The following is a 111,884-nucleotide window of genomic DNA, read 5'->3' as shown; positions in this document are numbered from 1 at the left end:
GAGAGCCGACGGGGCCTCGACCCCGACTACGAGATCGCGGTCTCCCTGCCGGCCGCCGCCGAGGGAGTGGTGTCGGTCGGGGCACTGGCCCAGGGTGACCAGGGTCTGGCCATCGCCCCGTTCTCCAACACCTTCCCGCAGATCAGCGCGCCGGGTGTGGGAATCCTGTCCGCCCGCAACGGCGGCGGACTCGTCAGCTTGAACGGCACCAGTATGGCCTGCCCGCACGTGGCGGGCGCGGCGGCGCTGTGGTGGGAGCGGGTCCTGGCCGAACCCGTGCCGCACACGGCCGCGACCGTGACCGCGCGGCTGATCGCCCACGCCGACACCGGCTCCATCGCCCCGGGCGTGGAGACCGCCGACCGGGGCGTGGGCGTGGTCCGCGCTCCCTGACCGTCCCCCGGCACGAGGGCCCGGGAGCGCGTACTACCGCCCCCCGGGCCCGGGCCGATGACCACCGACCGGGACCGCGGCCCACTGTCCGGGCGCCGGGCCCACAGGCCCTACAGGATCGAACCGGGAGAGTAGGCGGCGGCCTGCGGGCGCAGGGCCGTGATCGCGTCGATCCGCGACACCACCGCCCCGACCTGGTCCGCGGCCGCGCCCGTGAACGTGATCCGGTCGGCCAGCAGGGCGTCCAGCTCGGCCCGGTCCAGGGGGAAGCGCTCGTCCTCGGCCAGCCGGTCGAGCAGCCGGTTGCCCGTGCCCTCCTGGCGCATGGCCAGGGCCGAGCCCACCGCGTGCTCCTTGATCAGTTCGTGCGCGGTCTCGCGGCCCACACCCGCCCGCACGGCCGCCATCAGCATCTTCGTGGTGGCCAGGAACGGCAGGTAGCGGTCCAGCTCGGCCGAGACCACCGCGGGGAAGGCGCCGAACTCGTCCAGCACCGTCAGCATCGTCTCCACGAGGCCGTCGAAGGCGAAGAACGCGTCGGGCAGTGCCACCCGGCGCACCACCGAGCACGACACGTCGCCCTCGTTCCACTGGTCGCCCGCCAGCTCACCGGCCATGGAGGCGTACCCGCGCAGGATCACGGTCAGCCCGTTCACCCGCTCGCACGAGCGCGTGTTCATCTTGTGCGGCATCGCCGACGACCCGACCTGGCCCTCGGCGAAGCCCTCGGTCACCAGCTCGTGACCGGCCATCAGGCGAATGGTCTTGGCCAGCGACGACGGACCCGCGGCCAGTTGCACGAGCGCGGTGAGCACCTCGAAGTCCAACGAGCGCGGGTAGACCTGGCCCACGCTGGTGAACCGGTGCTCGAACCCGAGGTGCGCGGCGACCTCGTCCTCCAGCGACGCCAGCGCGGCGCGGTCGCCGCCCAGCAGGTCCAGCATGTCCTGGGCGGTGCCCACCGGGCCCTTGATCCCGCGCAGCGGGTACCGGGCGATGAGCTCCTCCAGCCGGCCGTGGGCGACCAGCACCTCGTCGGCGATCGAGGCGAACCGCTTGCCGAGCGTGGTGGCCTGAGCCGCCACGTTGTGCGAGCGCCCGGCCATGACCGTCTCGCCGTACTCGGCGGAGAGCCGGCCCAGGCGCGCCAGCAGCGCGGTCACGCGGTCGCGCACCAGCAGCAGACTGTCGCGCACCTGGAGCTGTTCGACGTTCTCCGTCAGGTCGCGCGAGGTCATGCCCTTGTGGACGTGCTCGTGCCCGGCGAGGGCGTTGAACTCCTCGATGCGGGCCTTGACGTCGTGGCGGGTGACCTTCTCGCGCTCGGCGATGGAGGCCAGGTCCACCTGGTCCAGGACCTTCTCGTAGTCCTCCACCACACCGGCGGGCACGTCCACGCCCAGACGCGCTTGGGCGCGCAGTACGGCCAGCCACAGCCGCCGCTCGGCGACCACCTTGTACTCGGGGGACCACAGGCGGGTCAGCTCCGCGGACGCGTAGCGGGCTGCCAGGACATCGGGGATCAGCGGTTTCGCACTCACGTCGCACCACCCTATAGCGCTGAACAGGCACGTCCGCGCGCGGACCCGGCGAGTACGGCGCGCGCGGACCCGGCGAGCCCGGAGCCGGTCGGCCGGTGCCCCGGGCCCGCACCGCCCCGTGGTAGGCCCCGCCCTACCACCGATCCTCGGGTACGGCCGATTTCGGGCGCCCGCCGAGCTGTCTAGCTTGGGAGCATGACCACCACCGACGCCGCTCCAGTACGGCCACGGACCCTCGCCCAGGCCCTGGCCCGACCACGCTTCCTCCTCACCGCCTGGCCCTGGAAGGCTCTGTTCCACTCCGGGCTCACCGCCGTCATCGGCCTCGCCGCCATCGTGGTGGCCGCGCCCGTGTACGTGCCCTGGGCGCTGGTCCTGGGCAAGATGGCCAGTGCCCCGTGGGACACGATGGAGATCGGAGCCCCGGCCACCGCCGGCTTCCTCGTCGGCCTGGTCATGATCGCCGGCCTCTCCCCGCTGATCGCCCTGCCCCTGGCCGCACTGGAACGCCGCCGCCTTCCGTTCGTGTCCAGCGGATCGGTCACGAGCGGCCACCGGACACCGCCGCCCGGCCTGTGGGGGTGGGTCCGCACGCGCTACACCGAGAGCGCCACCTGGCGCGAGGTCGCCTACCTGTTCCTGGTGATGCCGATCGGCGTGCTCGTGCTGAACGTCCTGGCCTGGACCGCCCTCCTGGGAGCGGTGATGGCGCTGGCGCCTCTGCTGGTCGAGGAGCGCCCGGGCACGGTCCTCTCCTTCGGGCCCTACACCGCCGCCACGGCGGACCAGGCCCTTCCTCTGACGCTCCTCAGCCCCCTGGCCCTGGCCGTGCTGCTGTACGCCGCCGGGATCCTGTCCCAGGGGCACGCGCTGGTCGCCCGGGCCCTGCTGGTCGGCCCGCCGAGGGAGGAGCTGCGCGCCGAGCTCAGCGAGGTGACCGAGTCCCGGTCCCGCCTGGTCAACGCCTTCGAGTACGAGCGCAGCCGCATCGAACGCGACCTGCACGACGGCGCGCAGCAGCGGCTGGTCGCGCTGTCCATGGACCTGGGCCTCGCCCGCCTGGACCTGGAGGAGTCCTCCGAGGCCCACGGCCACGTGGCCGCCGCCCAGGCCAAGGTCAACGAACTCATCGAGGAGCTGCGCCACCTGGTCCGCGGTATCCATCCCCGCGTTCTCACCGACCGGGGACTGCCCGCCGCGCTCGCCGAACTCGCCGACCACTGTCCGGTGCCCACCCGGGTGGACACGGAGGTCCCCGGCCGGTTGCCCGCCCATGTGGAGGGCACGGCCTACTTCGTGGTCGCCGAGGCGCTCACGAACGTCTACAAGCACACCGAGGCCAACGCCGCGACCGTGCACGCCAGTACGGTGCGGGGCGAGGAGGGGGAGACCCTCCAGGTGGAGGTCACCGACTTCGGTTCGGGCGGAGCCGACCCCGCCAAGGGGTCCGGTCTCACCGGTCTCAAGGACAGGGTCGCCGTCATGGGCGGCACAATGGAGCTGTCCAGCCCCGAAGGCGGGCCGACCCGAATCCGAGTGGAGCTGCCGTGCGGACCCCTTCCGCCGATCCCGGGGGCCTGACCCCCGTGCCGACCGTGCTCGCCGAGGACGGTGTGCTGCTCCGCGAGGGTCTGGTCGGAGTGCTGGAGCGGTTCGGCTTCCCCGTCGTCGCCTCCGTCGGCGACGGCGAGGCACTGGTCGAGGCGGTCGCCGAGCACGAGCCCGGGCTGGTCGTCACCGACATCCGGATGCCCCCCGGCTTCACCGACGAGGGGCTGCGCGCCGCCGTGCGGCTGCGGCGGGACCGTCCCGGCCTGGCCGTGGTGGCCCTCAGCCAGTACGTGGAGCTGAGCTACGCCTCCGACCTCCTCGACACCGGGCACGGGCGCGGAGTGGGCTACCTGCTCAAGCAGCGGGTCGGCGACGTGCGCGAGTTCGCCTCCACGCTGCGCCAAGTGGTGGAGGGCGCCACGATCGTGGACCCGGAGGTGGTCCGCCAGCTGCTGCGCCGCAGCGCCGACCCGCTGGAGCGGCTCACCCCGCGCGAGCACGAGGTGCTCGGGCTCATGGCCGAGGGCCACTCCAACGGGGCGATCGCGCGGCTGCTGGTGGTCGGCGACGCCGCCGTGGGCAAGCACGTGGGCAACATCCTCGCCAAGCTGGACCTGCCTCCCGACGACGGCGTACACCGCCGGGTCCGGGCGGTGCTCGCCTACCTGCGGGGGAGCCAGGCCCGCTGAGGTCGGGGCCGGGTGTCCTGTGCGTCGTACACGTCATGCACGGCGTCAAGGCCGGTCGTCGGCGACGATCCGCGCGCGATCACTCCCGCCCTCGGACAGGAACAGGGCCAGCCGCTCTGCCTGTTCGATGACCTGCGACCGCTCGGGCGCGGTCAGGGTCCCCAGCGGCGTGACGGCCACGGCGCCGTCCTCGGACCGCCAGGTCGCGCGGACGCGCCCGTCCACCAGCACCACGCGTGCGCCCGCCACCGACAGGCCCCGGTGTTCGCCGTCGATGATCCGGTTCCGGTCGTGGTAGCCGAGGACCGCGTTGTCGAACGCGGGCAGGAACCGCACCGGGGCCGGGGTGCCGGGGTCCGGGCGCGGTGCCTCGGGCAGGTCCAGCAGCTCCCGGCCCCGTTGGTCGCGGAAGGAGACCAGCTCCTCGCGGGCGGCGGCCACCGCGGCCGGCAGCCCGGCCAGCCCGCACCAGGAGCGCAGGTCGGTGGAGGTCGCGGGGCCGTACGCGGCGAGGTAGCGCCGGACCAGGGCCCGGCCCACCGGGTCGGTGCCCTCCGGGGCGGGCGGGTCGACCTCCCGGCCCAGCCAGGAGGAGAGCAGGACGTTGCGCACGCCGCCCCCGGCCCGCCACAGCCCGCGCGGGGGGACCTGCGCGACGGGGAGCAGCGCCGAGACCAGCATCTCGCCCAGGGGCCGTCTGCCCGCTTGCGGCCACCGGTGGGAGAGCGCCGCCACGAGTTCGGCCATGGTGCGGGGCTCTCCGTCGGCCATCACCGCACGGCCCGTTTCGGCGAGCTCGTCCAGGTCCACCTCCTGGAGATCGCCGCGGTACACGCCCATGACCTTCCGGCGCAGCATGGCGTCGAACCGGGACCGCCAGGCGAGGGCGTCCTCGGCGGTGACCAGGTGCACGGTGCGCCGCATGAGGTGGATGCGTACCACGCGGCGTGAGGTCAGCAGCTCGGACAGCTCCGCGGGATCGAAGGAGCGCAGGCGTGACCACAGTCCTACGAACGGTTCCTGGGGTTCCTGCGCCTGAAGGCCGCCGAGGAGGGACACGGTGTCCAGTACCGATCGGCCGGTCGGGGCGAGCAGTGCCTGCCGGGCCAGGGTGGCGCGGTTGAGCGCGCGGTCGTCCAGCACGGGCACGGTGTTCGTGGGCATCTTCTGTCCCTCTGCTTCCTCGTCGTTCCGAGGAACCCTCGCAGAGGTGGAGGCCGACCAGTGTCCTCCACTGCTCACGTCGGTCGACCGTTCCGGTGCGTCACGTGGGGCGGCGGTCGGGGCCTACGTCGTGGGATACAGGGTCACCTGGGTGATGGTGCGCCCGTTGGCCTGGTCGACCCTGGCCCTCCAGGAGTCCAGCTCCACCTCCTCTCCCGGCCCTTGGGGGATGTGGCCCAGGACGGCGATGACCAGCCCGGCGACGGTGACGTAGTCGCCCTCCGGAACGTCGTTCAGATGGACGTCGACGTCGGTCAGGTCGTGCACGGGGTAGGTCCCGGGCAGCGTGAGGGATCCGTCGTCGTTGCGGTCCACGGTGCGGATGTCGGAGTCCGTCTCGTCGTAGATCTCTCCGACGATCTCCTCCAACAGGTCCTCCAGGCTCACGATGCCGTCGACACCGCCCATCTCGTTGATGACCACGCCCAGCTGCTGGTGCTCGGCGATCATGCGGCGCAGGGCCAGCGAGACGACCAGGGAATCGGGGAGGAGGAGTGGTTCGCGGGCGAGCTCTCCCGTGGTTCCCCCTCCCCGGACCAGGTCGGACCAGTGCACGACACCGAGCACGTCATCGATGTCGTCCTCGTCGACCACCGGTGCCCTGGAGTGCCCGTGCTCGGCGAGCAGGTGAGCCGCCTGGTCCGCTGGTGTGTGCGAGGGAATGGTGAACACCTCACCGCGGGGGACGACGACCTGGCGCAGGCGCCGGTCGTCGATCTCGAAGGCTCCGGAGATGATGGTGCGCTGCTCCCGGGTCATGTGCCGCTGGGCGGCGAGCATGTCGCGCAGTTCCTCCTCACTGATCTCCTCCTTGGCCGCGGAGGGGTCGCCGCCCGTCAGGCGCACCACCAGGTCGGTGGAGGCGCTCAGCAGCCACACCACGGGGCGGGCGAGCACCGCGAGCAGGTCCAGGGGCCGGGCGACCATCACCGCCCATGCCTCGGACCGCTGCATGGCGATGCGCTTGGGAGCCAGTTCGCCGAAGACCAGTGTGACGAAGGTCAGCAGCACGGTGACCAGGACGATCGATACGGGACCCGCGGCGGAACCGAGGAAGCCGAGGGGTTCGATCAGCGGTTGGGCCAGGGAGACGGCGGCGGTGGCCGAGGCGAGGAAACCCGCGAGGGTGATCCCGACCTGGATGGTGGCCAGGAAGCGGTTGGGGTCCTGTGCCAGACGGGCCACCGCCCGACCGCCCGGACCGCGTTCCGCCAGCTGTTTGATCTGTCCTTCTCTGAGTGTGATCAGGGCGATCTCGCTGCCCGCGAACAGGGCGTTGACGAGAACGAGGACCAGGACGAGGCCGAGTTGAACCCCGTAGCTCTCCATAGCTTGTGCCGTCTTTCGATGCTGGAGTGGTGTTGGGCGGCCACCGTGCGGGCCGTGACACCAGAGCCTCCCACAACCCGGTCAGCGGACACGCTTCCGGGCGCCGGCCGGATGCGGGCGGCCCCGCAGACGTTCGAGATCCGCGTCACTGAGCCAGGAGGCCGGCGCGCAGGCGGCCGAAGCGCTCGTGACCGCGACCATCGGACCGGTGCCGCGGTTCCAGGGCGGTCACTGCCGGAGAGTCCCTCGCGGAAGAAGGACAGAGCGATGACGATGGTCGGGAACGGGAGACAGGACGATCATCGCCCCGGGGATGCCCGTCCGGATCCGCTGACCCTGCGGTTCACACCGCCGGAACCCGCGGCCCGCCTACGGCATCGGACCCGGGGACGCAGCCGGAGGGGAGACGCGGTGGCGGATTCGGTCGGTGACGGGCACAGGCGGCGCCGGTGGGCGGTGGCGGCGGTCGCGGGAGAGGCGACAACGTTCGCGCCTGCCTGGAAGCCGTCGAGGTGGCCGCCATGGACGGCCACACGCGCACCGTCCTCGACTTCTCCCACGGGAGTGAGGAGGCCGGAGCCTTCGCCCCCGTGTTTTCGGAGCCGCTGTGGTCGATCACCCGGCCGCGGTTCGGTCCCGGCACCTCCCGGACCTTCGGGGAGCTGGCCTTCGCCGCTCCGCCGGATGGGGCGACCGGCCTGCTCCTGGACGCGGGGGCGTTCGGCGCGCTGCCGGTGGAGCCGCGGGAATGACCCGGCGCGCCGGGTGCCCGGAACGACCGGTTCGCCGGGACACGAACCCGGGCGCGGTGCGAGCGCAGCCATCGACCGAACGAACAGGCCCCCCGAACGCGCACGGCGTCGGAGGTCTGTCGCTCGGTCGCGCCCGCGGCGCGGTCCTACTCCCCGACACCCCAGTCGAGGATGACGCAGGGCTCGTCGCCGACCACCCAGGCGTCGTGCCCGGGAGGGATGAACGCGGTCTGCCCGGCCGTGGCCTCCAGCTCGGAACCGTCGGACATGCGGCAGCAGATCGTCCCGGAGACGATGTAGGCCCGGTGGGTCTTCATGCACGTGTCGGTGCCCTGGATCGGCTGGGCGTGCTCGGACCAGCGCCAGCCGGGCTGCAGGGTCATGCGGGCGACCGCGCGGCCGCCGATCTGTACCAGGTCGGCGTGCCCCTTCTCGTAGTCGTCGGTGTCGTCGGGCATCCCGAAGTCACCGACCTGCATGGCACGTCCGGCGTCGTCGTCCCAGGCCTGGATGGTGGACTGGTGCCTGATGCGCCCGTCGCTCAGGTCGAGCATCGTCATGCTCATGACCCTGGTGTCGTCGGGGTAGGTACAGCGCTCGGTGTAGGCCACGTGCTGGCCGTCGGAGATGACGTTGACGACCTCGTGGGTCATCTCGCGAGCGGAGATGTCGCGCACCACCGGGGCGATCGCGTCCCGGCCGTGCAGGACGGTCGGGTGGCTCGGCGGGGTGCGGCGGTCGATCATCTCGAAGTCGGCGTCGTCGGCGAACATCGAGACCATGGTGTCGGCGTCCTTGTTCTCCACGGCACGGGTGTAGCGCGTCAGGTCGAACGGGCCTGAGCTCTCGGAACGGGTCGTCATGGTGGCGCTCCTTCCAGTGGCAGACCGCCCCACGGCCGGGCGGCCTCCTTCCCAGGGTGCTCCCGCCGCGGGCCAGGGTTCGGCCAAGAAAGGGTTATGACTTGGGCCGACACCACCACTGGCACCCCAAGGCAGGGCAGGCGCGGGCGGTCGTATCGTGGGAAACGGAGTCCCCTCGTCCGCGCGTGCCCGCGCCACCCAGGATGGAGACCGGATGCAGCCGACCGTCGCCGACCCGGAGAGCGTCACCTGGAAGATCCACCTGGACCGGTCGATGTGGGTCGCCGGAGTGCGGGCCCTCATGCTCCAGGCCCTGCACCCCGTCGCGATGCGGGGCGTGTGGCAGCTGTCGGACTTTCGCACCGATCCCACGGGCCGCCTGCTGCGCACCGCCCATTTCGTGGCCGTGACCACCTACGGCAGCCCCGCCGAGGCCGACGCTCTGGGCGAGCGGGTGCGGCGCGTGCACCGGGCGCTGTCCTTCACCGACCCGGCCACCGGCCGCCGACACCGCGTCGACGAGCGGGACCTGCTGGTGTGGGTGCACTGCGCGGAGGTCTCCTCCTACCTGGAGACCACCTATCGGGCGGGTGTACCGCTCACCTCCCGTGAGCGGGACCGCTACGTCGAGGAACAGGCGCGCACCGCCGGCTACGTCGGACTCGACGCCACCGACGTTCCGCGCAGCGTGCCCGACCTGCGCCGCTACCTGACCCGGATGCGCCCGCGGCTGCGCGTCACCCCGGAGGCGCGCCAGGCCGTGCGCTTCCTGCTGTGGCCCAAGGTGCCCGACCGCCTCGCCTGGCTGGCGCCGTTCAAACCGCTGTGGTTCCCGGTCGGCGCACTGTCCTACGCCACCCTGCCGGGGTGGGCACGCCGGGCCTACGGCGTGCTGCCGGAGGCGCCCGGCGGCGACGCGGCCGCCACCGCGTCGCTGCGCGCCCTGCGGTCGACCCTGAACCGGGTCCCGGAGCGCTACTACAACCTGCTCTTCGACGAGGCCACCGTCCGCAGCGCCGACGAGGCCAGGGAGCGCCTGCTGGCCGCCGGCTACGAGGTCGCAGGCGGGTTCCGCGCCCTGCGCGCCCGCACGGTGTTCCGCCCGCCGCGTGTGCGGCAAGACTCCTCGCCGGGCGTTCCACCGCCCCGCGCTCCCGTCGAGGCGTGAGCCGCTCGGGTGTGAGACCGACCTCTCCCGCGCCACCGCCGCCGACCTCCGCGCGCCGGACATAGGATGCCGGGCGACGAAGTGACCGGGCGGCACGGAAGAGGGCGGCACAGTGGCACACACCGGCGCCGAAGGGGCCGAGGCGACAGGGGCCGCACGCGCGGATGAGATCCGCGTGCTGCGGGTGCACCACGACGATCCCCGGGTCCAGGGCCTGCTCGACGGGCTGCTGGCGGAGTACACCGAGCGCTACGGCGCCGAGGGCGCGGCGAACGAGCTGGCGATGTATCCGGTGTCGGAGTTCGCCGCTCCGCACGGCCGGGTGGTGCTGGCCGAGCTCGATGGGCGCATCGTGGCCGGCGGTGCCGTGCGCCCCTACCGGCAGGGCCGCACGGCCATGGCCGAGACCGCGGAGTTCAAGCGCGTGTGGACCAGCGCGGACCACCGGCGGCGCGGGTTGGCGCGCCGGGTGATGGCGTCCCTGGAGGAGGCCGCCCGCGACCTGGGGTACAGGCGCGCGCTGTTGTTCACCGGCCCGGCCCAGCCGGAGGCGGTGGCCCTGTACGAGCGGATCGGCTACACCGCCCTCGACCCGGCCGAACTCGAGGAGCTGCCGCACCGCTCGTCCCTGCCGTTCGCCCGCGACCTGCGGCGCTGACCCGGGGGGTGCCGCCCGCCCGCCGGGCCCGACCCGGGCCGCGCTCTGGGCCGCGCTCTGGGCCCGGGGCATGGTCCGGGCCCATCACCCGTCGCCGGGCGGGGTCCCGCCCCCGCCGGGCGCACCGCCTCCACCACCGCTGGTGGCGGACTCCTCCGGGGTGATGCCCACGGTCACCGACAGGGTGTAGCCGTTCTCGGGCGTGCCCTCGGTGACCGGGACGGGGGAGACGACCATGCTGTCGGGGTCCCCCTCGGTCCGCTGCGCCTCCCGGTACACCTGGTCCTCCTCGACCGGCGTCAGTTCCAGCACGTGCTCGGAGTAGGGCTCGCGCTCGGCGATCTCGGCACAGAAGGCGTCGGCGAACAGCAGCTGGCCGGTGTGTACCGTGGTGCCGCCCTCGTAGGTGGTGTCGGCCTCGCCCCCGGTGTGCACCTTCAGGTGGATGTGCGTCACCCGCGGGCCGTACCAGCCCGGGACGACGGTGCTGAAGCGGGCCGTGCCGTCGGCGTCCACCATCCGGATGCCGCGGAGGAAGGACATCTCGTCGCCCTCGCCGTCCTCGTCGGGGACCTGCCCGCCGGGGCGGGCGTCGGTGTGGCCGGAGTAGTACCCCCAGGCGTCGCAGTGCCAGATCTCCACCGCCACCGCGTCCTCGGTCATCGGCGTGCACCCGTTGGAGTAGTCGACCACCGTGATCGCCATCGCCAGGGGGAAGCCCTGCTTTCCCTCGGTGATGTCCTCGCGCATGAGTTGTCCGTCGAGGTAGTAGGGCCCCTCGGTCACCTCAGGGGAGAGCACGCACACGCCCTCGCCGCCGTCGGCGGCCGGGCCCGACTCCGTGCCGCTCGCCCCGTTCCCGGCGCCGGAGGCCGAACAACCCGCCAGGGCCGTCCCCGCCACCAGGGCTCCGCCGCCCGCGAGGGCGTGCCGCCGGGTGACCGGTGCGCCCTGGAACCTCGTGTCCGTCATGAGTCCCGCCTGTCCGTGCTCGCTCTGCCGTCGGCCGGTGAGCCGACCATGGACTCCACTGTGCCTAACGCGGGTCAATGACATGTTGGAATCGGACGAGAGCCGCGTGTGAGCCGGCGCGCTGGGCCGGGCGCCGCTGTCCGGTCCCGGCGGGAGGGGGCGACCGGGACGGGGGTTATGGGGGCCGCTATGCCCGCGCCGAGGCCATGGGCGCCGCTGTTTCCGTACGATGGTGGCACCGGCCGTGACCAGCGGTCATCCATGATCGACCCGATGAGGAGTGTGCCCAGGTGAGCGAGCAGCAGCGCCCGGAGGCAGAGACGGACGCGCCCGTGTTCAGTCCACGCAAGAACGGGCAGGCGCAGTCGGTCTCCGACGAGCTCGCCGCGTGGATGCGTACCGGGTGGGCCGACACCGAGCGGCGCGACCTGGAACCGATCGAGCAGGCCGAGCACACCGCGCGGCGCCGGGCCCGTCTCAGCGCCGCCTTCCCCGGCGAGCGCCTGGTCGTGCCCGCCGGACAGCTGCTCACGCGCTCCAACGACACCGAGTACCCCTTCCGAGCGGCGACGGACTACGCCTACCTCACCGGTGACACCTCCGACGGCGGCTGCCTGGTCTTCACGCCCGACGCCGACGGCGGCCACGACGTCGTGCTCTACCTCAAGCCCCGCTCCAACCGCGACAACGGCGAGTTCTGGCTGGGCGGCTACGGCGAGCTGTGGACCGGCCGCCGCAACAGCCTCTCCGAGGCAGCCGAGCTGCTGGGCGTGGCCACCGCCGACGTGCGCACCCTGCCCGGCGCGCTGCGCTCGGGGGACACGGCGGTGCGCATCGTGCGCGGCCACGACGCCGAGCTCGACGCCATCGTCGACGAGCTGCGCGGGGACGCCGACGAGGAGTCGCGCGCCAAGTCCGCCCAGCTGGACACCGACCTGGGCGTGACCCTGGCCGACCACCGGCTGGTCAAGGACGCCTGGGAGGTCGCCCAGCTGCAGCTGGCGGTCGACGCCACCGTGCGCGGCTTCAACGACGTCGTCACCGCACTGCCGCAGGCCAAGGACACCTCCGAGCGGTTCATCGAGGGCACGTTCTTCCTGCGCGCCCGTGTGGAGGGCAACGACGTCGGCTACGGCACCATCGCCGCCTCCGGCCCCAACGCCACCACCCTGCACTGGACCCGCAACGACGGCCCCGTGCGCGAGGGCGAGCTCCTGCTGCTGGACGCGGGCGTGGAGACCACGACCCTGTACACCGCCGACGTCACGCGCACCATGCCGGTGTCGGGCACCTTCACCGACGTGCAGCGCAAGGTCTACGACCTCGTCCACGCCGCCCAGGAGGCGGGCATCGCCGCGGTCGCCCCCGGTCGCCCGTTCACCGCCTTCCACGAGGCCTCCCAGCGCGTGCTGGCCGAGGGCCTCATCGAGTGGGGCCTGCTGGAGGGCCCGGTGGACCGGGTTCTGGAGCTGGGCCTGCAGCGCCGGTACACCCTGCACGGCACCGGCCACATGCTGGGCATGGACGTGCACGACTGCGCCGTCTCCCGTCAGGAGCTGCACCTGTACGGCGACCTGGAGCCCGGCATGGTGCTCACGGTCGAGCCGGGTCTGTACTTCCAGCCCGACGACCTCACCGTCCCCGAGGAGCTGCGCGGCATCGGCGTGCGCATCGAGGACGACGTGCTGGTGACCGAGCAGGGCCGTACGGTGATGTCGGCCGGCCTGCCGCGTTCGTCGGCCGACGTGGAGTCCTGGCTGGCCGAGCGCCTCCCGCGCTGACCGTCCCAGCGCCGCGGCGGGCCCGCTTCCCTCCGGGGGAGCGGGCCCGCGTCGTGTCGCGGGCCGGATGCCCGGGGGCGGGGAAGGAGCGACTCCATCACCAGCCGCCGGCCTCGGGGTTGTGCAGGGCAGGTGGTCAGAACCCGGAACGGTGGTGGTGCACCGTCCGGGTTCGCTCGCTTCGAAGGCGCCGGCCGGCGGGTTGGACGGTCTCCCGGAGAACGGTGGAACCGTACAGAGAATCTACGTCGTAAAGGTGGCGGGTCGGTTCGATGGCCCGCCCGTGCACGCGGGCGGGCCATCACCTCACGCCTTCGGAGCGCTCGCTCCCACCGTGGTCTCCTCGACCACCGGAGCCACCGCAGCGGGCGCGACGACGATGCCCTGCTCGACGGCCATCTCCCGCAGCAGGCGCGGCGTCGTCCACAGGGTCGGCAGCATGATGAGGCCGACCGGGACCGCGGTGACGACGATGAACGACTGCAGGGCCTGGATGCCGCCGTCGCCCACCAGAAGCAGGGCCACGGCCGCCAGGCCCATGCCCACGCACCAGAACGCGCGGACCAGGCCCGAGGGCTCGCCCTCGTGCATGCTCGACACCGAGATGGCGTAGGACATCGAGTCGAGTGTGGACGCCAGGAAGATCAGGGCCACGAGGATCATGAGCGCGCCCAGCAGCCCCGTCAACGGCAGGGCCTGGATGATCGACAGCGCCGCCGCGGGGAGCCCGTCCTGCTCGTAGGGGCCGGTGATCGTGCCCGGGTCGTTCTGCTCCAGCCAGATGCCGGTGCCGCCCAGCGCCGTGAACCACACCGTGGTCACGACCGTGGGCATCACGGTCGCGCCCACGTAGATGTCGCGCACGGTGCGCCCGCGAGAGATGCGGGCGAAGAAGATCGCCATCATCGGGCCGAAGCCCAGGAACCAGCCGAAGAAGAACAGGGTCCAGTAGCCGACCCACGTCTTGTCCTCCTGGTACAGCGCCATGGGCAGGAACTCCTGGACCTGCACGACCGAAGCCTGGAGGTAGAGGCCGGCGACGAAGGGCAGCGACGCCATGCCCACGATCGCCGTGATGAGGGCCAGGGCCACCCAGACGTTGGCGCGGCTCAGCAGCTGGATGCCGCGGTGGATGCCGCTCAGGACCGACACGGCCGCCACGATGGTCAGGCCGATGATGATCGCCGCGCGCGTGGCGTAGGTGTCCGGCAGGCCGAACAGCTCACCGGCGATGTAGGAGATCTGCAGGCCCAGGAACCCGATCGGGCCCACGGTTCCGGCGACGACCGCGAGCACGCAGCTGACGTCGGCGACCGTCCCGATCCAGTGCGTGCGCACGCGCTCGCCCATCACCGGCCACAGAAGGGTGCGCGGGCGCAGGGGCATGCCCTTCTCGACGCCGCGCATCATGACCAGCGTCGCCAGCGAGCCACCGATGGCCCATCCGATGAAGCCCCAGTGCACGAAACTCTGCGCCATGGCCAGCGCCGCGCCCTCGGCCCCGCCGTCCACCTGGTCGGCGTACTGGGGCGGCGGGGAGGCGTAGTGCGCGATCGGCTCCGCCGCGGCCCAGAACACCCCGCCCGCGGCCAGCAGCGTCGTGGTGATCATCGCGATCCAGGTGAAGCGGCCGAACGCGGGAGCGCCGTCGCCGCCCATCCGGACCCGGCCGTAGCGGGAGAACGCCAGGACCGTGACCACGACGAACGTGGCCAGCATCAGGACCTGCCAGTAGGCGCCGAACCAGCGCGCCGACCAGGTGAAGGCCGCGTCGACCGCGGCGCCCACCGCCCCCGGGGCGGTGAGCGCGGCCAGGACGAACACGGCCATCAGCGCCCCCGACACTCCCATGACCCAGGGATCGATCCGTCGGCCTGGTGCGGACACGCGCGTACGCAGGGTGGAGAACATGTGGTGGAGGAGGCTCCTCGGCTGGAGGCACCGGTCGGGAACACGCCGCGGCCGGTATCGGAAGATCCATGGCCGGAGCACGGCGCGGCACGTGGGTCGGTCCCGCCCGAACCGCCGCGGGCCCCGCCATCGCGCGGTGCGGCCGCGGCATGGAAGAGGATGGGCGCCCAGGGCGGCCCGGTGTCGCCGACTCTGCGGGGCGTCCGGGCCCCAGCGGGGTTCTCCGGCGGCCGACGCGGTGGCGACGCCCCTTCATTGTCGCAGCTCCGGCGCACCCGTTCGCGGTGTCCTCGCCCACACCGCGGCCGCAATGGAGGCGGCGCCCCCTGGTTGCGGGACCGTGGCCGACCGCGCGTGAGCGGAAACACCACCGGGTGTGCGGGCCGGGGGCGCGGGCCGGTGCGAGGCGCGGATCAGTGCGACGCGCGGGCGGCGTCGATGACGCCGTGGACCGCCGCGCCGATGCGGGCGGCCGCCTGGTCGGGGTCGGGGCGGCCGGCGTCCAGCCACGCGATGGCGCCTTCGATGGCCACGGTGAAGACCATGCGCGCGGCCCAGCGCGCCCAGGCCGGGTCGGGGACGACCTCGCGCAACTGGCGCAGCGCCAGCTGGGTGGAGGCATGGGTCAGATGGTCGGTGAAGTCGCGGAACTCCGGTTCGCGCGCGGAGTGCTGGAACAGCAGTCGGAAACCGTCGGGGTCCTCGGCCGCGGCGTCGAGGAAGTCGGGGAGACTCCGGTCGGTGAAGTGCGCGGTGCCCACGCGCTCGTCCATGCGGGCGCGGGCGTGGTCCAGAGCCGCCCGGTACATCTCGTTCTTGGACTCGAAGTGCCGGTAGAGCAGCACGCGGCTGATGCCGGCCTCCAGAGCCACGTCGTCGAGGCTGGTGTCGACGTAGCCGGTGCGGGCGAAGGCACGTGTGGCCGCCTCCTGCTCTTCGCCGGGCACGAGACCACCGTCGCGCAGATCGGCCTCGGTGTCCTGGGCCTGCTCGCCGACCGCGGCCAGTACCGGGCGCTGGTCGCCGATTCGGGCCTGGTGCCCGGGGCGGCGGAGGAGATCCTACGCGCGCCGCGCAAGGGCGGCGACGGGGTTCCGCGCTACGCCCGTGTGGACTTCGAGATCGCCGGGGTCGCCATCGCCGCTGGTGACCTGGTGCTCTGCGACCTCGGTTCGGCCAACCACGACCCGGCCGCCTTCACCGAGCCCGACCGTCTGGACGTCACCCGCAACGCCGGCGCGCACCTGGCCTTCGGGCAGGGGAAGCGCTACTGCCTCGGCGCGCCCCTGGCCCGGATCGAACTGCGCGCCGTGCTGGACCGGCTCACACGGCGCCTGCCCGAGCTGCGCCTGGCCGCGGCCGTCGAGGAGCTCTCCGCACGCCGGGACGTCCTCACCGGAGGGCTGACAGCGCTGCCGGTGACCTGGTGAGCGGGCCGCGTCCGGCCGCCGCCCGGCCGGGGTGCTCAGCCGCGGTCGGGGCCGTCCAGCAGCAGGGTCAGTCCCGCACCGAGCATGAACGAGTCCTTGGCCATGCCGATGCCGTCGGGCGTGGGGCGCAGGCTGCCCTCGCGGCGCAGGCCCGGGGTGCGCAGGTACACGCCCAGCAGACCCGCGGAGAACGCGGTCAGCCCGGCGCCGGCCAGGCGGCTGGGCACGATCGGCAGCAGCAGCGCGGCGCCCAGGGCGATCTCCGCGGCCGAGAGCACCTTGACGAAGTCGGCCGGCTCCATCTTGTCGAGGAAGGGGTAGGTCCCCGCGGCCATGCCGTGCAGGCCCTGCGCGGTGTCCTGGTCGGCGTCGCGCTTGTCCCAGCCCGAGTTGAGGATCAACGCTCCCATCGCGAGGCGCAGGGGCAGGTGGTGCGGTTTCAGGGGAAGCTTCATGTCGGCTCCAAGGGCGGTGAGCGCTTCGTCACTGTGGGTGGGAACGATGCTAGCGGGGGAGGGGTGGCGGCCGGTGGCCCCACGCGGGTCGGTGAAGTCCGTCACCCCAGGTCCGGAATGTGAATGAAAACGGTTTTCATATGCTAATTTGAGGCTTCTTCGCGGCAGGGGCCGGTCCGCCCTGCCCTCCCCTTCACATCCCTTGGACGTACCCCGTGCACCACCACAAGGCCCTGCCCGGCGCCGCTCTGGCCTCGGCCGCCGTCCTGCTGATGACCGCCTGCTTCCCCGCGGCCGAGGAGGAGGCCGGTGACGGCCGGATCTCCGTGGCGATGATGCAGCCGCCCAGATCCGGCCTCACCCCGCTCAGCGACGACGCCTTCAAGCTCTCCCGCTGGAGCACCGCCGAGACCCTCGTCAACCTCGACGGGGCCGGCGATCCCCAGCCCGGCCTGGCCACCGACTGGACCCAGGTCGACGCCACCACGTGGACCTTCACCGTGCGCGAGGGCGTCACCTTCCACGACGGCACCGAGCTGACCGCCGGTACCGTCGCCGCGGCCCTGTCCTACGCCGCGCAGGCCGCGCCCAAGCCGCGCATCCTCGACGGTGTGGACCTGGACGTCAGCGCGGAGGGCGACACCCTCACCGTCACCACCGCCGACGAGGACCCCCTGGTCCCGCAGCGGCTCTCCTCCCCCCAGCTGTCGATCCTCGCCGAGAGCGCCTACGACGGCGACGCCGTCGACCCCGTCGGCACCGGCAGCGGCCCCTTCGAGATCGTCGAGGTCAACGGCACCACCTCCGCCCGCCTGGACCGCTTCGACGACTACTGGGGCGAACCCGCCCAGGCCGCCGGCATCGACGTCAGCTTCGTGCCCGACGGCACCGCGCGGGCCGCGGCCCTGCGCACCGGCGAAGCCGACATCGTCGAGTCCGTGCCCACCTCCCAGGCCGCCCTCCTGGACGAGGGCACCGTCACCGAGGTCCCCATGCCGCGGACCAACACGCTCTACCTCAACACCGAGCAGGGCCCCTTCACCGACCACGGGACCCGCGCCGCGGTCCGCGAGGCCATCGACGCCCAGGCCCTGGTCGACGGCGTCTACGAAGGACGCGCCGACGTCGCCGAAGGGCTCCTGGGCCCGGCCATCCCCTGGGCCGCCGAACGGCCCGAGCGCACCGGCGCCGTCGAGGCCACCGACCCCGACGGCACCGCCATCACCCTGGCGACCTTCACCGACCGCGCGGAGCTGCCCGAGGTCGCCACCGTCCTCGAACAGCAGCTGGAGGACGCCGGGTTCGAGGTCGAACAGGTCGTGCGCGAGTACGCCAACATCGAGGAGGACGCCCTGGCCGGGGAGTTCGACGCCTTCATCCTCTCCCGCGCCACCGTCCTGGACTCCGGCGACCCCGCCGCCTACATGACCAGTGACTTCTCCTGCGACGGCTCCTTCAACATCGCCCAGCTGTGCGACGAGGACGTCGACACGGCCCTGGAGGAGGCCGAGCGCACCCCGGCCGGCGACGAGCGGCGCGCGGCGATCCTGGCCGCCGAGGCCGCGATCCTGGACACCGACGCCGCCCTGCCGATGCTGCACGAGCGCGTCCTGCAGGGCGACGCCACCGACGTCGTCGACTCCGCCAAGGACCCGCGCGAGCGCCTCCTCGTCACCCCGCAGACCCACCTGGACCGATGAGCCCCACCGCACCGCCCCGGCGGCGCCCCGCACGGGCCCGCCGGGCCGCACCCCTGCTGACGCGCCTGGCCGCGCTCGCCCTCATCACGGTCGTCGTCGGCCTGCTGCCCTGGCTCTCGGGCCGCGACCCCGCCCTGTCCCTGCTGCGAGCCCGCTCCGCCGAGCAGGAGCCCACCCCGGAGGCGCTCGACGCCATCCGCGACGAACTCGGACTCGCCGACGGACCCGCCGCGCTCCTCGGCTCCTGGTTCGCCGGCCTGCTCCGCGGCGACCTGGGCGCCTCCTGGATCTCGGGCGCACCCGTCCTGCCGTCCGTGCTCTCGGCCACCGGTGTGTCCCTGACGGTCATGGCCGCGGCCCTGGCCGTCGCGCTGCCCGTGGCCGCCGCGCTGTGCGCGCCCACCCTGGTCCGGGGCGCCCGCGGCACCCTGCGCCCCGGAGGGTCGGGCACCGGCGCCACCGCGGCCGCGCTCACCGCCCTGCCCGAGTTCCTCATCGCCATCGTGCTCATGCTCGTGTTCGCGGTGTGGTGGGGCTGGCTGCCCCCCTACGGCTGGAGCGGACCCGAACACCTGATCCTGCCGGCCCTGGCCCTGGGCATCCCGGGCGGCGGACTCCTCGGGCGGCTCGTCGACGACGCCCTGCCCGCCGTGTTCGCCGAACGCTGGGTCGGGCTGTGGACCGCATCGGGCTGCTCCCCGGGCCAGATCGCCGCTGCGGCGCTGCGCCGCGCCACCCCCGCCCTCGTCCCGCAACTCGGCATGGTCGCCGTCGGCCTGACCGGGGGAGCGGTCGCCGTGGAGACCATCTTCACCGTGCCCGGCATCGGCCGCACCGCCCTGGGCGCCGCCCAGGCCCAGGACCTGCCCGTACTCCAGGGGGCCGTCCTGGCCCTGGTCCTGCTCGGGACCCTCGCCGGCGTGCTGGCCCAGGCCGTGCACCGCCGCCTCCTCGGCCCCGGCCTGCGCGACGCCGCCCTGTCCCTGGCCCCGCCGCCCACCGCGCCCGCCGGACCCCTGCGCCGGGCCGTGCCGGCCGTGTGTGCGGCCCTGCTGCTCACCGTCACCGCGTGGGGCCTGACCCGCGACGCCCTGACCGTGACCGTGGCCGACCGCCTACAGCCGCCCTCCTGGGCGCACCCGCTGGGCACCGACGCCGTGGGGCGCGACATCCTGGCCCGTCTCGGGCACGGCGCCGTGTCCACCGTCGGCGTCGCCGCGCTCGTGTGCGCGGTCAGCCTCGCGATCGCGCTCGCGGTGGGCTTCTGGCCCTCCCTGGCCTCCGGTGCCGCCGAGGCCGCCAACGCCCTGCCCCCGGTGATCGCGGGCATCCTCGTGGTCGCCGTCCTGGGCCCCGGCACCTTCGGCGCCTCGGTCGCCATCGCCCTGGTCTCCTGGCCGCCGCTGGCAGCGCACGCCGCCGCGCTGGTCCAGCAGACCCGCGCCGCGGGCTACCTCAGCGCCCAGAGGGCCATCGGCGCCGACCCCCGCTGGATCCTGTGGCACCACGTGCTGCCCTCGGTCGCCGGCCCCGTCGCCCGCCACGCCGTCCTGCGCCTGCCCGCCATCGCCCTGGCCCTGGCCTCCCTCGGCTTTCTCGGCCTGGGCGCACAGCCGCCCTCGGCCGAATGGGGGCTGAGCCTGTCGGAGTCCCTGGTCTACGTCGAACGCGCGCCCCTGGCCGCCCTGGCCCCGACCACCATGCTCCTGCTCCTGGCCGCCTTCGCGGTCTCCCTGTCGACCCTGCCCGCACGGGCCCACACCCAGCGAGGACGGACACCGTGAACGAGCCCCTGCTCTCGGTCCGCGACCTGCGCGTCACCCTGGCGGGCGAGCGCGGCGGCGCGCTGCCCGTCGTGCGCGGGCTGTCCTTCGACGTCCGCGCCGGCGAGGCGCTCGCGCTCATCGGCGAGTCCGGCGCCGGCAAGTCGATGGCGGCCCGCGCCGTCCTGGGCACCGCCCCCCACGGCGCCACCGTCACCGGCAGTGTGCGCCTGGGCGACCGGGAACTCCTCGGAGCCCGGCCCCGCGCCCTGCGCGCCGTCCGCGGGCGCCGCGTCGCGCTCATCCCCCAGGACGCGCTCTCGGTCCTGAGCCCCATGCACACCGTGGGCGGACAACTCGTCCGGGCCCTGCGCTCGAACCGGCGCCTGAGCCGGGCGCGGGCCCGCGAACACGCGGTGGCCGCCCTGGACCGGGTCGGCATCCCCGACGCCGCGCGGCGCGCCCGCGCCTACCCGCACGAGTTCTCCGGCGGCATGCGCCAGCGCGCGGTCATCGCCATGGCGACGGTCAACGAACCCGAGGTCGTCTTCGCCGACGAACCCACCACCGCCCTGGACCCCCGGACCAGCGGGGTCGTCCTGGACCTGCTGGCGGACCTGCGCCGACGGACCGGGGCGGCGCTCGTGCTCATCACCCACGACCTCGCGGCCGTCCACGGCCACGCCGACCGGGTCGTGGTCGCCTACGCCGGCCGCCACGTCGAGTCCGGACCCGCCGACCGGGTCCTGACCGCGCCCCGGGCCCCCTACACGGCCGGACTCGTCGCCGCCGTCCCCCCGGAGGACGCGGCCGACCGCCGCCTGCCCGCCATCGGCGGATCACCGCCCTCCCCCTCCGACCTGCCGGAGGGCTGCGCGTTCGCTCCGCGCTGCCCACTGGCCGACGCGCACTGCCGGGCCACCGCACCCGACCCCGTCGCCACCGGGGGGCCCGGCCACCTGGTCTCCTGCCACCGGTGGCAGGATGTTCCGGTCCCCGCGCACGCCCTGTTCTCCCGGGCCGCCCCATGAGCGCCCGACCGAACCGCCCCGCACCGTCCCCGGAAGGCCCCGCCATGGACGACGACCAGCCGCTGCTGCGAGTCCGCGACCTGGTCGTGCGCTACTCCGGAGCCGACCGGGAACCGGCCGCCCCGGCCGTGGACGGCGTCTCCTTCGACCTGCGCTCCGGGCACACCCTGGCCCTGATCGGCGAGTCGGGGTCCGGCAAGTCCAGTACGGCCGCCGCCGTCACCGGCCTGCTCCGCCCCGAGTCCGGCTCGGTCCGCTTCCGGGGACGGGAGCTGACCACCCTGCCCGAGCGCGAACTGCGCGCGCTGCGCCCCGCCCTGCAGCCGGTCTTCCAGGACCCCTACGGCTCGCTCAGCCCGCGCATGCGCGTGCGCCAGGCCGTCGCCGAACCGCTGCGCGTCCAGGGCCGCTGGGACCGCGCCACCGGACCCGCCCGGGTCGAGGCCCTGCTCGAACGCGTGGGCCTGGATCCGGCCCTGGGGTCGCGGCTGCCGCACGAGCTGTCCGGGGGCCAGTGCCAGCGCGTGGGCATCGCCCGCGCACTGGCCTGCGAGCCCGAGGTCCTGGTCCTGGACGAACCCGTCTCGGCGCTGGACGCCTCCGTGCGCGCCGGTGTGCTCAACCTGCTGACCGAACTCCAGGACGACCTGGGCCTGGGCTACCTCTTCATCTGCCACGACCTCGCCCTGGTCCGGCACGTCGCCCACGACGCCCACGTCCTGCGCGAGGGACGGATCGTGGAGTCGGGGCCCGCGCGCCGCGTCTGCACCGCGCCCGGCCACCCCTACACGCGCGCACTGGTGGCGGCCGCACCCGTGAGGGCCCCGGGCCCCGGCCGCGGGCCGGTCGCGAGCGCGCCATGACCGCCACGGACCTCCGCGGCCGCGGGGCGGCGCGCGAGCTGCGCGGCCTCGGCGTCCTCACCTGGCTCCTGGTGGGGTCGCAGGCGGCCTTCAACGTCGGCTTCTTCATGGTCCTGCCCTACCTGGCCGCCCACCTGTCGGGCACGATCGGCCTCGCCGGATGGCTGGTCGGCCTGGTCCTGGGCCTGCGCACCTTCAGTCAGCAGGGACTGTTCGTCGTCGGCGGCGCGCTCACCGACCGGTGCGGTCCGCGCCCGGTCGTGCTGGCCGGGTGCGTGCTGCGCGTGGCCGGGTTCGCCTGGCTCGCCGTGGCCGAGGGCACGGGGGCGATCATCGCCGCGGTGCTGCTCATCGGGTTCGCCGCCGCACTGTTCTCCCCGGCGGTGGAGACCGAGGTCGCGCGCCAGGCCGTGCGCCACGAACAGGCCACCGGGACCCCGCGCACCCGCGTGCTCGCGCTGTTCTCGGTCGCCGGGCAGGCGGGCACGCTGGTCGGCCCGCCCCTGGGCGCGCTCCTGCTGCTCGGCGGCTTCGCGACCGCGTGCCTGGCGGGGGCGGCGGTCTTCACCGCCGTGCTGGCCGCCCACCTGCGGTGGATGCCGCGCGGCGCGCCCGGCGGCGCGCCCGCGGGGGAGCGGACCCGAACGGGGGAGGGCGTGCGCGCACTGCTCGCCCACCGCCCCTTCCTGCTGCTGTGCCTGGCCTACAGCGGATACCTGCTGGCCTACAACCAGCTCTACCTGGCCCTGCCCGCGGAGGTGGAGCGCGCGACCGGCGCCCAGGCCGCGCTGGGCTGGCTGCTGGCGTGGGGGTCGCTGCTCTACGTCCTCGTGCAGATGCCCGTGCTGCGCTGGATCGGCGACCGCCTGCCGCGGCGTACGGTCCTGCGCGTCGGCCTGCTGCTCCTGGCCCTGGGATTCGCCGCCGCGGCCGCGCTCATGCCCGCCACCGCGGTCGGCGGCCTGCTGCCCTCGGCGGTGTTCGTCACCGCCCTGACCCTCGGCCAGGTGTTGATCGTGCCCACCGTCCGGGCGTGGGTCCCCGACCTCGTCGACGGTGCCCGGCTCGGCCTGTTCACCGGCGCGCTCTCCTCCGTGTCGGGCCTGGCCGTGCTGCTGGGCAGCATCCCCGCCGGCGCGCTGGTGGACCGGGGCGGTCCGGCGTCCTGGCTGTTCATGTCCGCCGTCCCGCTGGCCGGGGCCGCCTGCGTGCCCCGCGAGGGCTCGCCGTCCGTGAGTGGCGGCGGACGGCCGTGAACGAGGCCAGGACCCAGGGTCGGGAGCGCCCAGGGCTGGGTCAGTCGCTTGTCTTGGTCTGTCGTTGGTCGCCGATAGCGTCGGTGTCTGCTTGGGTCAGGGGGACGAGTTTTCATGCTGGTCGGCCGCAAGTACGTCACTCACCTGTCCCCTGAACAGGAGGCTCAGGCCGAGGGGTTCGGTGACGCGTGCCGGTGGGTGTGGAACGCCGCCCTCGAACAGCGTCGGGAAGCGAACCGGTGGTGGAAGCGCTACGGCGAAGCCTGGATCCACCCCTACCCCGGCTTCGCCGTCCAAGCCCGCCAACTGTCCGGGGTGCGCGCCGAGGCAGACTGGCTCAGGGCCGCGCCCTCCCACGTCCTCCAGCAGACGTTGCGGGACCTGGACAGAGCCTGCCGAGAGCACGGGACCAACGCAGTCAGGTGGCGGTCCAAGCACCGGTGGAATCCGTCGTTCCGGTTCCCCGACCCCGCACAGATCACCGTGGAGAAGGTCAACCGCCGGTGGGGTCGGGTGAAGCTCCCCAAACTCGGATGGATCCGGTTCCGCCGCACCCGCGATCTCGGGGGCGCGGTGCGGAACGTCACCGTCTCCTACCGGTCGGGGAAGTGGTACGTCACCTTCTGCGTGGATGACGGTCTCCCCCAAGCCCAACCCAACGGAAAACCGGACGTCGGTGTGGACCGGGGCGTCGTCGTCGCGGCGGCGACCTCGCAGGGGCGGCTGCACGACCGGGCGTTCACCACCGCCAAGGAAGAAGAACGCCTGGTCCGGCTCCAACGAGCCAAGGCCCGGCAGGTGAAGGGGTCGGCGAACTGGCACCGGACCAAGGCCAGGATCGCCCGCATCCACGCGCGCCGCGCGAGGAGGCGGGCGGATTTCAACGCCAAGCTCGCCGAGCACCTCACCCGCCACCACGGGACGGTCGTGCTGGAGGAGTTGAGAGTCGCCGACATGGCCCGCTCCGCCAAAGGCGCCGTCGAGCAGCCTGGGAAACGAGTCCGTCAGAAGGCTGGGTTGAACCGGGCGATCCTCGCCAAGGGGTGGGGTGACCTCGCTCGGCGGTGTGAATACAAGGCCAGGGTCCATGGATCACGCCTGGTCCGTGTCAATCCCGCGTACACGTCGCAGGAGTGCAACCGGTGCGGGGAGGTGGACGCGAAGTCACGCGAGAGTCAAGCGGTCTTCGCGTGCGTCTCCTGTGGGCACACCGAGCACGCCGACGTGCACGCGGCCAAGAACGTCCTTCAACGCGGCAGGACAGCAGGGTCCTGAGCCCAGTGCCGTGTCAGCTTGTGGAGACCTCTCGAAGAAGTCGGTGAAGCAGGAACCAGCGGCCCCGCGAGGGGTACCGCGCCAACTGGCATCGCCTGGTTGGAATCCCGGTCCCTTCAACCGGGGGGAAGTCAAGGCGCATGGGCGGCTCCCGCTGTCTGACCGCTGAGTTGCCTGGCGCCCCCACCTAACGGCGGAGGGTGCCCGGCACACGTCCGCGCGGGGAACGGCACCACCGTGCGAGCGCACGCGCGCGGGCTCCGTCTCCGTGCCCCACGGCCCGGCCACCGCCGGAAAGGAAGAGGATGGCTCCAACGGAACGGTCGGCGGGCTCCCTCAACGGACACGGACCCGTCGGCGTGCTCGCAGACCATGCCCGGCTCCGGGCAGGGAAACAGGAGGCAGAGAGTATGACCGAACGCCCGATCCTGGCCCTCACCGTCGGCGACCCCGTCGGTATCGGCCCGGAGATCACCGTGCGCACGCTCGCGGAGGCCGCCGCGACCGCCCCGGCCCGCGGGGTGGTGGTGGCCGACCCCGCGGTCCTGCGCAGGGCGGTGGCGGTCCTGGGCCTGGACACGCACGTGCGCGCGGTGGGCTCCTGGGACCTGCCCCACGAGCAGGACGGCGTCATCGACTGCCTGGACATCGACGCGCTCGGCACGACCGAGCTCGCGTGGGGCGTGGTCGACGCGCGGGCGGGCGCCGCCGCGGTCCGCGCGATCGAGGTCGCCACCGGGGCCGCCATGGCCGGCCGCGTCGCCGGGATCGTCACCGGGCCCATCAACAAGGAGGCGATCTGGGCCGCGGGCAGCCCCCACCTGGGGCACACCGAGATGCTGGGCGCGCTGACCGGGGCCACCCGGCAGAGCACGATGTTCGTGGTGCGCGGCAAGAAGATCTTCTTCGCGACCCGGCACGTGTCGCTGCGCGGGGCCCTGGACCGTATCGACGCCGACCAGCAGGTCGATGCCATCTCCGAGGCGCTGACGGCCCTGAGGGTCTTCGGCCACGACGAACCCACCCTGGCGGTCGCGGCGATCAACCCGCACGGGGGAGAGAACGGCGCCTTCGGCGACGAGGAGATCCGCCACCTGGCCCCGGCGGTCGAGCGGATGCGCGCCACCGGCGCCGACGTGGTCGGCCCGGTCCCGGCCGACTCGGTCTTCCACCGCCTGCTCACCGGCCACTACGACGGTGTCCTGTCGCAGTACCACGACCAGGGCCACATCGCGGCCAAGACCTACGACTTCGACGGCACGGTCTCGGTGACCGTGGGCCTGCCGATCCTGCGGACCTCGGTCGACCACGGCACGGCCTTCGACATCGCGGGCCGGGGTCTGGCCGACCACGGCACGATGCGCTCGGCCTTCCTGCACGGCGCCGAGTTCGCGCGCTTCGCGGACCGGATCCGGCGCGAGTACGCGCGCTGAGGCGTGGTTCCGTCCGTGCCGCTCCGTAGGCTCGCACCATGAACCCACTCTGGAAGACGGTGCACGCCGAACGGGCGGCGCTGGCCGCCGACCTCGCCGGACTCGACGACCAACGGTGGCGCACCCCCTCGCTGTGCGAGGGGCTCACCGTCCGCGAGGTCCTGGCGCACATGACCGCGGGGGCGAGCCTCGACCCGTGGCGTTGGATGGCCGGGGTGATCCGCTGCCGGTTCGACTTCGACCGCCAGGTGGCGATGCGACTGGCCGAGCACCTGGGCGACACCCCGCGCGAGACGCTGGAGCGCTTCGAGCGGGTCGTCACCAGCACGACCTCGCCCCCGGGGCCGGTCGTGACGTGGCTCGGTGAGACCCTCGTGCACGCCCAGGACATCCGTCGGCCGCTGGGGATCGAACACGACGTCCCGATCGAGGTCCTGACACGGGTGGCGGAGTACCACCGGGGGAGCGACCTGGTGGTCCTGGCCAAGGGCCGGATCGGCGGCCTGCGCCTGACCGCGACCGACGGTCCCTTCGCGACCGGGTCGGGCCCCGAGGTCAAGGGCCCGACCCTGGCGCTGATCATGGCGATGACCGGTCGCTCGGCCTACTGCGACGACCTCACCGGCGAGGGCGTGGCCGAACTGCGCGGCCGCTGCTGAGCGTGGCCCGGCAGCGGCCGCGGGCGGGCCCCGTGGCCCTCGGGCCGGGTCAGGGCGTGTGGCGGGGGTTCCCGGGCGGGCTCTCGTGGTGCAGCCGGTCCAGGGCGGTCGCGTAGTAGGTCCGCTCGCCCTCGTGGGCCGGGGCGGTGAACACCGCGGGGCGGTCCCCGTCTGCGCGCACGGTGCCGAGCAGGTGGCGCGGGTCCTCGATCCGGCACGGCACCGAGCCCGGGTCCGGCGGACCGTCGATCGCGTACACCGCGTAGTAGGCGGGCTCCTCGCCCGGCCGGGGTCGGATCGTCAGGCGGGTGCCGTCCTCGCCGTGCTCGGCCCGCGAGACCACGGGCGCCGCGGGCGCGGAACCGCCCAGGTCCGCCTTGACCGGGATGAGGGCGGGGTGCGCGTAGTGCTCGGCCACCACCGCGTCCATCGCCGTCCTGGCGTTGGTGCGCAGCGACGTCGCGCTGAAGTACACGTCGCCGTCCACGCCGGGGTGGTCCCGGTTGAACTCCAGGTGCCGGGCCAGCTCCGCCGGATCGGACCAGGCGCCGTCGTTGCCCGCCTTGTAGGCGGCCTGTCCGATGTAGAGCTGGACGTCGGTGTCGGCGACGACGTCCTCCCACCAGGGCACGAGGACCGCGTAGTCGGCCACGGGCAGGCCGATCTCCCAGTAGACCTGCGGGTTGATGTAGTCCACCCACCCCTGGGCCACCCACCGGCGGCTGTCGGCGTAGATGCCGTCGTAGGACTCGAACCCGTTGGTGTCCGAGCCCGCCGGGTCGCTGCCGGCGTTGCGCCAGATCCCGAACGGGCTGACCCCGAACTTCACGTGCGGCTTCGCGTCGTGGACGGCCTCGTCCATCTCCCGGACCAGGCGGTCGACGTTCTCGCGCCGCCAGTCGCCGATGTCGTCGGAACCGCCGCCGTACTCGTCGAAGGTGTCCTGGTCGGGGATCTCCTGCCCGGCCACGGGATAGGGGTAGAAGTAGTCGTCGAAGTGCACGCCGTCCAGGTCGTAGTTCTCGACCGCGTCCATCATCGCCTCGACGACGAAGGCACGGACCTCGGGCACGCCCGGGTCGTAGTAGAGGCGTCCGCCGTAGTCGAAGACCCAGTCCGGGTGGAGCCGGGCGGGGTGGTCCTCGGCCAGCCGCGAGGGGTCGTCGTGCATGGCCACGCGGTAGGGGTTGAACCAGCCGTGGAACTCCAGGTTGCGCTCGTGCGCCTCGGCCACGGCGAACGCCAGCGGGTCGTAGCCGGGGTCGCGTCCCTGCTCGCCGGTCAGCCACTCCGACCACGGCTCGTGGGGCGAGGGCCAGAACGCGTCGGCGGTCGGCCGGATCTGCACGAACACCGCGTTGAGGCCGTCGTCCCGGGCCTGGTCGTAGAGCTCGGTGAGCTCGGCGCGCTGCTGTTCGGCCGTGAGCCCCGCTCGGCTCGGCCAGTCGATGTTGTACACCCCGGCGATCCACTCCGCCCGCAGCTGCCGTTTGGGCGGGGCCTGGTCGTCGACCCGGCAGGGCAGCGGCACGGGTTCCTCGGGGACGGCCGCCGCCGAGGCGGCGGCGTGCGGTGTGTGCAGCAGGCACAGCGCGACCGCGGCGGCCAGCGCGCCGCGGCAGGCGGTGGTACGGGGGATCCGGACGGCTCCGCGGCTCGCGGGGCGGGTCCGGCGTGCGTACGCCAAGATGGCTCCTTCCGGCCTCCGTCGCACCGGTCGGTCCGCGATCCCGTGACCGGGGCGGCACCGTGTGCGACTGTCAGCATGAGCGTAGAAGAAAACCTTCACGATCGGGAGCCGCAAGGCAAGTCCTCGCCGCCGGATTGGTGCGACCGTGACCTCGGAGGCGCCTGAGGAGGGCGGGGCGCCTCCGGTCAGGGCAGCTCGTGCAGCCGGACCTCGCGCACCTCGCCTTCGGCGGCCTCCAGCGTCATGTACGTGTGGTGCGGCTGACGGCGCCGGTCGGTGGGCGAGCCGGGATTGAGCAGCCGCAGGCCCGAGGGCGTGCGGGTGTCCCAGGGGATGTGGGAGTGCCCGAACACCAGCACGTCGCTGCCGCCGAAGCGCCGCTCGCACCGCTTCTCCCGGCCGCGGGTCGCCCCGGTCTCGTGCACGACGGCGAAGCGCACCCCGCCGAGCGTGGCGCGGGCGACCTCGGGCAGCCGCGCGCGCAGCTCCGGCCCGTCGTTGTTGCCGTACACGGCGACCAGGCGGCGGGCCCGGGCCGCCAGGCGGTCCAGGCTCTCGGCGTCGCACCAGTCGCCCGCGTGCACGACCACGTCGGCGCGGTCGACCTCCTCCCAGACCGGTGGGGGGAGGTCGCGGGCACGGCGGGGGATGTGGGTGTCGGACAGCAGGAGCACGCGCATGGGGGCAGGATAGTCCGGGTGGCCCGGGTCCCGCCCCGACCGCCGCACCCGGCCGAGGTCCCTGCCGGCCGGGAGCGTCCGGCGCGGCCGTCAGTCCCGCGGTGCCCGGACGACCGCCACGGGCCGGGTCGAGTGCGTGAGTACGGCATGGCTCACCGAGCCGAGCAGCATCCCGGCGAACCCGCCGTGGCCGCGCGATCCCACCACGAGCAGGTCGGCCTCCTCGGCCTCGCCGATCAACTCCTGGGCGGCGTGCCCGGCGGCCACGACCTCCGTCACCCGCACCTGCGGGTGGAGTTCGCGGCCCGGCGCGGTGGCGTCGGCGAGCAACTGGTGGGCGATCTCCTGAGCGGCCGCGCGTTCGGTCTCGGAGGGCCCGCGGTAGGCGGCCTTCGCCAGCGGTCCGGTGAACAGGCTCGGCGGATCGTCGCAGACCATGATGGCGGACAGGGTGGCGTCGTGGTCCTCGGCCACGGTGAAGGCCCAGTCCAGCGCGGCCAGCGAGGCGGGCGAGCCGTCCACGGCCACCGCGACGCGCCCGGACCGGGGTCCGGTCGTGCGTGACGGGACCACGACCACGGGGCAGGCGGCCGCCGTCGCGAGCTGCATCCCGGTGGAACCGAGCACCGCCGATCCCAGGGTTCCCAGGCCCCGCGACCCCAGGACCAGGACCTCGGCCTCCTTCGCCTGCGTCAGCAGGACCGGGACGGGGTCGCCGTCGACGTAGACGGGGTCGATCGCCACCTCGGGCGTGCGCGCCTCGACCCGCTGCCGCGCGTCCTCCAGGATGCGGCGGGCGAATTCGTCGGGGTCGAACCCCGGAGCGCCCATGGCCGCGACGCGGCGCATCGGCCACTCGAAGGCGTAGACGACGCGCAGCCGCCGGTCCCGGATCCCGGCCTCGTCGGCCGCCCAGTCCAGTGCCCGCAGGCTCTGTTCGGTCCCGTCCACCGCGGCCACCACCGGCCGCGCCGATCCCTCGCTCAAGGAGTCCTCCCCATCACCGATCTCCACCTGAACCTCACGCTAGGCACACCGCGGCGCGGGCGCCCGGGTACGACGCACCTTCTCCTCGCACGATCGCCCACCGGATCCGGGACCAACGGCACTGGCCGGACGGCCCGCCCACGGGCCGTGTGCGGCTGCCTTGACACACGGGGCCGTCCTGCACCACGCTCACAGTCATGGACGCCCTCAGTACGCCCCCGACCGCCGCCCGGTCGGCGCGGGCCGACAGAGCGCGCCGCGGAACCCCGGGACTCATCCTGCGGCGCGGACGCCTGGGCTCCCCTCCCCGCGGCTGAGCCGCGTCCCCTCCCTCGCGGCGCCGACACCGTCCCGCCGCGATCCACGTGTGCCCCGACGGTGCCCCGCCTGTCCTCTCTCCGGCCCAGCCGTGCCCTCGGGCACCCCGACCGGAGGTCCCCGGCGCGTACGCGCGCCCATCCACCCAACGGAAAGGCCACACCCATGACCGCGACCATCGACACCGCCTCGAAGCGGCTGCGCGCGAGCGCGGCCGTCGACGACGCCCTCGTCGAGGGACCGCGCCGTCTGCGACGGCTCCCCGCGGGCGCCGTGTCCCGGCCCTACGAGCTCTTCGCGGTCCGTCCCCTCGGCCCCCTCATCGGCGCGGAGATCCACGGCGTCGACCTGCGCGAGCGCATCAGCGAGGAGCAGCGCGCCGAACTGCACCGCGCGCTGCTGGAGTTCAAGGTCGTGTTCTTCCGCGACCAGCCCATCGACTCCCGGCGCCAGCAGGAGATCGCCCGCATGTGGGGCGAGCTGGAGACCAACCCCTTCATCGACCGGGGCGAGGACGCCCACGTCGCCCGCTTCGCCAAGGGCGCGCTGCCGCCCAGCTACGAGAACGTCTGGCACACCGACGTCACCTGGCGCGAGGAGCCCGCCATGGGCGCGATCCTGCGCCTGGTCGAGGTGCCGCCGATGGGCGGGGACACCCTGTGGGCGGACATGGCCGCCGCCTACGACAACCTGCCCGACCACGTCAAGGAGCGCATCGAGGGCCGCACCGCCGTCCACGACGTCATCCCGGGCTTCGCGCGCTTCCTGGACAGCGACCGGCTGCTGGAGTGGCAGGACCGGTTCCCCCCGGTCGAGCACCCCGTGGTGCGCACCCACCCCGAGACCGGCCGCCGGACGCTGTTCGTCAACGTCTCCTTCACGACGCGGATCGTGGGCCTGGACCCGGCCGAGAGCGACGAGATCCTGCGCTTCCTCTTCCAACAGGCGCACGCGCCCGAGTTCCAGGTGCGCTTCTCCTGGCGGCCCGACTCCATCGCGTTCTGGGACAACCGCGCCACCCAGCACTACGCCGTGAACGACTACCACCCCCACCCGCGGGTGGCCGAGCGCGTCGCGATCGTGGGCGACCGGCCCTTCTAGTGTTCTGATTGGTTAGTTCACTTGCTGATGCGTTGGCAGTATGAGGCGATGCTGTCGAGGATCTCCTCTGCGGTCTTGGTCCACACATAGGGTCGGGGATTCTCGTTCCAGGACGCGGCCCAGGCGCGGATGTCCTTCTCCAGGGCCTGGACGCTGCGGTGGGTGCCGCGGCGGATCAGCCGGTTGGTGATCTCGGCGAACCACCGCTCGACCAGGTTCAACCAGGAGGAACTGGTCGGGATGAAGTGCAGGTGGAACCGGGGGTGGCGTAGTAGCCACCTTTGGATCTCGGGGGTCTTGTGCGTGGCGTAGTTGTCCAGGACCAGGTGCACCTGCAGGTCCGCGGGGACCTCGCGGTCGATCTTGGCCAGGAACTTCTTGAACTCGATGGCGCGGTGGCGGCGGTGGATCGAAGTGATCACCTGCCCTGTGGCGGTGTCCAGCGCGGCGAACAGGCTGGTCACCCCGGCACGCACGTAGTCATGGGTGGCCCGCTCGGGGGTGCCGGGCATCATCGGCAGCACCGGCTGGGTGCGGTTGAGCGCCTGGATCTGGGACTTCTCGTCCACGCACAGCGCCACCGCCCGTTCGGGCGGGTCGAGGTAGAGGCCGACGACGTCGCGGACCTTGTCGATGAAGAACGGGTCGGTGGAGATCTTGAACTGTTCCCGCCGGTGGGGCTGCAGGCCGAAGGCGTTCCAGATGCGCCACACCGCGTTCTGGGTCATGCCTGTGTGCTGGGCCATGGAGCGCGTGGACCAGTGGGTGTCAGGGGCGGGTGTGCTCTCCAGGGTGGCGGCCACCACCGCCTCGACCTGGGCGTCGGTGATCGTGCGCGGCCGTCCGGGCCGGGGTTCGTCGGTCAGGCCGTCCAAGCGGTGCGCGATGAAGCGCTGGCGCCACTTGGTCACCGTGGGCGCCGATACTCCTACCTCGCGGCGGACCTGGGCGTTGGACAGGCCTTCGGCGCAGGCGAGCACGATCCGGGCCCGCAGGGCCAGGTCCTGTGCGGTCTTGCGTCGTCTGACCCACCGCTGGAGCTCGGCGCGTTCTTGGTCGCTCAGCTCCAGCGGGGGCAGCTTCGGTCCAGGAGCACTCATCCTGCAACCATAAACGAAATAACCAATCAGAACACTAGATCGTTGATGGGGGTTTGGTGTCCTGGTCAGTGGTCGTAAGCGATCAGGGACCGCTTGACCGGGGCGCCGATCAGCCAGTTGTGCCAGATCGCGGCGTTGAGCGCGCAGATGCGCTGACACACCCTGGCCCACAGGCCTTCGGTGCTGCGTGCGGAGTGCCGCTCCAGCCCGAGCTGGTTCTTCAATGTCCAGATCACCGCCTCGATGCGCTGGCGCAACCAGCCCGGGAACACCTTCACTGCGGGTTTGGGCTCGTCATCGCGCCGGGGCCGGATGAGCACGTGTCCCAGAGCGGCCATCGCGGTCTCGACCCCGGCCCCGGCGAACCCCTTGTCGCACACGATCGGGCACGGGCCGGGCGCCAGGGTCTGGACGTGGGCCAGGTGCAGGGCCTGCTTGCGCTCGTCCAGCTCCTTGGGGTGGGCCAGGCTGAACGCGGCCACGGCCCCGTCCGCAGTCGTGACGAGCATCAGCTTGGCGCCCCAGTAGAAGGCGTGATGGGAGGCATCACGCCCGTAGCCCGCGATCTCGCCCAGGCCCGAGCGGTTCACGGTGACGCGGGAAGCGCCGCAGCGCAGCGGGGTGCCGTCCATCAAACGCAGCCTCTCCCACCAGGTGGGTGTGGCCCGGACCAGCCACAGCGCCGCTTCGAACAGAACCGGGGCCAGGGCGCGCAGGTGGCGGTTGTACTCGGACTGGCCGGGCAGGCGGGGGAAGAGGTGACCGATGCGGGAGTGCGCGGCGCGGATCCAGTGCCGTTCGGAGTCATAGCGCAATAGGACCTGGGCGATGGCCACGCACACGAGTTCGGCGTCGGTGAGCAGCGGGGCCGGGCCGCGCCTGGGTGGTCGTTCGCGTGAAGGCAGGACATGGTCGTCCAGATGGACGTAGAGTGCTGTCAGAAGGGCGTCAAGGTCGGTCGTCACACACTGATCCTCGACGCCCTTCGCTGTGCCCGCAGGAGATTCAGAAAACTCCCATCAACGATCTAGGGCGTGTTCCGCGGGTGCCCCGGCCGGTGCGGCGCGCCCCGCCGGCCGGCACCCCGGGGCCTCACTCCTCGCTGGTGTAGGTGTTGTACTCGTGCGCGCGCTCCTGGCCGGACAGGCCGTGGATGGCGTCCATCACGCGGTCGGTGATCTCGCGGCGAGCCTTGCCCGGGGCCAGGTGGTCGTAGCCGGTGGAGAAGTCCAGCGGCTCGCCGAAGCGCACCGTGAACGGGTGCGGTCGGGGCATCGACGCGCCGATCGGCTGGACCAGTTGCGTGCCGGAGACCGCCACGGGCACGACGGGCGCCTTGGACTCCATGGCCAGATGGGCCACGCCGGTCCGGCCCCGGTACAGGCGCCCGTCCCGGGACCGGGTGCCCTCGGGGTAGACCACGCACGCCTCGCCCTCGCGGAGCCGGTCGAGCATCATCTCCAGCGACAGCAGGGCATCGCGCGCGTTGCCGCGCTGCACCGGCATCGCGCCCAGCGAACCGAAGACGGTCCTGGTGGCCCGGCCCTTGAGGCCGGTGCCCTCGAAGTAGTCGCTCTTGGCCAGGAAGCGCACCCGCCGGTGCGTGACCGAGAGCGGGATGACCACGCTGTCGACGAACGACAGGTGGTTGCTGGCCAGTAGGACGGCGCCGCGGGCAGGGACGTTCTCACGGCCCTCGATGGTCGGGCGGCACAGGGTCCGGGCGAGCACCGCCGCGGTCTGCCGCAACGCACCGTAGAGCACGTGTTCTCCCTCACTCGGTCGGTCGATGACGCACACCAATGTAAGGGCGACCGGCCGGTAACCACTGCGTCGGGGTGCACGGAGTGCCGTGTGTCACCCATCGGCTCCGGTGGCGGGCATCGGCCCAGGTGAGAGCCGACACGGCCCCGGCGCCGGCCATCGCGCGGCCTCAGCCCGTGCGTCGCCACTCGGCGTTGGCGCCGCACACCACCAGGCAGGGGCGCTCGCCGGGTACCAGGCCCGCCAGCCAGGCGGCGAAGGGCACGGCGGCGGCCGGTTCGGTGGCGATCCGGAACTCCTCCCACAGCCGGTCCTGGGCGGCGAGGATCTCGTCGTCGCCGACCAGCGCGGTCGTCACCGGGTGCGACCGCAGCACCTCGAAGGGCACCTCGCCCAGGGTGGCCGCGCCCAGGGCGGAGGAGGCCACGGAGTCCACGGGGCCCTGGACGGGGTGGCCCGACGCGAGCGCGGAGTGCAGACTCCGGCACCCGCGCGGCTCCACACCCACCACGCGGCGGTCGCCGGAGCCCAGGCGCACCCCGGCCACCAGGCCGCCTCCGCCGACGGCGACCGCGACGGTGTCGCACTCGGGCGCGTCGGAGGCGATCTCCAGGCCGATGGTGCCCTGCCCGGCGACCACGAGCGCGTCGTCGTAGGCGTGCAGGTAGCGCACGTCCTCGGCCAGCGCGCGCGATCGGGCCTCGGCCGCGGCCTGCGCGTACTCCTCGCCCACCCGCACGATCTCCGCGCCCGTGGCCGCCAGGGGAGCGGCCTTGGCCTCGGGGACCGTCTCCGGCACGTAGACCGTGGCGCGCACGCCGAGCAGCCGTGCCGCCGTCGCCACGCCGAGTCCGTGGTTGCCGCCCGAGGCGGTGATCACCCGGTCGGTCGGCGGTCCGCCGAGCAGGGCGTTGAGTGCTCCGCGCAGCTTGAACGCGCCCGTGCGCTGGAGGTACTCCAACTTCAGCGAGACCGGGCGGCCGTCGATCTCGGTGTGCAGGACGGGTGTGCGCCGGGCGTAGGGCGCGATGCGCTCCGCGGCGGCTCGGACGTCGGTGGCCGTGGGGACTGCGTGCGCGGTTCTGGGGCTCATGGGACCACTCTGCCGCGACCGGGCATTAACTTAAAGTTGAGCTTGCTAAATATCCATAAGCAGAGCTTTGTGTCAGATGTTGTTGAGCAGGAGGAACGGGCATGCTGGACGCCAACAGGCTGCGCGTGCTGGTGGAGATCGCGCACGCCGGCTCCATCGCCGCCGCGGCCCAGCGGCTCTCCTTCACCCCGCCCGCCCTCTCCCAGCAACTGACCAAGCTGGAGCGCGAGGTGGGCTGCCAGCTCGTCGAACGCGGACGCGCCGGCGCCACGCTCACCGAGGCCGGCCTGGTCCTGCTCGACCACGGAGAACGGGTCCTGGGCCAGCTCCGCGACGCCGAGGCGGCGGTCCGTGCTGTTGCGGGCGAGCCGCCCGGGCGCCTGTCCCTGGGCGCCTTCGCCAGCGCGGGCAAGGTCCTGCTGCCCGCCACGCTCGCCGCCTTCGGCAGCGAACACCCCCACGTGCGCCTGTCCCTGTCGGACGTCGAACCCCCGGGCGGCTACGACCTGGTCACCTCCGGCGACCTGGACCTGCTCATCACCCACCGCTACCCGGGCACACCCCTGCCCCGTACCGGAGGGCTGCACCGCGAACGCATCCTCGTGGACCCGCTCATGGCCGTCGCCCCGACCGGACACCCCATAACCGACCGGTCCCTGTCCCTGGCCGACCTGGCCGGGGAGGAGTGGATCTGCGGGGCGCCCGGGATCCACAACCGGGTCACCCTGGACGACGCCGCCGCGGCCGCCGGGGTCCGGCTGAACGTCACCTACGAGACCCGCGACTACGAGGTGGCCCTGGCGCTCATCGAGGCGGGGGTCGGTGTGGCGCTCATCCCGCGCAGCATCCTGGGCGCGGCCCGCGGCGGGGGCTGGGTCGGCCGCCCGCTCAAGGGCGCCAGCCTGGCCAGGGAGATCTTCGCCGTCCACCGCGGCCGCGTCACCGAACCGGTTCCGGCCATGGTCGCGATCCTGCGGCGCACGGCGGCGCGCGCCCTGGACTACAGCGGGGGAGCTCCGGGCGGGGACGGGGCGTTCCACCGGTAGCGCAGCGCCAGCACGCGCACGACGAAGCACAGCACGGCGCCGACCACCGCCACCCAGCCCGCGCCGAAACCGAACACGGACACCACGACCACGAACCCGGCGCCGAGCGTGGCCGGGACGGCGTACAGGTGCGAGTTGGCGCTGAGCACGGTCGGCACCCGGTTGGTCAGCACGTCGCGGATGGTCCCGCCGCCCACACCGGTGATCACGCCCAGGATCGTCGCCTGGAGCGGACCGAAGCCCAGCTCCATCGCCTTGGTCGCGCCGATGACCACGAACAGGCTCAGTCCCGCGGCGTCGAACAGCAGGATCGGTTTGCTCAGCTGGCTCAGCTGGCTGCTGAGGAAGAAGGCCAGGGTCGCTCCGGCCAGCGCGGTCACCAGGTACCGCCAGTCCTGGAAGGTCGCGGGAGTCACACCCAGGAGGACGTCGCGGATGACGCCGCCGCCGATGGCGGTGATCACACCCAGCGACATGACACCGACGATGTCCACCCGCGCGGTGCGGATGGCCGTCAGCGACCCGTCCAGGGCGAAGGCGAAGATCCCGACGAGATCGAGGACGAGGAGAAGGGTCTGGGTGGACATGCGGGTGCGCCGGGACGGCTTCCTTCCGGGGATGCTGGCGGTGTCGACCCGTCAGTACACCACGCCCCCGACGGCGCCGCGGCACGTCCGGCACGTGACACGCCGCACGGCCCGCGCGCGGCCCCCGCCCCACCGGCCCGGCCGAAGGTCCTGGCAGGGCGCGCGTGTCGGGCCTTCCGGACGCGCCGCCCAGCCGAGACCATCGGAGTCGACCCCGACGGACGGTGGACGGAGCCAGGCGTGGAACACATGGACGTGGTCGTGATCGGCATGGGGCCCGGCGGGGAGACCGTCGCGAGCCGCCTGCTCGCCGCCGGTCGGCGCGTCGCGGTGGTCGAGCGCGAACTCATCGGCGGCGAGTGCGGCTACTGGGCCTGCGTCCCCACCAAGACGCTGCTGCGGCCGCCGGAGGCCCGCGCCGGTGCCGCCGGTGCCGCCGGCCTGTCGCGGCCCGGGCTGGACTGGCCCGCACTGCGCGCCTACCGGGACCAGATGATCCGCCACCTGGACGACTCGGCCCAGGTCAAGGGGTACCAGGAGCAGGGTGCCCTCGTCCTCAGGGGCCAGGGCCGCGTGACCGGGCGCGATCCCTGGCGGGTGGAGGTCGGCGGGACCGGGGTGAGCACCGACCACGTCGTGGTCGCCACCGGCTCCGCCCCGCTGCGCCCGCCCGTGCGGGGACTGGACGACCTCGACCCCGCCACGGTGTGGACCAACCGCGAGGCCACCACGCTGACGGAGATCCCCCGGCGGGCCCTGGTGATCGGCGGCAGCGCCGTGGGTGTGGAGCTCGGCCAGTTCCTGGCCAGGATGGGCACGAACGTGACCGTCGTCCAGCGCGGCCCCCGCCTGCTGGACCGTGAGGAGCCGCGCCTGTGCGCGCTGGTCACCGAGCAGTTCGCGCGCGACGGCATCACCGTGCACACCGGCGCCGAGGTCGCCTCCGTCGCCCGCGCGGGCGCGGAGGTCGTCGCGTCCCTGTCCGACGGCACGATCGTGGGCACGGACGTGGTCGTGCTCGCGACCGGCCGGCGGCCCCGCGCCGACGGCCTGGGCCTGGAGGAGGCCGGGGTCGGCATGGACCGGACCGGCCTGGTCGTGGACGGGCACTGCCGGGCGGCGCCGGGGCTGTGGGGCGTCGGAGACGCCACCGGGCGGGCGCTGTTCACGCACGTCGCCAAGTACCAGGGGCGCCTGGTCGCCGACAACATCCTGGGCGGCGACCGCACCGCCGACTACACCGCCGTCCCGCGCGTGGTCTTCGCCGACCCCGAGATCGCCGCCGTGGGACTCACCGAGTCCCAGGCGCGCGAGAGGGGGATCGACACCGCCACCGCCGAGGCCGACCTGCCCCGGACCCTGGCCCGCCCCTGGACCTACGGCACGGACCCGCGCGGCACGCTGGGCCTGGTCGCCGACCGCGAGCGGGGAGTCCTGGTGGGGGCGTGGGCGTTCGCGCCGCTGGCCTCGGAGTGGATCCACACCGCGGCCCTGGCCATCCGGGCGCGCCTGCCCCTGTCGGTCCTGTCCGACTCCATCACCCAGTTCCCCACCTTCGGGGAGGCCTACCTCATCGCCCTGGAGAACCTCGACCTCCGGGCCCGGGGCGGGGCGGTGTGACGGCGCGTCAGCGGTGGCGGCCGTCGCGGCCCAGGGTCCGCACGGGGCCCGCGCCGACGCCGCCTGCGCACTCAGGCCGCGTCGGTGCGGTCGCGGCCCCCGCCGCTGAGCGTGAAGGCCTCGTGCAGGCGGTCGTCGGACTCCTCGGCCCCCGCGCGCAGCGCCGCGAGCCAGGCCGCGCCGCCGGCGGTGGAGCCGGCCAGGACGATCCGTGATCCGGCGGCCCCCAGGGCCAGCTTGCGGGTCAGCGCCTCGCGGACGGGACCCGAGTGCAGCAGGACGCCCCCGGCCAGGACGATGGGGCGGCACTCGCCGGGCGTGCGCACCTGGTGGACCGAGCGGGCCAGGTGGCCCGCCGCGGCGTTGATGATCACCTCGGCCGCCGGATCCCCCTGCTCGTGGGCCCGGCTGACCAGAGGGGCGAACGCGGCGAGCCGGATCGGGGGAGCGGCGGTCAGGGTGCGCGCGAAGTTGCGGGCGTGCTCCTCGGGCAGGTGGTCGTCTCCGTCGACCGGCCGCTGGCCCGGGATCACCTCCTTGGCCACCAGGCGGGCCAGAGGGGTCAGGTCCCCGCCGCGCGAGAGCTGGCGCGCCGTCTCCTTGGCGGCCTGGTGCCCGATCCAGAACGCCGACCCGTCGTCGCCGATCAGCCAGCCCATCCCGTCGGCCGACCGGTCGCGCCGCCGGCCCACGATCCTGGTGGCGATCGCCCCCGTGCCCGCGATGAGCACTGTTCCGTCGGGCACCGGTGTGCCCGCGGCGAAGGCGATCTCGTCGTCGCCGGTGAACTCGCTGTCCGCGGACTCCAGGCCGGCTTCGGCCAGCGCGCCCTCCATCGCCGCGCGAACGTCGGGGTCGCGCAGCGCCGACACCCCGGCCAGTCCCACGACGACGGTCGCGACCGCGCCGCGCGAGCGGGGACCGGCCTGGTCCAGGGCCCCCTCGACCGCCTCGGCGAGTTGGGCGGACGCGTGCTGGGCCCCGTGGGCGTTGGGGTTGGCTCCGCCGGCCCAGGACTCACCGAGGCGTCGGCCCGTCAGTGTGGTGACCAGGGCGCGCGCGCTCGTTCCGCCCGCGTCCACCCCCACCACGAGTCTGGGCCGGCCACCGTCGGGGCGGCGGTCGCTGCGGTCGGGGCGGGCTGTGGTCGAGTGCGTCACAAGGAGGGCTTGCCCACCGCGACACGCCGTTACTCGCACGCGGGAAAACCTGTGGCCGGAGGTGCGGTGCGCCTGGTAGCTATACGAGCATGACGAACAACGCCGTATCCGGTCCACCCAGCCCGCGCCCCGACGAATGGATCGTGCGCGGCATCGCCCGCGAGGAGTTCCCCGAGGTGGCCCGAGTGGTGGGGGAGGCGCTCCTGTTCGCGTTGGACGTGGAGACCCGCGTGGAGCGGCTGCTTCCCATCATGGGCGGCGCCGGCCTGGACCGGATCCTGGTGGCCGCGGACGGCGACGAGATCGTGGGCGCCGTCAACTCCTTCGACTTCGAGATGGCCATGCCGGGCGGTCCGCGCCAGGTCGCGGGCGTGACCGGCGTGGGCGTGTGGCCCACGCACCGGCGGCGCGGCGTCCTGAGCGCGCTCATGCGCCGCCAGCTCGCCGACCTGCACGGGGCCGGTGAGAGCGTCGCCGCGCTCTGGGCGAGCGAGGGCGGCATCTACGGCCGGTTCGGTTACGGGGCCGCCTCCATGGAGGCGGAGCTGTCCATCGACTCCCCCTACGCCGTGCTGCGCGCCGACGCGCCCCGCGACCCGGAGCTGACCGTACGCCTGGCCGACCCCGGTCGCGTCCGTGGCGAGATGGAGGCGCTCTTCCGGGAGGAGGCCGCCACCCGGATCGGACGCTTCCAGCGCTCGGAGGCCTGGTGGGACCGCGCCCTGCGCGACGAGCCCGACGAGCGGGGCGGCAACGGCCCCCTGCGGGCGGTCGTGGTCAGCGGACCCGACGGACCCCAGGGCTACGCCCTGTACCGCGTCCGGGCCGAGTGGGGGCACACCGGACCGAAGAGCGAACTGCGTGTGCAGGAGATGGTCTCCACCACCCCCGCCGCGCGGGTCGCGCTGTACGAGCACGTCTTCTCCCGCGACCTGGTCGCCAGGATCGTGCTGTCCTCCGCCGCGATGGACGACCCCCTCTGGGCGCTGGCGGCCGACCGGCAGCGCATCGCCGCCGCCCCGGGCACCGCGCTGTGGGTGCGCCTGGTGGACGTGCGCGCGGCCCTGGCCGAGCGCGCCTACGCCGCTCCGGTGGAGACGGTCGTGGAGGTCACCGACCGCCACGCGCCCTGGAACGCCGGGCGCTGGCGGCTCAAGGCCGACCGCGACGGCGCCAGGGTCGAGGCCGCCGAGGGCGATCCGGACCTGTCGCTGGACGTCTCCCAGCTCGGCGCGGCCTACCTGGGCCAGAACACGCTCGCCGCCCACCTGGCCGCGGGAGTGATCACCGAGCACACTCCGGGCGCGGCCGAGCGGCTCGACGCGGCGCTGCGGGTCCCGCACGCCCCGCTGTGCGCCATCGTCTTCTGAGGCGGGCCCGGCGGGTACCGCCGGAAGCCGGCGCGGCGGGGCGGGCACACGCCCGACCCGCCCCCCGCCGCCCGTACACCCGGCCGGGCGTACGGGCGGCGGGTCCGCCACGCCTCAGCCCAGGGCCTTGACCAGGCGGTCCACGTCCGACTCGTCGTTGTACAGGTGGAACGAGGCACGCAGTCGCCCGTCGCGCACGGCCGCGACCACGCCCGCCTCCGCGACCCGTTCGGCGGCGCCCTCCGGTGCCGGGAGCGAGACGATCGCCGACCCCGTGGGCGCCATGTCCCGGGCGGCGCGCAGCCGGTCGCCGAGCTCGGCGTTGTGGGCGCGGATCGTCTCCACCCCGACCTGCTCGATGAGCTCCAGGGCCGGCTCCAGCCCGAGCCAGGCCGACCACACCGGCGCCAGGTCCAGGCGGCGCGCGTCCTGCGCGAGCCGCACCGGCCCGCCGTAGAGGGAGTTCCACGGTTCGGCGCCCGCGAACCAGTTCGGCGCGAGCGGGGCCAGCTCCGCGAGTGCCTCGGCGGTACCGGTCAGGAACGCGGCGCCGCGCGGCCCGAGCAGCCACTTGTAGGTACTGCAGACGGTGTAGTCGATCCGCTCGGAGGGCACCGGCAGCCATCCGGCGGCCTGGGTGGTGTCCACCATCAGCCGCGCGCCGTGGTCGCGGCAGGCGGTGAGCAGGTCCTCCAGGGGCGCGATCGCCCCGTCGGCGGACTGCACGGCCGACACGGCCACCAGGGCGGTGCGCGCACCGACCTCGTCGGGCAGCCGTTCCAGGGGCACCTCGCGAACGGTCACGTCCTCCCGCGCCATGAAGGGGAAGCAGACGGAGGCGAACTCGCGGCTGGGCACCAGCACCTCGGCGCCCGCGGGCAGGGCGGCCGCGACGGTACCGGCGAACTGGGCGACGTGCGTTCCCAGGGCGATCCGTTCGACGGCGACTCCCGTGAGCCGCGCGTAGGCGGCTCGTGCCGCGTCGATCACCGCGTCGGCGGAGCCGGGGGAGAAGCGGCCCGTCGCCACCTCCCGCACGTGCTGCTCCAGGGCCCGGGTGGCCCGTATCGGCGCCAGTCCGTGCGTGGCCGTGTTGAGGTAGGCGGTCTCCGGGGTGAACTGCTGCTGGGCGGCGTGCAGCCGCGCGCGGTGGGAATCGTCCATGCCGCGATGCTCACAGCCCGCCGCGTCGGGCTCAAGGGCCAATTCCGGCCGTGCCCCCGTCAGCTGCGGAACTTGGCCTGGGCCTCGGTGGAGCCGGCCATGAGTTTGTTGAGGAGGCGGACGAGCTCCTGGCGCTCGGCGGGCTCCAAAGCCTCGGCCCAGGCGCTCTCACGGCGGTTGTGCGCGCGGAAGCCGCCCAGGATCGCCCGGTAGCCGGACTCGGTGAGGCTCAGCTGCAGGGCGCGGCGGTCGTGGGTGGCGCGTTCGCGCAGGATGAGGCCGTCCCGTTCCAGGGTGTTGAGCAGCGCGGACAGTGCGGCGCGGCTCATCCCCGAGATCTCGGCGGTGGTCTTGGCCTCCATGGGGCCCGCCAGCCACAGGGCGAAGATCACCCGGAACCCGGGCCAGGTCAGGCCCCGCGGTCGGTGGACGCTCGACTCCAGGTCGTAGATGACCATGCTCGTCGCCCGGTTGAGGGTCAGGACCATGCGCATGGCGTCGGCGTTGACGGAGGGTAGTTCCTGCTCGGCCTTCTGCACCGCGTAGTCCACGAATGACCAGAAGGTGAGATCGCTGGGGGGAGCGGTGTTGTGGGTCACGGCTTCAGCCTAGCCCCTGGGGTCCGCGGCCGGCCGGGGCGTGCGCGCTCCCGGCGCGCGGCGGCTCCTTGAGGACACCCGTGGGGACGGACAGTAGTCTGGGACTGTGATGTGTCTCACCAAATCATCCCTTCTACGCCTCTTGGGGGTGTGGCCTGGGGCACGTTATGGTCCAACTAATCAAATGTTTGATCATTAGGGCGGCGGTAGCCGCCCGAGCGAGTGAAGGGCCTTCGACCATGGCAGCCAAGCCGTTCGCCTCCTCCGCCGACACCGAGGCCAAGCAGCAGACACTGGAAGTCCTGGCCGACGGTGTCTACGCGCTCACCGCCGAGGGCGACCCCAACGTGGGCGCGATCGAGGGCGAGGACTTCGTCGTCGCCTTCGAGGCCCTGGCCACCCCCGCCGCCGCCCGGGACTGGCTCGCCCTGCTGCGCGAGCACACCGACAAGCCCGTGCGCTACCTGGTGCTGTCGCACTACCACGCGGTCCGCGTCCTGGGCGCCAGCGCCTTCGACGCCGAGATCATCCTCACCCACGAGAAGACGCACGAACTCATCCGCGAACGCGGCAAGGAGGACTGGGCCAGCGAGTTCGGCCGCATGCCGCGCCTGGCCAAGGACCCCGACTCCGTCCCCGGCCTGACCTGGCCCACCCAGACCTTCGCCGACCGCACCACCATCGACCTGGGCGGCGACCGGGGCGAGCTGGTCCTGGAGTACTTCGGGCGCGGGCACACCGAGGGCGACATCGTCGCCTGGCTGCCCAAGCACCGCATCCTCTTCGCCGGGGACCTGGTGGAGGCCGAGGCCGCGCTCTACACCGGCGACGCCTTCCACCACGACTGGGCCGGCCCCACGCTGGACGCCGTCGCCGCGCTGGAGGCGGAGATGCTCGTCGGCGGGCGCGGCGCCGTCACCCGGGGCCGCGACCAGGTCGACGCCGCCATCGCCCAGACCCGCGGCTTCCTCACCACCATGATCCGCGAGGTCGGCGCCGTGCACGAGCGCGGCGGCACCCTCAAGGAGGCCTTCACCGCCGCCCACGGCGCTCTGGAGGGCACCTACGGCCACTGGCCCATCTTCGAGCACTGCCTGCCCTTCGACGTCTCGCGCCTGTGGGACGAGTTCTCCGGCATCGAGCGCCCCGTCATCTGGACCGCCGAGCGCGACCGCGAGGTCTGGGACCGGCTCCAGGACTGACCCGCCCCCACCCGACCACCACGCCCCGCCGACCGCCGCCGATCCCAGCCGAACGGAGCCTCCATGCGCCCCCCTGCTCCACGCAGACCGTCCGAACCCGACGCCGACCCGGTCCTGGTGCTCGGCGCCGGCCCCGTGGGCCAGACCGCGGCCCTGCTCCTGGCCCGGCGCGGCGTCCCCGTCCTGGTCGTGGACGGCCGCCCGGCCCGCGACGCCGTCGGTTCCAAGGCCATCTGCCAGCAGCGCGACGTCCTGGACGTCTGGGACTGGCTGGGCGGCGGCACCCTCGTGCGCGAGGGCCTGACCTGGGACACCGCCCGCACCTTCTACCGCGACCAGGAGCTGTTCAGCGTCCGGCTGCCGGACCCGGGTGCCTCACCCCTTCCGCCCTTCGTCAACATCTCCCAGTCCCGCACCGAACAGGTCCTCGACGGACTCCTGGACCGGGAGGGCGTCCAGGTGCTGTGGAACCACCGTGTCAGCGGCCTGGCCCAGGACGCCGAGGGGGTCACCGCCACCTGTGAGACACCCGACGGCCCCGTCACCCTGCGCGGGACCCACGCGCTGTCCTGCCTCGGCGCCCACGGCGGGGTCGCACGCGAGGCGATCGGCGCGTCCTTCGAGGGCACCTCCTTCGACGACCGCTTCCTCATCTGCGACATCCGCGCCCAGCTCCCCGGCTGGGAACGCGAGCGCCGCTTCTACTTCGACCCGGAGTGGAACCCCGGCCGCCAGGTGCTCATCCACCCCTGCCCCGACTCCGTCTTCCGGATCGACTGGCAGGTCCCCCCGGACTTCGATCTGGACACCGAGCGCTCCAGCGGCCGGCTGGACGCCCGGATCCGCCAGATCATCGGGGACACGCCCTATGAGATCGTCTGGCACTCGGTGTACCGCTTCCACACCCGCACCGCCGACCGCATGCGCGCGGGGCGCGTCCTGCTGGCGGGCGACAACGCCCACCTGGTGGCGCCCTTCGGGGCGCGCGGCCTCAACTCCGGCGTCCAGGACGCGGAGAACGCCGCCTGGAAGATCGCCTACGTGCGGGCCGGCTGGGCGCCCCCGGAGCTCCTGGCCACCTACGAGGCCGAGCGCCACGCCGCCGCGCTGGAGAACGCCGACGTCACCAGCGCCACCATGCGCTTCCTCGTCCCGCACGACGAGGCCGAGCGCGAGCGGCGCGTCAGCGTCCTGGACCGGGCGCTGACCGACGAGGGCGTGCACGCCCAGGTCGACTCCGGACGGCTGGCCGAACCCTTCTGGTACACCGACTCCGCCCTGACGACCCCGTGCGCGCAGCGCCCCTTCGGCGGCCGGCCGCCCCGGGGGCAGGCCCCGGCGCCCTGCCCCGGCGTCATGCTGCCCGACGCGCCCGTCACCCTCCCCGGGGACCCGGAGCCCACGCGGATCCGCGCGCTGTTGCGGGAGGGCCTGACCCTGCTCGTGGGCGCGGTGCCCGGCTCCGGCCGCGCGGCCTTCCTCGACCGCGTGCGCGGTGCCGCCCAGGACGTCACTCCCGCCCCCGCCACCGCCCTCTACCTGGACGACATCGACACCACCGGCGCCCTGGCCGCCGCCCTGACCCCCGAGCCCGGCCAGGTCTGGCTCGTGCGCCCCGACGCCCACGTCGCCGCCGTGCTGGCGGGAACCGACACCGCGGCCCTGCGGGCGGCCGTGCACGCCGCCCTGGGCGGTGCCGTGCGCCGGGCGGACGGCGGCGACGGAACGCTCCCGGGGCCGGAGGCGGCCCCCACCACGCACTCACCCAGCCCACGGTAAGGAGATCACCGCCATGGCCCACTACCGCAGCGTCGGCGAGGTGCCCCGCACCCGCCACACCCAGCACCGCAATCCCGAGGGCGGGCTGTACTACGAGGAGCTGATGGGGGAGGAGGGCTTCTCCAGCGACTCCTCCCTGCTCTACCACCGCGCCATCCCCTCGGCCATCGCCGACGCCGCCGAGTGGCGGGTGCCGGACCTGTCCCGCACGCGCAACGCGCCGATGGTCCCCCGCCACCTGCGGCTGCACGACCTGTTCTCGGACCAGGACTGGAAGGGCGCCGACGTCGTGGAGTCGCGCCGCCTCGTCCTGGGCAACGACGACGTGCGCATCTCCTACGTGGTCGCCGGGGCTCCCTCCTCGCTGTACCGCAACGGCATCGGCGACGAGTGCGTGTACGTGGAGTCCGGGTCCGCCCGCGTGGAGACCGTCTTCGGCGCACTGGAGGTCGGCGGCGGCGACTACGTCGTCCTGCCCCGCGCCACCACCCACCGGTGGGTGCCCACCGGCGACGGTCCGCTGCGGGCCTACGCCATCGAGGCCAACAGCCACATCGCGCCGCCCAAGCGCTACCTGTCCCGCTACGGGCAGTTCCTGGAGCACGCGCCCTACTGCGAGCGCGACCTGCGCGGGCCCACCGAGCCGATGCTGGCCGAGGGCGAGATGGTCGACGTCCTCATCAAGCACCGCGGCGACGGCCCCGGCGGGATCTCCGGCACCCGCTACACCTACCCCACCCACCCCTTCGACGTCGTGGGCTGGGACGGGTGCCTGTACCCCTACGTGTTCAACGTCGCCGACTTCCAGCCCATCACCGGCCGCGTCCACCAGCCGCCGCCCGTCCACCAGGTCTTCGAGGGGCACAACTTCGTGATCTGCAACTTCGTGCCCCGCAAGGTCGACTACCACCCCGAGTCCATCCCCGTGCCCTACTACCACTCCAACGTCGACTCCGACGAGGTCATGTTCTACTGCGGCGGCGACTACGAGGCCCGCAAGGGCTCGGGGATCGGCCAGGGATCGATCTCCCTGCACCCCGGCGGACACTCCCACGGCCCCCAGCCCGGCGCCTACGAGCGCAGCGTCGGCGTCCACTACTTCGACGAGCTCGCGGTCATGGTCGACACCTTCCGCCCGCTCGACCTGGGCGAGGGCGGCCGGGCCTGCGACGACGGCGGCTACGCCTGGACCTGGGCGGGAGGACGCCGGTGAGAGCCGACCACCGCGCGGGGGAGGCGGCCCCGTGAGCGACGCCCTCTACGCCCACCTGTTCGACGACGCCGCGCTCTTCCCGCCCGGGAACGCACCCATGGGGGAGGCCGTCCCCGCCCACCGCGCCCACCTGGCCGGGCGCCGCGCCCGCTACGTGGGGCCGTTCCTGGTCTCCGACGGCCGCATCGCCGAACTGCGCACCTTTTTGAGCAGGGAGAGCGACGGACACGGGCCGATGGCCGTCGTGGTCACCGTGCCCGGAGGACCCGACGCGGTCGGGCCCGCGGTGGCCGCCGTACGGGCCGACCCCGCACTGCGCCTGGTCGCGGTGGAGGTCGCCGCCGAACCGGGCCGGGCCGCCGCAGCGGCCGAGCAGCTCGACCGGCACCTGCCCGAGGGCGCCGAGGGCTACGTCGAGCTCTCGCGCGCCGGCGACGCGCCCGCCGACCTGGCGGCCCTGTCCACCACCCGCCACCAGGCCAAGTACCGCACGGGCGGCCTGGTCCCCGAGGCCCACCCCGGTGAGGCCGAACTCGCCCGGCTGCTGCACGCGGCCGTCGCGGCGGGGGTGCCCTTCAAGTGCACCGCCGGGCTGCACCGCGCCGTCCGCCACACCACCGCCGAGGGGTTCGAACAGCACGGCTTCCTCAACGTCCTGCTGGCCACGCACACCCTGGTGTCGGGCGCCGGCCCGGAGGAGGCCGCCGGTGTGCTGGCCGACCGCGACGGCCCGTCCGTGGCCGCCAGGATCGGCGCACTCACCCGCGAGGACGCCGTGTCCGTCCGGCGCGCCTTCCGCTCCTTCGGTACCTGCAGTGTCACCGAACCGCTGGAGGACCTGGTGGTCCTCGGCGCGCTGCCCGCGGCCCGCACCCACTGACCACCCGACACCGACCAGGAAGCGATCCCCATGCCCGACAGCTGGCTCGACCTCGACCCGGACGCGCCCTTCGGCCTGGCCACCCTGCCCTACGGAGTGTTCAGCACCGCCGCCGACCCGGCGCCGCGCACCGGCGTGGCCGTGGGCGGCCACGTCCTCGACCTCGGCGCGGCGGCCCGCGCGGTGGGAGCCCCCTTCGCCGACACCGTCGCCGGACCCTCCCTGGACGCGCTCATGGCGGCCGGGCGGCCGGTGTGGGACCAGGTGCGCGAGGCCCTGACCGCCTGGCTCACCGACCCTGCCCATGAGGCCGCCGTGCGCCCGCACCTGGTGGCGCGCAACGCGGTCACGCTGCACCTGCCGTTCACCGTCGCCGACTACGTGGACTTCTACGCCTCCGAGCACCACGCGAGCAACGTCGGCCGCATCTTCCGCCCCGAACAGGAGCCCCTGACCCCGAACTGGCGGCACCTGCCGATCGGCTACCACGGCCGCTCCGGCACCATCGTGGTGTCGGGAACCGACATTGTGCGGCCCACCGGCCAGCGCAAGCCGCCGACCGAGCCGGTTCCCGTGTTCGGCCCCTCGGCCCGCCTGGACATCGAGGCCGAGGTCGGGTTCGTCGTGGGCACGCCCAGCCCCATGGGCGAGCGCGTGGCCGTCGACGACTTCGCCGACCACGTGTTCGGGGTGTTCCTGCTCAACGACTGGTCCTCGCGCGACCTCCAGGCCTGGGAGTACGTGCCGCTGGGCCCCTTCCTCGGCAAGTCGTTCGCCACCTCGGTCTCCCCCTGGATCGTGCCGGTCTCCGCTCTGTCGGCCGCCCGGGTCGAGCAGCCCGCCCAGGACCCCGTACCGCTGCCCTACCTTCGCGGCGAACAGCCGTGGGGCCTGGACCTGCGCCTGGAGGTGCGGCTGAACGGGCACGTCGTCTCCCGGCCCCCGTTCGAGCTGATGTACTGGACCGCCGCCCAGCAGCTCGCGCACATGACCGTCAACGGCGCCTCCCTGCGCACCGGGGACGTCTACGCCTCCGGCACGGTCAGCGGGCCCGAGGCGGGCCAGCGAGGCTGCTTCCTGGAACTGACCTGGTCCGGCAAGGAGCCCCTGCGCCTGCCCGACGGCACGGAGCGCACGTTCCTGGAGGACGGTGACGAGGTCACCATCACCGCGACCGCACCCGGACCCGACGGGTCGAGGGTGGACTTCGGGGAGGTCGTCGGCCGCGTCCTGCCCGCGCGGTAGGCGCGCGCACCCGCACCGAGCCCCGGACCGCCACCCCAGGTCCGGGGCTCCGTTGTGCTCCGTATGGGCACGGTTAACCTGCTCGAAATGTCATCGGCCGTGCGCGGATGGTATAAATCCGGTGCCTTCCATATAAAGCGGAAGGCAATTCAGTCGACGATGCCGGAAAAGAGACCCATGCCATTCGAGCCGACCGGAGCCATGGCCAGATTTTCGTTCGGTCCACCCGCGCAACCACGGAACGAAGGGAAAATCGCAGGTGCGGGCCGTGGCCTGTCACCGGCACTCGGGTCGGTCCTGGCCGGCCTGGTGCTGGTGACCGGCTGCGCTGCCGGGTCGTCCGACGACGGCCGCACCGTCCTGACCGCACCGGCCGACGGAGGCGCCGCCACTGACCCCTCCGGCTCCGCGAGCCCCGACGGGGCAAGCGATCCGGACGGGCCGCCGCCGCCCGACAACCTCGATCTGGCGGCCTTCGAGCCACTGGGGGGCGGAGGGACGATGCAGGAGCGCTACCCGGTCGAGTTCTCCCGTGAGGCCGAGGGCGGCGTGTCGATGGTCCTGGCCTACCTGCGCGCGATCTCCACCAACGACACCATGGAACTGGGCGGGGCCGTCGCTATCTACCACGCCCATGACCAGGAGATAGATCCGGAATCGGCGGGCACGGAATTCCTCGTCGAACGCGCCGCCGATATCGCCGGGCAAGCGCGTGCGGCCGGTGCGGAGTTCGACCAGGAAAGATATCCCGCCGCCGGTTCCACCCACGACATCACTCCGATCGGTGTGATGTGGCGCACCGCCGGCGCCTCCACCGTCGAGGTGTACGTGCTCGCCGAGGAGCGGATCGACGACGGCCTGGGGCTGGAGCTGGAGCGGACGAGCGTCCGCGGCCTGGTCATCGAGTGGAACCCCGTCGCCCGCGTCGGCTTCGGCGACTGGCTCGTCACCGGGGAGGCCGACACCGCCGGCCTCGGGCTCGCCGACGACCAGCGCCACTCCCTGGAGCACCCCTACTGGACGCCCGTCATCCCGGCCTAGGTGCACTGACCGCGGAGGTTGGTAACACCCGTCCCGGCCGACACAAGCGAAGAGGGCCTTCGGTATCGGTGTGGACGACCACGTCTACACCGATCCACCAGAAGGCCCTCGACGCCCTACGCTCCCCGCCCCGACGCCGGACTCGCCGGGCGCCCTGCCCCGGCCCGCCGCGCGGTCGATGGCGGTCGGCCGCGCGCCGGGCCGCCGAACGCTTCCAGGTCGGTTCGACCACCGACCAACGCTGGGCCGACCGCTGCCGCGCCCGGGGCCTTCCGGCGGTCGCCGCCCCAGGTCCAACGTCATCGCAGGTCAACGGTCGGATCGCTCAGCAGCGCCGACCCGCGCGACCCCGCGGGCGGCGTCAGCTCGCGGGACGCAGTCGTACTCCGGGGAAGTCGACCGGGACGTCGAGCGCGATGTTGATGTAGTTGGTGAACAGGTTCAGGGCCACCTGGGCGATGACCTCGACGATGTGCTCGTCGTCCCAGCCCTGGTCGCGGACGGCCTGCACGTCCTCGGGGGGCACCTGCCCGCGGTGCTCCACGAGCTGCAGGGCGAAGCGGAGGAGCGCCGCGGTGCGGGGGTCGTCGGAGGTGCCGTCCTGCGCGGCCGTCAGCGCGTCCCGGCTGACGCCGGCCTTGCGGCCCAGGGCGGTGTGCGCGGCCAGGCAGTACTCGCACGCGTTGCGGTTGGCGACGGCGACGGCGACCTGCTCGCCGAGCGCGGGGCCGAGCGCCCCGCCGGCGAACGCCCCGAACGACGACCACATGCTGGCGAGCGCGGCGGGCGAGTTCGCGACGGCCCGGAACATCGCGGGGACGGTGCCGAACGTGGCGTGGATCTGGTCGAGCTGGTTCCTGACGCTGCCGGTGGCCGACTCGTGCTCGACGAGGTGGACGGTGGGCATGGGGGTACTCCTTCGGTCGTGCGGAATCGCCCCTCGTGGGAGTCCCGGAGGGGCGTACTCACAGACTGACAGCAGAGCGTGGATGAAAAGCGTCAAATCGTCCGTAGTTCGTACCAGATCGTCTGGCACACTCGGCTCATGACTTCCATCGACCGGCTCTCGCCCCTCCTGGACCGGTTCCGGGTGCGCACGCGCGTCTTCCACACAGGGCCCCTGTGCGGCGTCACGACGTTCGCCGCGCAGCCGGGCCGGGGGTTCCTCCACGTGCTGCGGCGCGGGGAGATGGAGGTGGCCCACCGCGGCGCGGACGGGCGCCTGGAGCACCGGACGATCGATCGGCCCAGCCTGCTCTTCTATCCGAGGCCCCTGGAGCACTCCTTCCACAACGCGCCGACGGAGGACTCCGACTTCGCGTGCGCGACGCTCGACTTCGACGGCGGGGCCACGCACCCGCTCGTGCGCACCCTCCCTGCCGTGATCGTCCTGCCCGTGGCGGCGGTCGACAGCCTGGAGCCGTCGCTCGACCTGCTGTTCGCCGAGATCGACAACGTGCGCTGCGGCCGCAGGGTGCTGGCCGACCGGCTGTTCGAGGTGGTACTCGTCCACCTCTTCCGATGGCTCCTGGACCACACCGACGAGCTCGCCCTGCCCGCCGGTCTGCTGACGGGCCTCGCCGACGAGCGCCTCGCCCGCACCCTGGTGGCGATCCACGAGAACCCCGGCGGACCGTGGACCCTCGCCACGATGGCGCAGGAGGCGCACATGTCGCGCAGCGCGTTCGCCGCCCGGTTCAAGTCGGCCGTCGGGCAGTCGCCGGCCGAGTACGTGACGGGATGGCGGCTCACCGTCGCCCAGGAACGGCTGCGGGGCGGGGCGTCCGTGGCCCGGACGGCGACGGAGCTCGGCTACGCCAACCCGCCGGCCTTCTCCCGCGCGTTCACCCGCGAGCTGGGGCAGTCGCCCCGCGCCTGGCTGGCCGGCGCCCGCTGACCCCGTCCTGATCCCACCCATGGCGCCCGCGCCGCCCCTCTGCCCGGCGCCGGATCAGTCGGGGGGAGCGCCCAGGGCGCGCAGGAGGTAGGGGAGCAGGCGGTCGGCCATGTCCGTTCCCGGGCTGGCGCCGGGGGAGGGCGGGACGAGGAACGTGTGGCTGACCATCGGACCGATGACCATCTCGCCGACGACCAGAGGATCCTCCACCGGGGCGATCTCCCCGCGCCCGGCGGCGCGGTCCAGCAGGGCCGCGACCCGGTTCTGCAGGGGCAGGACGAAGGCATCGAAGAGCACGTCGGCCAGTGCCCGGTTGTGCGCGGCCTCGCCCAGCACGGCCCGCAGGAGGCGGCCGGAGGCGCCTTCCAGCGCGTCGGCCTTCTCCTGCAGCAGGGCCCTCAGGTCCGCCCGCAGGCTGCCGTGGTCGACGTCGGGCCCCAGGTCCTCGGCCCAGGCCTGGGCCGCCCCCACCACCAGGTGCTCCTTGGAGCGCCAGCGGCGGTAGAGGGTGGCGGTCGATACGCCGGCGCGCTTGGCGACGGCGGCCGTCGTCAGGCCGCTGTAGCCCTGCGCCTGCAGCTCGGCGAGGGTGGCCTCCATCAGCGCGCGGTCCCGGGTGGCGTCCCGCGGCCGCCCCCGTGCGGGGGCGGCGGACGCTTCGGGCAGATGGTCCGTGGTCATAAACGGAATCCTATGCCAGGCTCTCTATCGAAACGAAAAGCTTTCGTTTAGTATCGGCCCATGCCGAACACCGAGCCCACCAGTGCACCCCCGACCACGACCGCCGACATCGTCACGGACGCCGACATCGTCGCGACCGTCGCCCGGCTGCGCTCCGCGTTCGCCGACGGCCGCACCAAGCCCCTCGCCTGGCGGCGGGCCCAGCTGCGGGCCCTGCGCCGACTGCTCACCGAGGAGCGCACCACCCTGGAGGAGGCGCTCAAGGCCGACCTCGGCAAGAGCCCGGTGGAATCGCACACCACCGAGATCGGGTTCGTCGTCAACGAGATCGACCACACCCTCAAACACCTGGCGTCGTGGCTGCGCCCCCAGCGGGTGTCGGTGCCCATGGCCCTGGCCCCCGCCAAGGCCCGCCGCGTGCGCGAGCCGCTGGGCACCGTGCTGATCATCGCCCCGTGGAACTACCCGGTGAACCTGGCCCTGGCTCCGCTGGTCGGCGCCCTCGCGGCCGGCAACGCCGCCCTGGTCAAGCCCAGTGAACTGGCCCCGGCCACGTCAGCGGCCCTGGCCGACCTGGTCCCGCGCTACCTGGACACCGAGGCGGTCGCCGTGGTGGAGGGCGGCGTGGCCGAGAGCACCACCCTTCTGGAGCAGCGGTTCGACCACATCTTCTACACCGGGAACGGCGCCGTGGCGCGCATCGTCATGGGCGCCGCGGTCAAGTACCTGACCCCGGTCACCCTGGAACTGGGCGGCAAGAGCCCCGCCATCGTGGAGCCCGGAGCCGACCCGGCCACCACCGCCCGCCGCCTGGCCTGGGGCAAGTTCACCAACGCCGGCCAGACCTGTGTGGCCCCCGACTACGTGCTCGCCATCGGCGACAGCGCCCCCGAACTCGAGCGCGAGCTCGCCGCGGCCATCACCGAGATGTTCGGCCGGGATCCGGCCCGCAGCGCCGACTACGGCCGTATCGTCAACGAGCGCCACTTCGACCGGCTCACCGCGCTGCTGGACTCGGGCACCGTCGTGGCCGGAGGAGAGCACGACCGCGACGACCTCTACATCGCCCCGACGGTGCTGGGCGAGGTGTCCGCCGACGCGCCCGTGATGGCCGAGGAGATCTTCGGTCCGATCCTGCCGGTCATCCGGGTCCCCGACCTCGACGCGGCCATCGCGTTCGTCAACGAGCGAGACAAGCCGCTGGCACTGTACGCCTTCACCGAGTCCGAGGAGACCAAGCGCCGCCTGACCACCGAGACCTCCTCGGGCGGCCTGGCCTTCGGCCTGCCCATCGCCCACCTGGCGGTCCCGGACCTGCCCTTCGGCGGGGTGGGGGAGAGCGGGATGGGCGCCTACCACTCCGCCGCCTCGATCGACACCTTCTCGCACACCAAGTCGGTGCTCGACAAGTCGCTGCGCCTGGACACCATGCGGGTGGCCTACGCGCCGATCACCGGCCTCAAGGAGCGGCTGCTGCGGAAGATGCTCTAGACCACTCGGCCGCAGACGGCCGAGGTCGTCGCCTCGGTTCGTCTGCACCGGTTCGCGTTCCGACCACCCCTGCGACAGAACGGTCACGGGTCGCATCTCCCGGGCCCGGCGAAGCCGCATCGACGACGGTGAAGGGTGTCCCGGGTGCGACGGTGAGGCTGAAGCGCAGCGCTACAGCCGGGCGTCGGTGTACACGTCGCCCGGCTTCAGGGTGTCCGGGAACAGCTCGTCGACCGTGACGAAGTGGTATCCCTGCCTGTGCAGGCCCTTCAGCACGGAGGGGATCGCCTCGACGGTGGACTCGTGGATGTCGTGGAAGAGCACCACGCTGCCCGGGGAGGTCTCGTCCAGGGTCACCTCGGTGACCGCGTCGGCGTCGCGGCTCTGCCAGTCCAGGGTGTCCACGTCCCACAGGACCAGGGCCTGGTCGATGGCCGAGCGCGCGGTGCCGTCCAGCGAGCCGTAGGGCGGGCGCATGGTCGCGGGTTCGATCCCGGTCGCCTCGCGGATGGCCTCGTTGGTGCGTGCCATGTCCTTCTCGACGTCGCGGGCCGACAGCGTGGCCAGGTCGTCGTGGTCCCAGGAGTGGTTGCCGATCTCGTGCCCCTCCTCCGCCATCCGCCGGAGGGTGTCGGTGTTGCCGGCGACCTTGGATCCGAGGACGTAGAAGGTAGCCTGTGCGTCGTGGTCGGCCAGCACGTCCAGCAGTTCGTCGGTGTACGCGCCGGGGCCGTCGTCGAAGGTCAGGGCCACGCACTTGAGTCGCGTGCAGTCCCGCAGCTCGCCGCTGAGCCCGCCGACCACGGACGGGCCGACGTGGTCGGCGGCGGTCGGAGCCGCGGCGGCGGGAGCGGCCAGGGCGGCACAGGCGCCGAGCGCGGACACGAGGGCGACCGCGGACCGGATGATGATGCGCTGGGATGAGAGTGTCGCGTTCACGCATCGAATGTATCCGCATTTCGTCACGAAAACGGACTCTGAAGGTAAAAAGTGACGGTCAGCGCTTTTGAGGTGCTCGGGAACGGGTAAGGATCTAGGGTCGTCTGTCGGATCGTCGCCTCACTCAGGCTCGGGCTGGGCGTCGGTGTAGACGTCACCCGGCTCCAACTCGCCGTGGAAGATGTCGGTGACGGAGACGAAGTGGTACCCCTGCCGGTGCAGACCCTCCAGCACCTTGGGGATCGCCTGGACCGACGTCGGGTGGATGTCGTGGAAGAGCACGACGCTGCCGGGCACCGAGTGCGTGAGCGCGTGCTCCGAGATCGCCGCGGTGTTCCGGCTCTGCCAGTCCAGCGTGTCCACGTCCCACAGGATGATGGGCATGTCGGCCGACCGGCGGACCGTGCCGTTCAGCGCTCCGTAGGGCGGGCGCAGGGTGGGCGGCTCCGACCCGATGACCTCCTCGACCGCGCGGTTGGTGCGTTCGAGGTCCTTGGCGACTCCGGCTTCGGACATCCCGGTCAGGTCGTCGTGCTTCCAGCTGTGGTTGCCGATCTCGTGCCCCTCGGCGGCCGTGCGCTCCAGCACCTGCGGGAACTCCTCGACCAGTGACCCGAGCACGTAGAAGGTCGCCCTGGCGTCGTACTCCCGCAGCATGTCGAGCAGTTCCTCGGTGTGCTCGCCCGGGCCGTCGTCGAAGGTCAGGGCCACGCACTTGGCCCGCTGGCAGTTCAGGTCGCTGCCCTGGGCGCTGAGTCCCTCGCCCAGGGGCGGTATGTCGTCGGTGCCGGCCAGGGCCGCGTCGCGGGCCTGGTAGCCCAGTCCGGACAGCAGTTCCTCGGCGTCCTCGGCCTCGACGGGCAGCAGGACCTCGCTGTTGCTGCCCGTGCCCGGCACGTCGTCGGGGTCCATGCGCGCGACCAGCCCGCCCGAGGTACTGAAGGCCACGTCCTCCAGCGGTGAGCCCGCCCAGTCCTCGGCGGCCGTCCAGGCCTGCTCAGGATCGCCCAGGTCCAGCGGCTCACCCTCCCCGGGTGCCGCCGGCCCCTCGGAGGCCTCCGCCGCCTCAGGCGCATCAGGTGCCTCGGTAGCCCCAGGGGTCACCGTCGGCGCCGGTTCCGCCAGGGCGCCGCCTTCCGCAGGGTCCGCGGCCGGGTCGGCCGCGGAGTCCGCGGCGGACCGCGCGGCGATCTCTCCCACGAGGCCGGGCAGCTGTTCGGCGGGCAGGTTGTAGCCCTCCGTCAGTACGTCGGCGATGAGCAGGTGGGCACGTTCGAGCGCGGCCTCGTCGCGGAACAGGGCGGTCCAGGGCAGGACCCGCCGGCCTTCGGCCGCGTACCAGAGCGTGGAGGACTCCTGGGTCTCGCGCAGGCCGCTGCGGGTGACGGCGGTGACGCGCGCGCCCACGACCTCCTCCGACACGGCCAGGATCGTGGTGTCCTGGGTCAGTTCGGGCGTGCCGCGTTCGGGCAGGTCCTCCAGGAACGCCGTCTGCCGCTCGGCCATCGAGGTGCGGATCTCCGTCGTCAGCGGGTGGTCCGCGCCCAGACGTGGATACCGGTAGCCGACCACGCTGTGGTCGGCGGTCACCGACCCGGAGCCCACCACCACGCCGGCGACCTCCTCCAGGGGCGTACCGATCGCCTCGGCGAAGGGCAGCGCGTGGTCCGTCGCGTGGCAGCCGGGCACCAGGAGCAGTCCCATGGCGGCGCAGGCAGTGAGTTTTCGTCGCAGTGAGGTGTCAACCACGAGGGGACACTATCGGAGCCGAGGCGAACTCACGTCACGGAGAGCAACGGTTTGTGCGTCAGATGTGACATTTTGGTCAATCTGTTGTCGAGTGGAACCGTCCGGCCGCATCCGGCGGCGTGGTCGGCGCCGCGCGGTGCGCGAACCACCGGGGCCGGCGGTCCTCAGCCGACCGTCGCCGCGACGATCGCCCGGACCTGGGCGAGGGTGTCGGCGTGTTCCTCCGGGCGGCTCGTCCTGGGTACGTGGACGTGCCCGGCCGGGACGTCCCGGTCCGCCCGCTCGCTCAGGAGCGTGTTGCGGTAGGCGATCTCGTTGGACAGGTAGTCCCCGCCGCCCCCGCACCGGGCCGCCGACCCGGGGGAGGGGCCGTCGGCGCGCACGACCGGGTCGCCGCCGCCCGCGGGCACCTCGGTCACCTCGGTGTTGGCCAGCACGGGGAGGCGCCCCTGCGCGCGCTCCACGATCCGCTCCAGCGGCAGCGAGGACCGGGTCCACTGCGGGGCGTCGGGTCCCGGCGCGGGAACGCGTCCCTCCTGCGACCGGCCCTGGTTGTCGGTCCCCCCGCCGCGCCAGGAGCCGTTCCACACCTCCAGGTCGAAGCGCCCGGGGCGGCCCCGGCTGAGGGTGATCACCGCGTCGACCCGTGCGTACTGGCCCGCCAGGGCCTCCTCCACCAGGCCCGCGTCGAAGTCGGCCCAGCGCACCGGGAACACCGCCGTGCGCACGACCGCGGTGCGGTCGCCCACCGCGAACGTCCAGCCGTTGAGGTCCAGCGCCGCCGTGCCCGAGGGGTTGGAGCACTCGGGATCCTCGTCCAGGCGGAAGGGGTCGAACCCGGTGACGACCACCCGGATCCACCGGTCGCCCGGCGGGAAGTCCAGGTCGGTCATACCGCGTGAGGACGTCTCCAACAGGTGCAGCAGTTCCCCGCGTTCGCGGTCGGACAGGTCGAAGGGCGGCCGCCAGGCGCGCAGCCGCGCCGCCAGGACCAGCCGCGCCCAGTACAGGGGGCGGTCGTCGGGACCGCCGGGGCCGGTGCGCGCGGCCTCCGTCCACAGACGGGAGGCATGGGAGGACACCGTCCCCCATGCCTGGGGCAGGTCCTCGCACGCGCGCAGTTCGGCGGCGAACAGCGGCTCGGCCGCGCCGAACCCGGAGCGGGCCAGGATCCGCCGCGGCTCGGGGAGTCCGGCGCGTTGCTCTTCGGGAGTGGGATGGTGGTGCACTGGGTCGCAGACTCTGTATGGGGAACGGATGCGCCCCTGGGGGCCCGGTGAGTCTAACGTTCCGGAAAGTCCGCCGTCGCAGGGGGAGCGGGGCGAGTCGCCGAACCTGACACCGGGGCTGGACCGGGGGCGGCGGACTTGGCAGGGTGTGTAGTGACCGCTGCCCTCTCAACGGAGAGAGATACTCATGGACACCGCTGCCCTCCCCGACACCCGGGACCTCGCCGAGCGCGCGCGCACCGCTCTGGCGCGGTGCGGGGTCGAGCGCCTGCGCGAACCCGTCGGCGCGGCCGGCGTGGCGCGCACACCCCTGACCGGGCAGATCCTCTTCCCCGTCGAGTTCGACACCCCGGCCTCCGCCGGAAGAGCCGTCACCGCGGCCCGGGACACCTTCGCCACCGCCTGGCGCGACACCCCCGCCCCCGAGCGCGGGCGCCTCGTCCACCGGCTCGGCGAGCTGCTGCGCGAGCACAAGGACGATCTGGCGGCCCTGGTGACCGTGGAGGCCGGCAAGATCCACTCCGAGGCCCTGGGCGAGGTCCAGGAGATGATCGACATCTGCGACCTGGCCGTGGGCCTGTCACGGCAGCTCTACGGGCGCACGATGCCCTCCGAGCGCCCCGGGCACCGGCTGATGGAGACCTGGCACCCGCTGGGCGTGGTCGGCGTCATCACCGCCTTCAACTTCCCCGTCGCCGTGTGGTCGTGGAACACCTGTGTGGCGCTGGTGTGCGGCAACACCGTGGTGTGGAAGCCCTCGGACGCGACTCCGCTCACCGCGCTGGCCTGCCACGGCCTGCTGATGCGCGCCGCCGCCGACGTCGGCGCGCCGTCCGACGTCCACCGCGTGGTCCTGGGCGGGCGCGAGGTCGGCGGGGCCCTGGTCGAGGACGACCGCGTGGCGCTGCTGTCGGCCACCGGCTCGGTGGCCATGGGCAAGGCCGTGGCCCCGAAGGTGGCCGCGCGCATGGGGCGCTGCCTGCTGGAGCTGGGCGGCAACAACGCGGCGGTCGTCGCTCCCTCGGCCGACCTGGACCTGGTCGTGCGCGGCAGCGTGTTCTCCGCCGCGGGGACGGCGGGCCAGCGCTGCACGACGCTGCGCCGCATGATCGTGCACGAGTCCGTGGTCGATGAGGTCACGGACAAGATCGTGGACGCCTACAAGCAGCTCCGCGACCGCGTGGGGGACCCCTTCGACGACGAGACGCTCGTGGGGCCGCTGGTGTCCGAACGCGGGTACTCCGCGATGCGCGACGCGCTCTCGCGGGCCGAGGCCGACGGGGGCGAGGTCCTGGTGGGCGGTGGCCGACGCCTGGAGAGCGAGGCCGAGGACGCCTACTACGTCGAGCCGGCCGTCGTCCGGATGCCGTCCCAGACCGAGATCGTGCGGGAGGAGACCTTCGCACCGATCCTGTACGTGCTGTCCTACCGGACCTTCGAGGAGGCCGTGGAGCTGCACAACGGCGTGCCCCAGGGCCTGTCGTCGTCGATCTTCACCCAGGACCAGGCCGAGGCCGAGCGGTTCCTGTCCTCGGCCGGTTCGGACTGCGGGATCGTCAACGTCAACATCGGCACCTCCGGCGCGGAGATCGGCGGCGCCTTCGGCGGTGAGAAGGACACCGGCGGCGGACGCGAGTCCGGCTCGGACTCGTGGAAGGCCTACATGCGCCGGGCCACGAACACCGTCAACTACGGCGGAGAGCTCCCTCTCGCCCAGGGCGTGCGGTTCCTCTGAGCCCCCGCGGTCCCCGTGCCCACGGGCGCGGGGACCTGCGCCCAATAAATATTGTGCCCAACCTTGTTGTGGGCAACTAATGCTGGTAGCGTCATGCGTGTTCGAGGGTCGAACCGACGACGCGGGGAGGGGCACCGTGGCCGACACCGACGAGGGCGATCCCCTCGCTCTGGACAACCAGCTGTGCTTCTCGCTCTACGCGGCCTCGCGCGCCCTGACGGGGCTCTACCGGGACCTGCTGCACGACCTGGGCCTGACCTATCCGCAGTACCTGGTCATGCTCGTGCTCTGGGAGCGCGACAGCCTCACGGTCAAGGACCTCAGCCACGCCCTGCACCTGGACTCCGGCACGCTCTCGCCCCTGCTGCGCCGGATGGAGCAGGCGGGACTCCTCACGCGCGAGCGCGACTCCGACGACGAACGCGTCGTCCGGGTGAGCGCGACCGAGGCCGGCAGCGCCCTGAGCTCCCGTGCCCAGGGCATCCCCGAACGGCTCCTGTGCACCGCGGGCCTGTCCCCGGGCCGGGCGGGGGAACTCCGCACGGCCCTGGACGAGGTCACCCACTCGGTGGAGTCGGCCGGGCGCCGACACTCCGGCTGAGGCACTCGGCCCGCCGCAACGACCGACCAGCCGAACCACACAACCGCCCGTCCGCGGGCCACGAAAGGAACACATGTCCGTCGACATCTTCTACACCGCCAACGCCAGCGTCACCGGAGAGGGCCGCTCCGGATCCGGCAAGACCGACGACGGCCGCCTGTCCGTCGACCTCTCCGTGCCCAAGGGCCTGGGCGGCGACGACGGCCCCGGCACCAACCCCGAGCAGCTCTTCGCCGTCGGTTACGCCGCCTGCTTCCACGGCGCCCTGAAGAAGGTCGCCCGCGAGTCCAAGACCAAGATCGACGGCTCCACGGTCGACTCCAAGGTCTCCCTGGGCAAGTCCGAGGACGGCCTCGCCCTGGTCGTCGACCTGGCCGTCACCATCGTCGGCCAGGACCAGGCCAAGGCCGAGGAGCTGGTGAACGCCGCCCACCAGGTGTGCCCCTACTCCCGCGCCACCCGCGGCAACATCGACGTCAACCTGTCGGTCACGACCTCCTGACGCAGCAACGGACGGCCGCCCCGGGCACAGTGCCCGGGGCGGCCGTCCGTCATGGTCGGTGGCGCCCCGTCTAAGCGGCGGCCTCCAGGAGCAGGAGCTGGTCCAGCACGTCCTGGAGCGTGACCAGGCCCATCAGACCGTCGTCCTCCACCAGCGACAGGTGGCTGCGGCTCTCGCGCATGATGCCCATCGCCGCGTACATCGGCGTGTCCGCGGGCAGGGTGAGCACCGGACGCATCAGATCGGCCGCGGTCGTGCCCGCCGGACTCGTCAGCGCCTCGCGCACGTGCAGCACGCCCACCGGCTCGCCCTGGTCCATCACCACCAGACGCAGGTGCGTGGACTCCCGCGAGACCCGCTTGATCTCCTCCAGCCCGTCGTCGGGCGAGACCGACGCGATGTCCTCGCGCGGAGTGACGATCTCGCTCACCGGACGCGAGTTCACCTCCAGAGCGGTGGCCAGCTGGTCGCGGCGCTCGGAGTCCAGCGCTCCCGCCTTGGCCGAGTGCTCCACCAGCTCGCGCACGTCGTCCGGGCCGTGCCCGGCCGACACCTCGTCCACGGCCTCCACACCCACGCGGTGCAGCGTCCAGTTGGCCATGCCGTTGAGCATGAGCAGCACGGGCCGCGTGAACCACATGAACGCCCGCATCGGGATTGCCAGCAGCGTCGCGGACTTCTCGGGGTGTGAGATCGCCCAGGACTTCGGGGCCATCTCACCCACGACCAGGTGCAGGAACGTCACGACCACCAGGGCCAGCACGAACGACAGCACCGAGGCCACCGCGTGCGGCAGCCCCTCGAACAGGGGCTCCAGCAGGTGGTGCACCGCCGGCTTGGAGATCGCGCCCAGCGCCAGCGTGCACAGCGTGATGCCCAGCTGCGAACCCGCCAGCAGCAGCGACAGGTCCCGCGCACTGCGCAGCGCCGCGCGCGCCGACGCACTCGTCTCCGCGGCCGCCTCCAGCCGGTAGCGGCGTGCCGCCACCAGCGCGAACTCGATGGCCACGAAGAAGGCGCTCAGCAGGATGATCCCCGCGGTCACCGCCAGGGCCAGCCACACGTTCATGTCACTCATGCCCGCACCTCCCGGGACTCGTCCTCGGCGCGCTCACGCAGCCGCAGCTCGACCGTGTGCGGCACGTGCCGCTGGACCGTGTTGACCACCAGCGTCAACGCCATGTCCGGGTCCTCGTCGTGGGCGCTGGGCGGACGGTGCAGGTCGACTTCGACCCGGTCGCCCGGCTCGGGCAGCCGGTGCAGTTCGTGGATGACCAGACCGCCCAGCGTCTCGTAGTCGCCCGAGGGCAGGTCGTGGCCGATCAGGCGCTCCACTTCGTCGATGTGCAGCCCGCCCGGCACCAGGTACGTGCCCTCGCCGTCCAGGTGGGACGGCGAGTCCTCGTCCAGGGTGTGCTCGTCGGCGATCTCGCCGACCAGCTCCTCGGCCAGGTCCTCGGTCGTGACGACGCCGGCCAGGCCGCCGTACTCGTCCACCACACAGGCGAACTCCTCTCCCGCCTCGCGCAGCTGCCGCAGCACGGCCGGGAGCGGAAGGGACGCCGGGACCATGACGGTCGCACGCGCCACCTCGCTGACCCGGACACCCGACAGGTCCCGGTCGCCCAGCGCCAGGACGTCGCGCAGGCAGATCACGCCCACGATGTCGTCCACCCCGTCACCCAGGACCGGGAAGCGGGAGTGGTCCGAGGCCATCAGTTCCACGACCCGGCTGACCGGATCGCCCTCCTCCACGGTCGTCACCTCGGGGCGCGGGATCATCGCGTGCCCGGCCGTGCGGTCGTGGAAGTCCAGGGTGCGGTCCAACAGGGTGGACAGCTCCGCCGGCAGGTCCCCGCTCTCGCGGGACTCGGCGATGATGCTCTCCAGGTCACGCGGCGTGGCCGCGTGCTGGACGTCCTCGACCGGTTCGATCCGCACCGCCTTGAGCAGCAGGATCGCCGCCTGGTCGAACAGCCAGATGAGCGGGCCGAAGATCCTCAGGTAGATCCCCGTGGACAGTGACAGGGCGCGGGCCACGGGTTCGGGCCGCGCGATCGCCAGGTTCTTGGGGAAGAGCTCACCGAAGACCATCTGCACGATGGTCGAGAACAGCAGCGCGAGGACGGTACCGACGGCCACGCCGGTCCCTGTGGGGACCCCCACACCGCCGAGGAGCTCACCCACACCCTGTCCGATCATCGGCTCGGCCACGTAACCGACCAGAAGACCCGTCACGGTGATGCCCAACTGGGCGCCGGAGAGCATGAACGACGTGCGGTCCGTGATCCGCAGGGTCCGTACGGCCCCCGCGTCCCCGGCCGCGGCCCTGGCGCGCAGACGCGAACGGTCCACGGCCATGTAGCCGAATTCCTGGGCGACGAAGTAGCCCGTCGCCGCGGTGATCACGAAGACCACCAGTGCCCCGAAGGCGATACTGAGAACGGTGCTCATCGGGCACGCACCGCCTCGCCCCGCCTAGCGGCGGGAGTGCCGATCAGGTGCGCGCCCCTGGGAGAAGGGGGCTCGTCGGAGTCAGGGTCACAGCATCCCTGCGGGATGCTGTTGGTACTTCGGGACGGGTCCACTGTTCCTCTCTCTGCGCATGTGCGCGTTGTTGATGTGATCGAAGTGGTCCAGGTGTCAGAAAAGACGCTGGAGGGCGGGCGAAAAGTTCCCGCTCAGCGCCCGACGGGCGCGTCGGCCTCCGCGCCGAAGACCGCCCATTCGCGCCGACGGGCCTCGGCGAGCGCGATCGCGGTGGCCACGGCCACGTTCAGCGATCCGACCCGGCCGATCTGCGGAATGTAGGTCACCGCGTCCGCGCCGGACAACAGGGCCGGGGAGCAGCCGTGGTCCTCGGCTCCCACGGCCAGACACACGTCCGGCTCCAGCGGGGCGGCGTGCAGCGGCACCGCGCCGGAGGCCAGTTCCACCGCGACGACCTTGAATCCCTCGCCGCGCGCCGCGGACAGGGCGTCGGCGGTGGAGGCGGTGCGCGTGTGCGCCACCTTCGCGCCGGTGCCCAGCGCGGTCTTGCCGACCTTGGGATCGTCGGGGTCGGCGCTGTTACCGGTGAGCCAGAGCCGGTCGACGCCGAAGGTCGCGCAGGTACGCAGGATCGAGCCCAGGTTGTACGGCTGGGTGACGGACTCCACCAGAAGGGCCAGACGACCCTCGGTGCGCCTGCGCCACTGGCGGTTCAGGCGTTTGACGTCGGTGGGACGCAACTGCGTGCTCAACTGCGGTGTGTTCCTCAGCGGGTCAGCCCCGGGCGGCCCCGGGGTCGGTGTTCGCAACAGGATACTGGTCGGCCGCGCGCCTCGCACGCGGGGACCGGGCACACCTGTGCGGATGGAAGCCTCAGCGCGGGACGGACGCGCGGGTCACCTCGCGCGGCGTACCGCCAGGACGCGGTATCCCGCCCGCGAGGCGACGCGCTCGGCCGGCAGGCCCTGGGCGTCCAGCCACTTCTGGAGCGAGTCCGCGCCCAGGTGGCGCTGGACCACCAGGTGGGCCGTCCCCTCCGGGGTGAGCCGGCCCAGCCAGGTGCGCAGCATCGAGTGCAGCACGCCCTTGCCCACGCGGATGGGCGGATTGGACCAGACCGCGTCGAAGGGCCCCTCCAGCTCCCCGGCGGCGGGCTCGGCCCCTTCCGGCCCGGCCTCCTCCGGCCCGGCCGTGGGACGGCCCTCGGTGGAGACGACCGCGAACCGGGCGTGCGCGAGCCCGTACTCGGCGGCGTTGCGCCGCGCCAGCCCCACGGCTCGCGCGTTGACGTCCACACCGAGCACCCGCGCCCGCGGGGCGCGGGAGGCCATCGTCAGCGCGATGGGCCCGTAGCCGCAGCCCAGGTCCAGCAGGCGCCCCTGGGACGGGGGCGCCGGCACGGTCTCCAACAGCACGCGCGTGCCCAGGTCGACCTTGTCGGGCGAGAACACACCGCGGTCGGTGTGCAGCCGAAGGTGCAGGTCGGGTAGGACCAGGTCGGCGGTGGAGGGCCGGCTGGCGGCGTCGGGAGCGGAGTCGAAGTAGTGCTGGGCCACGCCGTGACGCTACCAGGAGGCGCTCCCCGCTCCGGCCGGGCAAAAACCTCTCCACCTGCCGGATACGAAATCTCCAAGACCCCGGACCTGGGGCCGCCGGGTGCGGAAGATGGAGGTAACCGACCATTTCGTGGGGGAACACATGCGAGCAGAGGTAGGAGACCGACTCGTCGTCGAGAGCCCGCGTGCCGACGCCCACCGCCGGACGGGCGTCGTCACCGGGGTCCAGGGCGACGGCGGGTCCCCGCCGTACCAGGTGCACTGGCTGGACCCCGTCGGCGGGCACGACGCCCTGGTCTACCCGGGGCCGGACGCGCACATCGAACACACGCCCGGCCGCACGGGCGCGGACACGGAGGGGACGGAAGCCATGCAGACCATGAAGCGCTGGGACGTCGACGTCGTCGTCGCGGAGGAGACCGAGGGCGACACCGCGCGGACCTGGGCCGAGGTCGGTCTGGTCGCCGACGACGGAACGGCGCTCCGAGGACACGGAATGTCTCGCAAGCACCCCGCCGATGTCGACGTACCCGAGATCGGGGAGGAGCTCGCCGTCTCGCGTGCCCTGTCCGACCTCTCGCGCCAGCTCCGCCAGGTCGCGGCCGAGGACATCAACGACAACACCGGCACTCCCTGGCGTCCCACCTGACCCACCGGCGACCGGCGCGACCCACCGCGTCGGCCATGCGGCCCCCGGCACCGCCGGGGGCCGCGATCATGTGCGCGGTGTCACCGGCCGGACCGGAAGTGGCCACCCGCGCCTCGGGTCGTTTGGGCCCGGTGGTCACCCGCATCGGGCACACTCGGAAGTCGGACACGGCTCCCGCCCCGACGGCGGGACGTGCGTCCCGGCTTCCACCGAAGCCGGGACCGCAGTCGTGTCGGGACCAGTGCAGGGCGGTCGGAGAAGGGACGGGAACTCTTCGGGAGAGAGGCGGCCGCCGCGTCCGAGGTACCGCTGTGCTCTCGTGCCGGACCGGGAGAAGCGCGTTGCCACCCGGCGCGAGCCGGGCGTACTCACGCAAGGAGACCCGTTGCCCACCTCGTCACCCCAGGCCGGACCCGCCCGGGTCCTCGGTACCGTCGACGCGGTCGCCATCGGCGCCGGCGCCATGCTGGGCGCGGGCGTGTTCTCGGTCTTCGCCCCCGCCGTGGTCGGTGCGGGCGCCTGGCTTCCGGTCGCCATCCTCATCGCCGGGATCGTCGCGTACTGCAACGCGGTCTCCTCGGCCCGGCTCGCCGCGTGCCACCCCCAGTCCGGGGGCGCCTACGTCTACGGCACCGAACGGCTGGGCGCGTTGTGGGGCTATCTGGCGGGATGGTCCTTCGTGGTCGGCAAGGTCGCCTCCTGCGCGGCGATGGCCCTGACCTTCGCCGCCTACGTGCTGCCCGGATGGGAGCGCCCGGTGGCGGCCGCCGCCGTCGTGGCGATCACCGCCCTGAACTACCGGGGGGTGCGCCGCTCCACGTTCGTGGTCAAGATCCTGGTCGCCCTGGTCCTGGCCGCGCTGGCGGTCGCGCTCGCTGCCATGGTGTTCAGCGGCCGACTGGCCCTCGTCGCCCAGGTGGACGGGCTGGGGCCCTGGCCGGGAAGCTTCGGCCTGCTCGGCTCGGCCGGGATGGTCTTCTTCGCCTTCGCCGGGTACGCGCGCATCGCGACCCTGGGCGGTGAGGTCCGCGACCCCGCGACCACCATCCCGCGCGCCATCGTGCTGACCCTGGGCGGGGTCCTGGCCCTGTACCTGGTGGTGGGCACCGGCCTGCTCATCGTGCTCGGACGCGACCGGCTCTCCACCAGCACCGCGCCGATGGTCGACGCGGTCCTGGTCGCCGGATACCCGGCCCTGGTCCCGGTCATGGTGGCGGGCGCCGCCGTGGCAAGTCTGGGCGCCCTGCTCTCCCTCGTGCTGGGGGTCTCGCGCACGACGGCCGCGATGGCCGCCGACGGCCACCTGCCGCGCTCGCTGGCGGTCGTCCACGAGCGCCACGGGGTGCCCCACCGGGCCGAGATCGTGGTCGGCGCCGTGGTGGTGGGACTGGTCCTGCTCTTCGACCTGCGCGGGGCGATCGCCTTCTCCGCGTTCGGGGTGCTGGTGTACTACGCCATCACCAACGCCTCCGCGCTGCGCCTGGGCCCTGACGAGACCCGGCCGCCGCTGGTCGTGCCGGTCGTCGGCCTGGTGGGGTGTGTGGTCCTGGCGTGCAGCCTGCCGCTGCCGGTGGGGATGACCGGCCTGGCGGTGCTGGGTCTGGGCGCCGCGGTGTGGTGGGCACGTGACCGGGTCGCCTGACGCCGGGGTTCGGGGCGCTTTCACGCCGGGGCCTTCGTCGTCGCTACGGCCCCTCACTCGTGCTCGCCTCGGGCCGCCGCTCGTTCCTCGCTACGGCCCGGATTGACCCCCTGGGGCTGGGGCAGGCTGAATCGCCTCCCTCCCACCCCTGGCATCGCGTAGGACGGGTGACTTCCTGGGGCCCGTGCGGGCGACTGGGCGTGGGGGTCAGTGGGTGTGGGCGACCAGGTAGGCCAGGCCGCGCTTGGCGGTCGTGGACAGGCGCAGATCGACCACTTCCTCGGGCGTGAACCAGCCGCAGTCGGCCGTGGAGCCGTCCACCTCCAGTACCCGGGGTTCGCCCGGGTGGGGGACGTGCACGTGGGAGAACACCCAGACCGCGTAGATCTCCGGGCCGGTCGGCGGGACGCGGTGGTGGCTGGCCACGGTGATCAGTCGGCCGACCACGCCCTTCTGGGCGGTCTCCTCCAGGACCTCGCGGCGCAGGGCCCCGCGCACGTCCTCGCCCGGGTCGACACCGCCGCCCGGGAGGTGCCAGGTGCCGCCGCCGGGGAAGCCCTCGGCGATCAGGCTGAGCAGGATGCGCCCGGCGGGGTCGGTGACGATCCCGTAGGAGGCCAGGCGGCTCAGCCGGGGTCGCCGGCCGGGCTCCTCCTCCGCCAGGATCCGCGCGGGAGCCACGGACCGGTCGACCGAGGCCGATACGGCGGGCCAGTGCTCGACCGTCGCGGTGGTGGCGAACACGACGCGGTCCACCTGGAGCAGAGTGCCGTCGGGGGCCGTGACCGCGTCGCCGAGCACGTCGAGGGCGACCAGGGGCTCGTCCGGCGCCAGCCGCCCGAGGGCACGGGCGACGTCGCCGGGATCCTGGCCGAACAGCACGCGCGCGCCGAGCAGGGTCGGGCCCGCGACCACGAGGTGCGCGGTCACACGCCGGGCCGGCTCGCCCGAGGGCACGGTGGTCACAGTGAGCCCGTGGCGGCCACACTCGGGAGTCCGACCAGGCGCAGGAGCTCATCGAGGGTGGCGACGGTGGTCACTCCCTCGAAGCGCTGGCGCCCGCGGCGGTCGACCATGACCGGGTGCATGCGGGCGGCGACGGCACCGACGCCGTCGGACTGGATCTGGTCGCCGACGTGCCAGCAGTCGGAGGGGGCCACACCGAGCCGCTGCGCGGCCATGTGGAAGATCGCTGGGTCGGGCTTGCCCGAGCCGGCGGTGTCGGCGCACACCACGGCGTGGAAGTACGGGGACAGTTCCAGGGCCTGGAGCTTGGCGTGCTGGAGGGCCTCGATGCCGTTGGTGACCACGGCCAGGCGGTAGCCGGAGGAGTGCAGCGCGTGCAGGGCGGGAATGGCGTCGGGGAAGGCCTGCCATCCCGAACGGTGCGCGTCCAGGTAGAGCCGGTAGAGGTCGTCGCAGTGCTGGTCGGCGATCTCGGCGTGCCCGGCCTGGACGGCCAGGGCCCGGATCCGATCGCGGCGCTGCTGGTCCAGGCTCAGGTCGCCGCGGAGGTAGGCACCGAAGGAGATCTCGGTCTGGACGTCCCAGAGGGTGCGCGCGGCGGTGAAGTCGGGGTGTCCGAGGCGGTCCATGACCGCGCGCAGTCCGGTGGACGACGCCGCTTCGTCATCGATGAGGGTGTCGTCCAGGTCGAAGCAGATCGCCATCGGCGCTGCGGGTATGTTCGGCATCGTTCCTCAACTGGCTGGCAGGACAAAACATGCCAACGCTAACCCGTAAGGACGACGTAAAAGGTGTAAACCCCGCCTTATGGGATGTGGCCAAAATCACGATACGGAGGGTGGGCCCGTGGCTCCACCACTCCCGGGTGTCACGGAAGCCGCTGGAACCACAAGAGTGAGGTCACCGCCGTGGCCATGGACAGCACGATGGCCACCAACACGAACCGTGTGACGATTTCCTCGTGGACGAACTCCGTCCCCAGGGACGACCCGATGTCCTCGTAGACCTCGGTCAGCTCCGTCTCGTTCTCCGCCTCGTAGAAGTGCCCCTCGGTGTCCTGCGCCAGACCGCGCAGCGCGTCCTTGTCGATGTCGGCGGGCACCTGGTAGCCGTCGATCTCGATCATCGCCGCACCGCTGCCGAACGCGATCGTCGACACCGGCACCTCCTCCTCGCCCGCCGCCGCGGCGGCCCGGGTGATCTCGCGCCCGCTGGTGTTCTCGCCGTCGGAGAGCAGCACGATCGCCGAGGGCGGCGGATCCTCCTCGGAGTCCTCGTCGAAGCTGCGGATCGCCTCCAGCGACGCGAACACGCCCTCGCCGATCGCGGTCCCCGGACCCAGCCTCAGATTCTCGATCGACCCGATCACCGCCTGGTGGTCCTGCGTGGGGGAGGACACCACCGTCGCTGTGGAGGAGAACGCCACCAGCCCCACGTTGAACCGGTCCGGCAGCGTCTCCACGAACCCCTGCGCCGACTCCTTGGCGGCCTCCAGCCGGTCGGGTTCGATGTCGGTCGCGGCCATCGACAGCGACACGTCCACCGCCACGATGATCGTCGCCCGCTCCCGGGGCGCCTCCACCGGCATGGCGGGCACCGCCATCGCCGCGATCAGCACGCCCAGGGTGAGTGTGAACAGCGCCGCCGGGACATGGCGGCGCAGGTCCGGCCGGTGCGGGGCCACCTGGTCCAACAGCTCCAGGTTGGTGAAGCGCACCGTGTACTGGCGTCGCTGGCGCTGAGCGAACACGTACGCCCCGACCAACACGATCAGGAGCAGCAGCCACCACAGCCGCGTGGGTTCCAGAAAGGTCATCGGTTCGTCCCCCGTGCGTCGGCTCCGTGCGGGCCGCTCCCGCTCCGTCGTCGTGCTCGCGTGCGTCCACCGTGGCTCATCGGGGCACTCCCGGTGTGTGCCTCGCCAGGTGGTGGGCTGTGCGCCGCTGATGAATCACGAATCTGGCGATATCCACCACCCAGTCACGGTCTGTCCGCAATACCAAGTGGTGTACCCCGCAGCGGCGCAGCGCATCGCGCACGGTCTCCCGCTGGGCCGCCGCGGCCTTCTGGTAGCGCTCCCGGACGGACCGGGTCAGCCGCACGTCCTTCACCCGCCCCGACCGGGGGTCGCGCAGGGCCACGTCACCGATCTCGGGCACGTCCAGCTCCCGGGGGTCGACCACCTCGACCACCAGGACCTGGTGCCGCTGGGCCAGCTGGCGCAGCGGCCGCTCCCACAGGACCTCCCCGCCGAAGGCCGGCGTGTCCAGGAAGTCCGAGACCACCACCCGCAGACCCCGACGCCGGCGTGTGCGCACCAGGTCCTCGATCGCGTCGCCCAGCGTCGCCCGATGAGGGGAGGGCTCGCGCTCGTCGCCCGTCGGCGCGGCCGCGATGGTGGCCAGCAGCGCCAGCAGGGCCTCCTTGCCCGACCGGGCGGGCCACCGCCGGATGCTCCCCCGGTGCAGGAAGTGCGCGCCGAACCGGTCGCCCACCCGCTGGGTCAGCAGGTTGGCGGCCACCATCGCGCCGACGGCCACGTCGCGCTTGGAGCGCTCACCGGTCCCGAAGTCCATGCTGGGGGACAGGTCCAGCAGCGTCCAGCTCTCCAGCTCGCGGTCGGCCACCAGGTCGCGCACGTGCGGGGTGTCGGTCCGCGCGGTCACCGCCCAGTCCATCAGCCGCACGTCGTCCTCGCCCGGCTGGTACAGGCGCGCCTCGGCCGCCTCCGAACCGGGGCCGAGCCGCAGCCCGAGGTGCTCGCCGTGCAGCAGCCCGTCCAGACGGTGCACGATACGCAGGTCCAGGCGGCGCAGAGCGGCGCGCAGGCGTGGATCGGTACCGATCGCGGGCATGTTCACGGGGACTACCTCGCCGACGCGAAGGAGGCCGACTCACCGCTGGGCGGTTCGTCCCAGATCACGCGCGGGGCCGGCACACTCGACAGGATGCGGTCGACCACCTGCTCGGCGCTGATGCCGTCGGCCAGGGCGTCGAAGGTCAGGACGAGGCGGTGCGCGATGATGTCGTGCGCCAGGACCCGCACGTCGTCGGGCAGGACGTAGTCGCGACCGCGCAGCAGCGCCAGGGCGCGCGCCGCCGCGACCAGGCCCAGGGTGGCCCGCGGGCTGGCGCCCACCTCCAGCACCTGGCGCAGGTCCGGCATCTGGTGGTTCTCCGGCTCACGGGTCGCCATCACCAGGCGCACGATGTAGTCGGCGATGAGCTGGTGGACGTGCACGCGCTCGGCGTCCGACTGCAGCTCACTGAGGGTGACCGGGTCCAGCACCTGGTGCGCGGTGGGCGGCGCGCCGCTCATCCGCCGCAGGATCTCCATCTCCTCGTGCGCGCGCGGGTGCCCGACGTTGACCTTCATCAGGAAGCGGTCGCGCTGCGCCTCGGGGAGCGGGTAGACGCCCTCGGACTCCACCGGGTTCTGTGTGGCGATGACGATGAACGGGGTCGGGAGGGGGTGAGTGGTGCCGCCGATGGACACCTGCCCCTCGGCCATGACCTCCAGCAGGGCCGACTGGACCTTGGCCGGGGCCCGGTTGATCTCGTCGGCGAGCACGAAGTTGGCGAAGACCGGCCCCAGCTCGACGTCGAACTTCTCGGTGGAGGGGTGGTAGATGCGCGTGCCGACGATGTCGGAGGGCACCAGGTCCGGGGTGAACTGCACCCGGGCGAAGGAGCCGCCGGTGACCTTGGCCAGCGTGGACACGGCCAGCGTCTTGGCGATGCCCGGCACGCCCTCGATGAGGCAGTGCCCCTGGGCGACCAGGGCGATGAGGGAGCGCTCCACCATCCGCTCCTGGCCGACGATGACCGTCGACACCTCGTGCAGTGCGGCACGCAGCAGCCGGGTCGGCTCGCCCGGGGTGCTCTCCGACGCCGGTGAGGGGGCGCCACCGTGTCCGGGTGAGGTTTCTGCCATGGATTCTCGGGCGCGTTCCCTGCGGGCCAGAGCGGGAGCGCCCTCCTCCTTCCGGGTGGTGGTCGCGGTGACGGGCCTTTCGCATCCCGCCTCCGCGCTCGTGGTTCCTGCGGCGCGTCCACCCCGGCCGCGCGTGGCCGTGCTGGACGTTCTGCATCGGTGACGCCGAATATGGTGGTGATCACCCGCCTGTGGCGACACTACCGTTCCTACGCAGATTGGCCAGTTCGACGTCCTCCCTTTCCTGAAAGAAGGGGATTGCGGCCGGGCCCGGTGGCGCTGCGCGCCTCACGGCCGCAACCGGTTCCTGCTTCGCCGACCTGGCGTCCCAGAGGTCTCCGCAGGCCGCCCCGAAGGGCTGGTCCGCCCGCGCGCCAGGGTGTTCCCGGGCGCGTTCACATCCGCTGTGTGCCCGCACCCGGTGCACCGGAATCGCGATACTCCCGGCCCACCCTTGGCGCGCCGGTTCACGTGGAACGCGCCGTGGTCCCCCGGACACGGTGTGCACGACTGCGAGGGTCTGCTGGGGATGTGCGAGGTCGCGGCCTTGAGCCAGGACGCCGATGAACCTGATCGACCCCCTGACCCCCGTTGATCACGGCCACGCCAGGACCGGCCTCTGGCACAAGCGCTACGGAGGTGACTGGCAAGGCGCCATGGGGTGGTGATACCCGAAATGGCCCGAGAGCGACCGATAGGCTGGGAACAGTTCCGCCGGGGTACACGCGAGGGGGACGGGGCGGCGACGGTGAGAGGGGCTTGACGTGGCGGTTCGCGCGTTGGGGCTGAACGAGGGGGATCCACGCCAACTCGGACGGTTCCGCCTGGAGGGCCGGATGGGGGCGTCCGCGCTCGGCGTGGTCTACGTGGGCCGCGACCGTTCCGGCGACCAGGTGAGCATCGCGGTCCTGGACTCCGGCGCGGGAGTCGACGACCAGGCCCGGGCGCAGTTCGCCGAGGCGGTGCGCGCCGCCGACGACGTGGTCGCCGCCCGGACCCGTGGCCGCGGGTCGCTGTGGGCCGCGGTGCCGCTGGCCGGGGACGGAGCCGGGGCCGGCTCCCTGTTGGAGCGCGCCGCCCGGTCCGGCCGGGTCGCGGCGCGCGGCCCGGTGGTGCTGCCGCACTGGGCGGGGCACCGGGGCGGCGCCGCGGTGCGGTGGGCGCCCTGGGTCGGCCGACGCGACAGCGCGGTGGTGGCGAGCGAGGGCAACTGGTGGCTGATCGGCGGACTGGGGGCGGTCCTGCTGGTGCTCCTGCTGCTGGTCTCGGTCCTGTACCTGTGGATGCTGCAGTTCCCACCGCCCGAGATCCCGGTGACCCAGCCGGAGATGGAGCAGACCGAGCCCTCGGGGGAGGAGTCGGAGCCGGCCGAGGAGGGCGAGGGCGAGCCCGCGGAGCCGACGCCGGTGCCCTCCCTTGGTCCGACCAACGGCGAGGACGGCTGGGGCGACCAGCCGGAGGACAACCTCTAGAGGCACGGCGGCCCCCGTCGGCCGGTGCGAGCCCGGCCGGGTAGCCGTCCAGGTGCTCGGCGGGTGGGGCGCCCGGTCGCGGCGCCGGGGGAGGAGCCGGTGTCGAACGCGCGATGAGGAGAGGCCCCCGGGGAGGCCGGACTGCGGCTGCGAAGGCCGCGCACCGCCCGTCGGGGACAGGGGCGGGTCGTAGGGGGAGGCGGCCTTGGACCATGTCGAGGACGTCGAGTTCTGGAAGAGCCCCAGCCATAGGCGATTAACCGAGAACCTGCTCTGCCTTCGGCCTTTCCCCGAAGGCAAGGACGTACGCTGCGCCGCGGCGGTCACGGCTTTGGCGCGGTCCGTGGACGGGCGGGCCCGGGTGCGCCCGCCCTCAAGACCTCCCTCAAGGCTTGACGTCTTCCGGGTCGCCTGGTCCTGCACCATCTTCTGGTGACAGTTCGTCCTCGTCCTCGAGTCCCAGACCGAGACTGCAACTGAAGTCCTCCGGTGTCTCGTGGCACGGTACGAAAGTACGTTCCCCCGAATCGTGGTGCGCATAGCCTGCCAGCCAGTACTGCTCGGGTTGCCGCGGTGGAACCTCGACGACGAAGGGCCGCTCGTCATCGCGCAGGATGACTTGGCCCGTGTTCTCCTGGGCGTCGAGGTAGTGTGCCTCGAGCTCCCATTCACAGGACCGCCCCTCTGCCTGTGCCTCCACCCTGAGTCCGCCCGGTTCCAGCCCACCACCGAGGTCGATCCGCCTGCGGCTGAAGTACGGCTGCCCTTGGTCGGGCCCATCATCGGTGATGTACAGCATCGGATCATTGTGGTTGAGATCCACGATCACTCCCTCATAGGAGGCGGCGCCCGCCGGAGGGTAGTCAACGACGGTGACGGCCGTCGGATTCTCGCAGGATATGTTCACCGGTTTCATATCCACGATGCTCAGCTGGGAGGTGCGCGTGGACAGGAGGTTCATGGTGAACACGGCTGTGCCGGAGCCGCCGGTCCCGTCTTCCCAGACCCCGCCAGTGGGAGGGGCAGGTGCCGTCTCGAGGGTATAGGGAATCAACCGCCCTCCCAAGGGCCGAAGGAATTCCCAGACTTCCGAGCTCGGCGTAGCCTGGAGGGTCTCACCCTCTTCGGCTGTCAGGGGCCGGTCCAGGACGATTTGGAACGACTCGAAAGACGTGGTGTCGTAAGTGATGGAGCTGCTGAACGGAGCGCGGTCTTGGTCCACTGTGCGCTCTGCCTTCTGTTGCTCGCGCAGTCGTGCCTCCGTGGACCACAGGTCGAAGGTGAAGGTTGCCAGGGTACCCAGGAGGGCCAGCGTGATGGATATCGACCACGCTCCCAGGCGAACCCGACGTGGTGCGCTCTGTCCTTCCGGGAAATAGCGCTCCTGTAAGATTCCGTAGACAGATCTCTTGTGCTTCTTCTCTTCACTTCCCCGTTCTTGGCATGCCGGATCATTTGGCACTTGTTTAGAATTCGATGAGTCGGCGGGAGAGTTGGCCTTTTGGTCGCGAGTGAACTTCTTCTCTTCATTTCTTTTCATGGTGAAAGCCATTCCTCCTTGCAATGATTCGTCTTTGAGGGTAGTGCAGGAGTGACTGTCCGTTGCCTGGCCTGGCCGTAATCGGCCATCCTTGGTTCCCTGGCTGAGGCCTTAACCCCGGTGTCCGCGTTCTGCTGTTTCGGTAGAGGTGCCTGACGGCTCGAATCCGGAGTTCGGCCGGTGACTTCCGCCCTGCTCCGGTGCTCTGTCTGCGCGTTCCCGTCAGGCCGGAATGTGCGTCCGGGGCGGCACCGAGCAGTCTGATGGCGGGAGCCACCTGGTCCGCGCCCGGGGGACAGGGGCGGGTCGTAGGGGAGGCGTCCGCCGGGGGAGGGCCGGGGCAAGGGCGGCCTTGTGCGGCGGTGAGACGGCGGGGGGCGAGACGCGGCCGCAGGGCGCACAGGATCCCAGGAGAGGCATCCACTGTCGCTTGCGTCCTTAGAAATCTACGTCGTAAAGGTGGCTGTCCGCTTCTGTCGAAGCAACAACCAACAACACGATCGCGCGGCTACGCCGCCCGCCTCTCTCAACGTTCGCGGATACCGGCTTCGGCGTGTCGTCTCCGGCCGCGGACGGTACCTAGAACGTGTTCAGCGTCCTGTAAACGGCCGTCCGAAGGCTGGTGGTGCTGATGGACGGGTGACGGAACCTGCACCCCCGAGCGTTCGGCTCAGCGGTTCGTCCCGGTCGTGTCGCACGGTGCCTATGCTGGCCTGGTGCTGAAAAAGGTGATCGTGACGCGGTACGTGCTGCCGTTGCGCGAAGGCGGATCGCTTCCCGGGTTGGTCGAGGCCGACGACCTGGGAATGTACGTGGTGAAGTTCATCGGGGCGGGCCAGGGTCGCAAGACCCTCGTGGCCGAGGTCGTCGCGGGTGAGCTCGGCCGGGCCCTGGGGCTGCCCGTGCCCGAGTTGGCGCTGGTGGAACTGGACCCGGTGATCGGCCGCAGCGAGCCCGACCCCGAGGTCCAGGAGCTCATCAAGGCCAGCGGCGGACTCAACCTGGGCATGGACTTCCTCCCGGGTTCGCTGGCCTTCGACCCCCTGGCCTGTGACGTGGACCCGCTCTTCGCCGGCCGCGTGCTGTGGTTCGACGCGCTCATCGGCAACGTCGACCGTTCGTGGCGCAACCCCAACATGCTGCTGTGGCACGGCGAGCCCTACCTCATCGACCACGGGGCGACGCTGATCTTCCACCACAACTGGGCGGGAGCGGACCGCTTGGCCCTGCGCCCCTACGACGCCTCCGACCACGTGATGGCGGGCTGCTCTCCCGACCTGGCGGCCGCGGACGCGCGGATGGCGCCCCTGGTCGACGAGGGGCTGCTCACCGACGTCCTGGCCCTGGTGCCCGACGTGTGGCTGGAGAACGAGCCCGGGTTCGATGCGCCCGACGCGGTCCGGGAGGCGTACAAGCGACACCTCCTGACGCGGGTGGCGGACCGCTCCTGGTTGCCGGAGGTGGTCGCGTGAGCGGGGCACAGCGGTACAGCGACGCGGTGACGACGGGCCGGGTCGCCGAGCAGCGCGACCGCGCGGTGTTCGAGTACGCCCTGCTGCGGGTCGTCCCGCGGCTGGAGCGCGGCGAGTGCGTCAACGCCGGTGTGATCGTGTACTGCCAGGAACGCGCCTTCCTGGCGGCCCGGTCGGCCCTGGACGAGCGGCGGTTGCTCGCGGTGGCTCCCGAGGCGGACGTCGAGGGAGTGCGGCGGGCGCTGGCCGCGGTGGAGTCGCTGTGCAGGGGTGGTGCCGAGGCGGGTGCGGCCGGTCGCGAACGGCCTGGTCAGCGGTTCCGCTGGCTCACGGCGCCGCGCAGCACCATCGTCCAGCCCGGGCCGATCCACGGGGGGTTGACGGAGGATCCGCTGGTCGAGGTGGAGCGGTTGCTGGACCGGTTGGTCCGCTGATCCGCTCTTCGGGTAACGGACATCACAGCCATTCCAGGGGTTAAAGGGGAGGCGAACGTCCCCCTCGGGGTGTTGGTATGGGAGTGGTCCCCGCCGGTGGGCACCCTCCCAGGCCGGCTTCCGTAGACGTTTTCCTCGAACTGGAGTGCCTGTGCAGTCCCCGAAGTCACCCCCCGCCACGCCTCCTCCCGGCACCGGTCCCGCCCCCGGCACGGCCGCGCCGCCCCCCGCGTGGACACCGACGCGGCGGTCCGTCGCGCTGCTGGTGATGGTGCTGGGGGTGCTGACGGCCACCGGGCCGTTGGCGACCGACATGTACCTGCCGGCCTTCCCCCAGATCACCGAGGAGTTGGGAGCGAGTGAGTCGCAGGTCGGGCTGACGCTGACCGCGATGATGCTCGGTCTGGCCGTGGGCCAGTTGGTCATCGGTCCGATGAGCGACGCCTTCGGGCGGCGTACTCCGCTGTTGATCGGTGTCGCGGTGTTCACCGTGACGTCGGTGCTGTGCGTGTTCGTGCCGAACGTGACCCTGTTCATCGGGTTGCGGTTCGTGCAGGGCATGGCCGGTGCGGCCGGAGCGGTGATCGGCCGGGCGGTCGTGCGTGACCTGTTCAAGGGTGACGACGCGGTGCGGTTCTTCTCGCGTCTGGCCCTGGTGATGATGCTGGCTCCGCTGCTGGCTCCGTTGGCGGGTGCCCAGTTGCTGCTGGTGGGACCGTGGCAGGTGAGCTTCTGGGTGCTGGCGGGGATGTCGGCGATCAGCTTCGTGCTGGTGCTGGTGTGGCTGCCGGAGAGCCTTCCGGCGCACGAGCGCCGTCCGCAGGGTCCGCGGCGGCTGGCCCGGACCGTGGGCGGGCTGGTGCGGCAGCCGCGGTTCATGGGTCCGGTGCTGACGCTGGGTCTGAGTTTCGGGATGCTGTTCACGTACGTGTCGGCTTTCTCGTTCGTCTCGCAGAACGAGTTCGGTGCCTCGCCGCAGACGTACGCGTGGCTGTTCGCGATCAACTCGCTGGGGATGATGGCGGGTACGCAGACGAACGGTCTGCTGGTGGGCCGGGTGGAGACGCTGCGGCGTCTGGGGCTGGGGCTGCTCCTGGCGTTGGTGTCGGTGGTGACCCTGCTGGTGCTGGCGTTGAGCGGTGTGGCCACGTTGTGGGTGACCGTGGGGTTGTTGGCGCTGATGATGTTCAGCGTCGGGTTCATCTTCCCCAACTCGACGGTGACGGCGTTGGACGGTCAGCCGGTGGCCGTGGCGGGAACGGCGTCGGCTCTGATGGGGGCGATGCAGTTCACGCTGGGTGGTGGTGTGGCTGCTCTGGCCGGGATGACGCCGTCCGGAGAGGCGTCGTTGGTCAGCATGGCCGTGGTGATGGCCGGTGCGTCGGTGTTGTCGATGCTCGCGTTCGTGTGGACGGTCCGTTCGAAGGTCGGATAACCACACGATGCCTTGTTTTCGTCTGACTGCGTCGGGTTGCCTGAACAGGGGATTGTGGGCACAGTAGGGCTCTATTCCCCGATTGAGGCGGCTCCGGTCTGTGCCCGGTCCGCCTTCTGATGTGGCAGAGGATGAGTGGGTATGGGCGAGGCTGGTGTCACCCCCGGTGTGCGGGCTCGGGCGATGTCCGGGCTGGGCGACCTGGTGTACGAGGGGGCGTCCGGTGACGCGCATGCCGAACTGTTCTCGGTGCCGGTGGCCGATGGTTGGCGGCGTCGGACGGCGGGTGAGTTCGCCACGGACGTGACGTCGGTGGCCAAGGGGCTGATCGCGGCCGGTGTGGGTGAGGGCGACCGGGTGCTGGTGGTGTCCGGTTCTCACCAGGAGTGGGTGCGGGTCGCGTTCGCGGTGTGGTCGGTGCGCGGTGTGGTGGTGCCGTTGGAGCCGTCGGCGTCGGTGGAGCGGGTGGTGCAGGTGGTGCGGCACACGCGTCCGGCCGCGGCTCTGGTGGAGGGTGAACGGCTGCTGCGCACGGTGGCCGGTCTGCAGCGGGAGTTGCCGGATCTGGGTCGTGTGTGGCGGTTGGAGCCGGATCTGCCGGACCTGGTGTCGCTGGGTGCGTACATGGACGCGACGTCGGTGCGGTTTCGGCGTGATGAGACGCGGCCCGAGGACGCGGCGGTGGTGTTGTATCCGCTGAGTACGGTGTCGCGGTCGATGCGGGGTGTGGTGCTCTCGCACGGTGCGCTGTTGACGGCGGCGGCGTCGTTGGTGGACCGGATGTGGCCGCGGTTGTCGGAGTTGGACCAGGGGCGGGCGAGTGCGCTGTTGGATCTGCCGTTGACGCAGATCCAGGGGTTGGCGTCGTTGTTGGCGTGTGTGGTGGGCCGGGTGCGGGTGGGGTTGACCGCGCCGGGGACGCTGATGGCGCGTGTGGCCTCGTTCAAGCCGACGGTGCTGGTGTGTTCGGCGGCGCAGTTGGAGTCGGTGTTCGCTGTGGAGCGTGAGCGGGCGCAGTCGACGGGGTGGGACTCGTTGGCGACGTTCAACGCGTCGGTGGCGGCGGCTGTGGACTTTGACCAGTCGCCGAAGAAGGGTGCGTGGCGGCGGCTGTCGAGGTCGATGTACGGCTGGTCGTTCGTGCGGGTGCGTGAGCTGTTCGGCAACCGGGTGCATCTGGGTGTGTGCTGGGGTGGGGGTCTGTCGCACGAGTTGGACGCGTTCTTCAGTGGTGTGGGTGTGCCGGTGATGCAGGTGTTCGGTACGCCGGAGACGGCCGGTGTGTTCTCGGCGAACGCGGTGGGGAGCCGTGTGGCCGGGACGGTGGGTCGTGTGTTGGACGACCGTGAGCTGTGGGTGTCGCCTGAGGGTGAGGCCTACGTGCGCGGTGGTGCGTTGTTCTCGGGGTACTGGGGGGACGCAGAGGGGTCGCGGAGCGCGTTCCGTGATGGTTGGTTGGCCACGGGTGTGGCCGCGGAGGTCGATGACTCCGGTTTCGTGGGTGTGCGGGGCCGGTTGCGTCCGCAGGCGGCGATGGCCGAGGTGCCGGGCCGTTTCGTGGCGCGTTCGGCGGCGGGTGCCGTGGTGGAGCGTGCCGAGTCGGGGGCGGGCGTGGTGCCGGCGGTGGTGGAGGAGCGTGTGGCGGTGGAGTCTCCTTCGCCGGAGCTGGTGGCGGTGGAGTCGGGTGAGCGCTCGGACGCGGAGCTGGTGGCGGAGTTCGAGGCCCGGTTGCGGGCGCATCCGTTGATCAGTCAGGTGTTGGTGATCGTGGAGGGGCGGCCGTTCGCGAGTGCGCTGGTGACGTTGGTGCGTGACCAGTTGGAGTACTGGCGGTTGGTGAACGGGCGGCCGCTGTCGATGGCGCCGGAGGAGATCGCGGGGGATCGTGATCTGCTGCGTGAGGTGCAGGGGTTGGTGTACGAGGCCAACCGGTCGGTGCCGCGGCATCTGGCGGTGCGGTCGTTCCATGTGCTGGCGGAGGAGTTCACGTCGCAGTCGGGGCTGGTGCAGCCTTCGGGTGAGTTGCGGCGTGAGGCGGTGCTGCGGGCGTTCGCGGAGGAGATCGACGGGTTGTACCGCGTGCGTCGCGAGCAGTAGGCGGTGTGGTGTGCCGCGGTCCCGGTGGGTGTGGGGCCGCGGCTTCGTCGTGTGTGGGGTTGCCGGGGTCTGGGGCCTGCTGCGGTCGTGCTGTGCGGCCCCTCAGGCGTTCCGGTTTCTGGCCAGGGTGGAGCGTCCGGGATGGCGGGCTGCGACCGCGGCTGTGGCAGTGGTCAGCTCTGGCCGTTGAGGTAGGCCAGGACGGCGAGGACGCGGCGGCTGTCGTCGGAGGAGGGCGGCAGGTCGAGTTTGGTGAAGATGTTGTTGATGTGTTTGCTGACGGCTTTTTCGGTGATGTAGAGGCGTCCGGCGATGGCGGAGTTGGAGCGGCCTTCGGCCATTTCGGCGAGGACTTCGCGTTCGCGGGGGGTGAGCTCGGCGAGGGGGCCGCTCTGGTCCTGGCGGGCGAGGAGTTGGGAGATGACGGCGGGGTCCATGGCGGTGCCGCCGGCGGCGACGCGGCGGACGGCTTCGATGAACTGGCCGATGTCGAGGACGCGGTCCTTGAGGAGGTATCCGACGGCGCCGGTGTCGTCGGAGAGGAGTTCGCGTGCGTAGAGCTGTTCGACGTGTTGGGACAGGACGAGGATGGGCAGGCCGGGGACCTGTGTGCGGGCTCCGAGGGCGGCTTGGAGTCCTTCGTCGGTGAAGGTGGGGGGGAGTCGGACGTCGACGACGGCGACGTCGGGTTTGTGTTCGGTGAGGGCGGCTTGGAGGTCGGGTCCGTTGTCGACGGCGGCGACGACGGTGAAGTCGTGTGCCTCGAGGAGCCGGATCAGGCCGTCGCGGAGGAGGGCAAGGTCTTCGGCGATGACAACGCGCACGGGATCTCCAGGGTCACGATGGTGGGGCCGCCCGGGGGGCTGGTGATGTTCATCGTGCCATCGAATGCGTCGAGGCGGCGACGGATGCCGGTGAGGCCGCTTCCTGGGGTGGCGTCGGCGCCGCCGTTGCCGTTGTCGGTGATGGTGATGACCAGGCGGTTGCGGCCGTGGTTGATGTGGATCCAGGCGTGGGTTGCGCCTGAGTGTTTGACGGTGTTGGTGAGGAGTTCGGCGACGGCGAAGTAGGCGGCGGATTCGACGGGGTCGGCGGGGCGGCCGTCGAGGTCGATGGTGACGCTGATGGGGAGGTGGTGGGTGAGGGCGAGGGCGTGGACGGCGCCGTGGAGTCCGCGTTCGACGAGGACGGGTGGGTGGATGCCGCGGACGAGGTCGCGGAGTTCGATGAGGGCGTGGCGGGTGGTTTCGCGGGCTTCGGCGAGCATGGTGCGGGCGGTTTCGGGGTCGGTTTCGACGATGTTCTCGGCCATGCCGAGGTTCATGCCGAGGGCGACGAGGCGGGCTTGGGCGCCGTCGTGGAGGTCGCGTTCGATGCGGCGGATTTCGGCGGCTTGGGTGTCGATGGTGTTGGCGCGGCTGGTGGCGAGGTGGGCGACGCGGGCGGTGAGGCGGGCTTTTTCGGTGGGGGAGAGGAGGAGGCGGTTGAAGCGGATGTAGAGGGTGATGGCGCGGGGGGTGGTGATGTAGGCGAGGGCGAGCAGGGTGGTGCCGGTGAGGAGGGGGAGGAGGGTTTGGGGGAGGTTGGTGGGGGTGTAGAAGCCGTAGAGGGGGATGTTGGGGGTGAGGTGGAGGAGGGTGTTGAGGGTGAAGAGGATGTGGAGGGTGCCGTGGGTGAGGAGGGCGGCGGGGATGAGGATGAGGGAGATGCTGGCTGGTGTGGAGACGAGCCAGAGGAGGTCTTTCCAGGTGGCGGGGTCGGTGATGATGGCGCCGGCGCGGGGGACGACGCCGGTGGGGGGTACGGGGCGGTAGACGGAGGGGATGCGGCCTTGGTGGAGGATGTGGCCGAGTGTGCGTCGTTGGGTGTCGGCGAGGGTGCGTAGGAGGGTGGCGGTGAGGATGATGAAGGGGAGGCCGACCCAGATGAGGGTGAGGATGGCGGAGGCGATGACGAGGGGGAGTAGGAGGAGGGTGGCGATGTTCTGGGAGGTCAGCAGGACGAGGTAGGCCAGGGTGGTGAGTGGGCCGGTGTGGTGTGGGCCTGCTCTGTGGTGTGGGGCGTTGGCCATGTGTGGTGCTGTCCGTTCCTGCTGGTGTGTGGTGGTTCCATTCTGTCGCGTGGTGGGGTGTGGGGGCGGTGGTGGTGGGTCCCTTTTTTGTGGGGTGTGGTGGGTCTATTCCATCGTATGTGTGGTGGTGTTGTCACGCTTGGTGACAGTGTTGGCGTTTTTGGTCATTTCGGGCGTGGTGGTGGGGCTGGGGTGCGGGGGTGGTTTCGGGTGGGTGCTATGCCCTTGATGGGAGGTTTGTGGGGGTGAGAGGGCCGGATTGGCGGGTTTTTGGCGCAACTCGCCGACGTCGATTTCCCGTGGGTTGCCACGACCTGTGATGATCGGGAGTGTGTGGCGTGAACTGATCCTGCAGATGTATCCCGAGGCCGATCTGAACGATCCGGCCGATGAGGTGACCCTGGCCGAGGTGGAGAAGCACCTGATGCTGCCCCTGCCGTTCGAGTTGGCGTCGCTGCTGAGGGAGACCGACGGTGTGTCCAACGAGTACGGGGACGCGGTGGTGTGGAGTGCGCGGCGCCTGGTGGAGGACAACCTGGCGATGCGGCGGGAGCCGGACTACCTGGAGCTGTACGCGCCCTTCGATGAGATGATCTTCTTCGGCGACTCGGACATGGGTCCGCAGTTCGCCTACGTGCACACCGACTACGGTCCGGGGATCGTGGTGTGGGACCACGAGAGCGACCGCCGGCGCCTGGTGGTGGTCTCGCTGCGCGACTACCTGGCCAGGTGCTTCATCCAGGGCAACGCGTGGTTTCGGTGAGGGGCCCGCGGGCGCGGGGGTGACCTGCCGTTTCGTGCTATTTTTCGGGGTGTTGGCGGCGAGTCGGGCCGCCTGTCGTCTCCCCGAGCACGTTGTGAGAGTTGAGCCATGTCGGAGCAGTCCACCCCTGCCCAGGTAGCCGCCGTCGTCCAGGGCCGGGAGGTGGCGGAGTACCCCGAGCTGGCGCCCGAGGCCGCGCGCGGCCGGGTCCGGCGGATCACGGTGACGGGCGAGGAGGTGCTGCACCGGCGCAACGCCGAGGTGCCCGAGCACATGCTGGGCGGTGCGGAGCTGGCGGAGCTGATCGACGACATGTTCGTGACGATGTACGCGGCCGAGGGTGTGGGGCTGGCGGCCAACCAGGTGGGTGTGGATCTGCGGCTGTTCGTCTACGACTGCCCCGACGATGACGGCGTGCGCCACGTGGGGCACGTGGTCAACCCGGTGCTGGACGAGCGCGGGGCCGACGACGTGCTGGTGGTGGACTCGGAGGGCTGTCTGTCGGTGCCGGGGCCGCACGCGGACCTGGGGCGGTTGGAGCGGGCGACGGTGCGCGGTGTGGACAGGGACGGCGCCGAGGTGGTGCTGTCGGGGCGGGGGTACTTCGCGCGGTGCCTGCAGCACGAGACCGATCACACGCTGGGCAAGCTCTACACCGACCGGCTCTCCACGCGTGAGCGCAAGCGGGTGCTGAAGAAGATGAGCGAGATGGCCGAGAGCGTGTTCGAGCGCCGTGAGGAGCGTACGGCGGAGCTGGTGCGCGAGTTCGAGGGCTGAAGCTCTCGCGTGGTCAGGGGCGTCCCGGCGGTGGCCGGGGCGCCCCTGGTGTGTGTCAGCGTTCGTGGTCGGCTCGCACGACGCAGAACTCGTGGCCCTCGGGGTCGCGCAGGACGGCCCATCCGGTGCCGTCGGGGGCGCGGCGGTCTTCGGCCAGGGTGGCGCCCAGCTGTTGCAGGCGGGTGATCTCGGCGTCGCGGGTGGTGCCGGGGTCGGCGCACAGGTCCAGGTGGAGGCGGTTCTTGGCGGTCTTGGGTTCGGGGACGCCGATGAAGAGCAGGGGCGGGCCCTGGGGGAGGCGGATGAGGGCCTCGGGGTCGCCGGGGCGGTCGTCGGGGTGCAGGGGGTGGCCCAGGGCCTGGGACCAGAAGGTGGCCAGGGTGTAGGCGTCGGCGCAGTCGACGGTGATGGCGTGGAGGTGCACGTGGTCCTTTCGCTGGTGTTCGGTGGGCCATTGTGGTGTGCGGTCCGGGGTGGCGGCAAGTCGTTTTTTGGTCGGTGGTGGGACGGCTGTTCGGGGGTTGTGGCGGGTGTGGCCGGGCCAATTGTGCCTGTCTGGCCTACCGATATGGTTGATTGGTCTGGTTTTTGGCTCTGTTGGGGACGGGTGGTGTGCCGCGGTGGAGGCCGGGGGCGGTAGATTTCGGCGCATGCACAACGGGGACGAGGTCGGCGAGCAGCCGACGCAGAAAGTGGTCATCTACACCGACGGGGCGTGCAGCGGCAACCCCGGCCCGGGAGGGTGGGGTGTGTGGCTGCGCTACGGCGAGCACGAGCGGGAGATGTACGGGGGCGAGGCGCAGACGACCAACAACCGGATGGAGCTGATGGCGGCCATCCAGGCGTTGGAGAGCCTGAAGCGGCCGCTGCCGGTGCTGGTGCACACCGACTCCTCCTACGTGCGCAACGGCATCACGACGTGGGTAGCGAACTGGAAGCGGCGCGGGTGGCGCACGGCCGACAAGAAGCCGGTCAAGAACGTGGACCTGTGGCAGCGCCTGGACGAGGTGTCGGCGCGCTATGAGGTGGAGTGGCGCTGGGTGCGCGGGCACAGCGGCGACGAGGGCAACGAGCGCGCGGACGAGTTGGCGCGGCGGGGCAGGGACGAGGCCGCCGGGCTCTGAGCGGGCGGTGCGGGTGGCGGTGGCCGACGGCCACCGCCACTGGTGTGTGCGGGGTCGGCACTGCCCGCGGGACCGCGTGGAACCGGTTGAGCTGGGCGCCGTACCTGCCCAAGGGGCGCACTAGAGATGCCCCTGGACTTGATAGGGGTTGAGGAACATCGGAACAAAAACCCGTGCTAAGCCTCGCGCGAAGGGTTCTACCTTCTGGGGGCATGCCAGTTGAGTTCCTCACCGATGAGCAGGCGGCCGCCTACGGCCGCTACACCGGTCCCGTCCCCCGCACGGACCTGGACCGCTACTTCTTCCTGGACGACGCCGACCGGGCGTTGACCGAGCCCAAGCGCCGCGAGGCCAACCGTCTCGGGTACGCGGTGCAGCTGTGCACCGCCCGCTACCTGGGCACCTTCCTCACCGACCTGTCCCAGGTCCCCGAAGAGGCCGTGGTCTACCTCGCCGAACAGCTCGAGGTCACCGACCCGGCCTGCCTGGCCGACTACCCCTCCCGAGAGCAGACACGGCACGATCACGCCGAGGAAATCCGCCGCGAGTACGGGTTCACCGAGTTCTCCGAACACCGACCGGACCTGCAGGAGTGGTTGCGGGCCCAGGTGTGGACCACCACCGACGGGCCCAAGGCCCTCTTCGACGGGGCGAGCGCGTGGCTGCGCGACCGCGGGGTGCTACTCCCCGGGCTCAGCACGCTGGTCCGACTGGTCTCCCAGGTCCGTGATGAGGTCACCGGGCAGCTGTGGCAGGCGTTGTGCGAGCTGATCACCCCCGCCCAGCGGGCGAAACTGGAGACGCTGCTCGTGGTCGGTGAGGGCAAGCGCTCCTCGCTCCTGGACCAGCTCCGCAAGGGCCCCACCCGCAGGTCGGGGCAGGAGATGGTGCGTGCCCTGGACCGGGTCTCGGAGGTGTTCGGCCTGGGACTGGGGCAGGTGGACCTGACCCCCTTCCCGGCCCGGCGCATCACCGAGATGGCCCGCTACAGGCTCTCGGGCAAAGCCACCCTGCTGCGCCGCCACGGCAGCAAACGCCGCTTGGCCACGCTGGTAGCCACCGTGGTCCAACTCCAGGCCCGCACCGTCGATGACGCCCTGGAGCTGCTGGATCTGTTGATGACCACCCGCCTGCTGACCCAGGCCGAACGCGAGTCGATCAAGGAAAAGGTACGGCGACTGCCCCGCCTCAGTGCGGAGTCCGCCAAGCTCGCCGCCGCGGTGAACGTGCTCCTGGAAGCCGCCCCAGCCCGGAAGGAAGCCAAGGGGGTGAACCTGGCGCAGGTGTGGGAGCGCATCGAACGGGTGGTGCCGCGTGAGGAACTGGCGGCCGCGCTGCGGGCCCTGGAAGAGCTGTTGCCCGCCCCGGACTCCGATGACGACGAGGCGTGGCAGGCCGAGCTGGTCAACCGCTACGCCAGCGTGCGGTCCTTCTTGCCGATGCTGTGCGAGGTCATCGACTTCGGCGCCACCGTCGAAGGCGCCGCGGTGCTGGAGGCCATGCGGGCCCTACCGGAGTTGATCGGCCGGAAGAAGATCCGCGCTCGCGAGGTCGACACCGGCCTGATCACCGGGTCCTGGCACCGGCTCGTCTTTCCCGAGGACCCCGATGTGGTGCACAAGGCCGCCTACGTCTTCTGCGTCCTGGAGCAGTTCCACCGCCACCTCAAGCGCCGCGACATCTTCGCCCCGGCCTCCAACCGGTGGGCCGACCCGCGCTCGAAACTGCTCTCCGGTGCCGCGTGGGAGCAGGCCAAGCCCCAGGCACTGGCCGCCCTGGGGCTCCCGGAGTCCCCGGATGAGCTGCTGGCCGAGCACGCACGACTGCTGGACGCCACCTACCGCCAGGTCGCCGGGCGGATGGGCGTCAACGACGCCTTGACCGTGGACGAACGAGGCCGGGTCCACCTGCGCAAACGGGTGGTGCGGATGCTGCCCCGGGTGGACCTGCCCGAGCTGATCTTGGAGGTGATGGGCTGGCACCCGGCGTTCATGGACGCCTTCACCAGCATCTCGGGCTCTGAGTCGCGGTTGGCCGACCTGCACGTCACCGTGGCCGCGCTGCTGGTGTGTAGGGCCTGCAACTTGGACTACACCCCCATCATCAAGAACGGCGTCACGGCGCTGACCCGTGACCGGCTCTCCCACGTCGACCAGAATTACCTGCGAGGCGACACCTACTCCGCGGCCAACGTCCCCCTCGTCGAGGCCCAGGCCGACAACGCCCTGGCCAAGGTGTGGGGCGGTGGCCGGGTCGCTTCGGTGGACGGGATGCGGTTCGTGGTCCCGGTCAACACCATTCATGCCCGTCCCAACCGCCGCTACTTCGGCCGCCGCAAGGGCTCCACCTGGCTCAACATGGTCAACGACCAGGCGGCCGGACTGGCCAGCCGGGTGGTGGCCGGCACCCCGCGCGACACCCTGCACCTGCTGGACGTGCTCTACAACCAGGACGGCGGCCTGGCACCCGACATCATCGTCACCGACGAGGGCTCCTACTCCGACCTCATCTTCGGCCTGGTCCACCTCCTGGGACGCCAGTACCGGCCCCAGCTCGCGGACGTGCCCGACCACCGGCTGTGGAGGATCGACCGCACCGCCGACTACGGGCCCCTGGACACCGCCGCCCGCGGCAAGATCGACACCGAACGCATCCGCCGCCACTGGGACGACATCCTGCGCGTGGTCGCCTCCATCCACACCGGCGCGGTGCGCGCCTACGACGTCATCCGCATGCTCTCCCGGGATGGCAACCCCACTCCGCTGGGGCAGGCCATCGCCCACTTCGGCCGCCTGTTCAAGACCCTGCACGTACTGGCCTACCTGGACGACGAGACTTACCGGCGAGCCATCAAGTCCCAGACCACGTTGCAGGAGTCCCGCCACGCCCTGGGACGGCACATTTTCCACGGCAAACGCGGTGAGCTGCGCCAGCGCTACATCGAGGGCATGGAGGACCAGCTCGGCGCCCTGGGCCTGGTCCTGAACTGCGTCACCTTGTGGAACACCGTGTACATGAACGCCGCCCTGGACCAGCTGCGCGCCGAGGGCTATCCGGTGCGCGATGAGGACATGGTGCACCTGTCGGCGTTCGCCCGCACCCACATCAATGTGCACGGCCACTACTCGTTCCTGCTCCCGGACATGCCCGGCGGCCGCCGCCAGCTGCGCGACCCCGACCAGCCCTTGGACCAAGAGGAAGAAGAGTGACTCCGGCTCTGTCCGAGGCGGGCACTAACGTTCTCCGTTCAACAGTCCACCGCCACTGACAGGTCCGTCGCCACGGAGGGCGCCTTGATGGTCGTGAACGCACACCGGCCTCCGCGGCTTTACTGGGCCTGGCTGGCCGGGACCGGGGTGAGCGCGCTCGGTACCCAGATGTTGGTGTTCGGGCTCGTGTGGCACGCGGCTCTGGTCAGCCCCGGTCTGGCCGCGGCGGTGCTCTCAGCGCAGGTGGTGCCCCGTGTGCTGCTGACCTTGCACGGGGGCGCGCTGAGCGACCGTCTCGGGGCCCTGCCCGTCATGGTGGTCGCGAACACGATCCTGTGCGTTGTGGCGCTCATGGGTGTGGTGGCCATGTCCGCGGCTGCCCCCGGTCCCATCGTCATGGTCGTGATCGCCTTGGCGCTGGGCACGGTCGACGCGGTCGACATTCCGGCGTCGGCATCGGTCCCCAAGCTGCTGGTGGCCTCCACCGCCATGGGTCGCGCCATGGCGGCCCGGCAAGTGGTCCTCCAAGGCGCTGTGTTGTGCGGTCCACCATTGGGAGGAGTCGCGATCACCGTGCTCGGGTTGCCGGCCACCTACGGGGCCGGGACCGCGGGCTACCTGGTGTTGATCATCGTGCTGTGCTTCGTGCGCTCTCGGACACGGCCCATGCCCTCCGCCGACGCAGGACAAGGCCTGAACCGCCAGGTTCGACAAGGAGTGGCGGTCGTGTTCGGTACGCCGCTGCTGCGTGCGGTCGTACTGCTCACCGGGGCCTTCGCCATGTTCGTCATCCCCTTCTCCCCACTCCTTGTTCCGGTGGTCTCCGCCGCGCGGGGCTGGGGCGCGGTAACCACGGGGACGGCGGCGGGCGCTTTCGGCGCCGGTATGGCCTGCGTGACCCTGGTGGTGTTGTGGCGTGGGGCCGCTTCTCGTGCCGGAGCGGTCGCCGTTGCGGGAATGCTCATCGCCGCTGTGGGGGTGGGGGCTGCCGCGGCTGCTCCGGGGCCCGTGGCCTTTTGTCTGGTGTCTGTGTTGGTGGGGTTGGGCACCGGTGTCTTCTCCACCCATGTCGGTCCTTTGTTCATGGTCGCCTGCCCACGGGAAGCGGTGGGGCGGGCCCAGGCGGTGGTGACCCTGGCCCAGTGGCTGCCGCTTCTGTGGGCCAATCCGCTGATCGGCCTGCTCGCGCAGACCCACTCGGTGACCGTTCTACTGGTGTTGTGGGGTGCCGGAGCTGCTGCGGCTGGAGTGGCGGCCTTGTTCGCTCGCCCCTTCCGCGCAGCGGTACTGGCCCAAGAGACCCGACCACCCGAGCACAAGGGGAAGGCCAGCTGACGCGCACCGGCGCCTCGCGCACCATCCCGCTTCCCAACGCCTCCGCCCGCACCGCGGTGGCCGACTGGAAGCGCGAACGGGCCTCCTGGCCCGGCGCCGACACCTCGGCGCAGTTCCTCAACCGGCGCGGCGGCCGGCTGAGCGACCGGGCGGTCAACCTGCTCCTAGACGAGATCGACGCCGACGCCGACGTGGTCGACGACGGCCGCCCCGCGCTGTCGGCGCACACCCTGCGCCACACCTTCGGCACCAACCTCACCCGCTCGGGGGTGGACGTGGTGACCGTGGCCCAGCTCATGGGCCACAAGCGGTTGGAGACCGCCCGCCGCTACACCCTGCCCACCCAGACCGACATGGAGGCCGCCGTCGCGCACCTGCTCGCCTACGAGTAACCCGGTGAGCCCTTAGCGCGGGTTTTCGTTCCGATGTTCCTCAACCCCCTTGATGGAGCAGGTCATACCGCTGCTGGGTCCGGGGCCCGCCGAGCTGCGTCACAGGAGGCGGATCGTGAGCACCAGCGGGTCCTGGACACCGTGCGCCGCGGCGGCCTCGGCCAGGTACGCGACCAGCCACCCCAGGGCGTCCAGGGACCACTCGGCCAGGGTCGCGTGGATCGTCGCGCGGTGGTGGCCGGGGCCGTTCCACAGGTGGTCGGCGATCCCCGGGACGAGCCCTGAGGCCGCGTCGGCGTCCTGTGCCGCGGGTGCGGGATCGCAGGCGAAGACGTGCTGATCCCAGGAGCGCGTCCACGACAGCATCGGGGGCGCCGCCTGGACGATGGAGGGGACCTGTCCCCCGTCCAGGGTGATCTGGATCCGCCGGGCGCGATGCGGGTCCGGGTCGGCGAAGCGACCGGCGTCCTGGAGCAGTTTCATCACGGCCGGGGTGGCAGTGCGACCCGTTGCGGCCCGAACTGGGACAGGTACGAGGATCTGTAGAGCGTGCAGGTCCAGGGTGCCGATCCGGGCCGCGGCGTCGCCGGCGCAGGACAGGAACGGCTGGGCCGGCAGGGGCTGATCGGCCCCTGCCGGCCCGGTCAGGGCTACCTGGAACCAGAGCTTGCGTGTCACCGGGCCCCGGGGGCTCGTCCCGGTGTCCTGTCCGGCGTCGTTCATGCCCCACAGGCCGCCGGGGGAGCCGGGTGCGGCCTCGGTGAGCCAGGCCATCGCCGAGGAGCGGGCGAGGAAGAGGCTGTAGGCGTCGGAGGAGACGGTGCCCGGGTCGTGCCAGGGGTGCACCGTGAGTTCTCCGTGCAGTGCCGCCAGCATCGTGTCCTCGCCCATACCCCGGCCCCTCTCCCTTCGGGTGTGCTCAGTGCTCTGCATGGCCCCGGCCTGTCGGACCGAGTCGGGGGTCGCCGTGCGCAGGCCGCCTGCTCGTGGGGGGCTACGTTCCCGGGCTGATGGCGCTGCCGAGCATCTCCACCCGCACCTCTTTCAGGTCGGTCAGGTCCAGTCCGGGGTTGTGGTCCCTCCTCACGGTGAAGCGCCACTCGGTGAAGGGGGTGGGCTGCATGAGTACCCGGCCGAACGACGCCTCGACCGTTCCGTCGATCACGGGCCTCTTCTGGCCTGGCCTGTATTCGAACGCACGCTCGGCGGGGGCGGCGCAGAACCGGAACTCCCGGCCCGCGAACCGGTCCTGGTACAGGCCGGAGCCGTGGATGCCGATCCTGACGGATTCGCCCTCCGTCTGGCGGGCTCCGATCAGGTACACCCTGATCGTCGTGAGCCGGACCCGCTCCAGCCCCCGGAAGGCGGGGTGGCCGAGGGTGAGGGGCACCATCAGTTCTCCCTGTTCCCGCAGGGCCTGCAGACCGTCGGTGACGGTGAAGGACTGGACCATGTTCTGGGGTGGAGGGCTGAACCTGCCCAGGGCCTGTTCGTACTCCCTGGAGATCTCGCTGATCTGCTGGGCGATGTGGGCGGCGTCTGCGGACATGGTGGGGCGCACCCGGGGTTCGGCCAGTGCCCAGTACCGGTAGGCCCGCCCGTAGTTCTCCAGTGCGACGAACAGCCACCGCTTCTGGTCGAGGTAGGCCTGGTAGAAGGACTGGGCGGCGAGGTCGTTGAGCGTCCCGGAGGCTTTGAGCTCGGCGATGTACCCCCTGGTTGTGTCCGCTGACCTGGCGGTGAGCTGTTCCTGTATCGTCGCGCGGATCAGCTGCTGGGCGGCCTGGATATGCCCGGCCTGGGCGGATGCGAAGGCCCGTCCGTAGACCGCCAGTGTCTCCAGTGAGCCCTGGTACTTTGCTCCGACACCCGTCTTCTGGACGAGGTGGCCGAACACCGTGCGGGCGATGGCCTGGAACTCCTCCCAGCGTGCGCTGACGTTGACCGTCCCGCCGCCGGCCGTGGCCCTCAAGAGGTCGGAGATCCGCTGGGCGGGGGCCGTGGACAGGTCGGTGGCGCCGGCGTGCATTGTGGATTGGAGTTCGCGGAGCCTGTCCAGTGTCGCGAGGGAGGACTGGAGGTCGGCCACGACCTGTCGGATCCTCTGGGCCTCGCTGATGATGTTCTTGACGGTCTCGACGGTTTTGACGAGCTTTTCGATCTGTGCCGTTGCGGTGAAGGCGCCGGTGGCTCCCGAGGCGGCGCCGACTCCCAGGCTGAGGACGGCGAGCCCGGCGTCGACGACCGCCTTCTCGACCTGCTCGTCGTGGTAGTTCTCCATCTCGGCGCGGAACTGGACTTCCTGGGCCGTGACCTGGTCCTGCTGGGTGCGGAGGTTGCGCCGTGCCTGTTCCAGGGTGCGCGCCGCGGCGTCCGCGTTGTCCTGGGCCTGTTGCCTGAGCAGCGTGTGGAAGCCGGAGGTGTCCTTGGTGTGGGCCAGGAGCGCCTGCGCCGCCCGGGCCCGGGTGTCGAGGGAGGCGGTGCTGTTGCGGAGCGTGGTGTAGTTGGTCTCGTACTCCTTGACGGAGTCCTTGTAGGTCGTGAGAAGGCCTCCGTAGGCGTCGCGGTTCAGGTGGGGCACGTACCAGCCGTGGAGCCGGTCGCTGTCGTGGAGCGCGACGAGGCTGCTCGCCTGGGCGAACACGTGGCGCAGGTCGGTGCTCTGTGCGGCCAGCCGGGTCACCCACCGCAGCATGGCGACCGCCTGTTCTGGGTCTGTGGCCCACAGTTGGGTGGCGATCTGGAAGAGCAGTGTCAGGGACTTGCCGAGCTCCACGGGCCTGGAGTTGCTCGGCACGGGTCCGGCTGTGGGGGCGGTGGCTTTCAATGTGTGGTCGCTGACCTGGAGCTTCAGGCCGTGGTCGCCCGCCAGGCCGGGTCGGTGCTCCTGCTCTTTCCCGTCCGGTCCGGGGACACGCACGTGGAGCGTGTTCGGGGCGGGTGTGTGGTCGGGGTTGGCGATCCGGCCGGTGTGGAGCAGTAGCTGGGAGTGCTCCTCCATGACCAGGGGGGTGTCCGAGGCGACCCTGACCTCGCGTGCGACGACCTGCCACCCCGTCAGGCCCCTGAGCCGCGGTGGTGGTTGGTCGGAGACGGTGAGGGTGTCGGCGTAGAGCTGGACGATCCGTACCTCGGGGTGTCCGTCCAGGGCCTTCGCGACGTCGCCGGTGGTGAGGTTCCGGGCGTGGAAGAGCGCGTTGTGGCCGTCGATGACGGGGCTGGATGGTGCGGGCACGCCCAGGGCGTCGGGAAGGTTGGGTTCGGCGCCGCCAAGGGCGAGGGTGTCGTTCGGATGAATCACGTGTGCCTCCGTGGTCGGGGGTGGGCGCGGGAGGTCTCCTCGTCCCGCGCCCGTCCACCGCGCTGGTCCTGGTATTTCCGGTGCCGGGCCGTGTGGGTGGTGAGTTCTCAGGCGGCTAGGGCTGCGGGGCGGCCGGGGTTGTCCACGAAGGCCGTGTCGGCGTACTTCTGGGCCATCTGGCCGACGTTCTCCCAGTCGCTGACGGCCTGTTCGATCTGTAGGTCGACCAGGCCCTGTACCTTCCTGATGTCTGTGTCCACCAGGTCGCGGATGCTGTCCAGGTTCTCGGCGATGCGCTGCCAGCCGCTTCGCATGCGTCCGAGGACGCCTTCGGCCTTCTTCGCGATCTCGGCGGTCCCGCTGATGGAGTCCAGGGCGGACTTGGTCGATGCCCTGATGCGGGTGTTGCGCTCCAGCAGGCCCTTGTGGACGCCGATCTTGTCCTCGGTCTCCTTGATCGCCTTGCGGCAGTCGTTCAGCTTGGTGACGCGGGCCAGGCCGCCGCCCGGGGAGACCAGTTCCGCGACGAAACCGGCCCACTCGTACCACGGGCGCTTTCCGTCGGCCATGCACTCGGCATTGAAGTCCTCGATCTCCTTCTTCAGGTCGTCCTGGAGTTTCTTGATCTCGTCGTCCACCTTCTTCCACTCTTCATTGTCATTGTCATACCTTGTGTCGTAGGTCTGCTTCAGTTTTTCCATGCTGACGGAGTCCTGCGCGGTGGCCTGGTGGAATTCCGCGACGTCCGCGGCGGCCTTGGCTGCCTTTTCTGCGAACTTTTTCGCCTCTTCGGCCCGGTTGTCCAGGATGGCGAGGAACTTCTTCTTCCTTGCCTCGTCCTCCAGGCCCTGCTCGGCGAGTTCGGCCAGCTTCTTGTAGTAGACCGTGGCGGCCTGCCTGCCGTAGTTGGAGATGCCGTTGGCCAGGGACACCGTGTCCTGGGTCACCGAGTCCCACTTCTTCACGTGCTCGCTCATGGCCTGGTACTGCTGGAGGAGGTCGCTGAATTCGGTGGTGTCGTCCTCCTTGAGGAGTCCGAGCCTGGTCTTGAGTTCGTCGTGGGTGAGGGGCAGGCCCATGACGTGGATGCAGTAGGCCTGCACGGTGTACATGTCGCCGTCCGCCAGGGCGAATCGCTGCTTCGGGCCGCTCTGGTCGACGAACTGCTTCGCCTGTTCCCTGAGTTCGATGACGTTGTTCCCCATCGTGCTATCGTCCTCCGTTTTGCGCCAGAATTCAGCACGCCGGAGAATGGCTGTGTCCGGTGTGCTTCGAGCGGTGGCATCCGCCCGCCGGGCACCCTACCCTTTGTTGTCACGGTTCACGCAGGGGGAAGACCTGGCGGCCATTCTGAGACAGCCAAAAAACAGGACAATATGCGCAATCCGTTCGTGGGAATCGCGATGGCCATGGGCGCTGGTCGCCCATGGCGGCGTCGATGTACAGCGGGTTCCACCGCACGAGGGCGTTCAGGGGGCGAACGAGATGCGCCGGATACCGGCCATGCTCTGGCGATCTCGCAGGCCAGGGGGTAGGCCGATCCGGCCGTGCGGAGCGGCCTGGCGGACCGTCGTGGTCCGTCCCGGTATCAACCTGTTCTGACCGCCGACAACGTGTCTCGTGCCGGGTGTGCTGGAGGCTCTCACCCCTGGGAAGTGCCGTGTCCGACCCAGGATGGCGGGCCCCGGCGAGCCGGGACCGCCCGGCGGGGGCGGCCGGCGTCGGCTAGGAGTGGTCCTCGGCCTTGATGGTGTCGACCATGAGGCGGCGGGGCCCGCTGCCGGCGGCGGCGAGCTCGTCGTCGGGGTTGGACAGGGTGCAGGTGTCCAGGGACAGGCAGCCGCAGCCGATGCAGCCGGTGAGGTCGTCGCGCAGGCGGAGGAGCTGGGAGATGCGGGTGTCGAGTTCGTCGCGCCACTGTTCGGAGACGCGGGCCCAGTCGCGGGGGGTGGGGGTGCGGTTGTCGGGCAGGGCGTCCAGGGCCTGGCGGATACGGGCCAGCGGCAGGCCCACGCGCTGGGAGATGCGGATGAAGGAGACGCGGCGCAGGGTGTCGCGGCGGTAGCGGCGCTGGTTGCCGGTGGTGCGGCGGCTGTGGATGAGGCCCTGGCGTTCGTAGAAGTGCAGGGCGGAGACGGCGACGCCCGCGCGTTCGGCGACCTGGCCGACGGTGAGTTCCTTGGTGATGGGTGACACGCGTTCATCCTAGGGCGTGCGGCGGGGGCGGTGCCCTGGATGTGCGGGTTCAGCCGGTGTGCCGGTGCAGGGCGTACAGGCGTGCGTAGGCGCCGCCGCGCAGCAGGAGTTGGCGGTGGGTGCCGGTTTCGGTGACGCGCCCGTGGACCAGGAGCAGGATGCGGTCGGCGGTGCGGGCGTGGGTGGGGTGGGTGGTGATGAGCAGGTGGCCGGTGTGGGGTGTGCGGGTGGGTGTGGGGTCGGTGGTGTGGATGAACATGCGGGTGCCGGTGCGTAGGGCGTAGAGGGTGCGGGCGTGGTGGATGCGGGTGAGTAGGCGGTGGTCGAGGCGGGCCAGGGGTGTGTGCAGGTCGCGTGGGTCCAGGCCGGTGGTGGCCAGGGTGGAGGACAGGTGGGGGTCCAGGGGTGAGGGGTGGGGTCGGCCGGTGATGGCTTGGGCGAGGGTGTGGTGGGTGTGGGGGGTGAAGTGCTGGGTGGGTGTGTGGGTGGTGATGTGGCCTCGGGTGGGGGTGGTGCGTCCGGTGAGCAGGTGGGTCAGGGCGGTGGTGGCGGTGGCGGTGAGGCCGATGAGGGCGACGTGTTCGTTTTCGTGGACGGTCAGGTCGAGGTGGTCGAGCAGGGTGGTGTGGTCGTGGGTGAGGGACACGTCGCGCAGCTCGATCAGGGGCGGGGCGGCGGGTGTGGTGCGCGGTGTGCGGTGGAGTCGGCCGCGGTCTGAGAGCCTCACGGGTGTCCGTTCGTGTGTGTGGTCGTCACCTGCCTTGGATTGTCGCGCGGGAGTGAGAGTTCTGGTGATGTGCTCGGTTCTTGTCGGCGTGTTGGGGGTGGTGGTTGCTGGGCGCCGGCGCCGGGCGGTGGCGCTCGGGCGGTGAGTCGGGGTGCGGTACTGGATCACCCAGGACCGGGTCGGGATCTGCGGGCGGTGGTGCTCGTGCGGCGGGTGGGGATGCCGCTACGCCGTCTCGTACGGGTGTTCGCCGCATTGGTGGGGGTGAGCCCGGGCCGGTCTGTGGCGCGGGTGCGGTGGGAAACGGCCCGGAGGGCGTTGGTGCGGGCGCTGGGAGTGTTCTTCATCTCGGCACAAGGGGAGGTTCGGGTCGGGTCCGTGCGGGCGCGGCCGGGGTGTTCGAAGGTGTTCGAAGGGAGGGGGTGTGTGCTGGTGCGGGCGGCGACCGGGCACTGGGTGGCGGTGGAGGAGTCGGGTTCGTGGGGTGCGTCGGCCTGGCCGGAGCGGGTGGTCGTCGACGGCAGGCACGTGGGCGCGGCGGGGGTGAGCGCGCCCATCGACACGGCGTAGGAGTTGACCGCACGCCTGGCGGGGCCCATGGTGGCCCAGACGGTACAGCCGGTCATCGAGTACGACCCGCGGCCTGCTTTCGGGGCGGGGTCGCCCGCCGGTGCGCCGGCCGAGGTCGTTGATCTCCCGCGCGGCCATGCGGATGCGGTGTTGCGAGGGCAGTGAGGCCGCTCCATGGGCACACCCGACCGTGCGGGGAGCAGGACGAGGGTCCAGGTGTGACGAGGAGAGGCGGACGGCGTGGAGCATGTGGCCGAGATCGGTACCGAGGCGGAGGCTGTCGTGCGACGGTACGAGGCCTTCGCCGCCCATTGCGCGCGGGGGGCCTCGCCGGCCTATGCCGAGATCGCGCGTGAGCTGGCCCGGGACCGGGCCGTGGTGGAGTTGGTGTGCGAGCTGCCGGCCGGGAACAAGCGCCAGCCGAACCTGTTGTTGGCGTCGGTGCGCTTTCTGGGCGGGCCGGTGGATTCGTGGGCGGAGTTCCGCTCGTATCTGGTGGAGCACTGGGAGTCGGTGAGGGCGGTGGTGCTGGAGCGCAGCACCCAGACCAACGAGGTGCGTCGGCTGGCGAGCGTGCTGCCGGTGCTGGCGTCGTTGCCGGGGCCGCTGGCCCTGGTGGAGGTGGGTGCGTCGGCGGGGCTGTGCCTGTACCCGGACCGGTACCGGTACTCCTTCGACGGGGCCGCTCCGATCGGCCCGGCCCGGAGCGAGGTGTTGTTGGAGTGTGCGACGTCGGGGCGGGTGCCGGTGCCCGACCGGGTGCCCGAGGTGGTCTGGCGCGCGGGGATCGACCTGCATCCGTTGGATGTGCGCAGTGAGGAGGATGTGCGCTGGTTGCAGGCGCTGATCTGGCCGGGTGGGGCCGGGCGTGAGCGGACCGAGCGGTTGATGGGGGCCGTGGGGGTGGCGGCGGCCGATCCGCCGCTGATGGTGGCCGGAGACCTGGTGGAGCAGGTGGAGGCGGTGGTGCGTCGTGCGCCTTCGGAGGCGACGGTGGTGGTGATGCACAGTGCCGTGTTGCCGTATCTGCCCAAGGAGCGGGTGGCGGCGTTCGTGCAGGCGATGGACCGGGTGCTGGGGCACTGGGTGGCCAACGAGGGGTGGCGATCGCTGCCGGGGTGGCCCCGTGTGCGCCCGCCGGTGGAGGACGATTTCACGCTGGCGTTGGACGGGCGGGTGGTGGGTTACACCGGTGAGCACGGTCAGAGTGTGACCTGGTCGGGCTGAGGGTCGGCCGGCGGGCCCCTCCCCCTCGGTGGGGGTGGGGCCCGTGGTGTGTCACCAGCCGGGGTGGGCGTCGACCTGGGCGATGAGGGCGTTCTTGCGTTCGGTGTCCAGGAAGGCGGCGGTGAAGGAGTTGCGGGCGAGTTGGCGCAGTTGTTCGGTGTCCAGGCCCAGGTGGGTGTGCAGGGCCTGGTAGTTGTCGTGGACGTAGCCGCCGAAGTAGGAGGGGTCGTCGGAGTTGACGGTCACGAGCAGGCCGGCGTCGATGAGGGCGGGCAGGGGGTGGTGGGCCATGTGGTCGACGGCGCGCAGGCGCACGTTGGACAGCGGGCACACGGTCAGTGGTGTTTGGTCGGCGGCCAGGCGGTCGATGAGGGCGGCGTCGTCCAGGGCGCGGATGCCGTGGTCGATGCGTTCGGCCTTGAGCAGGTCCAGGGCCTGCCAGATGTAGGAGGCGGGGCCTTCTTCTCCGGCGTGGGCGACGCAGCGCAGGCCCATGTCGCGGGCGGCGGCGAAGACGTCGGTGAATTTCTCGGGCGGGTGGCCGATCTCGGCGGAGTCCAGGCCGACGGCGGTGATGTGGTCCAGGTGGGGGCGCACCTGGTGGAGGGTGTCGAGTGCTTCGTGGGCGGGGCGGTCGCGCAGGAAGCACAGGATGAGGGCGGTGGAGATGCCGTGGCGGGCCAGGCTGGTGTCCAGGGCCGCGGTGAGGCCTTCGATGACGGTGTCCAGGGGGATGCCGCGGTTGGTGTGGGCCTGGGGGTCGAAGAAGATCTCGGCGTGGCGCACGCCTTGGGCGGCGGCGCGGGTGAGGTAGGCCTCGGCCAGGTCGGTGAAGTCCTGGGGGGTGCGCAGGACGTCCATGAGCTCGTAGTAGAGGTTCAGGAAGGACTGCAGGTCGGTGAAGGAGTAGGCCTGGCGTAGGGCGTGGACGTCGGCGTAGGGCAGGGTGATGGCGTTGCGGTCGGCCAGGGTGAAGGCGAGTTCGGGCTCCAGGGTGCCTTCGATGTGCAGGTGGAGTTCGGCTTTGGGGATGGGCATGGGGTGCGCGGTGGCCTTTCGTGTCGGGGCAGGGGTGTGGCCATTGTCGCTGATGGGGTCGGGTGGGGTGGCCTGTGTGAGGTGTGGTGTGGGGCGCAGGTTGGGGCCGCACCCCGGGAATGGGGTGCGGCCCGCGGTCAGTGGTCAGCGGTGGGTGATCGGTGGTCGGTTCTCAGCGGCGGCGAGGTCCCTCGTCGGAGCCGGGCGTCCAGTTCAGGGCGCTGGCGCGTTCCATGAACTCCTCCACGGTCAGGTCGCCCTTGGCGAAGCGGTCGGCCAGCGTGCGGCGGGCGTCGTCTTCGGGTGAGGTGCGGGGCGGGCCCGCGTGGCCGCGCACCCAGGGCGGGGGGCCGCCGCGGCGACGCGTCATGGTGAAGAACAGCGCGCCCAGGGCCAGGGCGATGAGCAGGCAGAACATGAGTGCTCCCAGGATCGGTGCGAAGGGCGGCGGTCCGCCGTGCCAGGGCGGTCCCGCCAGGGTGGTGGCCGCTGTGGCGGCCGCGGTGACGGTGTCCATGCCTTGAACTGTGCGCCTGGTGGGGGGTCACGGGCATCGTGCGGGGGACGGCCGTGGGTGTGACCGAGCGTGAACGGGAGGTGGTGGGGGTTGGTGGGTGAGGGGTTGAGCAATGAGGAGATCGCGGGGCGGTTGGTGGTCTCCCCGGCGGCGGCGCGCATGCATGTGAGCCGGTCGATGGTGAAGCTGGGGGCGCGTGATAGGGCGCAGTTGGTGGTGTTCGCGTTCCGGGCGGGTCTGGTGCGGTGAGCATGCCGGTGAGCGGGTGCCCGGCCCTGCGGGGTGGGCGCCCGCTGGTGTCAGGGGTGGTCGGCGTAGCCCGGGGTGGGCGCCGGAGCCGGGGCCGCCGTGCAGGACCAGGGCGGGGTGGCCGTGGGGGTGGCCGTGGGCCTGCCAGTACAGGGTGTGGCCGTCGGTGGTGGGCAGGGTGCCGTGGGCGTGGGGGGTGCTCATGGTGGGTCCTGGGGTCGGGGGCGGGGTGGTCGGTGCGTTGCGCGTTGGGGGCGGGCGTACGCTTCTGATCTGGAACGATGGCCGAGAGTCAGGTGAGGTGCCTGTGTCCGAGAACCCCGATGATCCCTTCCTGGAGTTTTGGCGTGCGCGCCACCTGTGCACGCTGGCCGGTCCGCGTCCTGATGGGAGTGTGCACCAGGTGCCGGTGGGGGCGACCTATGACCCGCGCGAGCACGTGGTGCGGGTGATCACGTCCGCGACGAGTTACAAGGCGGTGAACCTGGCGGCGCGGCCGGGGACGCGGGTGTCGGTGTGCCAGGTCGATGGGCGTTGGTGGTCGACGTTGGAGGGGCCCGCGCGGGTGGTGTCCGATCCGGCGGAGGTGGCTGAGGCCGAGCGGCTGTACGGCCTGCGTTATCGGGCGCCGCGTCCCAATCCGGAGCGGGTGGTGATCCGGATCGGTGTGGAGCGGGTGATGGGCAATGTGCGCCCGGCCGGGGAGTCGGCCTGAGGCTGGGTGTCGCTGATCCCCGCAGCTTCGCGGTGGCACTGTGGCCGAGCTCCTCGATTGCCCGCTCTGGCGTGTTGCGGTCGCGGTAGGCCGCCCGGTCCGAGGCCGGTGCCCGTCGATCCTGCTCGTTGCCCAGGCCCCGGTGCGGGCGGGTGTTCGGCCGGGAACCGGTCGCTGATGGTGTGGCTGGCCGGGGCGGCCAGTGCGGCCACCACGGCGCCGATCCCCTGCATCCAGTCGGTGATCGAGGGTCCCGTCCCACCGGGGGTGTTCGCGGTGTCCTGGCCGGCGGTGGTGTTGGTGTCCTGTTGTGGGGTGGGGGCGATGACGGTCGTGCCGTCGGGCATCTCGATGACTGCGGGGGCGCGTACCGACAGGGTCTGGCCGGGGGTGGGGGTCACGACGGGGTAGGCGGGGTCGGGGTGCAAGCGCGGTCGCGGGCGGGGTGCGGGTTCAGGCGGGGGTGTGCACGCCCCACAGTTGTTGCAGGGCGGTGCGCCCGGAGTCGGTGGTCTGGAGTGCGCGACCCGAGCCCACGCGCACGCACCAGCCCGAGTCCAGTACCCAGGTGCACAGCGCCGCGCCGGCCGTGCCCGCCAGGTGGGGTCGGCGTTCGGTCCAGTCCAGGCAGGCGCGGGCCAGCGGGCGGCGCCCGCTCTTGGGTAGGGCGATGCCGTGCTCGTCGAACCAGGCCAGGCCGGTCTGGGTGAGCGCGAACCCGGTGTCCTGGTCCAGCAGGCCCGTGCGGGTCATGGCGTCGGTGATGGCGCAGCCCAGGTGTCCGGCGAGGTGGTCGTAGCAGGTGCGGGCGCGGGCCAGTGCTCCGGTGGCGCGGTCCTGGCGCAGGGTGCGTGCCGGTGCGGCGGCGGGTCCGGGTGCGGCGCGGGCGGCCAGGGATTCCACCAGGTGTGCGGTGGCGGCGTCGGCCAGGCGGACGTAGCGGTGGCGGCCCTGGTGGTGCTGTGTGAGCAGGCCGCCCTGGACCAGGCGGGTCAGGTGCTCGGTGGCGGTGGAGGGTGCCACGCCGGTGTGGCGGGCCAGTTCGCCGGCGGTCCAGGCGCGGTGGTCGAGCAGGGCCAGGCACATGGCGGCGCGGGTGGGGTCGGCGAGCAGGCCTGCCAGGCGGGCCAGTGCGGCGGCGTGGTCGTCGGGTGCGGGCATGGGTCCAGGATGCGTCATCGGTGGTGGGGGCGGCTACCTGGGTGGGTGGCCGCCCCGGCCGGTCACAGGGTGCCGGTGATGACGGTGGCCTCCTGTTCGGGGCAGTGGTCCACCCGGCAGGTGAGGCCGGCGCGGGTGAAGGCGTCGCGGGCGGCGGGGGCCTGGTCCTGGCTGACCTCCACGAGTAGGTGTCCTCCGGGTGCCAGCCAGTGCGGGGCCTGGTCGCTGACGCGGCGGAGCAGGTCCAGGCCGTCGTGGCCGCCGTCCAGGGCGCGGTGCTGTTCGTGGTCGCGGGCCTCGGAGGGCAGCAGGGGGATGTGGCCGCTGGGGACGTAGGGGACGTTGGCCAGGAGGATGTCGATGCTGTGGGCCAGGTGGTCGGGCAGGGCGTCGAAGAGGTCGCCCTGGTGCAGGTGGGCGCGGGGCAGGTTGTGGCGGGCGCAGGCCAGGCTGGCGGGGTCGATGTCGGCGGCGTGCAGTTCCAGGGCGGGGTGGTGGTGGGTCAGGGCCGCGCCCAGGGCGCCGGTGCCGCAGCACAGGTCCACGGCCAGGCCGGTGGGCGGGGACAGTGCGGCGGCCTGGCGGGCCAGGAACTCGCTGCGGGGGCGGGGGACGAACACGCCGGGGTCCACGCGCAGGCGCAGTCCGCAGAACTCGGCCCAGCCCAGGGCGTGTTGCAGGGGCACGCCGGCGCAGCGGTGGCGGGCCATGCGGTCGATGTCGCCGGGGGTGCGGGCGGTGGCGGTGATCAGGGCCGCCTCGTCTTCGGCGAAGACGCATCCGGCTCGGCGCAGGCGTTGGGTCAGGGCCGAGAGCTGGTCGGTGTCGGGGTGTGGGAGGGCCACGGAAACCTTTCGATCACGTGGGTCGCCCGTGTTCAGGTGGTGGTCGTGCCACTCCGTGGTGAGGGCGCCCCTTGGGTGACTGCGAGGATCGCTGCTCACCTCCCCTGGTCGTGCCGTGCGTTGCGGGTGCCAAGCTACACCATGGGCGGGCCTGGTCAGTGGCGGGGCGGTAGCGGGATGCGGTCCAGGTCCTGGGCGAGGTGGATGGTGCCGTCGAATTCGGCGGCGGCCTGGTCCAGGAAGCGCTGGTCGTCGCCGTGTTCGTAGCGTTCGGAGATGTGGGTCAGGACCAGGGTGCGTGCTTGGGCGCGGGCGGCGATGCGGGCGGCCTGGGATGCGGTGAGGTGGCCGTGGGCGCGGGCGAGGTCGGCTTCCTGTTCCAGGTAGGTCGACTCGATGACGAGCATGTCGGCGTCTTGGGCCAGGGCCAGGGCTTGGTCGCACTCGCCGGTGTCCATGACGAAGGCGAACACCTGTCCGGGGCGGGGGCGGGCGCACTGGGACAGGTGGACGGTGTGGCCGTGGGGGGAGGTGGCGGTGCCTTCGCGGCGCAGGCGGCCGATGAGGGGGCCGCTGATGCCGTGGTGGGCCAGGGCCTGGGGGAGCATGCGCCATCCGTCGGGTTCGGCCAGGCGGTAGCCGTAGGTGGGGATGGAGTGTGCCAGGGGCAGGGCGCTCAGGTGCAGGTCGTCCTCGCCGAGTGGGCAGCTGCCGTTGGCGCCCATGCCTTGGCCCAGGACGAGGGCGCTGTCGTGGAAGGAGCTGGCGTGGCGCAGCCGCTGCCAGTAGTGGCGGTCCTGGTGGGGGTAGGCCACGCGTACGGGGTGGGTGAGGCGGTCGCGGGAGATGCGTTGGATGATGCCGGGCAGGCCCAGGCAGTGGTCGCCGTGGAAGTGGGTGATGCACACGCGGGTCAGGTCGGAGGCGGACAGGCCGGCGTGGCGCATCTGGCGCTGGGTGCCTTCGCCGGGGTCGAAGAGGATGCCGTGGTGGTCCCAGCGCAGGAAGTAGCCGTTGTGGTTGCGGCGTTTGGTGGGTACCGCGCTGGAGGTGCCCAGGATGTGGAGTTGGCGTGCGGACATGGCAGGGATCCTGCCACAGGCCGTGTCGGGTGCGGGGTGGCCTGTGGTGCGCGCGCCGCTGTGCGGGGTGGTGGGTGGGTGTGTGGTCGGTCGCGGCGTGGGGGGCTGTGGTCGGAGGCGGGGTTGCGCTGGTGCGGATGTGGGGGTCGGCCGGTTCCGGTTCGGGGTGCGTCGTGGGGTCGGACCTCCACCGGTGCTCCGTATCACTCCTTGTTTTCCTGTGATTCTCTCCCTTGTCGAGGAAAATGGGGAAGGTTAGGGTGTGGTGGTGACAGATCATCTGTATTCCGTGGACCAGGTCGCCGACCTGCTGGGGCTGCATGTGCGCACCATCCGCAACTACGTGCGCGAGGGGCGGTTGCGCGCGGTGCGTATCGGCAAGCAGTACCGCGTCTCCCCCGCCGACCTGGAGGCCTTCACCGGCACCCCCGTTCCCGGCGCCACGCCCGGACGGGCGGCACCCCCTCATGCCGAGGCGTCCAGCATCGTCGAGGTCGACGGCGTGGACGCCCGCACCGCGGACCGGGTCACCACCCTGCTCACCGGTATGGCCGCGGGCCCGCGGCCCGGCGGGCAGCCGCTGCGCGTGGAGTGCGTCTACGACCGCGACCGGGCACGGTTGAAGGTCGTGGTCCTGGGCGGTCTGGGTGAGACCGCCCGCCTGTTCGACTACATGGAAGGCGTCCTGGCCCCGTGAGCGCCCTCTACACCTCACCGGCCGGGGAGCGTGAACTGCGCGAGCACTACCTGCGCGCCCTGCGCGCGTGGCCGGTGCCCGCCGAGCACCTGCGCGTGTCCACCGGGCTGGGTGAGACGTTCGTTGTGGCCTGCGGCCCCCGGGACGCGCCCCCGGTGGTGCTCCTGCACGGCTCGGGCGCCAACGCCGCCGCCTGGGTCGGCGACATCGCCGCTCTGGCGCGCGGCGCGCGCGTGTACGCCGTCGACCTCATCGGCGAGCCGGGCCTGAGCGCCCCCTCGCGGCCGCCCCTGGCGGGGCGGGCGCACCTGCGGTGGCTGGAGGAGGTCCTGGACGGGCTCGCGCTGACCGACACGGCCGTGGTGGGTATGTCCCTGGGCGGTTGGATGGCTCTGGAGCTGGCCACCGGCCGGCCCGGTCGGGTGCGGCGCCTGGGGCTGCTGTGCCCGGGCGGCCTGGGGCGCCAGCGCACGGGCAGGATCCTGGGGGCCACGGCCCTGCGCGCCCTGGGCCCCTGGGGCAAGCGCCGGGCGGTGCGGGCCATGACCGGGCTGTCCGCGCCCGAGGATCGTCCCGTGCTGGAGGCGGTGGAGCGCACCTTCGCGCGTTTTCGGCCGCGCACCGAACGGCTGCCCCGGTTCTGTGATGAGGCGCTGGGTGCCCTGGCCATGCCCGTGCTGGCGATCGTGGGCGAGCGCGACCTGATGTTCGACTCCGCTGAGAGCGCCGCACGGCTGCGCGCCTGTGTCGCACACGCCCAGGTCAGGGTCCTGCCCGGTGCCGGGCACGCGATCCGGGGCCAGGGCGAGGTCCTCGCGGATTTCCTGGCCGGGTGAGAGCCGCGTCGCCGGTCTGGAGTACGAACCCGCTCACCCGGGGTGGGGTCAGTGCTCGGGCGCCGGGTGGGGATTGCGGGTGCGTTGGGTACCGGAGGCGGTGAGGCTGCCCAGCAGCGCGAGTGCGTGTTCGGAGGTGCTGTCCGGGGCGGCCTGGTAGACGATGAGCTGCTGGCCGGGGGCGCTGTTGACGGTCAGCGTCTCGTAGTCCAGGGTCAGCTCGCCCACCAGACGGTGGTGGAAGCGTTTGCTCTCGTGGGTCTTGCGGCGTACGTCGTGGCGGGCCCAGAGCCGGGCGAACTCCTCGCTTTTGAGGCACAGCTCGCCCACGGTCGCGGCGAGCCGGGGGTCGTCTGCGGCTCCGGCGCGCAGGGCGGCGACCGTGCCAGCCGCGATCTGCTCCCAGTCGGGGTAGAAGTCGCGTGCCTGCGGGTCGAGGAAGACCAGTCGCAGCAGGTCGCGGCTGTGGGTGTGGCCGTCGAAGAGGGCGGCGCCCAGGGCGTTGTGGGCCAGGACGTTCAGGTGGCGGCCCAGGACCAGGGCGGGGGTGCGGTGCCAGCCCGCCATCATGTTCACCAGGGTCGCGCTGACGTGTTCGTCGCGCGCCGCCGGGCGCGGGGCGGTGCCGGTGGGGTGGGCCAGCCGGTGCAGGTGGGCTCTGGCGTCCCCGTCCAGGTCCAGGGTGCGGGCCAGGGCGTCCACGACCTGCGCGGAGGGGCTGCGCTCGCGGCCCTGCTCCAGGCGGACGTAGTAGTCGGTGCTCACCCCCGACAGGATCGCGACCTCTTCGCGGCGCAGTCCCGGTACGCGGCGCCGGCCCGTCTGGGGGAGTCCGGTCTGCTGCGGGCTGGTGAGGGCGCGGCGGGCCCGCAGGAACCGGCCGAGCGGGTTGTCGGTGTCCATGTCCTCGACCTTAGGCGCGGGCGGGGCGGGGTGCGAGGGCGCAGGGTGGCCGTGCCACTCCCATGTTCGCCGCCCCGGGGTGGTGCGCGGCCTGGGCGGCGGGGGCGCGGGCGGGCACGGTGGGGTCCATGACGAACGATGCGAACACCACTGCTGTCTCCTCTGGTTCCTCTGACCGCGGCGCAGGGTCGGGCGGTCGGCTCTCGGGGCGGGTCGCGGTCGTGACCGGCGCCTCCAGCGGTATCGGTGCGGCCACCGCCCGAGGGTTGGCCGCCGGCGGCGCGGCCGTGGCCGTGCTGGGCCGCCGCCAGGGCCGGCTCGAGGACCTGGCCGAAGAACTCGGCCGTACCGGAAGGGCCGCGGCCCTGCCCCTGGCGGTGGACGTGGTCGACTCCGAGGCGATGGGCGAGGCGGCCCGTACCGTCCGCGCGCGGCTGGGCCCCGTCGACCTGGTCGTGGCCAACGCCGGGGCGATGGTGGGCGCGCCGTTCGCCGGCGGTGCCGTGCGGGAGTGGGACCGCATGATCGACGTGAACCTGCGCGGGCTGTTGCACACCGCGCACGCGTTCACCGACGACCTGCTCAGCGCTGCTGAGCGGGGCGGTGCCGCGGACCTGGTCCTGGTGGGTTCGGTGGCCGGTCACCTTCTGTACCCCGACTGGTCGGTGTACGCGGCGACCAAGGCCGCCGTGGCGCACCTGAGCCGGAACCTGCGTGCCGAACTGGGTCCGCGCGGGGTGCGTGTGCGCGTCGTGGAGCCGGGGGTGACGGTCACCGAGCTCGGTGCGGACATGCGCGATGAGACGATGAAGGCGAGCCTGTCGCAGATGCGTTCCCAGCTGCGTGCGTTGGACGCCGACGACATCGCGGGCGCGATCGCGTTCTCGGTCGCCGCTCCCGCGCACGTCAACATCGCTGAGCTGGTGCTCGTGCCGGTCCAGCAGGGGTGAGGTGTCCCGGGCGGCCTGGCGGGTTCGGTGCGCCGGTTCCTGAGGGTGGGGGCGTCTGGGCGCCGTGCTGTGCCTGGAGGCCTCCTCGGTCTACGACGTTCTGGACGTGCTGGATCTGCTGATCACCTTCTGGCTGCTCAACCGGTCGGTGCGTGTGGGCAAGGAGGACAGGCTCGCTGCCCTTCCCGGCCTGCGCTCCGCCGCGCGGTGCATGGCCTGGGCCCTTCGGGTGTTGCTGACCACCCCGCAGGGCCTCCATCGTGGTGGCCCGCCTGGGCCACGTGCTCCATGGCGGCTCCAGGCCGCCGTCGGCGAGCCGCGCGAAGCCCAGGGCGGCGGGTCGGTTTGGTCCAGCAGGTCGGCCCACGAGGTTCCCGGGGACTACTGGCGGCCAGCTCCTCCAGGTGCGCGCACACCGGGGCGGGTCTACCGTTCGTCCGTGTGGAGGCGGAAGAGGTAGGAGGTGGCCGGGTGGGTGTAGGCGGTGCCTCTGCCTGCGGTGTGGAGTTGTTCGCGGGTGGGGTGGGGCAAACGCTTGGGCTGCAGGTAGCGGCCGAGGTCGTGGGTGGTGAGGTGGTAGCGGCCGGAGCGGTGGTGCAGGACCGCGGCGAGCCGGTAGCGGGGGTCGAGGTGGGCGAGGCCGGCGTCGGCGTGGCTGTTGTTGGCCAGGAGCCAGCCTGAGGGGCGCAGGCACCGGGTGGCGTGTTCGCAGACGGGGCCCGCGTACAGGGAGATCACCAGGTCCCACTCGGCCGCGGGTAGCTCGGCGAGGGTGTGTGTGTAGTCGCCGGGCACGAACGCGATGCGGGGCCGCTCGGGGTACTGCTTGTGCCGGGTGGCGAGCGTGGTGGCGTGGGTGCCTTGGAAGGCTTTGCGTGCGCGGGCGTCGGCGTCGAGGTAGGTGACGTGGGCCCAGACGTAGGAGGGGGTCAGGTCGAGGTAGCTGCCGGGGTAGAGGACGCGGCGGGCTCCGGTGTGGGCGGCCACGGCCCGGTAGAGGTCGGTGCGGTCGCCGATGTGGTCGATGTAGGCGGTGAAGTCTCGTTCGGGCACGGAGGGCTCCGGTGGGGTGTCGGGGCTGTCAGGCCAGGTGGGCGAAGTGGATGGCGTCGGCGGCTGCGGCTCCGGCGGTGACGGCGGGGACGATTCCCTGCTCCCAGGTTTTGCCGGTCAGGTCGCCGGCGGCGTAGAGGCCGGGGATGCTGGTCTGGCGGCCGTCGTCCACGGTGACGTAGCCGTCGTCCAGGGCGAGGCCGTGCTCCTTGACCAGGCGTTCCACCAGCGGGACCTGCCGCTGCGGCCGCGGCCACAGCAGAGTCTGGCGCTCCAGGACGGTGCCGTCGGCCATCTCCACGGCACGCAGGTCGCCGTCGGTGTGGTGCAGGCGGGCGATCTCGCCCAGGACCAGGTCGCTGCCCCGCTCGCGCAGGCTGCGGCGCAATTCCTGGGCGCCGGGCAGCCAGGGCGGGGCGATGGCGATGGCGTCGCCGGTCCAGGGGCGGAAGGCGGTGGCGGCCATACCGAGGTAGAGAGGTTCGTCGGAGACCAGGGCCCAGGTGCGGTCGGCGTTTTCCTCTCCGATGCAGAACGGGCAGTGGATGACCGTGCGGCCCCAGCAGGCGGCGAAGCCCTCCACCTCGTCGGGGTGCTGGTCGATGACACCGGTGGCCAGGATGACGTCGCGGGCCCAGACGGTGGTGCCGTCGTCCATGCGCACGGTGAAGCCGTCGTCGGCCAGTGGGGTGATCTCGCTGACCGTGGCGTCGAGCCGGCGTGCCAATCCGTAGCGGTCCAGCTCCTCCCAGGCGCGGGCGCGAAGCTCGTCGGGGGTGGCGCCCTCCAGGCCGATCAGGCCGTGCACGCCGCGGGAGGCGGCGTTGCGGGGTGGGGTGGGGGACTCGATGACCAGGGTGCGGTGGCGGTAGCGGGTCAGGGACTGTGCGGCGGTCAGGCCGGCGGGCCCGCCGCCGATGATCACGGTGTCGTACTGCCGAGCGGTGTGGTCCATGTGCTGGCTCCCTGAGACGTTTGACAAGAGTGAATGACCGTCAGTCATACTACTGACCAACGGTCAGTCGATCGAACTCATTCCCACTGGAGGAACTGTGACCCATGACACCGACCACACCCACCCCACCGACACCGACGGCCATCCGGACTTCGAGTGGAACGACCTCTACACCGGCGACGGCAGCGACACCGCCGACCCCGACCCGGAGCTCCTCGCCCCCGCCGCCGACCTTCCTCCGGGCAGGGCCCTGGACCTGGGTTGCGGCGCCGGAGGCAACGCCCTGGCGCTGGCCGAGCGCGACTGGCGCGTCACTGCGGTGGACCTCGCTCCCCGTGCCGTGGCCAGCACCCGGGCCAGCGCGTGCGCCCGGAGCCTGGACCACCGGGTCGAGGTCGCCGTCGCCGACAGCGCAACCTGGCAGCCCGAGACCGCCTACGGCTTCGCCCTGAGCTCCTACGCGCTGCCGCCCCGCGGCCCCGCCCGTACCGCCACCCTCACCTGTTTGGCCCACGCCCTCGCCCCCGGCGGGATCCTCGCCCTCGGCGAGTGGGACGAGGAAGCCAGTGACTGGGGCAAACCCGGCGACCTAGCCACTCTTGCCGAGCTGATCGACGCCTTCACCGGATTCGGCCTGGACATCGTGCGCGCCGAACGAAGGTGCGTCCCGCGGGCCCCCCACCTCGGCGAGGACCACGCCGTCATCGTCATCGCCCGCAAGCCGCATGGCACCCTGGAGTCTGCGGGCTGACCGACCACCGGTCAGCCACCCGACGACGAAGGAGGGACCGTGCCCGCGGACCAGTCCGCCCCTGCTCAGCCCACCGGCCGCTTCCAGCCCCCGGACGTCCGCCGCCGCCAGATCCTCGACGCCACGGCCGCCCTGCTGTTGGACGACGGCTACGAGGCGCTGACCGTCAGCAAGGTCGCCGCCCGCGCAGGGGTCGCCAAGGGCACGGTCTACCTCTACTTCGACTCCAAACAGGCCCTCCTGGCGGCGCTGCAGTCACAGATGTGGGACCGCATGCTCCAACAGCCCACCGCTCTCCTGGAACAGCCGGGCCTGGCCTGGACCGAACGCCTCGACGGGCTCGTCGCGGCCTGGATCGCCGCGGAAAAAGACCACCACGAGCTCTACCACCGGCTCTTCCACGAACCCGGCGGCACAGCAGGTGAGGAACCCATGACCGCCGCCCGCGACCTACTCGTCACTCTCCTCACGGAAGGCCACGCGGCGGGTGAGTTCGACGTCCCCGACCCCGAACTCACCGCCGACTTCCTCACCCACGCCTATGCCGGCCCCTGCCACCACAGCCGGGCCGACACCGACATCACCACCGCAGTCCAGGGCCTCTTCCGCCGCGTTGTCGCCGCACGTTCGGGCAACGCCGGATTCACCGCGCCATAGGCCGGACAGGGCGGCGAAGACTTGGAACACGAGCCTGCCGCCGGGGGTGGTGGTGTGCGGGGCCTCGCGCAGGGAGCGGAAACCGATCCCGTCCCGGCGCAGGTCTTCAACCAGTAGATGAGGTCCTGGAGCGAGGGGACGAGCGGGAGGGCCGGTCCAGGACCGGGACAACGAGGGGTGTCACCGGATCGCAGGTAGGCCAGGCACGCTTTCAGCTCGGGGCGGTGGGTGTTCTTTCCCGACTTCTTGTCGGCGAAGACCTTGACGCACCCGGTCGCAGACGCCCATCGGTGAAGAGCTGTGAGCACTCGTTCCCGGGTGACCGACCACGCCGCCCCCGAGGGCGGGCGCGGGGGTCGCCCCACAGTAGGCGCCGCGGGCGAACACATCACGGCGCTTGGGGTGCGGTGCAGTGCTCGATCACGCACATGATGAAGGCGGTCGTGTCGATCCGCCCGAACACGCTCACCGAGTGCGCGCCCAGATCCCGCGCGCACGCCGGCCATGGCCCTGTCGGCTCGGCACCCTCGTAGGCGCCACCGAGGACCGGCGCTGCTTCCACATCGACCACCCGCCGTCACGGTTCGCGGCGGGCGTGCCGGGAGGCCCTCGGCGTGGAGGCGCGGGCGGCGGGCTCCTCTGAGCGGCGCCGCACGCACTGGGGTCGAGCCCTGAGGGGGTGCGGGGGCGGGGGCCATGGAAGCCCGGCCTCGATACAGCCTTGACTGTACCCGTCTCGTTTTGCCTGGCCAAAGCACCGCCTGAATAACGTTGCGGCCCCGCCCTGATGCTCCAGGATGCCTTCACGCCCTCCCGGAACCCTGACCTCCGATAAGGTTCACTTATCGGAGGTCAGACATGGGGGCTTCTTTCGGCCCTCCTGGGGTCAACGTAACTAATTACGTTATGCAGAAACGTTTCCAACGAAACGAAATG

At 72.1% G+C, this 111,884-nt stretch carries 104 protein-coding genes and 1 pseudogene (1 of these 105 cut by a window edge); 53 read left to right on the top strand and 52 right to left on the bottom strand.

Translation table 11 applies throughout. The features are described from left to right. Nucleotides 1-393 carry the 3' end of a S8 family serine peptidase gene (locus tag M1P99_RS26105; RefSeq protein ID WP_304455234.1) on the top strand. 813 nt of this gene lie to the left of the window's left edge, so the window shows 393 of its 1,206 coding nt (coding positions 814-1,206); its start codon lies off the left edge, out of view; it ends in the stop codon at nt 391-393. A 110-nt stretch (nt 394-503) separates the two neighbouring features. On the opposite strand, the gene purB is transcribed toward M1P99_RS26105, so the two are convergent. Next, entirely contained in the window at nt 504-1,934 is a 1,431-nt protein-coding gene (gene purB, locus M1P99_RS26100) for an adenylosuccinate lyase (protein WP_304455233.1), read from the bottom strand. A gap of 195 nt (nt 1,935-2,129) precedes the next feature. On the opposite strand from purB, the gene M1P99_RS26095 reads away from it, so the two are divergent. Both M1P99_RS26095 and M1P99_RS26090 read left to right on the top strand, forming a co-directional pair. Next, the gene (locus tag M1P99_RS26095; protein WP_304455232.1) at nt 2,130-3,515 is read left to right on the top strand and encodes a sensor domain-containing protein; all 1,386 of its coding nucleotides are present in this window, start codon (nt 2,130-2,132) and stop codon (nt 3,513-3,515) included. Then, a complete protein-coding gene (locus M1P99_RS26090; protein WP_304455231.1) occupies nt 3,482-4,174 on the top strand; it encodes a response regulator transcription factor in 693 nt (230 codons plus the stop codon). The genes M1P99_RS26095 and M1P99_RS26090 overlap by 34 nt, the downstream gene beginning before the upstream one ends. Before the next feature lie 45 nt (nt 4,175-4,219). Here the strand turns inward: M1P99_RS26090 and M1P99_RS26085 are convergent, their stop codons facing one another. Further along, on the bottom strand, nt 4,220-5,338 hold the full coding sequence (locus M1P99_RS26085) for a winged helix DNA-binding domain-containing protein (RefSeq protein ID WP_304455230.1): 1,119 nt from the start codon (nt 5,336-5,338) through the stop codon (nt 4,220-4,222). A 123-nt stretch (nt 5,339-5,461) separates the two neighbouring features. Beyond that, on the bottom strand, nt 5,462-6,727 hold the full coding sequence (locus M1P99_RS26080) for a hemolysin family protein (RefSeq protein WP_304455229.1): 1,266 nt from the start codon (nt 6,725-6,727) through the stop codon (nt 5,462-5,464). 521 nt (nt 6,728-7,248) lie between these two features. Between M1P99_RS26080 and M1P99_RS26075 the strand changes: the two genes are divergently transcribed. Then, nucleotides 7,249-7,479: a hypothetical protein gene (locus tag M1P99_RS26075; RefSeq protein ID WP_304455228.1), complete on the top strand. Its 231-nt coding sequence runs from the start codon at nt 7,249-7,251 to the stop codon at nt 7,477-7,479. A gap of 146 nt (nt 7,480-7,625) precedes the next feature. Here the strand turns inward: M1P99_RS26075 and M1P99_RS26070 are convergent, their stop codons facing one another. Beyond that, entirely contained in the window at nt 7,626-8,342 is a 717-nt protein-coding gene (locus tag M1P99_RS26070; RefSeq protein WP_304455227.1) for a nuclear transport factor 2 family protein, read from the bottom strand. A gap of 214 nt (nt 8,343-8,556) precedes the next feature. Here M1P99_RS26070 and M1P99_RS26065 point away from each other — a divergent pair, with 214 nt between their 5' ends. Together M1P99_RS26065 and M1P99_RS26060 are read left to right on the top strand one after the other, a co-directional pair. Next, nucleotides 8,557-9,510, top strand: a complete 954-nt coding sequence (locus M1P99_RS26065; RefSeq protein WP_304455226.1) for an oxygenase MpaB family protein — start codon at nt 8,557-8,559, stop codon at nt 9,508-9,510. Nucleotides 9,511-9,622: 112 nt separating this feature from the next. Beyond that, complete coding sequence (locus M1P99_RS26060; RefSeq protein ID WP_304455225.1) at nt 9,623-10,168, top strand: GNAT family N-acetyltransferase; 546 nt, start codon at nt 9,623-9,625, stop codon at nt 10,166-10,168. Between the two features lie 84 nt (nt 10,169-10,252). Here the strand turns inward: M1P99_RS26060 and M1P99_RS26055 are convergent, their stop codons facing one another. Then, nucleotides 10,253-11,140: a hypothetical protein gene (locus tag M1P99_RS26055; protein ID WP_304455224.1), complete on the bottom strand. Its 888-nt coding sequence runs from the start codon at nt 11,138-11,140 to the stop codon at nt 10,253-10,255. Between the two features lie 290 nt (nt 11,141-11,430). On the opposite strand from M1P99_RS26055, the gene M1P99_RS26050 reads away from it, so the two are divergent. Continuing rightward, on the top strand, nt 11,431-12,921 hold the full coding sequence (locus tag M1P99_RS26050; protein ID WP_304455223.1) for an aminopeptidase P family protein: 1,491 nt from the start codon (nt 11,431-11,433) through the stop codon (nt 12,919-12,921). Between the two features lie 306 nt (nt 12,922-13,227). Here M1P99_RS26050 and M1P99_RS26045 read toward each other — a convergent pair whose 3' ends face one another. Continuing rightward, complete coding sequence (locus M1P99_RS26045) at nt 13,228-14,832, bottom strand: BCCT family transporter (protein WP_304455222.1); 1,605 nt, start codon at nt 14,830-14,832, stop codon at nt 13,228-13,230. 413 nt (nt 14,833-15,245) lie between these two features. Continuing rightward, the gene (locus M1P99_RS26040; protein WP_304455221.1) at nt 15,246-15,704 is read right to left on the bottom strand and encodes a TetR/AcrR family transcriptional regulator; all 459 of its coding nucleotides are present in this window, start codon (nt 15,702-15,704) and stop codon (nt 15,246-15,248) included. Here M1P99_RS26040 and M1P99_RS26035 point away from each other — a divergent pair. After that, nucleotides 15,660-16,262 (top strand): cytochrome P450, encoded by a 603-nt coding sequence (locus M1P99_RS26035; protein WP_304455220.1) that lies wholly within the window; start codon nt 15,660-15,662, stop codon nt 16,260-16,262. The genes M1P99_RS26040 and M1P99_RS26035 overlap by 45 nt on opposite strands. Before the next feature lie 35 nt (nt 16,263-16,297). On the opposite strand, the gene M1P99_RS26030 is transcribed toward M1P99_RS26035, so the two are convergent. Next, the gene (locus M1P99_RS26030) at nt 16,298-16,717 is read right to left on the bottom strand and encodes a hypothetical protein (protein WP_304455219.1); all 420 of its coding nucleotides are present in this window, start codon (nt 16,715-16,717) and stop codon (nt 16,298-16,300) included. 272 nt (nt 16,718-16,989) lie between these two features. Between M1P99_RS26030 and M1P99_RS26025 the strand changes: the two genes are divergently transcribed. The 8 genes from M1P99_RS26025 to M1P99_RS25990 all read left to right on the top strand — a co-directional run bounded on the left by M1P99_RS26025 (nt 16,990) and on the right by M1P99_RS25990 (nt 26,697). Beyond that, nucleotides 16,990-18,417, top strand: coding sequence for an ABC transporter substrate-binding protein (locus M1P99_RS26025; RefSeq protein WP_369696589.1), 1,428 nt, complete (start codon nt 16,990-16,992; stop codon nt 18,415-18,417). Then, nucleotides 18,414-20,201, top strand: coding sequence for an ABC transporter permease subunit (locus tag M1P99_RS26020; protein ID WP_304455217.1), 1,788 nt, complete (start codon nt 18,414-18,416; stop codon nt 20,199-20,201). The genes M1P99_RS26025 and M1P99_RS26020 overlap by 4 nt, the downstream gene beginning before the upstream one ends. Continuing rightward, on the top strand, nt 20,198-21,211 hold the full coding sequence (locus M1P99_RS26015) for an ABC transporter ATP-binding protein (RefSeq protein WP_304455216.1): 1,014 nt from the start codon (nt 20,198-20,200) through the stop codon (nt 21,209-21,211). The genes M1P99_RS26020 and M1P99_RS26015 overlap by 4 nt, the downstream gene beginning before the upstream one ends. Nucleotides 21,212-21,255: 44 nt before the next feature. Further along, entirely contained in the window at nt 21,256-22,074 is an 819-nt protein-coding gene (locus M1P99_RS26010) for an ABC transporter ATP-binding protein (protein ID WP_304455215.1), read from the top strand. Beyond that, nucleotides 22,071-23,330, top strand: a complete 1,260-nt coding sequence (locus tag M1P99_RS26005) for an MFS transporter (RefSeq protein ID WP_304455214.1) — start codon at nt 22,071-22,073, stop codon at nt 23,328-23,330. Before M1P99_RS26010 ends, M1P99_RS26005 begins: the two co-directional genes overlap by 4 nt. 114 nt (nt 23,331-23,444) lie before the next feature. After that, nucleotides 23,445-24,605, top strand: coding sequence for a transposase (locus tag M1P99_RS26000; RefSeq protein WP_304455213.1), 1,161 nt, complete (start codon nt 23,445-23,447; stop codon nt 24,603-24,605). A gap of 410 nt (nt 24,606-25,015) precedes the next feature. Then, complete coding sequence (gene pdxA / locus M1P99_RS25995; RefSeq protein ID WP_304455212.1) at nt 25,016-26,038, top strand: 4-hydroxythreonine-4-phosphate dehydrogenase PdxA; 1,023 nt, start codon at nt 25,016-25,018, stop codon at nt 26,036-26,038. A 38-nt stretch (nt 26,039-26,076) separates the two neighbouring features. Then, complete coding sequence (locus M1P99_RS25990; protein ID WP_304455211.1) at nt 26,077-26,697, top strand: maleylpyruvate isomerase family mycothiol-dependent enzyme; 621 nt, start codon at nt 26,077-26,079, stop codon at nt 26,695-26,697. A gap of 49 nt (nt 26,698-26,746) precedes the next feature. Here the strand turns inward: M1P99_RS25990 and M1P99_RS25985 are convergent, their stop codons facing one another. The 3 genes from M1P99_RS25985 to M1P99_RS25975 form a co-directional block, all read right to left on the bottom strand. Then, complete coding sequence (locus M1P99_RS25985; RefSeq protein ID WP_304455210.1) at nt 26,747-28,384, bottom strand: glycoside hydrolase family 10 protein; 1,638 nt, start codon at nt 28,382-28,384, stop codon at nt 26,747-26,749. A 188-nt stretch (nt 28,385-28,572) separates the two neighbouring features. Then, nucleotides 28,573-29,067, bottom strand: coding sequence for a metallophosphoesterase (locus M1P99_RS25980; RefSeq protein ID WP_304455209.1), 495 nt, complete (start codon nt 29,065-29,067; stop codon nt 28,573-28,575). Nucleotides 29,068-29,157: 90 nt separating this feature from the next. Next, the gene (locus M1P99_RS25975) at nt 29,158-30,054 is read right to left on the bottom strand and encodes a universal stress protein (protein ID WP_304455208.1); all 897 of its coding nucleotides are present in this window, start codon (nt 30,052-30,054) and stop codon (nt 29,158-29,160) included. A 483-nt stretch (nt 30,055-30,537) separates the two neighbouring features. Between M1P99_RS25975 and M1P99_RS25970 the strand changes: the two genes are divergently transcribed. After that, nucleotides 30,538-31,473: a TauD/TfdA family dioxygenase gene (locus M1P99_RS25970; protein WP_304455207.1), complete on the top strand. Its 936-nt coding sequence runs from the start codon at nt 30,538-30,540 to the stop codon at nt 31,471-31,473. 17 nt (nt 31,474-31,490) lie between these two features. Here M1P99_RS25970 and M1P99_RS25965 read toward each other — a convergent pair whose 3' ends face one another. From M1P99_RS25965 to M1P99_RS25950, 4 genes are all read right to left on the bottom strand, one after another. Beyond that, nucleotides 31,491-32,573, bottom strand: coding sequence for an IS630 family transposase (locus tag M1P99_RS25965; RefSeq protein WP_304454452.1), 1,083 nt, complete (start codon nt 32,571-32,573; stop codon nt 31,491-31,493). A gap of 65 nt (nt 32,574-32,638) precedes the next feature. Further along, entirely contained in the window at nt 32,639-33,538 is a 900-nt protein-coding gene (locus M1P99_RS25960; protein ID WP_304455206.1) for a hypothetical protein, read from the bottom strand. A gap of 127 nt (nt 33,539-33,665) precedes the next feature. Further along, nucleotides 33,666-34,337, bottom strand: coding sequence for a 1-acyl-sn-glycerol-3-phosphate acyltransferase (locus M1P99_RS25955; protein ID WP_304455205.1), 672 nt, complete (start codon nt 34,335-34,337; stop codon nt 33,666-33,668). A gap of 169 nt (nt 34,338-34,506) precedes the next feature. Next, on the bottom strand, nt 34,507-35,430 hold the full coding sequence (locus tag M1P99_RS25950) for a threonine/serine dehydratase (RefSeq protein ID WP_304455204.1): 924 nt from the start codon (nt 35,428-35,430) through the stop codon (nt 34,507-34,509). A gap of 101 nt (nt 35,431-35,531) precedes the next feature. Here M1P99_RS25950 and M1P99_RS25945 point away from each other — a divergent pair, with 101 nt between their 5' ends. Next, entirely contained in the window at nt 35,532-36,476 is a 945-nt protein-coding gene (locus M1P99_RS25945; RefSeq protein WP_304455203.1) for a LysR family transcriptional regulator, read from the top strand. On the opposite strand, the gene M1P99_RS25940 is transcribed toward M1P99_RS25945, so the two are convergent. Continuing rightward, nucleotides 36,431-37,063, bottom strand: a complete 633-nt coding sequence (locus tag M1P99_RS25940; RefSeq protein WP_304455202.1) for a trimeric intracellular cation channel family protein — start codon at nt 37,061-37,063, stop codon at nt 36,431-36,433. The two genes, M1P99_RS25945 and M1P99_RS25940, sit on opposite strands and share 46 nt — an antisense overlap. A gap of 240 nt (nt 37,064-37,303) precedes the next feature. On the opposite strand from M1P99_RS25940, the gene M1P99_RS25935 reads away from it, so the two are divergent. After that, the gene (locus M1P99_RS25935) at nt 37,304-38,683 is read left to right on the top strand and encodes an NAD(P)/FAD-dependent oxidoreductase (protein ID WP_304455201.1); all 1,380 of its coding nucleotides are present in this window, start codon (nt 37,304-37,306) and stop codon (nt 38,681-38,683) included. 71 nt (nt 38,684-38,754) lie between these two features. Here M1P99_RS25935 and M1P99_RS25930 read toward each other — a convergent pair whose 3' ends face one another. Further along, a complete protein-coding gene (locus tag M1P99_RS25930) occupies nt 38,755-39,765 on the bottom strand; it encodes an N-acetylglucosamine kinase (protein WP_304455833.1) in 1,011 nt (336 codons plus the stop codon). Between the two features lie 167 nt (nt 39,766-39,932). On the opposite strand from M1P99_RS25930, the gene M1P99_RS25925 reads away from it, so the two are divergent. After that, nucleotides 39,933-41,213, top strand: a complete 1,281-nt coding sequence (locus M1P99_RS25925) for a GNAT family N-acetyltransferase (protein WP_304455200.1) — start codon at nt 39,933-39,935, stop codon at nt 41,211-41,213. Between the two features lie 114 nt (nt 41,214-41,327). Here M1P99_RS25925 and M1P99_RS25920 read toward each other — a convergent pair whose 3' ends face one another. Next, nucleotides 41,328-42,377 (bottom strand): aminotransferase class V-fold PLP-dependent enzyme, encoded by a 1,050-nt coding sequence (locus M1P99_RS25920; protein ID WP_304455199.1) that lies wholly within the window; start codon nt 42,375-42,377, stop codon nt 41,328-41,330. A 59-nt stretch (nt 42,378-42,436) separates the two neighbouring features. Continuing rightward, nucleotides 42,437-42,976: a MarR family winged helix-turn-helix transcriptional regulator gene (locus M1P99_RS25915; RefSeq protein ID WP_304455198.1), complete on the bottom strand. Its 540-nt coding sequence runs from the start codon at nt 42,974-42,976 to the stop codon at nt 42,437-42,439. Between the two features lie 239 nt (nt 42,977-43,215). On the opposite strand from M1P99_RS25915, the gene M1P99_RS25910 reads away from it, so the two are divergent. The 6 genes from M1P99_RS25910 (at nt 43,216) to M1P99_RS25885 (ending at nt 50,336) form a co-directional block, all read left to right on the top strand. After that, nucleotides 43,216-44,178 (top strand): MBL fold metallo-hydrolase, encoded by a 963-nt coding sequence (locus M1P99_RS25910; RefSeq protein ID WP_304455197.1) that lies wholly within the window; start codon nt 43,216-43,218, stop codon nt 44,176-44,178. A 63-nt stretch (nt 44,179-44,241) separates the two neighbouring features. Next, nucleotides 44,242-45,957 carry an FAD-dependent monooxygenase gene (locus tag M1P99_RS25905; protein ID WP_304455196.1) on the top strand — a complete coding sequence of 572 codons (1,716 nt, stop codon included), beginning with the start codon at nt 44,242-44,244 and terminating at the stop codon, nt 45,955-45,957. 13 nt (nt 45,958-45,970) lie between these two features. Next, a complete protein-coding gene (locus tag M1P99_RS25900) occupies nt 45,971-47,170 on the top strand; it encodes a homogentisate 1,2-dioxygenase (protein WP_304455195.1) in 1,200 nt (399 codons plus the stop codon). 31 nt (nt 47,171-47,201) lie between these two features. After that, nucleotides 47,202-48,050, top strand: a complete 849-nt coding sequence (locus M1P99_RS25895; RefSeq protein WP_304455194.1) for a hypothetical protein — start codon at nt 47,202-47,204, stop codon at nt 48,048-48,050. A 30-nt stretch (nt 48,051-48,080) separates the two neighbouring features. Continuing rightward, nucleotides 48,081-49,295 carry a fumarylacetoacetase gene (gene fahA, locus M1P99_RS25890; RefSeq protein ID WP_304455193.1) on the top strand — a complete coding sequence of 405 codons (1,215 nt, stop codon included), beginning with the start codon at nt 48,081-48,083 and terminating at the stop codon, nt 49,293-49,295. A 315-nt stretch (nt 49,296-49,610) separates the two neighbouring features. Further along, nucleotides 49,611-50,336 (top strand): hypothetical protein, encoded by a 726-nt coding sequence (locus tag M1P99_RS25885; protein WP_304455192.1) that lies wholly within the window; start codon nt 49,611-49,613, stop codon nt 50,334-50,336. A 361-nt stretch (nt 50,337-50,697) separates the two neighbouring features. Here the strand turns inward: M1P99_RS25885 and M1P99_RS25880 are convergent, their stop codons facing one another. Beyond that, nucleotides 50,698-51,243 (bottom strand): carboxymuconolactone decarboxylase family protein, encoded by a 546-nt coding sequence (locus tag M1P99_RS25880; RefSeq protein ID WP_304455191.1) that lies wholly within the window; start codon nt 51,241-51,243, stop codon nt 50,698-50,700. 138 nt (nt 51,244-51,381) lie between these two features. Here M1P99_RS25880 and M1P99_RS25875 point away from each other — a divergent pair, with 138 nt between their 5' ends. Then, complete coding sequence (locus tag M1P99_RS25875) at nt 51,382-52,233, top strand: AraC family transcriptional regulator (RefSeq protein ID WP_304455190.1); 852 nt, start codon at nt 51,382-51,384, stop codon at nt 52,231-52,233. Between the two features lie 54 nt (nt 52,234-52,287). Here the strand turns inward: M1P99_RS25875 and M1P99_RS25870 are convergent, their stop codons facing one another. Continuing rightward, on the bottom strand, nt 52,288-52,914 hold the full coding sequence (locus tag M1P99_RS25870; RefSeq protein WP_304455189.1) for a TetR/AcrR family transcriptional regulator: 627 nt from the start codon (nt 52,912-52,914) through the stop codon (nt 52,288-52,290). 60 nt (nt 52,915-52,974) lie between these two features. Between M1P99_RS25870 and M1P99_RS25865 the strand changes: the two genes are divergently transcribed. Beyond that, entirely contained in the window at nt 52,975-54,405 is a 1,431-nt protein-coding gene (locus tag M1P99_RS25865) for an aldehyde dehydrogenase family protein (protein ID WP_304455188.1), read from the top strand. A 171-nt stretch (nt 54,406-54,576) separates the two neighbouring features. Here M1P99_RS25865 and M1P99_RS25860 read toward each other — a convergent pair whose 3' ends face one another. The 3 genes from M1P99_RS25860 to M1P99_RS25850 form a co-directional block, all read right to left on the bottom strand. Further along, complete coding sequence (locus M1P99_RS25860) at nt 54,577-55,344, bottom strand: polysaccharide deacetylase family protein (protein WP_304455187.1); 768 nt, start codon at nt 55,342-55,344, stop codon at nt 54,577-54,579. A gap of 120 nt (nt 55,345-55,464) precedes the next feature. Continuing rightward, a complete protein-coding gene (locus M1P99_RS25855; protein WP_304455186.1) occupies nt 55,465-57,093 on the bottom strand; it encodes a polysaccharide deacetylase family protein in 1,629 nt (542 codons plus the stop codon). A 164-nt stretch (nt 57,094-57,257) separates the two neighbouring features. After that, a complete protein-coding gene (locus M1P99_RS25850) occupies nt 57,258-58,322 on the bottom strand; it encodes a pyroglutamyl peptidase (RefSeq protein WP_304455185.1) in 1,065 nt (354 codons plus the stop codon). A gap of 187 nt (nt 58,323-58,509) precedes the next feature. Here M1P99_RS25850 and M1P99_RS25845 point away from each other — a divergent pair, with 187 nt between their 5' ends. The 3 genes from M1P99_RS25845 to M1P99_RS25835 all read left to right on the top strand — a co-directional run bounded on the left by M1P99_RS25845 (nt 58,510) and on the right by M1P99_RS25835 (nt 61,160). Then, on the top strand, nt 58,510-60,057 hold the full coding sequence (locus M1P99_RS25845) for an aldehyde dehydrogenase family protein (RefSeq protein WP_304455184.1): 1,548 nt from the start codon (nt 58,510-58,512) through the stop codon (nt 60,055-60,057). 136 nt (nt 60,058-60,193) lie between these two features. After that, nucleotides 60,194-60,658, top strand: a complete 465-nt coding sequence (locus M1P99_RS25840; protein ID WP_304455183.1) for a MarR family winged helix-turn-helix transcriptional regulator — start codon at nt 60,194-60,196, stop codon at nt 60,656-60,658. 73 nt (nt 60,659-60,731) lie between these two features. Next, a complete protein-coding gene (locus tag M1P99_RS25835; protein WP_304455182.1) occupies nt 60,732-61,160 on the top strand; it encodes an organic hydroperoxide resistance protein in 429 nt (142 codons plus the stop codon). A 70-nt stretch (nt 61,161-61,230) separates the two neighbouring features. On the opposite strand, the gene M1P99_RS25830 is transcribed toward M1P99_RS25835, so the two are convergent. The 4 genes from M1P99_RS25830 to M1P99_RS25815 form a co-directional block, all read right to left on the bottom strand. After that, nucleotides 61,231-62,238 (bottom strand): hemolysin family protein, encoded by a 1,008-nt coding sequence (locus tag M1P99_RS25830; protein ID WP_304455181.1) that lies wholly within the window; start codon nt 62,236-62,238, stop codon nt 61,231-61,233. Next, nucleotides 62,235-63,614: a hemolysin family protein gene (locus M1P99_RS25825; RefSeq protein ID WP_304455180.1), complete on the bottom strand. Its 1,380-nt coding sequence runs from the start codon at nt 63,612-63,614 to the stop codon at nt 62,235-62,237. Before M1P99_RS25825 ends, M1P99_RS25830 begins: the two co-directional genes overlap by 4 nt. 227 nt (nt 63,615-63,841) lie before the next feature. Next, nucleotides 63,842-64,402 (bottom strand): TrmH family RNA methyltransferase, encoded by a 561-nt coding sequence (locus M1P99_RS25820; RefSeq protein ID WP_304455179.1) that lies wholly within the window; start codon nt 64,400-64,402, stop codon nt 63,842-63,844. Between the two features lie 144 nt (nt 64,403-64,546). Continuing rightward, nucleotides 64,547-65,206 carry a class I SAM-dependent methyltransferase gene (locus M1P99_RS25815; protein WP_304455178.1) on the bottom strand — a complete coding sequence of 220 codons (660 nt, stop codon included), beginning with the start codon at nt 65,204-65,206 and terminating at the stop codon, nt 64,547-64,549. A 142-nt stretch (nt 65,207-65,348) separates the two neighbouring features. Here M1P99_RS25815 and M1P99_RS25810 point away from each other — a divergent pair, with 142 nt between their 5' ends. Together M1P99_RS25810 and M1P99_RS25805 are read left to right on the top strand one after the other, a co-directional pair. Then, nucleotides 65,349-65,855, top strand: a complete 507-nt coding sequence (locus M1P99_RS25810) for a dsRBD fold-containing protein (protein ID WP_304455177.1) — start codon at nt 65,349-65,351, stop codon at nt 65,853-65,855. 385 nt (nt 65,856-66,240) lie between these two features. Further along, nucleotides 66,241-67,497 carry an APC family permease gene (locus M1P99_RS25805; protein WP_304455176.1) on the top strand — a complete coding sequence of 419 codons (1,257 nt, stop codon included), beginning with the start codon at nt 66,241-66,243 and terminating at the stop codon, nt 67,495-67,497. 207 nt (nt 67,498-67,704) lie between these two features. Here the strand turns inward: M1P99_RS25805 and M1P99_RS25800 are convergent, their stop codons facing one another. From M1P99_RS25800 to M1P99_RS25780, 5 genes are all read right to left on the bottom strand, one after another. Next, a complete protein-coding gene (locus M1P99_RS25800) occupies nt 67,705-68,463 on the bottom strand; it encodes an NUDIX hydrolase (RefSeq protein WP_304455175.1) in 759 nt (252 codons plus the stop codon). Next, a complete protein-coding gene (locus M1P99_RS25795) occupies nt 68,460-69,191 on the bottom strand; it encodes an HAD family hydrolase (protein ID WP_304455174.1) in 732 nt (243 codons plus the stop codon). Before M1P99_RS25795 ends, M1P99_RS25800 begins: the two co-directional genes overlap by 4 nt. A 140-nt stretch (nt 69,192-69,331) precedes the next feature. Then, nucleotides 69,332-70,279, bottom strand: a complete 948-nt coding sequence (locus M1P99_RS25790; protein ID WP_304455173.1) for a VWA domain-containing protein — start codon at nt 70,277-70,279, stop codon at nt 69,332-69,334. A 76-nt stretch (nt 70,280-70,355) separates the two neighbouring features. Next, the gene (locus M1P99_RS25785) at nt 70,356-71,324 is read right to left on the bottom strand and encodes a DUF58 domain-containing protein (RefSeq protein WP_304455172.1); all 969 of its coding nucleotides are present in this window, start codon (nt 71,322-71,324) and stop codon (nt 70,356-70,358) included. A gap of 5 nt (nt 71,325-71,329) precedes the next feature. Continuing rightward, on the bottom strand, nt 71,330-72,397 hold the full coding sequence (locus M1P99_RS25780) for a MoxR family ATPase (protein WP_304455171.1): 1,068 nt from the start codon (nt 72,395-72,397) through the stop codon (nt 71,330-71,332). A gap of 764 nt (nt 72,398-73,161) precedes the next feature. Here M1P99_RS25780 and M1P99_RS25775 point away from each other — a divergent pair. Further along, the gene (locus M1P99_RS25775; RefSeq protein ID WP_304455170.1) at nt 73,162-73,869 is read left to right on the top strand and encodes a hypothetical protein; all 708 of its coding nucleotides are present in this window, start codon (nt 73,162-73,164) and stop codon (nt 73,867-73,869) included. A 385-nt stretch (nt 73,870-74,254) separates the two neighbouring features. Here M1P99_RS25775 and M1P99_RS25770 read toward each other — a convergent pair whose 3' ends face one another. Continuing rightward, nucleotides 74,255-75,421 (bottom strand): hypothetical protein, encoded by a 1,167-nt coding sequence (locus tag M1P99_RS25770; protein WP_304455169.1) that lies wholly within the window; start codon nt 75,419-75,421, stop codon nt 74,255-74,257. Nucleotides 75,422-76,125: 704 nt separating this feature from the next. Here M1P99_RS25770 and M1P99_RS25765 point away from each other — a divergent pair. From M1P99_RS25765 to M1P99_RS25750, 4 genes are all read left to right on the top strand, one after another. Next, nucleotides 76,126-76,881: a HipA family kinase gene (locus M1P99_RS25765; protein ID WP_304455168.1), complete on the top strand. Its 756-nt coding sequence runs from the start codon at nt 76,126-76,128 to the stop codon at nt 76,879-76,881. Then, nucleotides 76,878-77,315, top strand: coding sequence for a DUF3037 domain-containing protein (locus M1P99_RS25760; RefSeq protein WP_304455167.1), 438 nt, complete (start codon nt 76,878-76,880; stop codon nt 77,313-77,315). The genes M1P99_RS25765 and M1P99_RS25760 overlap by 4 nt, the downstream gene beginning before the upstream one ends. A gap of 268 nt (nt 77,316-77,583) precedes the next feature. After that, the gene (locus M1P99_RS25755) at nt 77,584-78,750 is read left to right on the top strand and encodes a multidrug effflux MFS transporter (protein WP_304455832.1); all 1,167 of its coding nucleotides are present in this window, start codon (nt 77,584-77,586) and stop codon (nt 78,748-78,750) included. A gap of 141 nt (nt 78,751-78,891) precedes the next feature. Continuing rightward, nucleotides 78,892-80,847: an AMP-binding protein gene (locus tag M1P99_RS25750; protein ID WP_304455166.1), complete on the top strand. Its 1,956-nt coding sequence runs from the start codon at nt 78,892-78,894 to the stop codon at nt 80,845-80,847. Between the two features lie 173 nt (nt 80,848-81,020). On the opposite strand, the gene M1P99_RS25745 is transcribed toward M1P99_RS25750, so the two are convergent. Then, nucleotides 81,021-81,671, bottom strand: coding sequence for a response regulator transcription factor (locus tag M1P99_RS25745; protein ID WP_304455165.1), 651 nt, complete (start codon nt 81,669-81,671; stop codon nt 81,021-81,023). After that, nucleotides 81,623-82,918 (bottom strand): sensor histidine kinase, encoded by a 1,296-nt coding sequence (locus tag M1P99_RS25740; protein WP_304455164.1) that lies wholly within the window; start codon nt 82,916-82,918, stop codon nt 81,623-81,625. Before M1P99_RS25740 ends, M1P99_RS25745 begins: the two co-directional genes overlap by 49 nt. 319 nt (nt 82,919-83,237) lie before the next feature. Between M1P99_RS25740 and M1P99_RS25735 the strand changes: the two genes are divergently transcribed. Together M1P99_RS25735 and def are read left to right on the top strand one after the other, a co-directional pair. After that, the gene (locus tag M1P99_RS25735; protein WP_053617527.1) at nt 83,238-83,681 is read left to right on the top strand and encodes an SMI1/KNR4 family protein; all 444 of its coding nucleotides are present in this window, start codon (nt 83,238-83,240) and stop codon (nt 83,679-83,681) included. Between the two features lie 108 nt (nt 83,682-83,789). Further along, nucleotides 83,790-84,458: a peptide deformylase gene (def, locus tag M1P99_RS25730; RefSeq protein WP_304455163.1), complete on the top strand. Its 669-nt coding sequence runs from the start codon at nt 83,790-83,792 to the stop codon at nt 84,456-84,458. Between the two features lie 55 nt (nt 84,459-84,513). Here the strand turns inward: def and M1P99_RS25725 are convergent, their stop codons facing one another. Then, complete coding sequence (locus M1P99_RS25725) at nt 84,514-84,882, bottom strand: VOC family protein (protein ID WP_304455162.1); 369 nt, start codon at nt 84,880-84,882, stop codon at nt 84,514-84,516. Nucleotides 84,883-85,108: 226 nt separating this feature from the next. On the opposite strand from M1P99_RS25725, the gene rnhA reads away from it, so the two are divergent. From rnhA to M1P99_RS25705, 4 genes are all read left to right on the top strand, one after another. After that, nucleotides 85,109-85,582 (top strand): ribonuclease HI, encoded by a 474-nt coding sequence (gene rnhA / locus M1P99_RS25720; RefSeq protein WP_304455161.1) that lies wholly within the window; start codon nt 85,109-85,111, stop codon nt 85,580-85,582. A 212-nt stretch (nt 85,583-85,794) separates the two neighbouring features. Then, the gene (locus M1P99_RS25715; protein ID WP_304455160.1) at nt 85,795-88,791 is read left to right on the top strand and encodes a Tn3 family transposase; all 2,997 of its coding nucleotides are present in this window, start codon (nt 85,795-85,797) and stop codon (nt 88,789-88,791) included. A gap of 87 nt (nt 88,792-88,878) precedes the next feature. Beyond that, entirely contained in the window at nt 88,879-90,126 is a 1,248-nt protein-coding gene (locus M1P99_RS25710) for an MFS transporter (RefSeq protein ID WP_304455831.1), read from the top strand. Next, nucleotides 90,012-90,518 carry a tyrosine-type recombinase/integrase gene (locus M1P99_RS25705; RefSeq protein ID WP_304455159.1) on the top strand — a complete coding sequence of 169 codons (507 nt, stop codon included), beginning with the start codon at nt 90,012-90,014 and terminating at the stop codon, nt 90,516-90,518. Before M1P99_RS25710 ends, M1P99_RS25705 begins: the two co-directional genes overlap by 115 nt. A gap of 99 nt (nt 90,519-90,617) precedes the next feature. Here M1P99_RS25705 and M1P99_RS25700 read toward each other — a convergent pair whose 3' ends face one another. From M1P99_RS25700 to M1P99_RS25680, 5 genes are all read right to left on the bottom strand, one after another. After that, nucleotides 90,618-91,409 (bottom strand): hypothetical protein, encoded by a 792-nt coding sequence (locus M1P99_RS25700; protein ID WP_304455158.1) that lies wholly within the window; start codon nt 91,407-91,409, stop codon nt 90,618-90,620. Nucleotides 91,410-91,512: 103 nt separating this feature from the next. After that, nucleotides 91,513-93,819, bottom strand: a complete 2,307-nt coding sequence (locus tag M1P99_RS25695; RefSeq protein WP_304455157.1) for a hypothetical protein — start codon at nt 93,817-93,819, stop codon at nt 91,513-91,515. Nucleotides 93,820-93,926: 107 nt separating this feature from the next. Further along, nucleotides 93,927-95,024: an alpha-xenorhabdolysin family binary toxin subunit A gene (locus M1P99_RS25690; protein ID WP_304455156.1), complete on the bottom strand. Its 1,098-nt coding sequence runs from the start codon at nt 95,022-95,024 to the stop codon at nt 93,927-93,929. Nucleotides 95,025-95,544: 520 nt separating this feature from the next. Next, entirely contained in the window at nt 95,545-96,015 is a 471-nt protein-coding gene (gene soxR, locus M1P99_RS25685) for a redox-sensitive transcriptional activator SoxR (RefSeq protein WP_304455155.1), read from the bottom strand. Between the two features lie 49 nt (nt 96,016-96,064). After that, complete coding sequence (locus M1P99_RS25680) at nt 96,065-96,742, bottom strand: ABC transporter ATP-binding protein (protein ID WP_304455154.1); 678 nt, start codon at nt 96,740-96,742, stop codon at nt 96,065-96,067. 426 nt (nt 96,743-97,168) lie between these two features. Between M1P99_RS25680 and M1P99_RS25675 the strand changes: the two genes are divergently transcribed. Then, nucleotides 97,169-97,312 carry a hypothetical protein gene (locus M1P99_RS25675; RefSeq protein WP_304455153.1) on the top strand — a complete coding sequence of 48 codons (144 nt, stop codon included), beginning with the start codon at nt 97,169-97,171 and terminating at the stop codon, nt 97,310-97,312. Between the two features lie 240 nt (nt 97,313-97,552). After that, a complete protein-coding gene (locus tag M1P99_RS25670; RefSeq protein ID WP_304455152.1) occupies nt 97,553-98,539 on the top strand; it encodes a DUF2332 domain-containing protein in 987 nt (328 codons plus the stop codon). Between the two features lie 51 nt (nt 98,540-98,590). Here the strand turns inward: M1P99_RS25670 and M1P99_RS25665 are convergent, their stop codons facing one another. After that, nucleotides 98,591-99,577, bottom strand: coding sequence for an adenosine deaminase (locus M1P99_RS25665; RefSeq protein WP_304455151.1), 987 nt, complete (start codon nt 99,575-99,577; stop codon nt 98,591-98,593). A 172-nt stretch (nt 99,578-99,749) separates the two neighbouring features. After that, a complete protein-coding gene (locus M1P99_RS25660; protein WP_304455150.1) occupies nt 99,750-100,094 on the bottom strand; it encodes an SHOCT domain-containing protein in 345 nt (114 codons plus the stop codon). Between the two features lie 59 nt (nt 100,095-100,153). Between M1P99_RS25660 and M1P99_RS25655 the strand changes: the two are divergent. Beyond that, nucleotides 100,154-100,343: pseudogene (locus tag M1P99_RS25655) on the top strand (response regulator transcription factor); the annotation flags it as partial. Nucleotides 100,344-100,644: 301 nt separating this feature from the next. Continuing rightward, nucleotides 100,645-101,058, top strand: coding sequence for a TIGR03618 family F420-dependent PPOX class oxidoreductase (locus M1P99_RS25650; RefSeq protein ID WP_304455149.1), 414 nt, complete (start codon nt 100,645-100,647; stop codon nt 101,056-101,058). A 453-nt stretch (nt 101,059-101,511) separates the two neighbouring features. Here M1P99_RS25650 and M1P99_RS25645 read toward each other — a convergent pair whose 3' ends face one another. The 3 genes from M1P99_RS25645 to M1P99_RS25635 all read right to left on the bottom strand — a co-directional run bounded on the left by M1P99_RS25645 (nt 101,512) and on the right by M1P99_RS25635 (nt 104,146). Further along, on the bottom strand, nt 101,512-102,219 hold the full coding sequence (locus M1P99_RS25645; protein WP_304455148.1) for a helix-turn-helix transcriptional regulator: 708 nt from the start codon (nt 102,217-102,219) through the stop codon (nt 101,512-101,514). A 62-nt stretch (nt 102,220-102,281) separates the two neighbouring features. Beyond that, nucleotides 102,282-103,064, bottom strand: coding sequence for a putative protein N(5)-glutamine methyltransferase (locus tag M1P99_RS25640; RefSeq protein WP_304455147.1), 783 nt, complete (start codon nt 103,062-103,064; stop codon nt 102,282-102,284). Between the two features lie 155 nt (nt 103,065-103,219). Beyond that, complete coding sequence (locus M1P99_RS25635; protein ID WP_304455146.1) at nt 103,220-104,146, bottom strand: ribonuclease Z; 927 nt, start codon at nt 104,144-104,146, stop codon at nt 103,220-103,222. 268 nt (nt 104,147-104,414) lie between these two features. On the opposite strand from M1P99_RS25635, the gene M1P99_RS25630 reads away from it, so the two are divergent. Both M1P99_RS25630 and M1P99_RS25625 read left to right on the top strand, forming a co-directional pair. Further along, nucleotides 104,415-104,843 carry a helix-turn-helix domain-containing protein gene (locus M1P99_RS25630; RefSeq protein WP_304455145.1) on the top strand — a complete coding sequence of 143 codons (429 nt, stop codon included), beginning with the start codon at nt 104,415-104,417 and terminating at the stop codon, nt 104,841-104,843. After that, nucleotides 104,840-105,679 carry an alpha/beta fold hydrolase gene (locus M1P99_RS25625; protein ID WP_304455144.1) on the top strand — a complete coding sequence of 280 codons (840 nt, stop codon included), beginning with the start codon at nt 104,840-104,842 and terminating at the stop codon, nt 105,677-105,679. The genes M1P99_RS25630 and M1P99_RS25625 overlap by 4 nt, the downstream gene beginning before the upstream one ends. A gap of 48 nt (nt 105,680-105,727) precedes the next feature. Here M1P99_RS25625 and M1P99_RS25620 read toward each other — a convergent pair whose 3' ends face one another. Further along, a complete protein-coding gene (locus M1P99_RS25620) occupies nt 105,728-106,582 on the bottom strand; it encodes a helix-turn-helix transcriptional regulator (RefSeq protein WP_304455143.1) in 855 nt (284 codons plus the stop codon). 128 nt (nt 106,583-106,710) lie between these two features. On the opposite strand from M1P99_RS25620, the gene M1P99_RS25615 reads away from it, so the two are divergent. Continuing rightward, entirely contained in the window at nt 106,711-107,532 is an 822-nt protein-coding gene (locus tag M1P99_RS25615; RefSeq protein WP_304455142.1) for an SDR family oxidoreductase, read from the top strand. Nucleotides 107,533-107,958: 426 nt separating this feature from the next. On the opposite strand, the gene M1P99_RS25610 is transcribed toward M1P99_RS25615, so the two are convergent. Both M1P99_RS25610 and M1P99_RS25605 read right to left on the bottom strand, forming a co-directional pair. Further along, entirely contained in the window at nt 107,959-108,585 is a 627-nt protein-coding gene (locus M1P99_RS25610; protein WP_304455141.1) for a hypothetical protein, read from the bottom strand. 28 nt (nt 108,586-108,613) lie between these two features. Further along, complete coding sequence (locus tag M1P99_RS25605; RefSeq protein ID WP_304455140.1) at nt 108,614-109,540, bottom strand: NAD(P)/FAD-dependent oxidoreductase; 927 nt, start codon at nt 109,538-109,540, stop codon at nt 108,614-108,616. 97 nt (nt 109,541-109,637) lie between these two features. Here M1P99_RS25605 and M1P99_RS25600 point away from each other — a divergent pair, with 97 nt between their 5' ends. Continuing rightward, nucleotides 109,638-110,291, top strand: coding sequence for a trans-aconitate 2-methyltransferase (locus M1P99_RS25600; RefSeq protein ID WP_304455139.1), 654 nt, complete (start codon nt 109,638-109,640; stop codon nt 110,289-110,291). Between the two features lie 39 nt (nt 110,292-110,330). Beyond that, complete coding sequence (locus M1P99_RS25595; RefSeq protein ID WP_304455138.1) at nt 110,331-110,948, top strand: TetR/AcrR family transcriptional regulator; 618 nt, start codon at nt 110,331-110,333, stop codon at nt 110,946-110,948. Here M1P99_RS25595 and M1P99_RS25590 read toward each other — a convergent pair. Then, nucleotides 110,831-111,337 carry a recombinase family protein gene (locus tag M1P99_RS25590; RefSeq protein WP_304455830.1) on the bottom strand — a complete coding sequence of 169 codons (507 nt, stop codon included), beginning with the start codon at nt 111,335-111,337 and terminating at the stop codon, nt 110,831-110,833. The two genes, M1P99_RS25595 and M1P99_RS25590, sit on opposite strands and share 118 nt — an antisense overlap. Next, nucleotides 111,337-111,510 carry a hypothetical protein gene (locus M1P99_RS25585; RefSeq protein WP_304455854.1) on the bottom strand — a complete coding sequence of 58 codons (174 nt, stop codon included), beginning with the start codon at nt 111,508-111,510 and terminating at the stop codon, nt 111,337-111,339. Before M1P99_RS25585 ends, M1P99_RS25590 begins: the two co-directional genes overlap by 1 nt. Nucleotides 111,511-111,884 lie beyond the last annotated feature (374 nt).

It is taken from the genome of Nocardiopsis sp. YSL2 (assembly GCF_030555055.1).
Lineage (GTDB): Bacteria > Actinomycetota > Actinomycetes > Streptosporangiales > Streptosporangiaceae > Nocardiopsis.
This window is presented reverse-complemented; position numbering and strand designations above follow the sequence as displayed.

What these genes read in the sequence shown, in the direction of transcription:
- M1P99_RS26095 (WP_304455232.1), top strand. Translation starts at nt 2,130, where the DNA reads ATGACCACCACCGACGCCGCTCCAGTACGGCCACGGACCCTCGCCCAG.
- M1P99_RS26085 (WP_304455230.1), bottom strand. Translation starts at nt 5,338, where the DNA reads ATGCCCACGAACACCGTGCCCGTGCTGGACGACCGCGCGCTCAACCGC.
- M1P99_RS26080 (WP_304455229.1), bottom strand. Translation starts at nt 6,727, where the DNA reads ATGGAGAGCTACGGGGTTCAACTCGGCCTCGTCCTGGTCCTCGTTCTC.
- M1P99_RS26075 (WP_304455228.1), top strand. Translation starts at nt 7,249, where the DNA reads ATGGACGGCCACACGCGCACCGTCCTCGACTTCTCCCACGGGAGTGAG.
- M1P99_RS26070 (WP_304455227.1), bottom strand. Translation starts at nt 8,342, where the DNA reads ATGACGACCCGTTCCGAGAGCTCAGGCCCGTTCGACCTGACGCGCTAC.
- M1P99_RS26065 (WP_304455226.1), top strand. Translation starts at nt 8,557, where the DNA reads ATGCAGCCGACCGTCGCCGACCCGGAGAGCGTCACCTGGAAGATCCAC.
- M1P99_RS26055 (WP_304455224.1), bottom strand. Translation starts at nt 11,140, where the DNA reads ATGACGGACACGAGGTTCCAGGGCGCACCGGTCACCCGGCGGCACGCC.
- M1P99_RS26045 (WP_304455222.1), bottom strand. Translation starts at nt 14,832, where the DNA reads ATGTTCTCCACCCTGCGTACGCGCGTGTCCGCACCAGGCCGACGGATC.
- M1P99_RS26030 (WP_304455219.1), bottom strand. Translation starts at nt 16,717, where the DNA reads ATGAAGCTTCCCCTGAAACCGCACCACCTGCCCCTGCGCCTCGCGATG.
- M1P99_RS26025 (WP_369696589.1), top strand. Translation starts at nt 16,990, where the DNA reads ATGACCGCCTGCTTCCCCGCGGCCGAGGAGGAGGCCGGTGACGGCCGG.
- M1P99_RS26020 (WP_304455217.1), top strand. Translation starts at nt 18,414, where the DNA reads ATGAGCCCCACCGCACCGCCCCGGCGGCGCCCCGCACGGGCCCGCCGG.
- M1P99_RS26010 (WP_304455215.1), top strand. Translation starts at nt 21,256, where the DNA reads ATGGACGACGACCAGCCGCTGCTGCGAGTCCGCGACCTGGTCGTGCGC.
- M1P99_RS26005 (WP_304455214.1), top strand. Translation starts at nt 22,071, where the DNA reads ATGACCGCCACGGACCTCCGCGGCCGCGGGGCGGCGCGCGAGCTGCGC.
- M1P99_RS26000 (WP_304455213.1), top strand. Translation starts at nt 23,445, where the DNA reads ATGCTGGTCGGCCGCAAGTACGTCACTCACCTGTCCCCTGAACAGGAG.
- pdxA (WP_304455212.1), top strand. Translation starts at nt 25,016, where the DNA reads ATGACCGAACGCCCGATCCTGGCCCTCACCGTCGGCGACCCCGTCGGT.
- M1P99_RS25990 (WP_304455211.1), top strand. Translation starts at nt 26,077, where the DNA reads ATGAACCCACTCTGGAAGACGGTGCACGCCGAACGGGCGGCGCTGGCC.
- M1P99_RS25980 (WP_304455209.1), bottom strand. Translation starts at nt 29,067, where the DNA reads ATGCGCGTGCTCCTGCTGTCCGACACCCACATCCCCCGCCGTGCCCGC.
- M1P99_RS25970 (WP_304455207.1), top strand. Translation starts at nt 30,538, where the DNA reads ATGACCGCGACCATCGACACCGCCTCGAAGCGGCTGCGCGCGAGCGCG.
- M1P99_RS25965 (WP_304454452.1), bottom strand. Translation starts at nt 32,573, where the DNA reads ATGAGTGCTCCTGGACCGAAGCTGCCCCCGCTGGAGCTGAGCGACCAA.
- M1P99_RS25950 (WP_304455204.1), bottom strand. Translation starts at nt 35,430, where the DNA reads ATGAGCCCCAGAACCGCGCACGCAGTCCCCACGGCCACCGACGTCCGA.
- M1P99_RS25945 (WP_304455203.1), top strand. Translation starts at nt 35,532, where the DNA reads ATGCTGGACGCCAACAGGCTGCGCGTGCTGGTGGAGATCGCGCACGCC.
- M1P99_RS25940 (WP_304455202.1), bottom strand. Translation starts at nt 37,063, where the DNA reads ATGTCCACCCAGACCCTTCTCCTCGTCCTCGATCTCGTCGGGATCTTC.
- M1P99_RS25925 (WP_304455200.1), top strand. Translation starts at nt 39,933, where the DNA reads ATGACGAACAACGCCGTATCCGGTCCACCCAGCCCGCGCCCCGACGAA.
- M1P99_RS25920 (WP_304455199.1), bottom strand. Translation starts at nt 42,377, where the DNA reads ATGGACGATTCCCACCGCGCGCGGCTGCACGCCGCCCAGCAGCAGTTC.
- M1P99_RS25910 (WP_304455197.1), top strand. Translation starts at nt 43,216, where the DNA reads ATGGCAGCCAAGCCGTTCGCCTCCTCCGCCGACACCGAGGCCAAGCAG.
- M1P99_RS25905 (WP_304455196.1), top strand. Translation starts at nt 44,242, where the DNA reads ATGCGCCCCCCTGCTCCACGCAGACCGTCCGAACCCGACGCCGACCCG.
- M1P99_RS25900 (WP_304455195.1), top strand. Translation starts at nt 45,971, where the DNA reads ATGGCCCACTACCGCAGCGTCGGCGAGGTGCCCCGCACCCGCCACACC.
- fahA (WP_304455193.1), top strand. Translation starts at nt 48,081, where the DNA reads ATGCCCGACAGCTGGCTCGACCTCGACCCGGACGCGCCCTTCGGCCTG.
- M1P99_RS25880 (WP_304455191.1), bottom strand. Translation starts at nt 51,243, where the DNA reads ATGCCCACCGTCCACCTCGTCGAGCACGAGTCGGCCACCGGCAGCGTC.
- M1P99_RS25875 (WP_304455190.1), top strand. Translation starts at nt 51,382, where the DNA reads ATGACTTCCATCGACCGGCTCTCGCCCCTCCTGGACCGGTTCCGGGTG.
- M1P99_RS25870 (WP_304455189.1), bottom strand. Translation starts at nt 52,914, where the DNA reads ATGACCACGGACCATCTGCCCGAAGCGTCCGCCGCCCCCGCACGGGGG.
- M1P99_RS25865 (WP_304455188.1), top strand. Translation starts at nt 52,975, where the DNA reads ATGCCGAACACCGAGCCCACCAGTGCACCCCCGACCACGACCGCCGAC.
- M1P99_RS25845 (WP_304455184.1), top strand. Translation starts at nt 58,510, where the DNA reads ATGGACACCGCTGCCCTCCCCGACACCCGGGACCTCGCCGAGCGCGCG.
- M1P99_RS25835 (WP_304455182.1), top strand. Translation starts at nt 60,732, where the DNA reads ATGTCCGTCGACATCTTCTACACCGCCAACGCCAGCGTCACCGGAGAG.
- M1P99_RS25830 (WP_304455181.1), bottom strand. Translation starts at nt 62,238, where the DNA reads ATGAGTGACATGAACGTGTGGCTGGCCCTGGCGGTGACCGCGGGGATC.
- M1P99_RS25825 (WP_304455180.1), bottom strand. Translation starts at nt 63,614, where the DNA reads ATGAGCACCGTTCTCAGTATCGCCTTCGGGGCACTGGTGGTCTTCGTG.
- M1P99_RS25810 (WP_304455177.1), top strand. Translation starts at nt 65,349, where the DNA reads ATGCGAGCAGAGGTAGGAGACCGACTCGTCGTCGAGAGCCCGCGTGCC.
- M1P99_RS25795 (WP_304455174.1), bottom strand. Translation starts at nt 69,191, where the DNA reads ATGCCGAACATACCCGCAGCGCCGATGGCGATCTGCTTCGACCTGGAC.
- M1P99_RS25790 (WP_304455173.1), bottom strand. Translation starts at nt 70,279, where the DNA reads ATGACCTTTCTGGAACCCACGCGGCTGTGGTGGCTGCTGCTCCTGATC.
- M1P99_RS25780 (WP_304455171.1), bottom strand. Translation starts at nt 72,397, where the DNA reads ATGGCAGAAACCTCACCCGGACACGGTGGCGCCCCCTCACCGGCGTCG.
- M1P99_RS25770 (WP_304455169.1), bottom strand. Translation starts at nt 75,421, where the DNA reads ATGGCTTTCACCATGAAAAGAAATGAAGAGAAGAAGTTCACTCGCGAC.
- M1P99_RS25755 (WP_304455832.1), top strand. Translation starts at nt 77,584, where the DNA reads ATGGTGCTGGGGGTGCTGACGGCCACCGGGCCGTTGGCGACCGACATG.
- M1P99_RS25750 (WP_304455166.1), top strand. Translation starts at nt 78,892, where the DNA reads ATGGGCGAGGCTGGTGTCACCCCCGGTGTGCGGGCTCGGGCGATGTCC.
- M1P99_RS25740 (WP_304455164.1), bottom strand. Translation starts at nt 82,918, where the DNA reads ATGGCCAACGCCCCACACCACAGAGCAGGCCCACACCACACCGGCCCA.
- M1P99_RS25735 (WP_053617527.1), top strand. Translation starts at nt 83,238, where the DNA reads ATGATCGGGAGTGTGTGGCGTGAACTGATCCTGCAGATGTATCCCGAG.
- def (WP_304455163.1), top strand. Translation starts at nt 83,790, where the DNA reads ATGTCGGAGCAGTCCACCCCTGCCCAGGTAGCCGCCGTCGTCCAGGGC.
- rnhA (WP_304455161.1), top strand. Translation starts at nt 85,109, where the DNA reads ATGCACAACGGGGACGAGGTCGGCGAGCAGCCGACGCAGAAAGTGGTC.
- M1P99_RS25715 (WP_304455160.1), top strand. Translation starts at nt 85,795, where the DNA reads ATGCCAGTTGAGTTCCTCACCGATGAGCAGGCGGCCGCCTACGGCCGC.
- M1P99_RS25710 (WP_304455831.1), top strand. Translation starts at nt 88,879, where the DNA reads ATGGTCGTGAACGCACACCGGCCTCCGCGGCTTTACTGGGCCTGGCTG.
- M1P99_RS25700 (WP_304455158.1), bottom strand. Translation starts at nt 91,409, where the DNA reads ATGGGCGAGGACACGATGCTGGCGGCACTGCACGGAGAACTCACGGTG.
- M1P99_RS25690 (WP_304455156.1), bottom strand. Translation starts at nt 95,024, where the DNA reads ATGGGGAACAACGTCATCGAACTCAGGGAACAGGCGAAGCAGTTCGTC.
- M1P99_RS25665 (WP_304455151.1), bottom strand. Translation starts at nt 99,577, where the DNA reads ATGCCCATCCCCAAAGCCGAACTCCACCTGCACATCGAAGGCACCCTG.
- M1P99_RS25660 (WP_304455150.1), bottom strand. Translation starts at nt 100,094, where the DNA reads ATGGACACCGTCACCGCGGCCGCCACAGCGGCCACCACCCTGGCGGGA.
- M1P99_RS25645 (WP_304455148.1), bottom strand. Translation starts at nt 102,219, where the DNA reads ATGCCCGCACCCGACGACCACGCCGCCGCACTGGCCCGCCTGGCAGGC.
- M1P99_RS25635 (WP_304455146.1), bottom strand. Translation starts at nt 104,146, where the DNA reads ATGTCCGCACGCCAACTCCACATCCTGGGCACCTCCAGCGCGGTACCC.
- M1P99_RS25620 (WP_304455143.1), bottom strand. Translation starts at nt 106,582, where the DNA reads ATGGACACCGACAACCCGCTCGGCCGGTTCCTGCGGGCCCGCCGCGCC.
- M1P99_RS25615 (WP_304455142.1), top strand. Translation starts at nt 106,711, where the DNA reads ATGACGAACGATGCGAACACCACTGCTGTCTCCTCTGGTTCCTCTGAC.
- M1P99_RS25605 (WP_304455140.1), bottom strand. Translation starts at nt 109,540, where the DNA reads ATGGACCACACCGCTCGGCAGTACGACACCGTGATCATCGGCGGCGGG.
- M1P99_RS25590 (WP_304455830.1), bottom strand. Translation starts at nt 111,337, where the DNA reads ATGTGTTCGCCCGCGGCGCCTACTGTGGGGCGACCCCCGCGCCCGCCC.